The sequence below is a fragment of the Marinobacter lacisalsi genome (genome assembly GCF_042651045.1).
Lineage (GTDB): Bacteria > Pseudomonadota > Gammaproteobacteria > Pseudomonadales > Oleiphilaceae > Marinobacter > Marinobacter lacisalsi.
The window spans coordinates 1-115,343 of the sequence record NZ_JBHSDI010000010.1 but is presented as its reverse complement, the minus strand read 5'-3'; the positions used below and the strand labels follow the sequence as shown (position 1 = coordinate 115,343).

Sequence of the window (115,343 nt, the reverse complement as noted above, 5' to 3'; positions counted from 1 at the left end):
GCAAGAAGAAGGTCCCGGAAAGCACCAAGATGGTGGTGTTCAAGGTCACCGGTGAAACCAATACCGACGACCTGTCCCCGGCTCCGGATGCCTGGTCCCGCCCGGACATCCCCCTGCACGCCCGTGCTGCCTATAAAATGGAGCGCGATGGCCTGAAGCCGGACGAGCCCGGCGTTACCGGCCCCATGCAGCAGATCGACGAGATCAAGAGCAAGGGCCTGCCGGTCGCCTTCGTGGGCGACGTGGTAGGTACCGGCTCCTCACGGAAATCTGCCACCAACTCGGTACTGTGGTTCTTCGGTGACGATATCCCGGGCGTTCCCAACAAGCGCGCCGGCGGTGTGTGTATCGGTAACAAGGTTGCCCCCATCTTCTTCAACACCATGGAAGACGCAGGCGCCCTGGTATTCGAAGCACCGGTTGATGACCTGAACATGGGCGACGTGATCGAGATCCGCCCCTATGACGGCAAGATCCTGAACGAAGCTGGCGAGACCATCTCCGAGTTCGGTTTCAAGTCCGACGTCATCCTGGACGAAGTGCAGGCTGGCGGCCGTATCCCGCTGATCATTGGCCGTGGCCTGACCACCAAGGCTCGTGCAGCCCTGGGCCTGGGCCCCACCGACATCTTCCGTCTGCCCAGTGATCCGGAAGAAGGCACCAAGGGCTTCACCCTGGGCCAGAAGATGGTCGGCAAGGCCTGTGGTCTGGAAGAAGGCCAGGGCGTTCGCCCGGGCACCTACTGCGAGCCCCACATGACCACCGTCGGCTCCCAGGACACTACCGGCCCGATGACCCGGGACGAGCTGAAAGACCTGGCGTGCCTGGGCTTCCAGGCGGACCTGGTGATGCAGTCTTTCTGTCACACCGCTGCCTATCCGAAGCCGATCGACGTGGAAATGCAGCACACCCTGCCCGACTTTATCCGTAACCGTGGCGGCGTTTCCCTGCGTCCGGGTGACGGTATCATCCACTCCTGGCTGAACCGCATGCTGCTGCCGGACACCGTGGGCACCGGTGGTGACTCCCACACCCGCTTCCCGATGGGCATCTCCTTCCCGGCCGGCTCCGGTCTGGTGGCGTTTGCTGCAGCTACCGGCGTCATGCCGCTGGATATGCCGGAATCGGTTCTGGTTCGCTTCAAGGGCGAAATGCAGCCGGGCATCACCCTGCGTGATCTGGTCCACGCCATCCCGCTGTACGGCATCAAGCAGGGCATGCTGACCGTTGAGAAGAAGGGCAAGATCAACGAATTCTCCGGTCGCATCCTGGAAATTGAAGGCCTTGAGCACCTGACGGTGGAGCAGGCCTTCGAACTGTCCGACGCCTCCGCCGAGCGCTCTGCAGCCGGTTGTACCATCAACCTGTCTGAAGAGTCCGTGGCCGAGTACCTGCGCTCCAACATCACCATGCTGCGCTGGATGATTGCTGAAGGCTATGGCGACCCGCGTACACTGGAGCGTCGCGCCAAACAGATGGAAGAGTGGATTGCCGATCCCAAGCTGATGCGTGCCGACAAGGACGCAGAGTATGCCCACGTGGTGGAAATCGACCTGGCCGACATCAAGGAGCCCATCGTCTGCTGCCCGAACGACCCGGACGATGCCAAATTCCTGTCTGAAGTGGCCGGCGACAAGGTGGATGAGGTGTTCATCGGTTCCTGCATGACCAACATTGGTCACTTCCGCGCCGCCGGCAAGTTGCTGGAGATGAACAAGGAACCCCTGAAGACCCGCCTGTGGATGTCTCCGCCCACCAAGATGGATCAGGCGCAGCTGATGGAGGAAGGCTACTTCAACACCTACGGCACCGCCGGTGTGCGCACCGAGATGCCGGGCTGCTCCCTGTGCATGGGTAACCAGGCCCGGGTGAACGCCAAATCCACAGTGCTGTCCACCTCCACCCGTAACTTCCCCAACCGTCTGGGTGATGGTGCCAACGTGTACCTGACGTCAGCGGAGCTGGCGGCAGTCGGCGCGGTACTGGGCAAGCTGCCGAGCCCGGCGGAGTATATGGAGTACGCCAAGGATCTGAACAGCATGTCAGCGGAAATCTACCGCTACATGAACTTTGATCAGATGGAAGAGTACTCCGATAAGGCGAAGTCCGCGGAAGTGGCCTGAACCTGACGCCCCGGAATACCGGGGCGACGGAAAGACAAAACGCCAGCCTTCGGGCTGGCGTTTTTTTATGTCAGATTGTAATTTCCCTGACACGCACTGACCGGCCTATAAAAAAGGGCCCGGAAGGGCCCTTTCACAACTTTACGTCTTGTGCGCCGTCGTATCAGCGTTCGATATGCTGGTACTCCCCGGCATCAGACGTGGCAAGGCTCACAACCACGATCGCAATCAAGGCAGCAATAAAGCCAGGAATGATCTCGTAAACACCCGGGCCACCCATGAATTCCGCGTTCCATCCCAATGAGATCCACACCAGAACGGTGCCCGCGCCAATGACCATGCCGGCGATGGCACCAGCACCATTGGTACGGCGCCACATCAGCGACAGGATAATCAACGGGCCAAAGGCTGCACCGAAGCCGGCCCAGGCATTACTGACCAGCTGCAGAACCATGGAATTCGGATCCGATGCAATCAAGGCTGCCACCAGACCAACCGCTACGACGCAGGCCCGCCCCACGTTGACGCATTCACGGTCAGTGGCTTCCTTGCGCAGGAACAGGCGATAGAAATCTTCTGTCAAAGAAGACGAGGACACCAGAAGCTGACTGGATATGGTGCTCATCACCGCAGCCAACAAGGCCGCATAGAGAAAGCCGGTGATCAGCGGGTGGAACAGCAGTTCGGACAGAATGATGAAAATCGTTTCCGGGTCGGCAACATCCAGCCCGTTACGCACCGCATAGGCGCGACCAAAAATGCCCAGCGAAATGGCGCCAATCAGCGAAATCCCCATCCAGGTCATACCGATATTCCGGGCAATTGGAACATCCTTCAGGGTACGAATCGCCATAAAGCGGACGATGATGTGCGGCTGCCCGAAATAGCCAAGCCCCCAGGTAACGGCGGACAGCCAGCCTACGATGGTCAGCCCTTCGGTCCATGACAAGAGCGTGGGATCAACTTCATTAAGCGTCTGCGAGGCTTGAGCAAAGCCACCGCCGCCTTCGCCAAACAGCACCACGGCCGGCATGATGACCAGCGCAACCATCATGATGCAGCCCTGAACAAAGTCCGTCATGCTTACGGCCAGAAAACCGCCCACAACCGTATAGGCCAGCACTACGCCCAGGGTAATCACAATACCCACGGCATAGTCACTCATACCACTGACATCGATGATTTCGGCAAATGCGCTTTCAAACAGCTTGCCACCAGCCACCAGGCCGGACGCCGTATAGACCGCAAAGAAGATGACGATAACGACGGCTGACACGGTTCGCAGCGACAACGCCTGCGTAGGGAACCGGTTGGCCAGGAAAGCCGGAATGGTAATCGCATTGCCGTAATGAACCGTTTGTTCACGCAGGCGAGGCGCAACAAAGACCCAGTTCAGGAATGCGCCCACAAACAGACCAATACCAATCCAGGCATCAGCCAGGCCAGACACAAACAAGGCACCCGGAAGCCCCAGGAGCAGCCAGCCACTCATGTCTGACGCCCCCGCCGACAATGCAGCAACCTTTGGACTCAGTGACCGCCCCCCCTAGCATGTAGTCTTCCGACGAAGACGTCGACGTACGCATCGCGTACAAACCGATGACAATCATCACCCCGAAATAAAGAAACAGACTTATCCAAACACCCGTAGCCATGCAGTTCCTCCAGTTTATCGACTCGGTCGGCCAAGCGACCGTCAGGCAAACCGCGCGCCCGTTAGCCGGACAGGCAAGTCATACCTTCTAGTTATTATGTTGATGGTGCACCAATTCCATTTGCGTTCTTGTCGTTCCTGTTCGTCGTAATCTGGCGCGCCGGGGCATCCGTCCATCGGATTGCGAAAGCCGCCACCGGCGCAACCAATACCATCCAGTATAGATGGCCAGCGAAAAGTGCCACTTCTTTGAGGCTCGCAGGTTCTGATCGGACAGATACCCTGCTCACAGAAGGGCTCTCTGACGGGCCAGTATCCGGATAGCGAATTAAGAATTATTTAATCTACTCTGGCTCAAGGGATCAGACTTCCGAATTCCTTCGAACTCTTTGTTAATTCCTACGATGTTTCAGAGGGCTGGTGTCTCACCAGGCGCGTCAGAGACGCTCACGGAGCTGGGTGGGAGTGAGCCCGCGATGCTTGCGGAGTGCGGTGGTAAAGGCGGACTGACTGGAAAAACCGGTGCGAAAACTGATATCCGCTACCGACAGTGAGGTGGTTCTCAGCATCTGACAGGCGTGATCAAGACGGGTGTTGAGCAGAAACCGGTAAGGGCTGGTTGCCATGGTCTCACGGAAAAGCTCGTGGAACCGACTCTGACTCAGGCAGGCCTGGGCGGCAAGGTCTTCAACGGTTATTCGCTCGTTCAGGTTCTCAAGCACGTACTGTCGGAGATTTTCCGGATCAAGACCAGGGCGGCGCAACGGTACCGTTTCCGCCCCCTTATCAAGCCGATCAGACAGCGCCAGCAGAATGGCCGTGGCGAGATGATCACTGATGCCCTGTTCAGTGGCAGAACGGCGTATCTCCGTAGCCGAAACCTGCACCAACTGCTGCAGATGGGCGTCAAGCCCCACGACTACCGGCTGACGGAACAGGCGACTGACCGTCAGGAAATCCCGATAATGGGGGTCCTGGGGCCGTGGATGCCAGGCATCCACATCAATCACCAATACCTGATTCTCACGCCCCCCGGAGAATTCATGGCGTATGGTCGCCGGCACCAGGCAAGCCCGCCAGGTATCCAGACGCCCTTCCATGCCATCAACGCTCACTTCGGTGCCACCATAGACTCCGATCACCGCCTGATGGTGATCATGGCGATGCTGGTGGGTAAACTCGGGAAGCGTCTGAAGTCGGGCGGACAGCATGGGTCGCTCTTCGGGGGTCCCGTCTGGTTAGTTGGCTGATCCGGCAGTATGACTCAAGCCAGCAAACTGGTGATCAGCCCGGACACCTGCCGACTGACGTCATCAATCGGTTGTGCGGCATCCACCACATGGTAGCGCAAGGGGTGTTGTTCTGCCCGTTGCAGGTAACAGTCACGTATACGCTGGAAAAATGCCGTTGTCTCACGCTCAAAACGGTCCGGCGCACTGCGGTTGCGGGCCCGGGCCATGCCCACTTCCACGGGCGCATCAAGCAATATGACGTGGTCAGGCCGCACCTCACCCTGAACCAGCTGCTCCAGCACGGCAATCTGCTCCTGTGGCACGCCCCGGCCACCCCCCTGGTACGCATAGGTCGCATCGGTAAACCGGTCACACAGCACCCATGTGCCCTGCTGCAGTGCTGGCAGTATCAGGCTATGAAGATGCTGCGCCCTGGCGGCAAACATCAACAGCAGTTCGGTAAGGTCATTCACCGCTTCGTCCCTGGGGCTAAGCAGCAGTTCCCGTATCGCTTCCGCCATGGGCGTACCGCCCGGTTCCCGGGTGACCACTACAGTCTTGCCGGCAACCTCCAGGGCGTCTCTTGCGGTGGCCAACTGGGTGGACTTGCCAACACCTTCGGTACCTTCGAACGTGATGAACTTTCCCCGGTTCATTGGTCGCCTTCAACGCTGGTTGGTGCGGGCGAGGAGCGGTAGTCCTCACGGCGGTTCAGCTGATACTCCCGTACCGCCCGGCGGTGGTCCTCCAGGGTGCGGGAAAACTTGTGACTGCCATCACCACGGGCCACGAAGTAGAGCGTGTTGCCCTCGGCGGGGTGCACAGCCGCATGAATGGCCGCACGCCCCGGCAGGGCGATGGGCGTAGGCGGCAGACCAGAAATACGATAGGTGTTGTACGCGGTATGGGTGCGAAGATCGCGGCGGGTAATCCGGCCTTCGTAGGCATCGCCCATGCCATAAATCACCGTGGGGTCCGTTTGAAGACGCATCCCCCGCTGCAGTCGCCGCACAAAGACACCGGCGATATCCGGTCGCTCTGCAGGCACACCGGTTTCCCGCTCGATAATGGACGCCATGATCAGCGCCTCATAGGGATTCTCATAGGGCAGGTCATCGGCACGCCCCGCCCACTCCTCAGCAAGCACACTGTTCATCTTTTCATAGGCACGGCGAAGAATGTCGAGATCCGAGTCGCCACGGTTATAGGCGTAGGTATCCGGAAAGAACCGCCCCTCGGGATGGGCCCCTTCGTCACCGAGTTCGGCCATGATTCTCTCGGCCGCCCAGTCTGCTGTCAGCTGTTCAAGGTGCTCAGCCTGCGACAGGGCCGTACGGGCATCACGAAACCGCTTGCCTTCAATAAACTGGACCGTTCGCACCTTGGTCTCGCCCCGGACCATCAGGGCAATCATCTCCCTGGGCGTCATACCCGGCTGAAACTCGTACTCTCCTGCCCTGATGGAGGTCATCTCCGGCTCCACCCTGGCCAACAGCTTCAGCCAGATGGCCTTGTCCACCAGTCCCTTTTCCTCAAGATCCCGGGCAACGGCATTATAGGATGTGCCGCGAGGTACCAGGTAAAGCATGGGTTCCTGCAGGTCAGCTTCCATTTCCAGGGTTTTCATGCCCTGCCAGCCCCACAGGGCAGCACCGGCAGCAGCTACCAGCACCGATGCAACAACCGCAACAAGAAACGACTTAATCAACGGAACTCCTCAACGTGTTTGGCAAGATCAACGATTGTCGCAAGCCGCTCCGGAAGAGGCAACCGCCGCCCCGCCAGGGTGCGTACCGGCACCGCGCCAATCACACTATTCAAAAGCAGCAATCCCCCGAAACCTTCCTGATGACACTGTTCCGGGTAAAGGGGGGCTTCCAGCAGACTTTCACCGTTCCGGCCAAGGCAGCGCTCCACATGACCCACCATGACACTGTTGACTGCCACCTGGTCCCGCGGTGGCGTCATCCACTGGCCCTGCCACCGGTAGAGCAAGGCGGTCCGGGTCCCTTCCCGAAGGTCACCCCGATCGCCTTTCATCACCGCCTCGTAGCAGGTATCCGGAATCTGCTCGCTCGCCAGAACCTGCTCCAGCCGGTTCAGGGACTTGATACCGGCCAGCAATGGGTTCACTGTCAGCGGGACCTCGGAGATGGAAGCCGCAACCCCCTCTGCAGAGGGCATGGGCGGCGCTGAATGCACCGACACCAGCAGGCGTGGTTCAGGATGTTGTGGAGCACGATAGCCTCGCCCCCCACTCCCGCGGGTCAGCAGTAGCTTGAGTACCAGCGGATCCTGACCATTGGCCTGGCGGATCAGGCTTTTGGCCTGATCCAGCGCCTCGTCGAGATCCGCCTGTTCCAGGGGAATGCGCAGACGACCGGCACCTTCCAGCATCCGCCTGCAATGAGCCTGAACCAGTTCCGGGCGCCCACGACGCACAAGGATAGTTTCAAAAAGGCCGTCGCCATAGGACAACCCGCGGTCATCGCCGGGCACGGTAACCGGATCTGTCAAACCCCGGGCGGCAAGAATCCTGACCATATGTCTCCCTGAAACACACACAAAAAAGCCGCCCTGTTTGCGACAACAGGACGGCTTCTGCCTGGCTTACAGACGATCAGCTGTGTGCGTTGATGTAATCAATCGCATCCTGAACGCTGGTCAGCTTTTCTGCTTCCTCGTCGGGAATCTCGGTTTCGAATTCCTCTTCGAGAGCCATGACCAGCTCAACAGTGTCCAGTGAGTCAGCGCCCAGATCCTCTACAAAAGAAGAACTGTTCTGAACTTCGGATTCCTTGACACCCAGCTGTTCACAAACAATCTTCTTAACGCGCTCTTCAACTGTACTCATAATTTCCTCACTTTTTTGTCAACCAGGCAATAAACGATTGCCAGTTTATGGTAAACCCCACCTGCAAACAAGCAGGGACGAAGATAAAACCTAATCAGATAAAGGGCTTGGCCCCACCACCCATCCCGGGCAAACACCCGGCGATAGACAGGGGTTATCCCATATACATCCCACCATTAACGTTAATGGTGTCGCCGGTCACATAGCCAGCGGCATCCGACGCCAGGAAGGCCACCACGGCAGCCACCTCTTCCGGCGCGCCCAGTCGACCAGCCGGAATATTTTCCAGCATGGCACTGCGCTGCCCTTCATCAAGAGCCTTTGTCATGTCGGTGTCAATAAACCCGGGCGCCACGCAATTGGCAGTGATGCCCCGATTGGACATTTCCTTGGCCAGGCTCCGGGTGAAACCTTCAACACCAGCCTTGGCAGCACAATAGTTGCCCTGACCAGGATTGCCCATGCCGGCCACTACGGAACTGATGTTGATAATACGCCCCCAACGAGCCTTGGCCATGCCCCGCAGAACCGATTTGCTGAGGCGGTAGACGCTGGACAGGTTGGTTTCGATCACGGCGGACCAGTCATCGTCTTTCAGGCGCAGCAGAAGGTTATCACGGGTAATGCCGGCGTTATTGACGAGAATCACAGGCGCGCCAACCTCGCTGGTCATTTTCTTCAGCCCTGCATTGATGCTGTCCGGGTCAGAAACATCCATCACCATGCCAAAGCCTTCGATTCCGGCTTCTTTCAGGTTGGCGGTTATGGTATCCGCGCCACCCTGGGACGTAGCCGTGCCCACTACGGTGGCGCCCTGGTTGCCAAGGGCGTCAGCAATGGCACGACCAATGCCACGGGTGGCACCGGTAACCAACGCGATTTTGCCATCAAGAGACATGGATTGCTCCCTTCCATACAATGTAAAAAACGCCATCCCGCTGAATGGCGTTGATGAAATCTTCAATCACTGCCTGAACGCCTCAAGAGCACCGTCCAGGCCTTCCGGCGTCTCGATATTGAAGACCTTGAGACTGCGGTCAATGCGCTTGGCCAGCCCGGCCAGCACTTTGCCGGCACCACACTCGGCGGCAACGCTGACGCCCTCTTCCACCAGCAAGGTCATGGAATCGGTCCAGCGTACCGGTGAATACAATTGCTGCACCAGGTTGGCCTTGAGCCGGTCGGCATCCTGCACCAGCTCGGCCGTAACGTTCTGCACCACCGGAGTCAGGGCATTACCGAAACTGACATCATTCAGCGCCTTGGCGAGCTCCTCTGCAGCACCCTTCATCAGGGCGCAGTGTGACGGCACGCTGACCGGCAAAGGCATCGCCTTGCGGGCACCCTTGTCCTTGCAGATGTCGATGGCACGTTCGACGGCCGCACTATTGCCGGCAATCACTACCTGCCCCGGAGCATTGAAGTTGACCGCTGAGACGACCTCATCGCCGGCAGCCTCTTCACAGGCCCCGATCACCTGGTCGTCCTCAAGGCCGAGGATGGCGGCCATACGGCCCACACCAGCCGGCACGGCCGTCTGCATGAGCTCACCACGCAGGCGAACCAGACGGATAGCATCCGCAAAGTCCAGACTTTCGGCTGCCACCAGAGCGCTGTATTCACCCAGGCTGTGGCCAGCCAGATACTGAGGCTCCCGGCCGCCCGCAATGAACCACTGGCGCCAAAGCGCAATGCTGGCGGTGAGCAATGCCGGTTGCGTTACCGTAGTCTGGTTAAGCTCTTCCGACGGACCATTCTGGCAAAGCTCCCAAAGATCATAACCCAACACATTTGAAGCTTCGGAAAATGTCTGCTCTACCACCGGCCAGGCTTCTGCAGCGGCCCTGAGCATACCAACTGACTGAGACCCTTGTCCCGGAAATATAAAGGCTGTTTTCATGACGAAAATTTTACCGTGGTTGGTGGTTCAGTAAGATTAGCCAATAGTACAAGCAAACCGCGACAAGGACCACGAGAGCACCCCATGCCGAATCTGACATACCGTAATATCAAAGGATGAGGTCGTCCAGACGTTCGTTGATGCGTCGGGGAACTTCCAGCTCCACCTCTCTGACGGCCTGCCTGATGGCCGCTTTCATGGCGAGCTCGTTGGCGTTGCCATGACTTTTGATCACTACTCCCTGCAAACCCAGCAGGCTCGCCCCATTATGCCGGGTCGGATCCATATCCCGTAGCAGGCGCCCCACGATTGGTCGCGCCAGGAACCCCACCAATCGGCTGTACAGACTGCGGGTAAAGGACTGTTCGAGCAGCTCGATGAGCAAACCGGCAACACCCTCACCTGTCTTCAGGGCGACATTGCCGACAAAGCCGTCGCAGACAACAACGTCGGCCACATCCCGAAACAGGTCGCTGCCTTCAACATAGCCGATATAGTTCAGTGTTTCACACTGTGCCAGCATATGGGAGGCCAGTCGCACTTGCTCATTGCCCTTGATCTCTTCCTCGCCCACGTTCAGTAGTGCAACACGGGGCTCGGGAATGGCGCTGACCGCCGAAGCCATCAAGGACCCCATCAGGGCAAACTGGTAGAGGTTTTCCGCCGAGGCATCCACATTCGCCCCCAGGTCCAGCACATGGCACTGGCCCCGCAGGGAGGGAATCAGCTTGGTGATGGCCGGGCGCTCGATACCGGGGTACATCTTGAGAATGGAGCGACCAAAAGCCATCAGCGCACCGGTGTTACCGGCGCTAACGCAACCTTCAGCACCGCCGTCCCGGACCAGCCTGAGGGCCACCGCCATGGAGGCGTTCTGCTTGTGGCGAAGCGCATGGGAGGGGCGTTCGTTCATGCGCACAACATCGACAGCCGGCTCTATACGGATTCTCGGATGCCCGGAATGCAACAAGGCCTTGAGCTGAACCTGGTCACCTACCAGAATCAGCGTCAAGGCCTCGTTTTCCTGGACCGCCTCAAGGGCCGCCGCCACAGCGACGTCCGGGCCACGATCCCCACTCATGGCATCAATGGCAAGGGTTACCGAAGTCACCGTGCTATCTCACCTGTGCCTGCGCATGGTCCCGGCCCCGGAAAGGGCCGGCTCGACAAGATTACTCGTCGTATGCTTCGATAACCTGCTTGCCACGATAGAAGCCGTCCGGAGACACGTGGTGACGACGATGAACTTCACCAGTGGTGGCATCGGTCGACAGGGTCGGTTTGCTCAGGGCATCGTGAGAACGACGCATGCCGCGCTTGGAGCGGGTTTTACGGTTTTTCTGGACAGCCATGACTGTACTCCTGACCTGTTTACTGTGTGCCCGAAGGCACGTGAAATTAAGTGCTAATGCTTGGTTGTCTTCAACCCTTTCAGGACATCGAAAGGGTTGTCACGCTTGTCATCAGAATCCGATGCCAGCTCGTCACTCCCGGAGCCGGGCTCAAGGGCCTCCAGCTCCGACTTTGCCGGACAGTCCTCCCGCTCATGAAGCGGATAGGCCGGCAGGGCCAGCAACAATTCGTCCTCCACCATCGTCCAGAGATCGACCGCATCACCATCAGTGATAAACGGCTCCAGCTCGGACGGTAACTGCCGGGCCTTCTCATCGCTGGATACCAGGCCCAGCTCAAAGGACGAGCGCAGCGTGGAACTCATACCGGTCATGCAGCGCTGACACTCCAGCTCAACATCCGCTTCCAGCTCACCCCGAACGATTCGCCTGCGCTGGCTGTCAGCGCTGAAAACCAGGCCAACCCGGCAAAGGCCGCCCTCGGGAATGGCCAGCACCGCATCCCGGAAACGGGTCAGCTCCGACAGGGGAATATCTCCCTCCAGCTCGGCACCGGTTTCCGCCATGCGATGTGGATCAACAGACCTGGGCAATTCGGTGTTTGACATAGGCGCGCAATTTTAGGGACGCATTGCCGCTCTGTCAAAGACTTCCTGCCGGTTAGCGTGGAAGTTCGTATATGGACGAACCGGGTCACAACCGGCTAAGGTTGCCTTCCTTCATTATTAGGGAGCCTGCCCATGCCTGTTCATCCGCCACTGGTTCTGGCCTCATCCTCACCCTGGCGCAGGGAACTGCTGTCACGGCTGAGGCTTCCGTTCGAATGCGCCTCACCGGAGATCGATGAAACACCACTAGCGGGCGAAACGGCACCAACACTGGTCCAGCGCCTGGCCAGCAGCAAGGCCCGGGCCCTGGGCGCCAACTTTCCGCAACACCTGATCATAGGCTCCGATCAGGTCGCCACACTCGATGGCTCGATCCTCGGCAAGCCAGGCAACCACGACAGGGCCCGCGAACAGCTGACGCGCTGCTCTGGCCGGACGGTCACCTTCCATACGGGGCTGACCCTTTACAACTCCGCCAGCGGCGACACGGATGTGACGGAAGAAGCTTTCCGTGTTCACTTTCGCCGCCTGTCCAACAGCGATATCGACCGCTACCTGAGGCTTGAACAACCCTATCAGTGTGCCGGCAGCTTCCAGATGGAAGGTCTTGGCATTGCCCTGTTCGACCGACTGGAAGGCCGGGACCCGAATACCCTGGTCGGCCTGCCGCTGATTGCACTGACCGACCTGCTAAAGAACCGGGGCGTGAATATTCTGGAATGCATCTCCGGAGGATAAGCGAGACGGGGCACTCCGGCACCCCACCAGCCTGAACGCTTATCGGAGATCGTAACGGGAGCCCACCATTTCGGTGTGCAGCGCACTGACAATGGACACGCCGAGGGCATCGGTAAACTTCTTGAGCGGTGAAGGCTGCACCGTGTAGTTCACCAACTCCTCTTCGCCTACCACTTCACGGGCCACCCAGGAGGTACTGCCCAGACCATCCACCAGGCTAAGCTCCAATGCCTGCTCCCCGGTCCATACCAGACCGCTGAACAGACGCCCATCATCTTTCAGCCGGTCGCCACGCCCCTTGCGCACGTACTCGATAAACTGGTCGTGGGTGTTCTCCAGCACATCCTGCCAGAAGGCGACCTCGCCGGGCTCCTCCTCGGAAAAAGGATCCAGGAAAGCCTTGTTCTCACCGGCAGTGTAAAGCCGACGCTCAACACCCACCTTGTCCATCAGGTCGGTGAAACCAAACCCTCCGGACACCACGCCAATGGAGCCCACCAGGCTGGCACGATTGGCATAGATCTCGTCCGCCGCCGCCGCAATATAATAGGCACCGGATGCCCCGATATCAGTGATCACCGCATAAACTTTCTTGTCCGGGTGCTCATCCCGCAGGCGAACAATCTCATCATAGACATAGCCAGCCTGAACGGGGCTGCCCCCGGGGCTGTTGATGCGCAGCACCACCGCCCTGGCGTTCTCAGCCTCGAAGGCCCGGCGCAACGCACCCACCAGGTTGTCGGCGCTGGCATGGGTATCCGAGGCAATGGCGCCGTTCACCTCCACAACCGCTGTATGAGCCTCCACTGTGGCGGCATCCAGACCACCGGTAAGGGACCCCCGGAACATGAACAGCAACGCGAACAGATAAAGGAAGGTAAGACTCTTGAAAAAGATCCCCCAGCGCCTACTCTTCCGCTGTTCGGCGGTCAGCGACCCCACCAGCTTTTCCAGGGCCTGCGAATCCGCACCCCCTGATTGCGACTGCGGCGCTTTCCGGACCGGTTCTTCGTTCCAGCCACCGGATGAATTCCACTCTGACATGCATTACCTCGTTGCTTTTCGACCGGATTCCGGGCGTTTCCCGGTACCTGAATTCAGATCAGTTCCAGAGCTTCACGCAGCTCGCGAACACTGCCCGCCACGAACAGGGGGTCATATTTGCCCAGCTCATCACGCTTGTGAACACCCCACTCCACACCAATGGATGGCATATTGATCCGGCGGGCCATATCCAGATCGTACCGGGTATCACCAACCATCACTGCGTCACCGGGCTCAATTTCGAAATGCTCGAGAATTTCCAACAGCATTTTCGGATCCGGCTTGGAACGGGTTTCGTCGGCACAGCGGGTAATATCGAAATGCGGACCAAGCCCACTGGATACCAGGGCCGAGTCCAGCCCACGGCGGCTCTTGCCGGTAGCCACGGCCACCTGGCGACGATCCAGTTTAAGGTCGGCGACCACATCAGCCATGCCGTCAAAGACGTTCTGCGGCGTTGTCTTGCGGGCAAAGAAATAACGGGCGTAGCCCTCCCGGATTGCCAGCATTTCATCCTTTGAGATGCCGGGGTAAAGCGCTTCCAGCGCCTCCGCCATACCCAGGCCGATAATATCCCGGTAGGCCTCCCGCTCGCGGGCGGGGAAACCCAGTTCGACAGCGGCCTGATGCAGACTCCCGGCAATATGCTCAACGGAATCCACCAGCGTGCCGTCCCAGTCGAAAATCACTACCTTGCAGGCCATACCTCACCTCCCAGGATTGTCTGTATTAACGGGCCAACCCCGCGAGAACCTGCTCAAAAGCCTCATCGTAGGGCGCCCCCAGCCGCAGCCACTGCTCACCGCCCGGCAGGCGAAATTCCAGTGCACGGGCGTGCAGCATCAACCGGTTTCCGCCCTGGCGACGGAAAACCCGCTGACTGGCTGCATCCATATACTTGTCATCGCCGGCAATCGGATGACCGGCAAAGGCACAATGAACACGAATCTGATGGGTACGACCGGTAACCGGTGACGCCTCTACCAGGCTGTAGCCGGGCCAGGTGTCCAGCACCCGGTACCGGGTCAGCGAAGGCTTGCCCTCCACATCCACACGAACCCGGCGCTCTCCGTTGGCCATCTCATAGCGAAGCAACGGTTCGGCAACCTCGGTAACGCTGGCCGGCCAGTGGCCACTGACCAGCGCATGGTAATGCTTGTGCACATCCCGCCGGCGCAATTCATCCTGCAGGAACCTTAACGTGGACCGCTTTTTGGCGACCATCACCAGGCCTGATGTATCCCGGTCCAGCCGGTGCACCAGTTCAAGGAATCGTGCATCGGGGCGGGCGGCCCGTAATACCTCGATCAGCCCGAAACTGAGCCCGCTGCCGCCGTGAACGGCAATGCCGGAAGGCTTGTTCACCACCAGCAGGTCATCGTTCTCGAATACCACCGCGTGCTCCATAACCGCCTGTACGCGATCACCGGGTATCGAGCTGGTGGGCCGCTCAGGCTTCACCACCGGCGGAATCCGCACCTGGTCGCCGGCCTCCAGCCGGGTGTCGGGCCTGACCCGCCCCTTGTTAACCCTGACCTCGCCCTTGCGCACGATCCTGTAGATCTTGCTCCTGGGTATCCCCCGGAGACGGGCCATCAGAAAATTGTCCAGACGCTGGCCGGCCATATCCGGTTCGACCGTAATCCACTGCACTCCGGTCGGCAGACCCTGGGGTTCTTTCTGGCGATGACTGGCAGGCCCTGAGCGGCGCCGGGACGTCGCATTCTGACTGCGCTGGGGTGGTGCCATGGCTGGGACGGATTCCTGAAAGGTACGGGATTGATGAGTCGGGGCTTTACTGCTATATTCCGGCATGCTTTTCCGTTTGTCTACGGCCCGGCCAACACGCCGACCGCCGGAGCGGTTGAAGTATACAGAGACTGACCGGGAGTTTGAATGCCCGTTACCCTGACAACCGGGTAGTCACCAGGGCAACCAACACGGCAGAAGCAGACAGAGAAATCCGGGTGCCGGCCTGGTCACTGAAGGTGAACGGCCAGAACCACACCCGCACCCCGATCGGCCCATACAAATCAGCCGGTTGGGCGAATTGGCAGCACCAGGCCCGGAGCGCCAGCCGGATAGCGGCAGGCCACCCACCCCAGTACCGACAAGCAAGGTTGCTGAGGCGATAGTGGGTTCATACCGGGTATGACAGTAACCGCGCAGGAAACCCTGCGGGAACGCGAAGATTTACACCAGCACGCAGGGCCGGGCCGTCCAGCTAACCAATACGACGTGAGACCCAGGCACCAGCGTGAACCGAAAGATACGCAACATGTGTAAACAGAAACTGACTCCATACTCCCCTTCCCTGCCGGCAGGCACGGAAGACGTATGCAGCGGACTGGGACAAGGGATTCGGCTCGCCGTATCCGCCTGACCGTTCTGGCTGCCGGGATTTGCCCGGCTTTACGCAGTTGCGCTTCGCGACACCCGCGGTTTCCTGTCTAACTAATTGACAGGAATCGTCTTTTCCATGAAAAGAATGCTCATCAATGCAACTCACCCCGAAGAGTTGCGCGTTGCGCTGGTCGATGGCCAGCGCCTGTTCGACCTCGACATCGAATCCTCCACCCGCGAGCAGAAAAAAGCCAACATCTACAAAGGCCGCATTACCCGCGTAGAACCCAGCCTTGAAGCGGCCTTTGTCGACTTTGGCGCCGAGCGCCACGGCTTCCTGCCCCTGAAGGAAATCTCCAAGGACTATTTCCGCAAGCCTCCCGGTCAGATCGAAGGCAAGATCAACATCAAGGACGTGGTCTCCGAAGGCCAGGAAATCATCATCCAGGTCGACAAGGAAGAGCGCGGCAACAAGGGCGCAGCCCTGACCACGTTTATTTCTTTGGCTGGCCGTTATCTGGTGCTGATGCCCAACAACCCCCGCGCCGGTGGCATCTCCCGCCGCATCGAGGGCGAGGAGCGCGCGCAGCTGAAGAGCGCCCTGAACGAAGTGGACGTGCCCAAGTCCATGGGCATCATTGTGCGCACGGCCGGCATCGGTCGCACCGCCGAGGAACTCCAGTGGGACCTCAACTACCTGATCGCCACCTGGGACGCCATTACCGGTGCCGCCAAGGAGCAGAAGGCACCGCGTCTGCTGCATCAGGAAAGTAACGTTATTATCCGTGCCGTGCGGGATTACCTCCGCCAGGATATCGGCGAAGTGCTGATCGATGCCCCGGGCGTCTACGAGAACGTGCTTGGTTTCGTGCGCCAGGTAATGCCCTCCTTCGAGAACAAGATCAAGCTCTACGACGACGAGATTCCGCTGTTCAGCCGTTACCAGATCGAGGCCCAGATCGAGACCGCCTTCCAGCGGGAAGTGAAGCTGCCCTCCGGCGGCTCCATCGTGATCGATCCTACCGAAGCCCTGGTATCCATCGATATCAACTCGTCGCGGGCCACCAAGGGCCAGGACATCGAGGAAACCGCCCTGCAGACCAACCTGGAAGCGGCGGAGGAGATCGCCCGCCAGCTGCGGCTGCGGGATATGGGCGGCCTGATCGTTATCGACTTCATTGACATGACACCGGCCCGCAACCAGCGGGACGTGGAGCAACGGGTACGCCAGGCCCTCGAGATCGACCGCGCCCGGGTCCAGGTAGGCAAGATCTCCCGCTTTGGTCTGCTGGAAATGTCGCGCCAGCGGCTGCGTCCCTCCCTCGGAGAGACCCGTAGCGAAGTCTGCCCCCGCTGTAATGGCCAGGGCACCATCCGCGGTATCGAGTCTCTGGCCCTGAGCATCATGCGCCTGATCTTCGAGGAAGCCTCCAAGGACAAGACCGGCCAGGTCCGTGCGGTGGTACCGGTATCGGTGGCCACGTTCCTGCTGAATGAGAAGCGCAAGCAACTGGCTGACATCGAAGCCAGGCAGCAGGTGGAAATCCTGGTGGTGCCCGCCGCTCACATGGAAACGCCCCACTTTGAAATTCTCCGGATGCGCGACGACGAAACCGGGGAAAGGGTCTCCAGCTATCAGGTCGCCCAGGAGTACAGCGCCCTGGAAGAGGAGCAGGTTGACGCTCACGCCACCCGGGAGGCACCTCCCCGCGAGGAAGCCGCGGTGAAATCCATCCGCCCGGCGGCGCCCGCGCCCAAGCCGGCCGCAAGCGCCGAGCCACAGAAGGCAGAAGAGCCGGACGAAGGCATGTTCCGCAAGCTGTCCCGCAAGCTCGCCAACTTCTTCGGTGCGGACAGCACCGAACAGGAGCAAAGCCGCCAGCAGAACACCGGCGGAAACCGCAACCAGCAAGTCCGCCAGGATCGTCGCAAGTCCCGCGTGGCCCGCGATGACCGCAGTGGCGGCGACAGCAATCGTCAGGGTGCTGAACGTCGCAACCAGGGCGGCCAGAACCGGGACGATGACAATCGTGGCGGTCGCAACCGTAATCGCAACCGCAACCGCCGGACCGGCGACAACCGTCAGAACCAGCCGGGCAACAAGGACGGCCAGACCAGGGACAACACCCAGAAAAGCGGTAGCCAGAAAGACAGTGGCGGCCAGAAGGACGGCGGCAAGCCGGATGACCGTCGCGGCGGCCAGGGCCCGAAAGGCGGCAAGGGCAAGGACGACAGCCAGGGTCGGAAACCCCAGGGTCGCCCGGACCAGCCCAGGTCCGACAAGGACAGCAACCAGGACAAGGGCCCGGATAAAGGCCCTGAAAAAGGCCCTGAAAAAGGCCAGGACAAGGCATCGGAAAAATCCGCCAAGAGCGACAAGCCCCGGCGCAGCCGTCGCAACCGCAACCGGGACGGATCACCGGCGGATGCCCCTGCCTCCACTCCGGCCAGCCGCAAGGCGACACGAATGGAGAGTCACAAGGGTGAACCGGCGGACCGTGAAACTGCCAAGCCAACTTCCTCACCCGCGAAAGCCGAGGACAAGGCTGCGCCGTCGGATAAGCCTGACCAGAGGACCGGTGAGCCGAAGCAGCCAGCCACAACCGAAGCCAGCGCTTCGGAACAGAAGGCTGCCCGCCCCGAACAGAAGGCAGCGCCCACCAGGGACGACGCATCCGCATCGGATAACCTGGAAGCAGCGGGCAAATCCGCAGACAAGCAGCAGGAGGCCAAGGCGCCAGAGGGCAACCAAGCCGAGCCTGATTCCCGTGATACGGCCAACAAGGCCGAGACATCCGGCGACAGCGAAGGCGGGAATGTGAACGCCGAAGTGGGTGCGGTTGATAAGGGTCAGCAAAAGCCGCAAGCCCCTGAAAAGCGCCGTAGCAAGCCGGCGGCCCATGAAGCGTCGAAAAAATCGGAGAACGAGGCCGCTGATACCGAAACGGCAGCAAAACCCGGGCCGGACACAGCAAAGGACGAAGCCCAGAGAACCCCGGAGAAGCCGGAGACACCGTCTGAAACTGTCGCCGGGACCAGCGACAAGCCCGAGATGTCCGCCAAGCCGTCCGATGAAGCCGGGACTACTGCACCGCAACCGCAACCCGACGCGGGATCCGCCGACAAGGGCGACGAAAAGGGTGCAGCCACACGGCCATCAGCGGCCGCCGCCTCAGCCGGTGATGAGGCATCCGCTAAACCGGCAGCTGACAGCCCCGCCAGCGCGGACCAGCAACCAGCCCGGGAGCCGGAGCCGACACCTGCTGCCGAACAGGATGGCAGCAAGGCCAGCGCGCCTGAGGCCAGCCAGGAAACTGACATGCCGGACGTACCGGTTACCCCTGGCCGGGCCTATAACGACCCGCGTGAGGTGCGTAAACGCCAACGTGCGGCGGAGGCGGCTCGCAAGGCCCTGGCTTCGGGCAGCATGGATTCCGGCAAAGACAGTGACGGATCCGACAGCTCTGGCCAGTAAACGTTGAAAAAGTCACGGATACCCTTCTAAGGTATCCGTGATACCCCACCCAGGAGCAGTTGAATGCTGAATAACGACGAAATCGAAGCGCTGGAAGATATCCTCTTCGCAGATCCCTGGGGCGAGGAGTCACTGGATTTCTTTGGCCTTCACGGGGTTGTTTGCGCCAGCGTGGTGGGTCCGAAAACGCTCGACACCTCCGACATCTTCCGGCTTGCAACCGGTCAGGAATCGGTGGCATCCCCGGATGTACCGGAGGTATTCGCCCGCCTGACCAGTCAGCTGGCCCAGGGCCTCGCCCATTCACTGGATATGGGGCAGGCACTGGAACTGCCGGAACCGGAAGATGGCGACCCCATGAACGCCCTGGAAAACTGGTGCGCCGGGTTTGTCGACACCTTCCTGGAATACGAGGACCTGTGGCTGGAGGAAAACGAAGCGGATACCGCCGAACTGATGGTGCCGATGCTGACCCTGTCAGGTCTTTTCGACGACGAGGATTTTCGCAAGGCCCGCGAGGACGACAAGCTCGCCCAGCAAATGGCCGATGCCATTCCGGACTCCCTTACCGACCTTTACCTGCAGTTCCACGCCCCGGATTGAATCCCTGGTACTGGCTGTTTCAGGCCGGCGCGTTCTGAAACCGCTCCCAGACCGGGGTCAATCCCTCCGGAAGGCCGGGAATCCGGCCTAACTCACACCACCCTGCACCCGGGAAATGGAAGTCACTGCCCCGGGACGCCAGCAACGACTCACGACGACACAACTCCGTCAGAAAACCCAGATCACCGCTGGACTGACCCGAAGTGATCACCTCAATGCTTTCCCCGCCGGCAGCCATGAAGTCTGCCACCAGCGCCCTCAGCCTGGTGGCAGTCAGTTTGTACTTGCGGGGGTGGGCGACAACCGCAATGCCGCCAGCATCAGTGATCCACTGAACCACCTCCGTCAGTTCCGGCCAGAAAGCCTTTACATCACCGGGTTTGCCGCTGCCAAGATACTTTTTGAAAGCCATGGCAGAGTCTTTCACCAACTCCGCCTCCACCATCGCACGGGCGAAGTGGGGACGACCCGGAACGTCTCCTCCGGCCAGTTCCGTCGCCTTATCGAGTATTCCCTTGTCACAGCCGTTGACGTGCCGCGCCAGCTTTTCCGCAATGCTGCTGGCCCGCTTCCACCGGTTGGCCTGCTGGCCTGCCACCCTCGCCCTGAAGGTTTCATCGCTCAGGTCCATATCCAGGCCGACGATGTGGATGGTATGTTTACGCCAGACGCAAGACAGCTCGATACCGCTGATCAGGCAGATATTCGCCTTGCGGGCGGCCGTGCGAGCCTCGGCAATGCCATCAAGCGTGTCGTGATCAGTCAGCGCCAGATGCGTGACCCCTTTCTCCGCCGCACGCTCCACCAGAGCAGTGGGACTGAGGGCACCGTCCGACGCTGTACTGTGGCAGTGGAGATCAATGCAATGGCTGGCGTGCTGGGTTATAGTCACTGGCTTTCCTGAACGTCTGAATTCGATCAGACAGTCTACCACGTTCAGCAAGGGAGACCTTTCATGTACTACGCCATCATCAGCGACGATGTCGACAACAGCCTTCCGTTGAGAAAGCAGGCCCGACCGGCACACATTGCGCGCCTTGAAACCCTGCGGGACCAGGGGCGACTGCTGGTGGCCGGCCCCCACCCTGCGCTGGACACTACTGAACCGGGCGACGCGGGCTTTACTGGCAGTCTGGTGATTGCCGAGTTCGAATCGCTGAAGGAAGCACGCGACTGGGCGGATGCCGACCCCTATGTGGAAGCAGGCGTGTACCAGCGAGTGTCCGTCAAACCCTTTAAAGCGGTATTACCCTGATTTGGGACTCAAATCCCGTCATTACGACCATGAGCGTTTTGTAATAGCTGGCTACTTGATCAGGGAGGACGATGTGACAAAATTGCCGGCTAGTCCGAATTTTTCCCTAACCCGGTTTCAACCACCAGGATTCATGCTGTGATCGCCCGAGCTGTAACTATCCGTGCATTCGCCCGACTATGCTCCCTGACTCTGCTGCTGATGACGTTGCTGGTCAGCGGCGTCGCTCAGGCCAGAACGGTATACATTGATGACACCCTGTATGCCCCGGTCCGAAGTGGTCAGGGTACCCAGTTCCGCATCCTCCACAGCGGGCTGCGAAGCGGTACGCCGGTTACCCTGCTTGAACAGAACGAAGAGTCCGGGTACAGCCGTGTCCGGACCAGTCAGGGCATCGAAGGCTGGATTCCCACCCGCTACCTGACCAACCAGCCCGTTGCCCAGGATCGCCTCGACGCTGCCAACCGGGAGCTGGAAAAAACCCGCGCACAGCTTGAGGAACTGCAATCGAAAATGAGCGAGGTGTCTGACCAGCGGGACCAGCTATCCTCCAGGGAGCAGCAACTGGAGCAGCAGGTGGCTGACCTGTCCCGCGAACTGGAAGAAATCCGCTCGGTGTCCGCCAATGCCCTCAACCTGGACCGGCGCAACGAGGAACTCCAGGAATCCAACCAGAAGCTCAAGAATGAGGTAGAGGTGCTGACCGCAGAGGTTGAGCGCCTGGAAGCCAAAAGGGAATCCGATTTCATGCTGCTTGGCGCGGGCCTTCTGATTCTGGGCATGTTCATCGCCGTCATCCTGCCGTGGCTCAAGCCTACCAAGAAGAATGACACCTGGGCCTGATACCCTTCCGGCGCTTTAATCTGCCTAGTGAGCAGTCATGTCATCAGGACTCCAATAGAACACCAGATATGGGGAGTAGTTCACTCCCCTAATACCAAATCTATGGTTTTATACCCCTGTTATGACGTCAGGTTCTTTGACCGATCGACACATAACCGCTAAAAGGAATTACAGGGGCTTCCAACAATACAGGGGCCTCCCAACCAGATCAGGAAGGGGTAGTCATGTCGATGACCATGAGGGATTACTCGGAAAAGCGCGACTTTCACCGCATGCAGGTTAACTCTGAAATCCAGATAACCGACGGTGAAGGCCGGTCGTTCAGCGGAATCTGCCGCGATCTCAGCGGCACCGGGATGCAGTTGTATGTGGAAAGCGATATCCCGGAGGGAGCCACGCTGCACACGCTGCTTCCCTCGGCCAGTGATCAGTTTCCACCGTTTGAGACCGAGGTGCGGGTGCTGCGCGCCCAGCCTCAGGGAGACGGCCACCTGCTAGGGGTGGCCATACAGAAGGTGCGACACTAGGAGCCTGCGCGGCAGAAAGTCACGCAGCTGCGACCGCCCCACTTTGGCCCCTTTTGATCGCCCATTTTCGTTACATAGAACCACTATGTGCCTCAAATGACCGTCAAAATGGACTCAAAGTGGGACGCTCTCGCTCAGCGCGATTTCCGCCGCGCAGACTCCTTGCGGTCAAAAAAAGGCCCCGACGGATAACCGCCGGGGCCTTTTTCTTACCGGGCCGAACAAAGGCCTCAGCCCAGTTTCGTCTCTGATACAACGATACCGTTGTTGTCAGCGTAGACGTACTGTCCCGGTTTGAAGGTCACGCCACCGAAGGTGACTGGCACGTTCAGATCACCAATGCCCTTCTTGTCAGTCTTGCGGGGATGGGTGCCCAGCGCCTGAACACCCAGTTCGGTCTTGCGGATCACATCCACATCCCGAATGCAGCCATAGATGATCAGGCCGGCCCAGCCATTGGCCGCTGCTTTTTCCGCGAGCATGTCGCCCAGCAGGGCGGCCCGCTTCGAGCCCCCGCCATCAACGATCATAACGCACCCATTGCCGGGCTTGCCCACCTGCTCCTTGACCACGGAGTTGTCCTCGAAACACTTCACGGTGACCACCTCGCCACCAAAGGCGTCGATTCCGCCGAAGTTCTGGAAACCGGGCTCCACCACCTGTACCTCAGGATGGTCGTCACAGATATCCGGGGTTACGATGTCCACGTTGTCAGTCTCCTTATAGCTGGTGAGGATCAGTCGAGTTTTTCGTCCGCCAGGAAGAACCAGGTATCGAGCACCGAATCCGGGTTCAGCGATACCGTGTCGATGCCTTCGTCCATCAGCCACTTCGCAAGATCCGGGTGATCAGACGGGCCCTGGCCGCAGATACCAATGTACTTGTCAGCACGCTTGCAGGCCTGGATGGCGTTGGACAGCAGGGCCTTCACCGCCTCGTTACGTTCGTCAAAAAGGTGGGCAATGATGCCGGAGTCACGATCAAGCCCCAGGGTGAGCTGGGTGAGATCGTTGGAACCGATGGAGAAGCCGTCAAAATGCTCCAGGAACTGATCCGCCAGCAGGGCGTTGGCCGGCAACTCGCACATCATGATCAGCCGCAGCCCATTCTCACCCCGCTTTAGCCCGTTTTCCGCCAGCAGATCCACCACCTGGCTGGCCTCACCCACGGTGCGCACGAAGGGCACCATGATCTCCACATTGGTGAAGCCCATTTCATCACGCACCTTGCGCAGGGCCCGGCACTCAAGCTCGAAGCAGTCACGGAAGGTATCGGAGATGTACCGGGACGCGCCACGGAAGCCCAGCATGGGGTTTTCCTCGTCAGGCTCGTACAGGGTGCCGCCGATCAGGTTGGCGTACTCGTTGGACTTGAAGTCAGACAGGCGCACGATCACTTTCTTGGGATGGAACGCCGCTGCCAGGGTGGAGATACCCTCCACCAGTTTGTCGATATAGAAATCCACCGGTGAGGCGTAACCGGAGAATCGCTTCTCCACGGTCTGACGGATATCCCGGGGCAGGCTGTCGTAGTTCAGCAGGGCCTTGGGATGTACACCGATCATGCGGTTGATGATGAACTCCAGACGGGCCAGGCCAACCCCTTCGTTGGGCAGCGCCTGGAAGTCGAACGCCCGGTCCGGGTTGCCCACGTTCATCATGATCTTGAACGGGATGTCCGGCATGGACTCGACGGTATTCTCACGCAGCTCGAAATCCAGGCTGCCCTCGTAGATCAGGCCGGTGTCGCCCTCGGCACAGGACACCGTCACTTCCTGGCCGTCCTTTAACACCTCGGTGGCGTCGCCACAGCCCACGACCGCGGGAATGCCCAGCTCACGGGCAATGATGGCCGCGTGACAGGTACGGCCGCCGCGGTCGGTGACGATGGCTGCGGCCCGCTTCATGACCGGCTCCCAGTCCGGGTCGGTCATGTCGGTGACCAATACGTCGCCGGCCTGGACCTTGTCCATGTCCTTGATACTGTCCACTACGCGAACGGCACCGCTGCCGATCTTGTGGCCAATGCTGCGGCCCTCGACAATCACCGTGCCCTGCTCGTTCAGCAGGTAACGCTCCATGACATTCGCCGCCGCCCGGCTCTTCACGGTTTCCGGGCGGGCCTGCACGATGTAGATGCGGCCGTCATCACCGTCTTTCGCCCATTCGATATCCATGGGCCGGTCGTAGTGCTTCTCGATGATCATGGCCTGCTTGGCCAGCTCGGTCACTTCGTCGTCGGTGATACAGAAACGATTGCGATCATCCTGCTCCACCTTGACGGTATCCACAAACTGCTCGGCGTCCTTGTCCGCCGAATACACCATCTTGATGGCCTTGCTGCCCAGGTTACGGCGCAGTACCGCAGGGCGACCCGCCTCTACCGTCGGCTTGTGCACATAGAATTCGTCGGGGTTGACGGCCCCCTGCACCACGGTCTCGCCCAGGCCATAGGAAGCGGTCACAAAAACCACATCCCGGAACCCGGATTCGGTATCGAGGGTGAACATGACGCCACTGGCCGCGGTCTCACTGCGCACCATTTTCTGGATGCCGGCGGACAGGGCCACCAGCTTGTGATCAAAGCCATGATGCACGCGGTAGGAAATGGCGCGATCGTTGAACAGGGAGGCAAACACTTCCTTGACCGATTTCTTGACCTGCTCAAAACCCACCACGTTGAGGAAGGTTTCCTGCTGGCCGGCAAAGGAGGCGTCGGGCAGGTCTTCGGCGGTGGCCGAGGAACGAACCGCTACCGCGAGGTTCCTGTTGCCGGCCTGAAGCTTGATAAAGGCCTGCTCGAGATGCTTTTCAAGGTCCGCAGGGAACGGCTGCTCCAGGACCCACTGGCGGATATCCGCCCCCACCCGGGCGAGTTCGTTCACGTCATTGATATCAAGGGCATCCAGCGCTTCGTCAATGCGTTCACGCAACCCGTCCTTGGCCAGGAACTCCCGGTAGGCATGGGCAGTGGTCGCAAATCCACCTGGTACGGACACCCCGGCGTTGGCCAGATTGCTGATCATTTCGCCGAGGGAGGCATTCTTGCCCCCAACCCGCTCAACATCTGACATCCCCAGGTTCTCAAACCAGATAATGTAATCTTCCAAAGCGCGTCTCCCTTGGTTCAGTCGAGCAAACAGCAAAGAATAGAGGAGCGCTCATTCCCTGGCAATCCGTGGCTGGGCCAGCCGGAAAAGGCTGCACCACAAGGCCCGGGGAATGATAAGGTTGCTCCTGACTCTCGAATTTGGCGTGTATGATACTGTAACCTGTGAAGATTACCTAGGGAACCTCTGCTCATGAAACGCACTGTCTTCTTTATCTCCGACGGCACGGGCCTGACGGCCGAAGCAATGGGCAACAGTCTGCTTGCCCAGTTTGAGAAAATCGAGTTCGAGCGGGTAACCGTTCCCTACATCGACAACCACGAGACCGCAGAGGCCGTGGTTGAGCGAATCAACGAATCCGCCAGGGCCGATGGCCAACGCCCGCTGGTCTTCGACACCATCGTGAAGTCGGATATCCGCGAGATTGTCAGCAAGGCGAACGGCTTCATGGTGGATATCTTCGGGACCTTCCTGAACCCGCTGGAACAGGAGCTGCAAGCCTCGTCGTCCTACACCGTGGGCAAGTCCCACTCCATCGGCAACGAAAGCACCTACGAAAAGCGGATTCACGCCGTCAACTTTGCTCTGGACAATGACGACGGTGCCCGCACGCGTCACTACGATGAGGCCGACCTGATCCTGGTCGGGGCCTCCCGCTCCGGCAAGACGCCCACCTGCCTTTACCTGGCCCTGCAGTATGGCGTAAAGGCAGCCAACTACCCCATTACCGAAGATGACCTGGACGACCAGCAATTGCCTGAAGTGCTGCGCCCCCACCGGGAAAAGATCTTCGGCCTGACCATTGAGCCCGAGCGGCTGTCGGTCATCCGCAACGAGCGCCGCCCAAACTCCCGCTACTCATCCATGAAGCAGTGCATGCACGAAGTGGAAGAAATCGAGACCATGTACCGGCGCGAGCGGATCCCCTACCTGAACACCACGGCCTACTCGGTGGAAGAAATCTCCACCCGCATCATGGTCACCACCGGCCTCAAACGGCTCCGGTAGGCAAAGGAAAAGCCCCACCCCGGTAACGCGGCGCGTACCGGGGTGGTTGCCAGCGTCAGAGCTCGCGGATCTCCAGCCCCAGACCGGCGACAGCGTCACGATTGTCATGGCTGGTGATAACCGCCGTGCTGGCCTTGTCCGGACGCAGCCAGTCTCCCGCCACCCGCTTCAGATCATTGACGGTAACGGCGAGAACCCGCTTGCGGAAGCGCTCCTGCTGCTCGGGCGTGCGCCCGAACAGGCGGCTGTGAAACGCATGGCGCGCCTCCCCTGCCGGTGACCGCGGCTTATCCAGCTGGCTGATAACGCCCAGCACCGCCTCTTCCAGTTGTTGCGGATCATGGTCAGTCTCCTGCAGCCAGGCCAGCGAGGCGTCGAAGTCATCCAGGGTCTCGGCCAGACGGGGATCCCGATAGGAGAAGAAACGGAAGGTACCATTGACATTGTCCTGGCCGGCGCCACCACCGTACGCTCCCCCTTTCTCACGGATGGCACGGTGCAGGAAGCCATTGCGCAGGAATCCACCGAGCACGGTCAGGGCCGCCGCATCCGGGTGATCTGGCGCCACACTGGGATAGGAACGGGCACAGAAGTTAACCTGGGTGGAAGTAAGCCAGGCTTCCCGGGTGTCGTAGCTGACCGGGTCGATCTGCCATCGGTCACCATCGGTGTCCGTCGCTTCCGGCCACAGGCTGCGAACCCCGTCAGCCATTGCGTTCAGGTGCTCCTCCTCCGCCACCAGCAGGAACTGCCGCTGCTGTTGGCGGAAACGCTGGTGCAGGTTTGCCAGATCCTGGCACAGCCTGCCCAGGGCGGCTTCATCGTCCAGGGTATCGTCAAGCTCCTTGGTGCCCTTGATGCCGGCGAGCCCACCCAGGCGGAAAGACAGCCACGCCCCCGGGCTGTGGCCCTGGGAGGCAGCACTCATCGCCAGGCCGTGGCCGCTGCCGGTAACCGACTGCTCCCGCCGGGCACGAATCTGCGCCACCAGCTCACGGATACGCCCCGTTTCGTCGAAACGGGCATTATCAAACACATCCCTCAACAGTTCCGACAGGGCCTTGCGGTTCCGGGCCAGGGCCTTGCCACTGAGAATCATGTAACCATTCAGCGTCTGCACGTCGTCCACAGTGCCCCTGGCGGAAACACTGGCGCCAATACCACCGCTGCAGGCGGAAATACGATGTTGCATTTCCATGTAATCAAGGTCTCCACAGCCCACTTCCGTCAGGATGGTGGTGTACAGCGGAAGCAGGAGCAGCTCGTCCCGGGACAGGGACGGCAACTGGAAGATGGCCTGTTCATACACCAGGCCATTGGTACCCTGGGCGTAAAGCGCTGCGGGGAACGCCTCCAGACGATGACCATCCGGCATATGCGTCTTCAGTGGCACATCGCTCAGGTCCACCTTGGGCAGGATGGAGTCATCATCCTTGCGGTGCTGGCGCTCCTCAAGGGCCTGTGCCCGCTCGACAATCTCTTGTTGCTCTGGCTCACTGAGCTGCGCCTTGCGACGCTCCAAAGCCTGGCGAATCGCTTCCTGGCGACGGTTTTCAAGCTGGTCGTCGGGGCGCAGGGTCAGGGTCACCCGGTGCGGGTTGTCGATCAGCAGACGTCGGATCAGACCCGGCACATACTGCGGATCGCGGATCTTCTCCCGCATGGTTTCCAGAACCGGCTCCAGATCCAGCAACTCCACCGGATCGCCACCGTGAACCATCGGCGAAATGGCCGTCATGATCAGCTGCAGACCATAGGGGAAGCTGTCCCCTGCAATCTCCCGCTGATGCAGCTCCAGTTGATGCAGGATGGCCTCCAGGCGGTCCTCGGCGATACCCTCGTCGACAACCTTGCTGAGCACGCCCTCGATAAGGGCTTCCAGATCTTCCCGGCGTTCCGGCTCGGTGCCCTCGATGCCGCACACAAAGGTCATCTCCCGGTTGGAATCCTCCAGTCCACACATGGGTGATGGCGCTGCGGCGATATCCGTGGTCTCCAGGGCGTGCATCAGGGGCGAGGCACTGTTATCCAGCAACACGCTGGCTACCAGCTGGGCCTCCAGGTTCTGCTGGAGATCAAAGCTGTGCCCCAGCAACCAGCCCATCACCATGTGTGTCTTGCGTTCGGTCGGCTCACCGGCGCTGACGGCATAGCCCTGGTCGACCCGCACGGGAGAGAACAGACGTTTCTCGTCCCGCACCGGCAGGTCCACCTCCAGAGCGTCGAAGCGGGACAGGGCCAGTTCCTCGAAGCGCTCATGATGCTCCCGCGCCGGGATGTCGCCGTAGGTGCAGAAAATGGCGTTGCTGGGGTGATAATGATGCTTGTAGAAAGCCACCAGATCGTCATAACTCAGGTCAACGATCTCATCCGGCTCACCACCACTGTTGTAGTGGTAGGTGGTGGTGGGGAACAGGTGGCTGGACAGGTTCTGCCACAACTGCGAGGTGGGCGAACTCATGGCGCCCTTCATTTCGTTATAGACCACGCCCCGGTAGACCAGAGGGCTGGAGGGGTCGTCCGGCTTTTCGAATTCCAGGCGGTGGCCTTCCTGGGCAAAGTCCAGTGGATCCAGGGCCGAGAAGAAGACCGAATCCAGGTACACCGACAGCAGGTTGTCGAAATCCTTTCGGTTCTTACTGGCAAAGGGGTATGCCGTCCAGTCACTGCTGGTGAAGGCGTTCATGAAGGTATTCAGTGACCGGCGAATCATCATGAAGAACGGGTCACGCACCGGGTAGCGTTCACTGCCGCACAAGGCCGTATGCTCAAGGATATGGGCGACGCCGGTGGAGTCCATGGGAAAGGTCCGCAAGGCCACGAAGAAGACATTCTCATCGTTGTCGGCCGCCATGTGCAGGTGGCGGGCGCCGGTCTTGCGGTGAACATACTCTTCCATGGTCAGGTTCAGTGCCGCGATGGGATGGCTGCGAACCTTTTCAAAGGCAGGGTGTATGCTGGACTCGTTGGTAACAGTCATTCAGTGGTTGTCCCGTCTGGCGAATAGTTTTATGTAGATTATCACGGTATCCTCGCTCTGGTGGAGGACGATCACTCAAGGCTCCGGATGTGACCGGTCGCGAGTTCCCTCCCTGAGATTTCCCCTATGATGGAGGTGGGAAGGCTGATTGAAAAGCCCCGCCCGGCGACGTCCCAGATTGAGGAAACCGAGATCATGTCGGAAACATCCAGCCAGCTGACAGACTATTCAGCCCAGGCCCGGACGGGCAGCCACCCGGAGCCGCCGCGGCCAAAGGCGGCCAACGCGCCCGGGAGGAAGCCGACCGTTTCCCGCAAGGGCCCATCCACATCCCCCCAGCACAGCGACCGCCCGCGGGTACCCGACTCCACCGACTATCACAATGAGCGCCGCCGGTACCTGGCCCGTGCCAGACGCACCCCCGGGTTACGGCAACTCTATATCCGCAATCTGCTGGGTTACCTGCTGCTGCGGGGCGCCTGGTCGTTCGGCTTTTTCCCGGTAGTCCTGGCGTTCTGGGTTCCCCTGGTTCTCGCGGAGTTCAACCCGGTGGTGATGGTGCAGTCGCTGCTGCCACACCTGGAGGCCTTCGTGATGTCCAACCCGGAGGAGCAGGCACGCACTATCAGTATGCTGGTGTCCGGGTGGCTCTCCGTAGGGCTGTTCTTCTTCCTGTTTGATGTACTGATCAACCCCTTCCGGTCACCCTTCCAGAAAGAAGCGGACATCCATATGCGAGCCTGGTCACAAAGCCAGGGCCTCGTGCCCCCGGATGAAATGTGATCCAGGTGGCAATCGGCACTATTCCGCCCACCCTTTTGTAACCTTTTGTATCCATACCGGGGTAGACTGAACGGGTACAGGCGAATCCTGAACCCGATTCAGGGGTTCGCCCTGCATAAAAGTGCATAAGTGTATCCAGAGCCCCGGGGCGCAACGGCAACTGGCCGCTCACCGCCGTCACCAACGGGCCTGGTGGTCAACCCGGGAGAACGCCTCGATGGACATCAAGAACGCATTGCTGGTAGACGACTCCAAAGTCGCCCGTTTTACCCTGAGCAAGCTCCTGAAAGGCAGCAACATGGAAGTCAGCACCGCTGGTTCCGCCGAGGAGGCCCTGGACCTGCTGAGCAACTCGACACGCCCCGACGTCATCTTTATCGATCACCTGATGCCCGGCATGAACGGTGTTGACGCGGCCAGGGCGATTCGCAACAACCCCACAACGGCTCACATCCCCATTGTCATGTGCACCTCCGGGAAGTCTGCCGAGTTCGTGGAAACCGCCCGGGAGATGGGTGTCGACGAAATCCTCCCCAAACCCCCTGCACGGGACGGGGTTACCCGGGTGCTGGAAAAGCTCCGGGCCATGCCCGAGGCGGAGCCGGTAACCGTCAGCGAGGAAAGCCAGGTGCCCCCCGCCAATGACCCGGACATCCCTCTGCTAAGCGCCGACCAGGTGGCCATGGCGGCCCGGGCCGAGGTCAAGGCGCAGATCAGTGAGCAGCTCCATGAGCGCCTGACCCAGTTGTTCGATGACCAGGTGGGCTATCTTCGCCAGGGCATGGAAGAGCACAACGATCAGCACACCGCACTGATCAATGAGAAACTGGCCGCGCTGGAAGCTCTGCTGGATGTACAGCAGAAGGCCATCGCCAAGGCCGTCACTCACGAGGTCAATGGGCTGCTGACCAGGGCGCTGGAAAAATCCCTGGACAATGTCCGCAAGGACCTCCTGAAAACCATGGACAGGATAATCCGGGACCATAACGTGCACCTGCAGGAGCAGCTGGATCGTCAGCGTGATCAGGACCAGGAGTTCTGGAAATCACTTCAGGCTGACACCCTGCAGCAGGCGACCGAAGCATCGCGCCAGCAGGCCGAACAGGTGGCACGGCATCTGGACGACCTGACCGCCGGCCGCCGCCGCAAGTCCTCCCGCAACGCCTATGTTGGCGTTCTGGCTGTCAGCCTCGTTGTCGCAGGCGCCAGTATTGCCTGGATGCAGGGCTTGCTGCCGATCTGACAGCGGGCCCGCTTCTCTGGCGGAAATCACGTAACCAGTCAGGTTCACCCGAGCGCACTGAAATTTGGTAGAATGCGACCTGTTATCAGCCCACGGTCGCAGTCTTCCTGCCGGATGAATCATGAATCACCTGTTTATCGACAACCTCACCGTCATTGATTTCGCTTACCTGGACCACCAGCGTGGCCTGGTCGGGGAAAGCTGGATCGCCGATATCGTCCTCGGGGGCGAGCTGGATGAGCAGGGGATGGTGTTCGACTTCGGCAATGTGAAGCGCACCATCAAGCGGGTCATTGATGAGCGGGTGGACCACCGCCTGGTAGTCCCCGCCGGGGCCCCCTGCCTGCAACGTGAAGACAACCCCGGATGCCTGACCTGGCAACTGGCTGACGGTAGCCATATCCGTCATCAGGGACCGGAGCAGTCCGTTGTCTTCCTGGACCACTATGAGGTTGTTCCGTCTGCCGTGGCACGCCTGCTTGAGCTGGAACTGAAGGCGGTACTGCCCGCCAACGTCACGGCTGTGGAGGTCACCCTGCGGGAGGAGCTGATCCAGGGTGCCTACTATCACTATGTTCACGGCCTGAAAAAGCACCTGGGCAACTGCCAGCGTATTGCCCACGGTCATCGCTCCCCTATTCGCATCGATATCAACGGCCGCCGTCATACGGAGCTGGAAAAGCACTGGGCCCAGCAGTGGCAGGATATCTACATCGGTACCAGTGAGGACCTGAGCCAGAGCTGGACCGACTCGGACGGCACTGACTATGTCAGCTTCCATTACGATGCGGAACAGGGGGAGTTCCGGCTCGACCTGCCCTGCCAGCGAGTCTGGTTGCTGGAGACCGATACTACGGTGGAACTGATTGCCGCCTACCTGGCCGACGAAATCAAGAAGGAGCATCCGACTGATGAGGTTCGGGTGAAGGCTTTCGAGGGCGTTGGCAAGGGCGCTATTGCGGTTCGCTAGATATTGATTACCCCTCCCTGGACTGCAGATTGTCGGGGCAGGAGGCAGGTCGGTAAGACTTTTGAAAACACGCCCCGCAAGTACGTCCCTGGCCGATTTTTGCTCCTGCAAAATCGGCATTCCCGCCATCCATGGCGGTCATAGGGCTCGGGTCGCGCCATCCCTGGCGCTCCACGGTTTTCAAAAGCCTTCCCAACCTGCCTCCAGTTCTGACCTTGGAGTTAACTCACAAGAGTTAGCAGTTCGACCTTTTACCGGTACGCTTTTCTATAAATAGCTGCAGATATCGCAGCGAACCCCGCGGATAAAAATTCTCCGAGCTTGAACTGGCGTGCCTTGGCGTTATTACAAAGGTATACAAGAGCTGGGGTGGGAAGGCTTTTCCGGACCGTCGAGCGCCATGGACGGCGCTCGTCGAGCCCTACAGGGACGTACTTGCGGGGCGTGTCCGGAAAAGTCTTACCGCCCCGGCTCAAACACCCAGAGTTCGCAGTCTAGGTTTCGGATAGAAAGCAAAAAATATTCAGACACAAAAAAACCGCCCGAAGGCGGTTTTAATGCTGGCAACCCGGTGGACTAAACCGTGTTGCCAAATTGGCGTCCCCTAGGGGGTTCGAACCCCTGTTGCCGCCGTGAAAGGGCGGAGTCCTAGGCCACTAGACGAAGGGGACTAGAAATTGGTGGAGCCAAGCGGGATCGAACCGCTGACCTCAACACTGCCAGTGTTGCGCTCTCCCAGCTGAGCTATGGCCCCCAACGGCTGCGTATATTAAGGATCAGCCCCGGGGGCGTCAACACTTGAAACACATTTTTTTCAGTTTTCTGAACATCCCTGTCCAGTCCGTTCAATTCTCCACCAGATCGTTCATTCTGCGATCAGTGCCGCGTACTCTTTCTCGACCCGCTTGGTCTCCTTCTTGGAAAACCCGCCCAGCACATTCAGGGCATGGCGCAAACGGGCACGGGTCATGTCCGGCCCCAGCAACGCCATGGAGTCCATGACCGACCAGGAATTGGGGGTGCCGGCGATAGCCACGAAGATGGCGAACATGAAATCCCCCATCTTCAGATCCATCGCCTTGGCCAGCCCCTTGATGTCCGCAAAGATATTCTCCTTGCTCCAGTGGCGCTGGGCTTCCAGCTTCCACAGGGCAAACTGCAATACCCGCCTGACCTGCCCTTCTTCCAGCTTGTTATGGGCAAAGTCCTCCGGCGTCAGCTCCAGCATGCCCGAGAACATGAACGATGCCATGGGTGCCACATCCGAGAACACCTCCGCCCTGCCCTTCACATGGGGCACCAGGGCCCGCAAGGCGTCCTCGTTGAACCACCACTCGCGAAGGCGCGCGACGAATTGCTCGTCAGAGACATCCTCCCGCAGCCACAGGCCGTTGAGCCAGCGCAGTTTCTCCACATCGAACACCGGCCCACCCAGGGAAACCCGGTTGATGTCGAAATGCTCGACCATCTCGTCCAGGGTAAACTTCTCACGCTCGTCGGGCATGGACCAGCCCATGCGGCCCAGATAGTTGGTCACCGCTTCCGGCAGGAAGCCCATGCGCTCATAGAAGTTGATGGAGGTGGGGTTCTTGCGCTTGGACAGTTTGCTCTTGTCCGGGTTGCGCAGCAGCGGCAGGTGGCACAGCACCGGCATATCCCAGCCAAAGTACTCATAGAGCAGTTTGTGCTTGGGTGCCGAGTTGATCCACTCCTCACCTCTCAGCACGTGGGTGATCGCCATCAGGTGATCGTCCACCACGTTGGCCAGGTGGTAGGTGGGCATGCCGTCGGACTTCAGCAGGATCTGGCAGTCCACCTGGGCCCAGTCGATCTCGATGGTGCCCCGGAGCATGTCGTCGATTTCACACACGCCCTCATCCGGCACTTTCATGCGGATGACGTAGGGATCACCGGCATCCAGGCGACGTTTGACTTCCTCCGCCGGCAATTCAAGGTCACCCTTGATACCCGGGTTCTGGCCATTGGCCTTGCGCTCCTCACGGATGGCTTCCAGCTCATCCGGGGTACGGAAACAGTAAAAGGCATGCCCTTTCTCGACCAGGTCCATGGCATAGCGGGCGTAGGAGTCCTTCCGCTCGGACTGACGGTAGGGGCCATGGGGACCGCCTACATCCGGACCCTCGTCCCACTCCAGGCCCAGCCACCGAAGCGCGCTCAGGATGTCCTGTTCCGATTCCGCCGTGCTGCGGGCCTGGTCGGTATCCTCAATCCTCAGGATGAACTGGCCGCCATGCTGGCGGGCGAAGCACAGGTTGAACAGGGCCACGAAGGCCGTGCCCACATGGGGGTCACCGGTGGGCGAGGGAGCAATTCGGGTACGTACAGTCATTAACGGGTCCTGCCTGACGCAGAGGGTGAATGGAAAGGCGCCATTATACCGAGCCTGCCCTGAAATCCCATGAAGCGAGCATGTCGTCTTTTGTCACATTGGCTTTGCAGCCCTCAACATTTGTTATATTATAACATTTCTATTCGACGACCATGGACAATCAAACGCTATGCCTGCATTACCGAAAACAGGCCAGACCCTGCTATTACTGATGTGCACCCTGCTCCTGAGCACCCAGGCCTTTGGGGCCTCCGGGCGCCCGCAGGTAGTCACTTCCCTGAAGCCCCTGGAATTACTGGTGCATGCGGTGGCCCATGATCAGGTGGAAGTATCGACCCTGGTGCCAAGCGGCTCCAGCCCGCATACCTATCAACTGCGCCCTTCCGAAAGACAACGGCTGGCATCAGCGGACCAGGTCTTTTGGGTGGGCCCGGGCATGGAGAACTTCCTCACCCGACTGCTCACCGGTCCCGATTTCCAGGACCGTACCATGGCACTGGGGGTCATCGATGAGGAGCCTCACGATGGCCATGAGGATGAACACCATGACCATGAAAAGGAAGAACAGAAACACGAGGAAGAGGAGTCCGACCATCACAGTGGCCACGACCATGGTGGCGGCGAAGATCCCCACATCTGGCTGGACCCGACCCTGGCCCGGACCATGGCGCGGGACATCGCCGAACAGTTGAAAACCCTGGAAGGTGTGGATGCCTCCGCCATTGACCGTAACCTCGCCGACTTCAACAGCAATGTCATTTCCGCTGAAGACAGGATTCGCCAGCAGTTGGTCCCGGCCCGTGAACTGGACCTGTTCACGTACCATGACGCCTTCCGCCGTTTCGCTGAACATTATGGCCTCAGCATTGCCGGCGTACTGACCCTGAGCCCTGAGCGCACACCCGGCGCCCGTCATCTGGCCGGGGTGCAGAATCGACTCGCCAGCGCCAGGCAACCCTGCCTGCTGACCGAACCCCAGTTCGACCGCCAGTGGTGGGACTCATTGATGGACGATGTGGACATCCCTTTAAGCACCTGGGACCCGCTGGCCGGCAACATCGAAGCCTCACCCCGGGGTTATGTGCTGTTCCAGCAGAGCCTGGCGGACGCCGTTCTACACTGCCTGCCAGAGAACGCCGAGTAACAGTGGCAGGGTCAGCATGCCCAACAGGGTCTGGCCACTGATGATCGCCGCCATCAGGGGGGCATCGCCCCCCAGCTGGCGGGCAAGGATGTAGGAGGAAGTGGCGGTGGGCAGTGCCGCCAGCAGGATGGCCGCCTTCACCATGGTGCCATCCATGCCCAATGCCAGGGCAAGCCCCAGGGTCAGCACCGGGAACACCACGAGCTTGGCCACCGACGACACCAGAAACGGCGCCGACGCATTGCGCAGGGCCTTCAGCTCCAGGCCCGCACCCACGCACATCAGGCCAAGGGGCAGGGCCAGGTCACTCAGGGGCTCCAGGATACCGGCCACAATCGGGTGAAAGCCCACCCGAAAGAAACTCCAGACGACCCCGATCACCGACCCGATAATAAGCGGGTTGGTCACGATGGCCCTGAGCACCGGCGCAAAGCGCAACCGACCCTGGCTGCAGGTTACCGAGAACATCAGGATACACAGCAGGTTCAGCAACGGCACCTTGACCGCCACTGCTACCGCTATCAGCGAGAGCCCCTCATCTCCCAGCAACATGCCGGCGGCAGCCAGGCCCACGTAGGAATTGAAGCGAATGCCCCCCTGGAATACCGATGAATAGACCGGCCCCGGCCAGCGCCAGATGAGCTGGATGACCACCAGTATCAGGGTCATGACCACCAGCATGGCGGCAATCAGCACAAGGATCTCGCCATAGGCGGAGGCGGGAAGGCGCGCCTGCCCCAGCTTGTAGATCAGCATGGCCGGAAACAGGGCGTAGTAGGTGAAGCGCTCGGCCAGGGGCCAGAAGCCCTCGCCGGGAAACTGCCAGCGGCGAAACAGGTGCCCGATCACGATCAGCACGAATACCGGTATCAGGGCCTGGACCACAACTGACATTCTTCGTCCCTCGAGGCGTAAAAGCTGAGGATGCTACCATTAAGTCCCGTCAGGGAACACGGGGTCAGCGCCCCGTTTTCAGCTGCTCCCAGTAACGGTTGTACACCTGGATGGCCTCGTCGCCCACGTCTTCCTGAAACTCCGCGTTCTCCATATCCTCACTGGTAGGGTAGCTGGCGCGGTTGTTGGCAACATCCTCCGGCAGAATGTCCCGGGCCGCCAGGTTGGGCGTGGCGTAGCCGATGCTCTCACTGATCAGTGCGGAGATTTCCGGCTGCAGCACAAAACTGATGAACTGGTGGGCCGCTTCCGGGTTGGCAGCGTTTTTGGGGATAACGAAACTGTCCAGCCAGACAATCACACCTTCCTCCGGATAGATGTACTCCAGTGACGGCATGTCTTCCTTGCCCATGACCGCCTCACCGTTCCAGATCATGCCAATGTCGGTTTCACCTTCCAGATAGGGCATACGCGGCGCGTCCGAGTTGAAGGTGCGCACCGAGGGCATCAGCTCGCTCAGCTTTTCATAGGCTTCCTCGATTTTCCGGGGATCACGGGTATTACCGGAATAGCCCAGCACACTCAGCCCCACGTGGAAGACCTCACGCATATCATTGGTCAGCATCACCTGGCCTTCGTACTGCTCATCCCACAGGTCAGCCCAGCCTGTTACCTCCGAAGGATTCACCGCGTCGGTGTCGATGGCCAGGCCGGTGGTGCCCCACAGATAAGGCACGGAATAGGCGTTGTTCTCGTCAAAGCTCTGGTTGACCAGCTCCGGGTCCAGCTTGTCGAAGCCCTCGATCTGGCTGCGGTCAATCTCCATCAGCAGGTCTTCGTTACGCATCTTGTTGACGTAGTAGGTGGACGGTACCGCCAGGTCATACTGGCTACTGTCATCAAGCAGCTTGAGGCGGGCATACATGGCCTCATTGCTGTCGTAGGTGGTGTAGACCACCTCGATGCCGGTCTCTTCCTCGAAGCGATCAAGCACTTCCTGAGGCATGTACTCGGACCAGTTGTACAGGTTCAGTACTTGTGCTTCTTCCTCCTGGCCGCTGCAGCCCACCAGGGTGACCGCTGCCAGACCGGCAATGGCAAGTTTCTTCATCGTTTACTCCTCATCAGAATCCATTGGGACAACACAAGCATCAGTAGTGAAAACACCAGCAACAGAGTGCCCAGGGCGTTCACTTCCGGTTTCAGGCCGACACGCACCATAGAGTAGATGCGCAAAGGCAGAATTTCATACCCGGGGCCACTGACGAAGGTGCTCACCACCACATCATCCAGGCTGAGGGTAAAACCGAGCAGCCAACCCGCCAGCAGCGCCGGCATGATCACCGGCAGCAGTACCGTACGGGTCATGGTGAAGTCCGAGGCACCCAGGTCCCGGGCCGCTTCCGGCAGGCTTTCGTCAAAGCCGCTCAACCTTGCCATGACGGTAATCACCACAAACGGCAGGCAGAAGGTGACATGGGCCAGCAGCAGGGAAACATAGCCCAGCTCAATACCTACCAGCAGGAACAGCGCCAGCAACGAGATCGCCAGCACGATTTCCGGCGACATCATCACCACGAACAGCATGCCCCGCAGCGCCTTCTTGCCCCGGAACCGGTACCGATGCAGCGCCAGCGCTGTCAGCGCACCGATCAGGGTCGACAGGGTGGCGGCGGAAATGGCGAGCCACAGGGAATTCCACAGCGCCTGCATCATCGCGTTGTTGTCGAACAGAGCCTCGTACCAGCGCAGGCTGAAACCGCCCCAGCGATACCCGGTACGGCCATCGTTAAAGGAGAACACCACCAGCACGGCGATGGGAATATACAGCGCCAGGTAGACGAGGCCCAGATAGGCCCTTGGCAGCCAGCGGGTCATACGTCGCTGCCCTCACCAAGCCGCCGTTGGCTGTGCCGGTGAGTGAACAGCAGCAATGCCATGGCCAGGGTCAGCAGGATGGCCGCTGCCGCACCAAAGGGCCAGTCACGGGCGTCCAGGAACTGATTCTTGATGACATTACCCACCAGCAGGTTGCGGGACCCACCGAGAATATCCGGCACAAAGAAAAGCCCCATGGCCGGCAGCAGCACCAGCATCACCCCGGCCAGGATCCCCGGCAGGGTCAGCGGAACCACCACATGAATAAAAGTGCTCAACCGCCCTGCCCCCAGATCGTGGGAGGCCAGCAGCAACTCCTGACGCAGGTCATCGAAAACGGAATACAGCGGCAGGATCATGAAAGGAAGCAGCAGGTACACCAGCCCGACGATCACCGCCCCCTCGGTGTAGAGCATACGCATGGGCTCATCGATAACGCCAAGGGCCATCAGGCCGTTGTTGATCAGGCCGTTAGTGGCCATCAGCAGCTTGAGGGCGTAGGTGCGCACCAGGGAATTGGTCCAGAAGGGCACAATCAGCAGGAAAATCAGCAATAGCTGGCGCTCCCTGGCCACGCGGGACAGCGCCCAGGCAAATGGATAACCGATCAGCAAGCAGATAACAGTGGTCATCGAGGCCATGTACAGGGAGTGCAAGAAGACTTCCAGGTACAGCGGATCTATCAGGCTACGGTAATTCTCGAAGGTGACCGGCAGCGAGATAAAGGTGCCCGGGTCCCGGGTCAGGAAGCTCGCGGCCACCACCAGCAGGTTCGGCACCAGCACCAGGGCCAGCAGCCATCCCCAGACCAGTACCAGCACCCCGGTGCGGAAGGGTTGCCGCAACCCCCTAAGCATCCGCCGCCTGTTCCTCATCAGCAGCCCCGGGTTCCATTGGCAGCAACCATTCCCAGCCTTCCACCCAGCTCACCCGAACAGGTTCACCCAGGCTGTAGTCGAAAGTGGGATCATCCTCATCGAAGAATTCGCTGGCCATCACCTCGGTGCCGTCCTCCAGGTGAATGACCGAGTCCAGCGTGCTGCCCTTGTAATTGCGCTCAACCACCTTGCCGGGGAAGCCGTGGTCGGCGTCCGGTTCCAGCACCCGGATATCCTCGGGCCGCAGTAACACATGCACCGCCTGGCCATTGGATACCGGAAAGCGCGGAGCCGGCATGGAGCGGCGGTAACCCGATACATTGACGGTGATCTGCTGGTCACTGACCTGTTCCAGGGTGCCGGGAAACAGGTTAGTCTCGCCCACGAAACGGGCGGTGAAAAGGTTCGCCGGGCGCTCGTAGATTTCCCTGGGCGTGCCCTTCTGCTGGATCTGCCCGTTCATCAGCACCACAACACGATCCGACATGGACAGGGCTTCTTCCTGATCGTGGGCGACAAACACGAAGGTGATGCCCAGCTCCCGCTGTAGGCGCTTGAGCTCTATCTGCATGGTGCGGCGCAGCTTGTAGTCGAGGGCCGACAATGGCTCATCAAGCAGGAGCAGCTTCGGGCGCTTGACCACCGCCCGGGCGATGGCTACCCGCTGCTGCTGCCCCCCGGATAACTGGTGCGGTTTACGGCGGGCAAACTCCCCCAGCTGCACCATGTCCAGCACATCGTTTACCCGCCAGCTTATCTCGTCCTTCGGCCGTTTCTCCATTTTCAGACCATAAGCGACGTTGTCGTAGACCGTCATATGGGGAAACAGGGCGTAGTTCTGGAAAACGGTGTTCAGCGGGCGCTGTTCCGGCGGCAGGTGGGTGATGTCGGTACCGGCCAGCTCAATGGACCCGACATCCGGAACCTCGAAGCCTGCCAGCAGGCGCAGCAGCGTGGTCTTGCCACAGCCGGAAGGCCCCAGAAGGGTAATGAACTCCCCGTCGCCTATATCCAGATCCAGGGAATCCAGCACCGTCTTGCCGGAGAAACTCTTGCCGAGATTTCGTAATGAAAGCAGCGTCTTCTGTGTCATCAGGGGCGCCCGAAAGATGAGGTGGCTATTTTTTCAGAAAATGGGGGGATGAGCAAAGGCCAGCCAATAAACCTCTATACGCAGATGTGGAGGTCGATTCCATGGTCGGTGTCTAAGGCAAAACCGAATAGTTTTACACTATTTCACAAACGTTCTCGGGCACCTCAGATACAGTTGTACGAACCAAATGGAGGTCACTATGTCAAAATGGATTCTACTCACGCTCGCTGCAATCACCATCCCCCTTCCCGGACACGCTGCGGTCTACCAATGCCAGGTTAATGGCTCAACGGTGTTTTCAGACCGACCGTGTGGAGACGATGCCAAAGAGCTCGATCATAAGGCCGCGCCGATGATCGGAGGATCGATGGCTACTGAACAGGGAGAGACCTTCGTCGAGCAGCGGCAGATTGAACGGAAGATTCGCAGGCTGGAACGGGAAAAGGACCAGGCTGAACACGATATGGATAAGGCGTTGGCTGACTGGCAGCGCAATAAGCGTCGAGCCGCTAACAACCTTGCTGGCGCCACCTGGGAGAATAGCCTTGCCCAGGAGGCTGAAGTGCTCCGCAAGCGTTACCAGTCTGAGATCGATTCCATCAATGCAGAAATCGAAGAGCTCAGAGAGCGTAAAGCAGAACTATAGCTGTCTGATCATCGAGGTCAGGCGACGCCTCTTCTGCAATGCAATATCGAGTCAGTCGGGCCGGATGCCCCCTCACTGCGATTCGGAATACGACTACAGATCGCAATCGGCAATCAGGTATACTGGCGGTTTTCCACCAAGCATTTGACTGCCTGCAATGATCGCTACCCGAACACCTGTCTCCCGCCGCTTCAGCGTCGCCCCCATGATGGACTGGACGACCCCTCACTTCCGCTACCTGGCGCGGCTGCTCAGCCGCCGTGCCCTGCTGTACACGGAGATGGTCACCACCGGTGCGCTGATTCACGGCGATACCGGCCGGTTCCTGCGCCATCACCCGGCGGAATACCCGCTGGCATTGCAGCTGGGCGGCAGTAACCCCTCTGAGCTGGCGCAATGCGCGGCCCTGGCAGAAGAGTATGGCTTTGACGAGGTCAATCTGAATGTGGGCTGCCCCAGCGACCGTGTGCAGAACAACATGATCGGCGCCTGCCTGATGGGACACCCGGAGAAAGTGGCTTTGGGTGTGAAGGCGATGATGGCAGCCACGTCCCTGCCGGTAACGGTCAAGCACCGCATTGGCATCGATGGTCGCGAATCCTGGGAAGACCTGTGCCACTTCATTGAAACCGTGGCCGCAGCGGGTTGCCGGACGTTTATCGTCCATGCCCGCATTGCCGTGCTGGAAGGCCTCAGCCCCAAGGAAAACCGGGATGTTCCGCCGCTCAAGTATCCGTGGGTGTATGACCTGAAGGCCCGCTACCCGGAGCTGGAGATCATCATCAATGGTGGCATCAAGACCTTCGATGAATGTCATGAGCATCTGAGGCACACCGATGGCGTGATGCTGGGTCGTGAGGCGTACCATAACCCCTGGCTGCTGGCCGGCGTGGACAGTGAGTTCTTTGATGAACCGGGCCCGGTCGCCACCCGCCACGAGGCCCTTCAGGCCATGCTGCCGTTTATCGAGGATGAGCTGGACCGGGGCATCTACCTGAGCAATATCACCCGGCATATCATGGGACTGTTCCACGGGCAGCCTGGCGGCCGCCAGTTCCGCCGGCATATCAGTGAGAACGCCCACCGCCCGGGCAGTGGTATCGAAGTGGTGCTGGATGCGCTGGCGAAAGTACACCACCCGGCGCCCACCCCTGCCCGGGAAGCCGTTACCTGACGGGCCCGTAAGCATCTCCTGTCTTGTTCCTGTCCTGACAGCCGGTTATCGTATCGGTATACAAGCCTGCGCCAGGACGCATACCGAACGACACAAGGAACAGGATCCATGACCAGCAAACTTGAACAACTGAAGTCCATGACCACCGTGGTGGCCGATACCGGCGACCTGGAAGCCATCGCCACATGGCGCCCAGAGGATGCCACCACCAACCCGTCCCTGTTGCTGAAGGCCGCGGCCTCCGATGCCTATCGGCCGATGCTGGATCAGGCCGTGGACTACGCCAGCCGCCAGGGCGGCAGCGATCAGGAACAGCTGGCCTGGGCCACGGATACCCTGGCCGTGCTGGCCGGCAAGCAGATTCTGGACCTTATTCCCGGCGTGGTATCCACCGAAGTGGACGCCCGGCTGTCCTTCGATACTGTTGCCACCGTGAACAAGGCCCGGCGGATCATTGAGCTCTACGACCAGATGGGGGTCGACACCAGCCGGGTACTGATCAAGATCGCGTCCACCTGGGAAGGCATTCGCGCCGCCGAACAGCTGGAAAAGGACGGCATCCGCTGCAACCTGACCCTGCTGTTCTCTTTCACCCAGGCGGCTGCCTGTGCCGATGCCGGTGCCTTCCTGATTTCGCCCTTCGTTGGCCGCATCCTCGACTGGCACCTGGCCCACAGTGACCGGGACGCCTTCGCGCCGGCAGAAGACCCCGGCGTGCAGTCGGTGAGCCGCATCTACAATTACTACAAGACCCATGGCTACGACACCGTGGTGATGGGCGCCAGCTTCCGTAATATGGGCGAAATCGAGCAGCTGGCTGGCTGTGACCGGCTGACCATCAGCCCTGCCCTGCTGCAGGAGCTGAAGGAAGACACCGGCGACCTGCCCCGCAAGCTGTCCCCTGACAACGCCACCAGCCAGGACCGACCGACTGCCATGGATGAGCGCCGATTCCGCTGGGAATCCAACGAGGACGCCATGGCCACCGAAAAACTGGCCGAGGGTATCCGACGGTTTGCCGCGGACCAGATTGAACTGGAGCAGCGGGTCAGTCGGCTGGCCAGCGCGGCCTGACCATAAGGAATACCGACAATGATAGACCGCCTACGCGAGATGCTGTTCCCGGATACAGGAACGGCCGGCGGCTCCCCGGACCCGGACGGCCACCAGCTGGCCGTCGCCGCCACCGCACTGATGGTGCAGCTCTCTCGGGTCGACAATAACGAGGACGAACGGGAACTGAATACCATTGTGGACTGTGCCGTTCGCGTGCATGAAGTGACCCACGATGAAGCCCGCTCGATTCTGGATGACGCCCTGAACCATGCGGACGACTCCACGTCCCTCTATGAGTTCACCGGCGTACTCAACGAACAACTGAGCCTGCAGGCCAAACAGGCCGTGCTGGAGAGTATCTGGCGGGTGGCCCTGGCCGATGGTCGGGTCGACAAGTACGAGGAACAACTGATCCGCCGCATCGCAGAACTGCTTCATCTTCATCACCGGGAATACATGCAGGCACGGCACCGGGCCGAACAGCCCCGCTGAATCAACCCCCAGGAGGCATTCCATGCTCGCCATTCTTCATCCGGATACGCCACTGGACAGTGACGCCTATCGCCAGACCCTTCATTTTCTGGAGCACCTGCCGGGCGTGACCGTCAAGGTCCACGAAGTGGAAGGCGCGGTTCAGCGTCTCACCGAACTCTACCTGCTGGGCGATACCAAGAGCCTGGACAAGGACGAAATTGAGGCCCTGCCTGCTGTTGAGCGGGTCATCCGCATTTCCGACGACTACCGGATTCTGGGCCGGCACCGGGACGACCAGCGCCAGTCGGGCTTCACTTACAACGGCGTGGAGTTCAGCCAGAATAACCTGAACCTGTTTGCAGGTCTGTGTGCCGTGGATACCCAGGAGCATGTGGAAATCATGATGCGGGAACTGAGCGCCCAGGGCCAGCACTGCACCCGTATGGGCGCCTACAAGCCGAGAACCAATCCCTATTCCTTCCAGGGCCATGGCAAGAGCTGCCTGCCCTGGGTGTTCGAAACCGCAGGCAAGCATGATATCCGGGTGATCGCCATGGAGATCACCCACGAAAGCCACATCGAGGAAATCGACGAGTGCCTGGAGAAGCTCGGGCGACCCACCGGGGTCATGTTGCAGGTGGGCACCCGCAACACCCAGAACTTCGAGTTGCTCAAGGCGATTGGTCGCCAGAAGACCTATCCGGTGCTGCTCAAACGGGGCTTTGGCATTACCCTGAACGAATCCCTGAACGCCGCCGAGTACCTGGCCAGCGAAGGCAATGCCAATGTGGTGTTCTGCCTGCGGGGTATGAAAACCGATGCCGGCAGCCCCCACCGCAATATGGTGGATTTTGCCCATGTACCCACGGTCAAGCGACTCACACGGATGCCTGTCTGCATTGACCCCTCCCACTCCGTGGGCAGCCGTGACGCGGCCCCGGACGGCATTCCCGATGTCATGCATGCCACGGCCCAGGGCGTGGTCGCCGGCGCCAACATGGTACTGGTAGACTTTCACCCAAGGCCGGAAAAAGCGCTGGTGGACGGGCCCCAGGCCTTGCTCATGGAGGAGTTGCCCGCCTACCTTGAAGACGTGAACCAGTGCCACCAACTGTGGAAGAAACGTCAGGAGATCTACGGCAAGACGGGAGCAATGGCATCGACATGATCATCTATGGTCATCGCGGCGCCCGGGGCGAAGCCCCGGAGAACACCCTGGCGGGTTTCGAAACCGCCTACCGACGTGGGATCAGGCACTTTGAACTGGACGTCCAGCTCTCCTCTGACGGCGTACCAGTAGTGATTCACGACACCACGGTCGACAGGACGACCGGCCAGCAGGGCAAGGTGGCCAGTTTTACGGCAGCCCAACTGGCCACCATGGACGCCCGTCAGAACACCGCGCCATGGCCTGACGCCACCGGCATTCCGTCGCTGGACCAGGTTCTCGACGCCTGTCCCGAAGTTCTGCACTACCAGCTTGAAGTGAAACCGGACGCCCGCACTCGCCTCAACATCCTGTGTAACCGACTGACCGAACTGATCCAACGCCGGCGCCTGTTCGAGACAGTGGTGGTAACCTCATCAGACACCTGGTTCCTGCAGCAGATCAAGCGTCGTAACCGCAAGATCCACACCGGCTATGTGGCCGGAAGACGCTTTCCCCGGCCCGTGGCCACGGCCCTGCGCATGCACTGCAGTTACCTGATTCCGAGCTGGCGCATTTGCTCCAGGGACATGGTGCGCCAGGCCCATCAACTGGACATGCAGGTGTCCGTGTGGACGGTGAACCGGATTCACGACATGTTGGCCATGGAAGACCTGGGCGTGAACAGCATCATTACCGATTTCCCTACCAGCACCCACATCTATTTCGATAATCGCACCGTCAAACTGCCCCGTTCCTCCGAGATGGGCAACGAAGCCAGTAGCCAGGGCCAGAGCGCTGAGGCGAAAGCCTGAGGCCAGCCCGCCTCACGAGCTGGCCATACCGCCATCCTTTCTAGAAGATACGGTTAAGACCGTTCAGGGCCGCCACCCGGTAGGCTTCAGCCATGGTGGGGTAATTGAAGGTGGTATTAATGAAGTAGTTCAGGGAGTTGGCATCCCCCTCCTGATTCATGATGGCCTGGCCGATGTGGACGATTTCCGCCGCCTGGTCACCAAAACAGTGAATGCCAAGGATTTCCCGGGTTTCACGGTGGAACAGGATCTTCAGCATGCCCACCTTCTCACCGGTAATCTGCGCCCGCGCCAGATCCTTGAAGAAGGCCTGGCCTACATCATAAGGCACTTTCTTTTCGGTCAGTTCCCGTTCGGTCGGGCCCACCGAGCTGATTTCCGGAATGGTATAGATGCCCGTGGGAACATCCGATACAAAGCGGAAATAATCATCGTGGACAATATCCGACGCCACCGAACGCCCCTGGTCATAGGCGGCGCTGGCAAGGCTCGGCCAGCCAATCACATCGCCGGCGGCGTAGATATTCGGCACTGCGGTACGGTAGTGGTCGTCCACCTGCAGCTGGCCCCGGCTATTGGGCTCAAGTTCCACGTTCTCGAGGCCCAGGTTATCGGTATTACCGGCCCGGCCGTTACACCACAGGAAGGCATCCGCCCGGATTTTCTTGCCGGATTTCAGTGACAGCACCACGCCATGATCATCGCCGTCAACCGACTCGTATTCCTCATTGTGGCGAACCAGAACACCGGTATTACGCAGGTGGTAACTGAGCGCATCGGAGATTTCGTCATCCAGGAACGACAGCAGGCGACTGCCCGGATTGATCAGGTCCACCTTGACGCCAAGCCCGGCAAATATTGAGGCATACTCCGAGCCGATCACACCGGCACCGTAGATGATCAGTGTCCGGGGTGTGTGGGACAGGTTGAGGATGGTGTCGCTGTTGTAGATACGACGATGGCGGAAATTCACATCAGGCGGCATATAGGGGCGTGAGCCCGTGGCAACAACCGCCTGCTTGAAGTTAAGCACTTCAGCGGTCTTGTGTCCCCTGACCTCAAGCCGGTTCTTGTCCAGGAAAAAGGCGCGACCATTGATCAGATCCACGCGATTGCGGGAATAGAACTGGGTGCGCAGTTTCACCTGCTTCTCGATGACCTTCTGGGCGTTCTGCAATACCCGGGGGAAGGAAAACCAGCGGGGCTCGCCGATATCCCGGAACATCTGATTGGTGTTGAAAGTGATGATCTGCTTGACGGAGTGCCTGAGGGCCTTGGAGGGAATGGTGCCCCAGTGGGTACAGTTGCCGCCGACGGTGGGCTTGTCTTCAATGATTGCAACGCGCTTGCCATGTTTGGTGGCGTTCATGGCCGCGCCTTCTCCGGACGGCCCCGCGCCAATCACCACGACGTCATAATGATGTTCTGCCATCAAGACTGTCACTCCTTATCGCGTGGTAAAAGTAAACCCACGGCAACCGCCATAGCGGCTGCCGGGGGTATGGATTGTGTACTGCCCCCCGGCCCGGCCTTTCAGGATCCGTTGCGGTTGCCCTCTTCGGCCTGCACAGCGTTGTAGGCCAGGTCGCCCGCCTCCGGTCCGCTGGCCTCGGTATTTTCCTCGCACTTGCTGGTGTCACCGCCGCAGATCTCGCAGGGCCCGGTGATACCGGCAGCCCCCAGCCCACCACAGGTACCGGTGATGGGCTTGCGACCGAAGATCACACCCACGGACATGGCCGCTACCAGCAAGGCAACAATAAACAGAACCAACAGAAAGGTACCCATGACTACCTCCAGTCACTCAATCAGATAGGTGGCGAAGGCGGGGGTATGATAGGTTTCGAACCCGTCCCCTTCACGCACAATGAAATACACCGCCAGATTTTTCTGAAGGGCCAGGCGATAGCCCTCTTCGTAGCCTATCACGGTGAAAGCCGTGGCCCACGCGTCAGCCGCCATAGAGGTCCCGGCAATGACCGTGACCGAAGCCAGTCTATGCCCTACCGGCCGTCCCGTGGAGGGATCTATGGTATGGGAATAACGCTGCCCATCCGATTCGTAATAGTTACGATAGTCGCCGGACGTTGCCATGCCGTTCCGGTCCATGGCGATCACACGATTCACCTGTCGTGCCTGCGCCACCGGCTCTTCCACCGCCAGCCGCCAGGCCGAGCCATCGGGTTTGCGGCCACTGACGCGAACCTCGCCGCCAATCTCCACCAGGTAACGGCCCACCCCCTGCTGCTCAAGATAACGGGCCACCGCGTCCACACCATACCCTTTGGCGATACCGGACAGATCCAGGTACTGCGGCTGGTGCGCCCGGATAGCCTGCCGTTCGGCATCCAGCTCCAGGAAACGGAAGCCGGTGCGTGAAAGGCGCCGCTCAAGCTCTTCGTCCTCTGGCACCTGTTCAGGCCGGGCCTCGGGGCCGAACCCCCACAGGTTCACCACCGGCCCGATAGTGATATCAAAGGCACCGCCGGATTGTTCCGCCACGGATTGCGCCGTTTCCAGTACCTCGAACAGTTCCGCCGACACCGGCGTCCACTCGCTCTGGTCCTGCCGCTGGTTGAAGCGGCTCAGCTCCGAGTCGTCACGCCAGGTGGACATGGCGGCATCCACCGACTCAAGCGTAGCCTCGATACCCTGGGCCAGATCTTCAAGGGTTTCCCTGTCTTCGGTCAATACGACGTTAATATGGTATCGGGTACCGAAGATACCTCCGGAGATTTCCCAGATCTTTTCCTCTGGCTCAAACGAACAACCCGCCAGAGCGGCCACGGCCAGCACCCAGAAGATGCTGACCAGGACCACCCTGACGGGTCGTGACATGCCGGATGTCATCGGTTTATCTTAACCCCCGAAGTCGTCCAGCATGATGTTCTCGTCTTCCACGCCAAGATCCTTGAGCATCTTGATACATGAGGCGTTCATGATGGGCGGCCCACACATGTAGTACTCGCAGTCTTCCGGAGCCGGATGATCCTTCAGATAGTTTTCGTACAACACGTTATGGATAAAGCCGGTGGGGCCTTCCCAGTTGTCTTCCGGCAGCGCATCGGAAAGCGCCACATGCCACTCGAAGTTGTCATTTTCCTCCGCCAGCATGTCGAAATCTTCCACATAGAACATCTCGCGGACACTGCGGGCGCCATACCAGAAGCTGATCTTGCGATCACTCTTCAGCCGCTTGAGCTGGTCAAAGATGTGGGAACGCATGGGCGCCATACCAGCTCCACCCCCGATGAAGACCATCTCGGCATCGGTCTTCTTGGCGAAGAACTCACCGAACGGCCCCATCACGGTCACCTTGTCACCCGGCTTCATGTTGAACACGTAGGACGACATGATGCCCGGATTATGGTCAGTTCCCGGAGGCGGCGTCGCGATCCGGATGTTGAACTTGAGAACACCCTTCTCTTCCGGGTAGTTGGCCATGGAGTAGGCGCGGATGGTCTCTTCCTTGTTGATTGCCTTGTAGCGCCAGATGTCGTGCTTGTCCCAGTCTTCGTGGAACTCTTCCTCGATATCGAAATCCTTGAAATCGATTTCGTAGGGAGGACACTCGAGCTGCACGTACCCGCCGGCCCGGAAGTCCACTTCTTCACCTTCCGGCAGCTTCAGCACCAGTTCCTTGATGAAGGTGGCAACGTTGTGGTTGGAGACAACCTCACACTCCCACTTCTTCACGCCAAAGAATTCCTCCGGCACCTCGATCTTCATATCCTGCTTGACCGGTACCTGGCAGGACAGACGCCAGCCTTCCTTCTCTTCCCGCGGGGTGAAGTGGGTCTTTTCAGTGGGCAGCATGGCACCGCCACCGTCAAACACCTTGCACTTGCACTGGGCGCAGGTACCACCGCCACCGCAGGCGGAGGACAGGAAGATGCCACTGTTGGCCAGGGTACCCAGCAGCTTGCCACCGGCACTGGTTTTCAGGGTGTGCTCGGGGTCATCGTTGATCTCAATGGTCACATCACCGGTGCTTACCAGCCTGGAGCGGGCCGCGAGGATGATCGCCACCAGCGCCAGAACGATAACGGTGAACATGACCACGCCGAGAATAATTTCTGTATTCATGGTCTCGCCTTTTCGTTTAACCGAATCACCGGGTTGTTTACAGGGAAATGCCGGAGAAGGACATGAAGCCCAGGGACATCAGGCCCACCGTAATAAAGGTGATACCCAGCCCGCGCAGGCCTTCCGGAACGTCGCTGTACTTCAGCTTCTCGCGGATGCCGGCCAGTGCCACAATCGCCAGCGCCCAGCCCACACCGGCGCCGAACCCGTAAACCAGGCTCTCACCGAAGGTGTAGTCCCGTTCCACCATGAACAGTGATGCCCCCAGAATGGCGCAATTCACCGTAATCAGCGGCAGGAACACGCCCAGCGCGGCATAAAGGGCGGGGATGTACTTGTCCAGCACCATCTCCATGATCTGTACGATGGCGGCGATTACCCCGATATAGGTCAACAGCCCCAGGAAGCTCAGGTCCACGTTGGGCAGACCGGCCCACTCCAGGGCACCTTCCCGCAGGATGGTGTTATACAGCAGGTTGTTCACCGGTACAGTGACGGTCAGTACCACCACCACGGCAATACCAAGGCCGATGGCCGCTTCGATCTTCTTGGAAATCGCCAGGAAGGTGCACATCCCCAGGAAGAAGGCCAGCGCCATGTTCTCAACGAAAATAGCCTTCAGGATCAGACTGATATAGTGTTCCATCAGAAGGCCTCCTTGGCTTTATGGCGGGACAGTTTGAAGTCGGCTTCTTCGACCTGTTCCGGCTTCCAGGCGCGCAGTGCCCAGATTGCCAGACCGATTATGAAGAACGCGCTCGGCGGCAACAGCAGCAGGCCATTGGGCACATACCAGCCACCTTCGTTCACCGTCGGCAGCAATGTGAAGCCGAACAGTGACCCGGCGCCGATCAGCTCCCGGAAAAATGCGACAAACAGCAGCATCACTGAGTAGCCAAGACCATTACCAATACCGTCCAGGAAGCTGAGGAACGGGGTATTGTTCATGGCGAAACCTTCGGCGCGGCCCATCACGATGCAGTTGGTAATGATCAGACCAACGAACACCGACAACTGCTTGGAGATCTCATAGGCGTAGGCCTTGAGGATCTGATCCACCACAATAACCAGTGACGCAATGATGGTCATCTGCACGATGATCCGGATGCTGCCGGGAATCTGGGTACGAACCAGGGATACCGCCAGGTTGGAAAACGCCGTTACCGCGATAACCGCCAGACACATAACGATGGTCACGTTCAGGCTGGTGGTTACCGCCAGAGCGGAACAGATCCCGAGGATCTGCAACGCAATAGGGTTGTTACTGAAAATCGGTTCGAAGAGAACCTGTTTGGCTGAAGCGCCTGCCATGATCAGACCTCCCCTTCACGAAGTTTCTGCAGGAATGGGGCAAAACCGCGGTCACCCATCCAGTAATTGACCAACTGCTGCACGCCACGACTGGTCAGGGTCGCCCCGGACAGCGCGTCGACCTTGTGCTCTTTATCGCGGGCATCGGAACTGACGCCGCCCTTGACCAACTGGATCTGCGGTTCGGTCCTGTCCTCACCATAAAGCTCCTTGCCTACCCACTGTTGCTTCCAGCGGGGGTTGTCCACTTCACCACCCAGCCCGGGCGTCTCAGCGTGAGCATAGAAACCCAGACCCTCGATCGTGTTCAGATCGCCTTCCAGCGACACAAAACCGTACAGCGTGGACCAGAGGCCGTAACCGTGAACCGGCAGCACCACCCGAACCATTTCGCCGTTCTCTTCGAGTATGTAGATCTTGGCGACGTCCGGGCGACGCTTGATGCCAGCCTTGTCCTCGGAGGACGGAATATTGGTGGACATGTCAGGATCCGAAGCCGCCTTGTACATATCGTACTTCATGGGATCCTCGACGCCGACAGCAGACGGCTCAACAAATATGCCGGACTCAAGATCCACCAGACGGATGCTGAAACGCTCGAACTGCTGTTCGATCTCGTCAGCGCTCATGCCTGCCTCCAGCATACCGGAGGCCGCCAGGATGTTGGTCTTGATATCCAGGTTCTGATTCTGGATCTGCGCCGGACGGAGCAGGACGGCGGCGGTAGAGACCACCACCGAGAACACAATGCTCAGCACCAGCGCCACCATCAGGGTTCTGGAGACAGTATCTTTGGGTTTAGCCACGGGCAAGCCTCCGTTTGATGTTGGCCTGAACCACGTAGTGATCCATCAGCGGTGCGAACAGGTTAGCGAACAGGATAGCCAGCATGATGCCCTCCGGGAATGCCGGATTGACCACACGAATCAGCACGGTCATGACACCCACCAGGATGCCAAAGCACCAGCGACCGGTATTGGTCATGGCCGCCGACACAGGGTCTGTTGCCATGAACATCATGCCGAAGGCGAAACCGCCCATGACCAGATGCCAGTGCGGCCCAACGCCGAAGAAGGGGTTGGTCTCGGACCCAATGACGTTGAACAGCAGGGCCGTGGCAATCATGCCGATCAGCACGCCACCCACAATTCGCCAGGAAGCGATCTTCATGACCAGCAGGATGAGGCCGCCAATCAGCACCGCCAGGGTGGACGTTTCACCCACAGAACCCTGAATGGTTCCCAGGAAGGCACTCATCCAGCCAATGTTCTGCTCCAGGGCCTCCAGACCACCGGACGCAGCCCAGCTCAGTGCGGTAGCGCCACTGAAGCCGTCCACTGCGGTCCACACCGTATCCCCGGAGATCTGCGCCGGATACGCAAAGTACAGGAACGCACGCCCGGTCAGGGCCGGGTTAAGGAAGTTCTTGCCGGTACCACCGAATACCTCTTTGCCGATCACCACACCGAAGGTGATGCCCAGGGCTACCTGCCACAATGGAATGGACGGCGGGCAGATCAGTGCGAACAGGATAGAGGTCACAAAGAAGCCTTCGTTCACCTCGTGACGACGCACGGTGGCGAACAGCACTTCCCAGAAGCCACCAACCACGAAAGTGACAAAGTAGATGGGAACGAAGTAGGCCAGGCCGTAAACAAAGTTGTCCCAGACCCCGGCTCCGGCGCCGGTCGTCGCCAGCGCCTGGATGAAGGCGGTACGCAGTCCACCATCACCAACCAAGGCATCCGGATTCTGTGCGAGAAAACCGTTGGCCTGGTAACCAATGTTCCACATGCCGAAGAACATGGCCGGGAAGGCACACAACCACACGGTGATCATGATGCGCTTGAGGTCAACGCCATCACGCACGTGGGATGTCGTGGACGTTACGCTTGGCGGCGTATAGAAGATAGTGTCGGCTGCTTCATACAGGGCGTACCAACGCTCGTACTTGCCACCTTTTTCAAAATGATGCTCGATGCCATCGAGAAACTGTCGGATTGCCATCGGTTAGCCCTCGATCTCGATACGGGTGAGATTCTCGCGAAGAATCGGACCGTACTCGTATTTGCCCGGACACACGAAAGTACACAGCGCCAGATCCTCTTCATCCAGCTCCAGCGCGCCCAGCTTCTGTGCCATTTCGGTATCACCTACAATCAGCGTGCGCAGCAGCTGGGTCGGCAGGATATCCAGGGGCATGACCTTCTCGTAGGCGCCCACCGGAACCATGGCCCGCTCACTGCCGTTGGTCGTGGTGGTGAAGTCAAACTTCTTGCCGCCCATCAGGCTGGACAGGTAGATGTTCAACACCGAGAACTTGTTGGCACCGGGCGATAGCCAGCCCAGGAAGTGGCGCTTGTAGCCTTCTTCCAGCAGCGAAACCTGGTTGTCGAAACGACCCAGGTAAGCGCAGGGACCATCACCGCGACGACCACCAAATACGGAACCGGAGATCATGCGCACGTCGCTGTCCGTGGCCACTTCACCGTCCAGCAGCTCCGGCAGACTGGCGCCGATGCGGGTACGTACCAGGCGAGGGTTGGTCGCCTTGGGACCGCCAATGGCCACCACGCGGTCCACCGGCAGTTCGCCGGTTTCGAACAGCTTCGCAATATCGATGACGTCCTGGTAGCCGATGCTCCATACCGTCTTGTTCAGCGAGACAGGATCCAGGTAGTGAATGTGGGTACCCACATTGCCGGCTGGATGTACGCCGTCAAACTGCTCTACCTGGATGGCATCCAACTTGGGAACAGGTACATCGGAACCAGGCTTGCCGGTCACGAACACCTTGCCACTGGTCAGCCTGGACAGGATCTGCAGGCCCATTGCAAAGGCCTCGCCCTGCTCCCTGATGATCACCACCGGATCCGCCGCCAGCGGATTGGTGTCCATCACCGATACAAAAATGGAATTGGGCGCCGAATCAATCGCTGGCACCTTGCTGAAGGGGCGCGTACGGAAAGCGGCCCACAGGCCGGATTCCACCAGGTTATCAACAACCTGCTGACGCTCCAGGGCGGCCAGATCAGCCTCATTGTAGCGGGCAAAGGTCTCGGCGTCGTCACCGTCGATTTCAATCACCAGTGACTGGAACACCCGCCGCTCACCACGGTTGATCTCTTTTACAACACCGGCAGCCGGTGAGGTATAGCGAACGCCTTCGGTCTTCTTGTCCGTAAACAGCAGCGAACCGCGTTTGACACGGTCTCCCTCTTTTACTTCCATCGTCGGCTTCATGCCGTTGTAGTCAAAACCGATCAGCGCGACGTGGCGTACCGGCTTTCCTTCTGAGATGGTCTGATCAGGAGCGCCGCTGATGGGAAGATCCAGGCCTTTTTTGATGTTGATCATTAGCCTCGTCCGTTCATCAGGAACTGTTTAAAGGATTGATCACGCCCGACCCCTGCGGCCCAGTTCCCCGACGTTTCAAGCGGTGCTTGCACAGCCCGAATAAAGGTTGACCGTGCCCCATTGCACGCGATGGCGGTCAGTTTTCAGGAAAGCGATGAGAAGCGGGTGCCAGACGTACCCAAAATCGCGCCAATTATAGAGATTAAGACAACCTATTTCCACCGGTAACCTTTGCAGCATAAGGCACCTCTCTACCTATTTGGTCGTAGACAGGCGCCATACCGGAGTATCGCAAATCCGCCATGACCATAAAAAAACCCCGGGAGCCAGGGGCTGCCGGGGTCTTCGGTCATGACGGTTCTCAGTCAGCGAGGGCCCGAGCCCATTCCCGTGAGCGCTTCGGGAAGATCGGATAGGTCACGCCGGCCATCTGATTGACGCAACGGATTACCTGGGCGCTGTAACCAAACTCATTGTCATACCACACGTAGAGGATCAGGCGCTTGGCATTGGCAATCGTAGCCTGGGCATCCACAACACCGGCGTGGCGGGAGCCCACAAAGTCTGACGACACCACTTCCGGCGAATTGACGAAGTCAATCTGCTTCTGCAGTTCGGAATGCAGCGCCATTTCCCGCAGGTAGTCGTTGGCGCTGTCCACAGTGACCTCTTTTTCCAGGTTCAGGTGCAGGATGGCCATGGACACGTTGGGAGTTGGTACGCGAATGGCGTTGCCACTGAGCTTGCCTTTAAGTTCCGGCAGCGCCTTGGCCACGGCCTTGGCAGCCCCTGTCTCGGTAATAACCATATTCAGCGGTGCACTGCGACCACGACGGCTACCCTTGTGGTAGTTATCGATCAGGTTCTGGTCGTTGGTGTAGGAGTGAACGGTTTCAACGTGGCCATCCAGGATGGTGAACTCGTCGTGGACCGCCTTCAGCACCGGAGTGATGGCATTGGTGGTACACGATGCCGCCGAAAGGATACGGTCATCGTCGGTGATAGTATCGTTGTTGATACCGTAGACGATGTTCTTGATGTCGCCCTTGCCCGGTGCGGTCAGGATAACCCGGCTTGCGCCCTTGGACTTGAGGTGTAGGCCCAGGCCTTCCTCATCACGCCACTTACCGGTGTTGTCGATAATGACGGCATTATTGATGCCGTACTCGGTGTAGTCCACCTTGTCCGGACCGTCAGAGTAGATCACCTTGATGAAGTTGCCGTTGGCGATCAGCGCGGAGTTCTCTTCATCAACGGTAATGGTGCCGTTGAACGGACCATGGACAGAATCCCGTCGCAGCAGGCTGGCGCGCTTTTCCAGGTCGTTGTCGGCACCGCCCTGGCGAACCACGATGGCACGCAGGCGCAGGTTGTTACCACCACCGGCTTTCTCGATGAGGATGCGGGCCAGCAGACGACCGATACGGCCGAAACCGTAGAGCACGACGTCCTTGGTTTCCTCAACTGCATTCTTTTCCGACTCGGCACGGTACTGGCCGACCACCGGACCGATCTCGTCACGCAGGAAATCCTCGAGCGAACGACCGTTGCCTTCGGCCTTGAACTTCACCGCCATCTTGCCAATGTCCACGTGAGCCTGGCCCAGCTCCAGCTTGTCCATCACCTCCAGCACCGGCAGGGTGTCATGCACCGACAGCTCGCTGTCTTCCACCTGGCGCACAAAACGGTGGGCCCTGATGATGCCGATAACCGACTGGTTGATAATGGCCCGACCATAGACGGAAGTAACCACATTATTCTTGCGGTACAGCCGGCCAATCAGGGGAATCATGGCTTCGGCGGTGGATTCCCGCTCGGTCCAGTTGGACAGGTGCTGGTTGATCTGTTCGTGACTCACGCTTGAACCTCTGCAGTTGGCACTCGAAAAAATGGGTGCGTATTATCCAATGTAAAGTCGGTGATCGCAAACGGCGACCCGCGATCCTTGCCTGACCCCGACGGTGTGCCACCGACCGGCAACCGGTTTTGCCGTGGCTGTCATGACAGTTCAGGCTGTCACCGCTAGAATACCCTCCTTTTCAAACCGGTCGCCACCCCGGAAAACGGATCCTGAACTTACATCCGGTTCATAATCCGGCCACTACCGACCCGTGCAAACGCAGGAGCTGATCAGCCTGATGACATCCGGCACCGAGCATACCGCCATTTCCGACTTTGTTCCCGCGCCCCCCGTGAAGGCGGCCGACCACCGCATCTGGGACCAGCTTCATGGCAGTGCCGATGCCCTGGCAATCAGCGAAACGGCCCGGGTCACTGACGGCCTGACACTGGTGATCACCCGCAGCACCGATGAAGCCATACGCCTGGAGCAGGCAGTGCGCTTCTATCTAGGCCTGCCCCCCGACGAAGAGGCCGCCTCAGTCACCAGTGACGGCCTGGAGCTGTTGTCCCTGCCGGACTGGGAAACCCTGCCCTACGACCTGTTCTCGCCGCACCAGGATATTGTTTCCCGGCGCATACGCACCCTGCACCGCCTGCCACGCACCACTCGCGGCATTCTCGTCGTACCGGCACGAACGCTGATGCATCGGCTACCACCCGTGGAGTACCTCCAGGGTAATACCCTGCTGCTGGAGACCGGCCAGACCCTGGCACCGGAACAATGGCGTCTGCAACTGGAGTCCGCCGGCTACCGCCACACCGAAAACGTCTATGAACATGGCGAATATGCCGTACGCGGAGCCATCATCGACATCTTCCCCATGGGGGCCAGCCAACCCTACCGCATCGACCTGTTCGACAACGACATCGAGACCCTTCGCACCTTCGACCCGGAAACCCAGCGTTCGCTGGAGCGGATCGACCGCGTGGAGCTTCTGCCAGCCTATGAGTTCCCATGGAGCAAGGAAGCGCGCTCCGGTTTCCGCAACCGCTGGTTCGAGTATTTCCCCAACGCGGATCGCAATGCACCGGTTTACCAGGACGTGACCCAGGGCATCACCCCAGCCGGTATCGAGTACTACCTGCCCCTGTTCTTTGACCACAGCGCCACCCTGTTCGACTACCTGCCCGGCGACACGCTGGTGTTCACAGCCGACGGCCTGGAAGAAGCGGTGGACCTGTTCCAGCAGGACACGGCCAACCGATACGAGGAGCGCCGCCACGACCGCATGCGCCCGATCGTGCCGCCGGCGGACCTGTTCCTGAAGACCGACGAGCTGTTCGGCCTGCTGCGCCAGCGCCCCCGTGTCACTTTGGTGGCCGGCGAGACCACCCGTTCCGGCCAGGGAATCACCTCCCTGGGCTCGCAGACTCTGCCCAACGTGGCCATGGATGGGCGAGCCAGTGACCCTGCGGCCCGGCTGCGGCAGTTTATCGGTGAATTCGACGGCCGCGTGCTGATCTGCGCCGAATCCTCCGGTCGCCGGGAAGCCCTGAAGGACAACCTGGCCGAAAATCGCCTCAAGGCGCAGCCGGTGGACGACTGGTCGGCCTTCCTGAACGACGACGTCAATCTGGCGATCACCGTGGCACCGCTTGAACCCGGCCTGCTGCTACCCCGGGAAGGTCTGGCACTGATCACGGAAACCCTGCTGTTCGGCGAGCGGGTGCTGCAACGCCGGCGTCGGGAGAAGCCCACCGAGGTGGACGACTCCGGTTACCGTGACCTGTCAGAACTGCGTGTGGGCGCCCCGGTTGTCCATATCGACCACGGCGTGGGTCGATACCGGGGCCTGGAAACCATTACCGTCGACGGTGACGCCTCGGAATTCCTGACCCTGGAGTACGCCGGTGGCTCCAAACTCTATGTACCCGTCTCCAGCCTGCACCTGATCAGCCGTTACACCGGCACGGATACCGAGCACGCCCCGCTGCACAAACTGGGCACCGAGCGCTGGAGCAACGCCAAACAGAAAGCCCTGGAAAAAATCCGCGATACCGCCGCAGAACTGCTCGATGTCTATGCCCGGCGTGAGGCCCGCAAGGGATTCCAGTTTGACGACCCCAAGGAGGCCTACCGCCATTTTGCCGCCGGCTTCCCTTTCGAGGAGACCCCGGACCAGCAGGCAGCCATTGAACGGGTCATCGAGGATATGACCGGCGAGCGGCCCATGGACCGGCTGGTCTGCGGCGATGTTGGCTTCGGCAAGACCGAGGTGGCCATGCGCGCCGCCTTCATCGCCACCTGGTCCGGCAAGCAGGTGGCCGTGCTGGTGCCCACCACCCTGCTGGCCCAGCAACACTATGAATCGTTCCGTGACAGGTTCTCGGAAACACCGGTCACGGTGGAGCTGCTGTCACGTTTCCGCAGCAGCGGTGAAACCCGCAAAGCCATCGAAAGAATAGAGAATGGCAATGCCGACATCGTCATCGGCACCCACAAGCTCCTGCAGGGCGACATTCGCTTCAGCAATCTTGGGCTGGTGATCATCGATGAGGAACACCGCTTTGGCGTCGGGCAAAAGGAAAAGTTCAAGGCCCTGCGGGCGGAGGTGGATATGCTCACGCTGACCGCCACGCCCATTCCCCGCACACTGAATATGGCCATGGGCCACCTGCGGGACCTGTCAATCATCGCCACTCCGCCGGCGCGCCGCCTTTCCGTGAAAACGTTCGTACGCCAGAAGGACAGCGCCATAGCCAAAGAGGCCATCCTGCGGGAGATCCTGCGGGGCGGCCAGGTGTACTTCCTGCACAACGATGTGGCCACCATCCAGAAAACCGCCGAAGATCTGCGCACCCTCATTCCGGAAGCCCGCATTGGCGTCGCCCACGGCCAGATGCGGGAGCGTGACCTGGAACAGATCATGTCGGACTTCTACCACAAGCGCTTCAACGTGCTGGTCTGTACCACCATCATCGAGACGGGCATCGACATCCCCAGCGCCAACACCATTATTATCGAGCGGGCTGACAAGTTCGGCCTGGCACAGTTACACCAGCTGCGGGGCCGGGTTGGCCGTTCCCACCACCAGGCCTATGCCTACCTGCTGACGCCGCCGCCGAAAGCGATGACTGCCGATGCCCGCAAACGGCTGGATGCCATCGCGGACGCCCAGGAGCTGGGCGCCGGTTTCATGCTGGCCACCCACGACCTGGAAATCCGCGGTGCCGGTGAACTGCTGGGCGACGAGCAGAGCGGCCAGATCGAAAGCATCGGCTTCACGCTGTATATGCAACTGCTGGAAGAGGCCGTGCAGGCCATCCGCGACGGCCGCACCCCCAACGCCGACCTGCCCCTGAGCCACGGCACCGAGATGAATCTTCGCATTCCGGCACTGATTCCCGATGACTACCTGCCCGATGTGCATAACCGCCTGATGCTGTACAAACGCATTGCCAGCGTGAAAAGCGAGGAAGAACTCAAGGAGCTGCAGGTGGAGATGATTGATCGCTTCGGTCTGCTGCCGCAGCCCGCGAAAAACCTGATCCGCCAGAGCAGCCTGCGCATTGGCGCCGAGACCTTGGGCATCGTCAAGGTGGATGCGGGCCGTGAATGGCTGAAGCTGGAGTTCGGCAACAACACCAGCATCGACCCCCTGAAGCTGGTGCAGAAAGTCCAGCAGGCACCGGACCAGTATCGCCTGGAAGGAGCGAATACCTTCAGCGTGCGGCTGAAAGACGATACAACCGATGGTAAACTCGACGCCATCTCGTCGGTGCTGAAGGAACTGGCTGCCTGACAGCCTTCTCAGCCCGCAAATCAGAGCGTTTCCGGCCAGGACATTGACAGTTTTTGGCCGGGAACGCTCACGGTAAATGGCATCCCCATGAAGGGGCCGCTGTTGGTTTCGACAAACGGATCAGGAGAACACCTTTGTACAAACCGGCCTTCAACCCAGCCGGGCGGCTCCTTGCAGCTCTGGCCCTGTTTTTTGCCCTGGCGCCCCCCGCCCTGGCTGCTGACACCTACCGCGCCGAAATCGTGATACTTGAGCGCCTGGCGGACCCCATACTGAACGAACAGATGGGCAGCAAGCAGCCCGAGATCCAACAGGGAGAAAAACGTCTCTGGGTGGTGGATGAGTCCGGCAACCGCAACTCCGACATCCGCACCACCAACAATCTGACCCTGAACACCGCAGCCAGTCGCCTGGAAAACAGCGGCAAGTACAAGGTGCTGATGAAAACCGGCTGGATCCAGAAGTTCCCCCCAAACTACAACGGCGATCCGATGCGCGTTGAAGTGGGCGAGTTCCTGGAGCGCGCCGGGCACCGAGCCGTTGAAGGCACTATCGAGATCAACCGTCGCCGTTACCTGCTGGTCAACGTGCAGCTCAATCACTGGCAGGAAACCGGTGGGAGCAACACCACTACGGCCAGTTCAGAGCCCGCAACCCGCGAAGAAACGCCAAACGGTGACAACAACGAACAAGGTGACAGCGCAGGGGCGGATACTCAGGGTGTCGGCACATCTCCGGCCTCCATGCCCGGCATGAGCGAACCGTCAGGAAAGGAACTGGTCACCTGGATCCGCGAAGTCCGTCGGATGCGCAGCAAGGAAATCCACTTCCTGGATTCCCCCACTATCGGTGTATTGGTCTACTTCCGCCCCCTTGACTGAACAGACTCTGCAATCAGGAGCCTGCCGCAGGCTCCTGATCCCGCAGCGCCGGAATCACCGCTTCCAGAATGGCTTTCACGCCTGACATCCCTTGCGCAAGCGTCTGTTCGATTTCTTCCATGGTAATGATATGGTCGGACTTGCCCGCCGCCCAGTTGACCGACAGCGCCAGGCAGGCATAGGAGAGCCCCAGTTCGGCGGCCAGACCGGCCTCGGGCATGCCTGTCATGCCCACCAGGTCACAGCCGTCCCGCTCCATTCGCACCACCTCCGCCGCGGTTTCCAGCCGTGGCCCCTGGGTAGCCCCATAGACGCCGTAGTCGACCGCCATGACCTTTCGACGTGTAGCGGCGGCCAGCAGGGCCTGACGCAGTGACTCCTCATAGGGCCAGGTCAGGTCGATATGGGTCACCTCCTCAAGCGTGGCGCCCCCCACCTGCTCGAAAAAGGTATGCCCACGGCCCCATGTGTAATCGATGATCTGATGCGGCACAGCGATCCGGGCTGGCCCCATATCGGGCGTAATACCCCCTACCGCGTTAACACCGATGATCCGGGAGGCACCCGCCTCCCGCAGAGCCCACAGATTGGCACGGTAGTTAACCTGATGGGGCGGGATGCGATGTGGATGGCCGTGGCGGGCCAGGAACAGCACCGGCTGCCCCCTTAGCTCGCCCCTGAGTACCGGTCCGGATGGAGTTCCCCATGGCGTCTCCATCAGGTCCTCACTGAGCACGCTCAGCCCCTCCAGCTCGGTCAGGCCGGTGCCACCAATAATGGCAATATCATTGCCCATGGCGGTGGATCGTGGCAGCCCACTCATGACTCAGCCTCATCGCCCTGCGTCGTGGTCTGGCCTGAGCCAGAAGGCTCCCGGACCGGACCGTTGTCCGCGGCCTGGTCCCGACTTTCATCAGAACGGCTTTCGTCAGTGTCTGTTCGCTGGCTCCTGCCCTTCCGGGCCTCCGCCTCTTCGTTTTCAATGCGGAGACTGTCCGCCACATGCAGTGTGCGTGTGGGGAAGGCCACTTCGGCGCCATGAGAGACAATGACATCGCTGATCTTGAGCAGCACATCCTGCTTGATTTCATGGTACTTCACCCACTGCGTGGTCTTGGTAAAGGTGTACACCATGATGTCCAGGGAGGAGCTGTTAAATTTCAGGAAATTCACGATCAGGGTCTGCTTTGCATCGATTTCCTCGTGATTTTCCAGCATGGAACGGATGTCGTCGACAATGTCGGTTATGCCACCGACATCCACGTAGCGAATACCGATGGTTTCGAAAATGCGCCGGTTCAGCATGCGCGAGGGGTTTTCCACGGCAATCTGGGTGAACGTGGCGTTGGGCACGTACAGCGGTCGCTTGTCGAAGGTGCGGATAGTGGTCAGCCGCCAGCCGATTTCCTCCACGGTGCCCTCGATTTCCCGGTCCGGGGAACGCACCCAGTCCCCCACCTTGAACGGACGGTCCATATGGATGATGAAACCACCGAAGAAGTTGGCCAACAGGTCCTTGGCGGCGAAACCTATGGCGATACCACCCACACCACCAAAGGCCAGCACACCGGAAATGCTGTAGCCCAGAGACTGCATCACCGTCAGCAAGGCGGTGATCGCCACCACGGCCCGCAGCAGCTTGCTGATGGCCCGTACCGTGGTGTAGTCCATGGGCTCTTTCATGCGCAGCGGGGAGCTCAGGGTCTGCTCGACCTTCTTGATGATGCCGAACAGGGTCCACACCAGGATCCCGATAAAGCCCAGCTCCAACAGCTTGTCATTGACGGAAAAGATCTCTGCCTCGGAATAGGAATGGGCCACTTCCGCCGCCCAGTAGACGCCCTGAAGCCAGACAAAACCGATGGCCGGGCGCCGCAGCGCATGCAACACCGTATCGTCCCAGAGATTGTCGGTACGCTCGAAGTGACGTTCCAGCACCAGGATGATACGGCTGACAATGAAGGCCACGGTCGCCGTGGCAAATACCAGGCCGAAGACAACCAGCGCAACCCGCCAGCTCTGGGACAGCATGGTCCAGTTGTCGGCCCAGCTGGTAATCAACTCGGGAGTTTCTTCCACTGACTTCTCCTTCCTATCATCGGAACAGGACGTTTAACGGGACTGGATCATCACCGGCACACCGGGCTCCATCCTGTCGAACAGGGTGATGACATCACGGTTACGCATGCGGATGCAGCCATGGGAGAGCGGCTCGCCCATGGGCTCGGTGTCCGGAGTGCCGTGAATGTATATGAAACGTCGGAAGGTATCGACCTGACCGCCGCGATTCACCCCCTTTTCCAGACCACAGAGCCAGACTATGCGACTGAGTATCCAGTCTCGCTGGGGCTGTTGCCGGGAAAGCTCGGGAGTCCAGGTTTCCCCGGTGGGACGACGGGCCACAAATACCGTCCCTTCGGGCTGGCCCTGGCCGATCAGCGCGCGCACATAATGACGGCCACGGGGGGTACAGCCGGAACCGTCGTTCTCCCCCGGTCCGTTGAGAGCGGTGGACACCGGCCAGCGCTGGTGGTCGCCATCAGCGCCGAACCAGTCAAGGGTCTGGTGCTCGAGGTCAATAACAACCCTCGGGCGAGGGTCGTGGGAATCCGGTTGATCGGACAATCCTGTGCTCCTGCGTCAGAACATTCTGGGAGCCAAGGCTAGCCGACCAGCCTTACAGAGGCAATAGTCCCCGGGAGCCTGCCCGTCGGGGAGTTCGCGGTACCGGGCCGTTTACCCTATACGGTGCTTGCTTCGGCACGTGGCACCAACATCCGGTCGCTGGCCTGCATGCCGGCGGCCAGGAAGGGAATCAGCCGCGCGGCAATCTCCTGGATCGGCGTCTCGACGCCTTTCTTTGCCTGCAGAATGTCCCGCAGGGCATCGCTGGATGACATGGTGAACGCGGTAGCACCCAGCATGAACTGGATTCGCCAATAACGGTCCACCGACGTCAGTTCCGGTGTCGCCTGCTTGAGCAAGCCCATGAAACGGGTGAAAATATCCCGGTATTCGTCCTCCAGGAACGCCCTCAGATGGCCCTGGGACTGGGTATAGGCCAGGCCAAGCAATCGCATGAAAATAGAAATGCCCCGATCATTGCGCTGGGGCATACGCACAGCACTGCCGGTCAGGGCACCGAGAATTTCCTCCACCGAGGGTGAGCGGTCGCCCGGGCGGGCCTCCAGCTCGTCGAATTCCGCTTCCAGGGTCGACGAGAATGGCGAGAGAAAACGCGCGAATACTGACTGGATCAGGGCGTTCTTGGAGCCAAAGTGGTAGTTTACTGCCGCCAGGTTGACACCAGCCTTGCTGGTAATCATTCTTAGTGAGGTTTCAGCGAACCCACGTTCGGCGAACAACTCTTCTGCAGCATCAAGAATCCGGTCCACTGTATCTGACTGGGCCACTGCATAGTCTCCTGTAAAACGAATGTTTCAAACATACGTTTTAAACGGAAATCTGTCAAGCATCCGCTCCGGGACCAGATCCCGCACTGCCGGCGCCCTGCTCGTCTGAGCCACCGGGCTTGCGCTGCCCTTCACCTTCCTTCTGTGGCGCTTTCGCCAGGGGTTCGGTGACCGCATCGGCCACGGTTTTCCAGCCCCGGTCAATGGCCTTCTGGTGGCCTTCAAAATAGGCTGCCTGCATGCGTTCATAGGCCTTCTCGGCCTCCAGCATGAAGATCAGGTACAAACGGATGTGTTCCCGCCTGGAAAGCGACCCGGCCAGGCGGCGTTGTTCAGACAGGTGCTTCAGAGTGCTGAACCGGGGTGAGGCCAGTGAGGGATTGAATTCCGCCAGTTCCTTACACTGCCAGATCAGACCCACTTCCCCCTCCAGGTGGGCAATGTGCTTGCGGGCATCCCTGAGCAGCTGTTGCCGGTAGAAGATCAGATCGAGGTAGGACGGCTTTGAACTGTACAGCCGCCGGACAGCGGGTACGCCCATCAACAGGATGACCACGAATGCACCAAAGCCACCACCGGCAATCCATGCTGGCACAAAACCGCTCATACCACTGAGGAACACCAGGGCGGCGATGGTCGCGCTCAGCATCCAGCTATCGCGACGACGCCGGGCGGCATTGAGGGTATAGTTGTCGGGCCAGCCAGCCAGTGACAACACATTGAAATCCAGCAGGTTAACCCGCTCACACTGGCGCAACAGCCGGCGCAGGCGACGCTGGTATGACTCCGCATACATCCGTTGCACGTCGTCCGATTCGGCACTGGCTTCGGCATCCTCGCTGTCATTCCCGGAGGTTACCGCCTCGCTGTCATCTTCAGACGCGGCAGTCGCCTGCACCGGCACGTTTTTCGGTGACGCCTCGGCCTGCCCGTCATCGGCATCGCTGTCCGTTTGTCGCGCAGGCGGCGACGGCAACGGCTCACCCGGGTCGGCCGGACGCCCGGGCCGCAGCACCGGGTCGCCCCGGGCTGAGGTGATGTCGCTGTTTTTCGCTCGGGTTTCAGCCATAACAGTTGCCAGAAGCATCACGAATTGACGCCAGTCACTTGATGGAACAGCCTGGTAGGTTCCTGTTCCCCGTAAAGGGGTTATCGCCCGACGCCCCGGTTACTTTAGGCGGTCACTGCGCCAGCGCCCCGCCCGGACCACGACCGTCAGGACCTTTTCTCTTTGATAGGTTACAGCGCTAGGGATACACTTGCCGCCTCTATATTGTTACGAGGTGCAACCATGTTTACCGGTATTGTTCAGGGCGTCGCCACTGTGGAGTCACTGGAATCCCGTCCCGGGCTGACGACCTTTGTCATTGGCTTTCCGGAAGACTCGGTGGCCGGTGTCACCATTGGTGCGTCCGTTGCCATCAACGGCACCTGCCTGACGGTTACCGCCCAGGAGGGAAATCAGCTCTGGTTTGATGCCATGCAGGAAACCCTGCGAATGACCACCCTGGGCCTGCTGGAGCCAGGCAGCCGGGTGAACTTCGAACGGGCCGCGCGGATTGGCGATGAAATCGGCGGCCACCTGCTGTCCGGACACGTTCATACCACCGCCCGGGTGGTGAGCCGGGAACAGCCTGAAAACAACTGCACCCTCACCTTCGAGGTACCGGCTGCCTGGCAGAAATATCTCTTCCCCAAGGGCTACATTGCCGTCAATGGCGCCAGCCTGACCATCGGCGATGTGGCGGACAACCGGTTCAATGTTCACCTGATACCGGAAACACTACGGGCAACCATCTTTTCCGACATACAGGAGGGGGATGAGGTGAATATCGAGGTGGACAGCCAGACCCAGACCATCGTCGATACCCTGGCGCGGATGGGCTACGACCGGCCACAAGCCTGACAGGTGCCCGGCCTGGCCAGGGGCGCTGGCCTACCGCGTGACTCTGGGACCTGACGCCCGGAAGACCACGAATTTCGGCGTCGCCTGGAGTTGACGCACCTCGGCAAACACGGCGCCCAGGCTCCTGTGGTATCCCAGGTGGCGGTTTCCGACGATCAGCATCTCGCCGTCGGCGGTCAGGGCACTGGCCGCTTCGGAGAACAGTCGCAGAGCGATGTGATCACCCACCGTGCCGCCTTCGTGGAATGGCGGATTGAGCAGGATTCTCTGGTAAGGCGCTGTATCCTCCGGTATCCCGTCGGCATGGAGACAATCGCAGTGGCTGTCATCCAGGCCGGAGGCTTCGAGGTTTGCCCGGGCGCTGAGCACTGCCTGGGAAGAAATATCGGCCCAGGTCACCGACAGGTCGGGCCTGACTGCCAGCGCCCCCAGCCCCAGTATGCCATTGCCACAGGCCAGGTCGAGCACCCTCGCCCTGTCCGGCAATGCCGTCACTGAATCCGGGATGAAGGGCAGCAACTCCCGCGTGCCGATATCCAGACGATCCCGGGCGAATACCGCCGGCAGCGCCTGCAATAACGCCCCACCCCCGGGCACCGGGTAGCCCTTCCAGAGCCCCGCCCAGCCCTCGAGTGCATCGCTTCCGGCACGGCAAACAACCAGCCTCGCCTTCTTCCTGGCCGGCAATACCGCCTCCGTTGTCACCAGACGCTGGTACACACGGGCAGCCTGGTCAGGCAGATGCTTGATCATGCCTCCGGTCAGCAACCAGCCATCGGGGCTCAGTGCCTGGTTGCACCATCGCAGGAGAAATTCCAGGTAGTCGAGTTGGCGGGGCACCTTGAGTATCACCGCATCAAAACGGGCTTCAGGCGTGGATGGAGGCTGCCCTGCCCTCATCGGCCCCAGCTCGTCCTGCCAGCTTTGCACCTGCGGCACTGGCAGGTTGTTGTCCCGGGCGTTACGGGTGAGCGCCTGGCTCAGGGCTGCACTGTCGGCGATTACGGTGGGTTCGAAATCAGCGAGGCCAAGGGCCAGGGCGCCGAAACCGTCGTCGACCACCGCGACACGTTGGCCAGGCCTGAGTCTCCTGCGGGCCTCCGCCACCAGCTGCTCGTCGGCGGCGTCCCAGGCCCGGAGCCCCCGGCCGCCCCGGTGGGGTCGTTGCAGGGTCAGCTCACCACCATTGACGGGGAAACCCGGGCGGACACTGGCTCTGGTCAAGACGGCACCCGGGCCTGATAGACGGCGAAGCGCCGATCTTCGAACAGCACCTGGCACTTGCCAACGCACTGCTCCAGCAGGGGCTGGTACGGCAGGAACCGGTTGGCTACCAGCCGCATTTCACCACCGGGCATCAGATGACGGCGGGCGTCGCGCAGGAACTGCTCGGTCATGGAGGTATCGGTGCGCACCCCGGAATGGAACGGGGGGTTGGTCACAATCGTGCGGTAGCGACCGAGGTGATCGGGCAGGCCATCGCTGGCGACGATCTCACCCTGTGCGCTGTTACGCTGGTAGGTCCTGGTGGCACAGACAATGGCCTGCGCCTGCACATCCACGCCGTCCACCGGGCCCAGTTCCGGGAAGCGCACCTGCAGCCAGCTACCAACCACGCCGGCACCACAGGCAAAATCCAGTACCGGGCCGGTGACCGGCTGTTCCGCCAGCGTATCCAGCAGCCGCGCGGTACCTTCATCCAGGCGACCGTCGCTGAAAATGCCCGGCATACCGGCTACATGAATACGGGCACCGGCCGCCTCAAACTCATGCCATTGCAGCCACGCCTCTGGGTCGAAGGCCTTGCCGGTATGATCCGGTCGGGCCACCCATACCAGGCAGTGCCGGGCACTGTCGACCTTGCGGGCATCCGGCGCAAGCGCCTGCAGCTGACGGGCGGCGCCGGCAATGCCTTCCCGCTTCTCCCCTACCAGCACCAGATGGCCGCCCTCAGCGAGCAACGCGCAGGCCAGCGCCAGTTGCATGTCGAGGGCCTGACGGGCCTTGGGCACAAACAGCACGACGGTATCCAGCGGCCCATCACTGTGCCCGGGCAGGCCATAGCCAAAACTCACCTGGCAGCGACCGCCCGCTTCCAGGGTTCTGGCCAGCCCGACGTGCTCGGTGATGACCAGCGGCGGCCCGCCCTCGGCATCCAGCCCGTCTGGCAGGTCCGGTCCTGGCAGGCCCATGAAACCGACCCGACCGGACAGCAGCTCCGGATTGCGGTCCAGGGCGGCAACGGCGTTACTACCTGGCATCCGGTCGTTCATTGGCCGGCGTGGCGGCCGGAGCGCACAGGGCGGATCACCAGCTCCTCGACGCTTTGCTCCTTGATGGCCTCCCGCTCCGCGTCACTACTGATGTGCAAGCCCAGGTCCCGCAGCAGGCCATCGGCCACATCATAGATAAACCCATGAACGGTAAGCCGCTGCTCACGTTTCCAGGCTTCCTGCACAATGCTGTTCTGACAGACATGGCCGACCTGCTCCACCACATTCAGCTCACACAGGCGGTCTACCCGGTCCTGTTCCGATGGCAGCTGGTCCAGCACGTGCTGGTGTTTGTCCCGCACGTCCTGCACGTGCCTCAGCCAGTTGCTGAGCAGGCCAAAGCCCTGATCGAGCAGAGCGGCGCGCACACCACCACAGTTATAGTGCCCCACCACCAGGATATGCTTGACCTTGAGTACCTCAATGGCGAACTGAAGCACCGACAGACAATTGAAATCGGTGTGCACCACAACATTGGCCACATTGCGGTGAACGAACAGCTCACCCGGCATCAGGTCAACAATCTGATTGGCGGGCACGCGGCTGTCGGCACAACCGATCCACAGGTATTCCGGTGCCTGCTGATTGGACAGCCGGTGAAAGAAGTCCGGGTCTTCCTTCTTGATACCGTCCGCCCAGGCCTGGTTTTTCTTCAGCAGATCGTCCAGTGCTGTCATGCCTTCAGTCTCCGTTCAAGCCAATTTGTGTGACTGCCGCCGCGGTCCCGATTGAACGGTATTTGCGTGAGAATCGCAATACCTCTTTTTCCTGATTGGGCACCCGGCCGATGCCCCGGGACCTCATTCGCCGGTTTCGGACAAAGGCGCGTGTATGCTGCTCTGGGCAAGGTCCAGCAGCTCCCTGAGAGCGACAGAGAACATGGCGTACTCCGGCTGCCGGGCATTCTTCAACTCCGCAAGCATTTCCTTCCAGCGTCGGACCATCGACTCATGCTGATTTATCCAGGTTTCCACGCAGGCGTCCACCTGCTTGTAATCTTCCGCCATGCGCAACACCCCGGTGGTCAGGGCCCTCTGCTGCCAGTCGAGGTCCTCCCGGAAGCTCTCACGAGCCAGGGCCTGCCAGTGAGAAGCGGGCTTCAGGTTCGCGATCGCCCCGGCAAACCAGTTCAGGTCCAGGCGTTCGCCCAGGGTGTAGTAAAGGTTGGCCACCGTCTTGAGCGGCACGCCAGCGGACTGGTGGACCTCGATAATGCCCAGGGCGGAATAGAGGTAGGGACTGCCGGATACCATGGCCGCCAGATCCTCGGGTACGCCTTCCTTTCGCAGCTTTTCATGCTGGCCTTTCCACTCTTTCTCGACACCGGCACTGAGGTAATCCGCCATATTGACGGAAATACGGCTGATGCCGTCGGTAAACCGGTCCAGATGACTCTGGATATGAAGTTCACTACGACGATTGCGCAGCAACCAGCGAACGGCGCGACGAACCAGACGCATCAGGTCGTTCATCAGGCGAACCTGAAGGGACGCCGGCACCTGGTAGTCCAGCTCCTCAATCCGGCGCCACCAGGTGTCCAGACGGAAGACGTCCCGGGCGATAAGCCAGGCCAGGGCAATGGCCGGGGCATCGGCACCCGTAGACTGGCTGAGCCGGTCCACGAAGGTAATGCCCATGTGGTTGATCATGTCATTGGCGATCTGGGTGGCGATGATTTCCCGGCGCAACTGGTGAGCCTCGAGCTCCTTCGGAAACTTGTCCACCATGGGTTGCGGGAAAACCTTGTGCATCTCCGATACCAGCAGTGGCTCGTCCGGCAGATCACTGTCGATCAGGGTTGCCTTCAGATCCCCCTTCACATAGGCGAGAAGCACAGACAATTCCGGCCGCGTCAGGCCCTTGCCCATGATCTTGCGTTCTTCCAGGGTTTCCTCATCGGGCAGAAACTCCAGCTCACGGTTGAGCTTGCCCGACGCCTCGAAACCGTTCATTAACCGACGGTATTCCTCGAGACGGTTGGCAGCCTCCTCATTGGCCACAGTCAGCGCCTGGGTCTGGCGATAGTTGTTCGTCAGCACCAGGCTTGCCACTTCTTCGGTCATGTCCTCCAGCATCCGGTTGCGCTGCTTTTCGGTGAGGTCACCGGCGGCGATAACCCGATTGAGGAGGATTTTCATGTTTACTTCGTGGTCGGAGCAGTCCACCCCACCGGAGTTGTCGATGAAGTCGGTGTTCAGGCGACCGCCATGGAGAGCGAACTCGATGCGCCCAAGCTGGGTCATGCCCAGGTTTCCGCCCTCACCCACGATCCGGCAACGTAACTCCTTGCCGTTGATGCGCAGGTTGTCATTGCCCTTGTCACCCACATCACCGTTGGATTCATGGGCAGACTTGACGTAAGTGCCGATGCCGCCAATCCACAGCAGGTCGGCCTGGGCCTTGAGGATATGGGTAATCAGCATGTTCGGGGGCACCCGGTCCGACTTGATGCCCAGCAGTTTTTTCATCGGCCCGCTGACAGGAATGGATTTGGCGCTGCGACTGAACACACCACCGCCTTCGGAAATCAGCGTTTCGTCGTAATCCGACCAGGCCGACCGCGACATCTCGAACAGTCGCTTGCGTTCGGCAAAACTCTTCGCCGGATCCGGGTTCGGATCGACGAAGATGTGCATATGGTTGAATGCCGCCACCAGCCTGGCCTTGTCCGACTGCAACAGACCATTGCCGAAGACATCACCGCCCATGTCGCCGATACCGATCACCGAGAAGGTATCCTCGGCCGGGTTGACACCCAGTTCACGGAAGTGCCGCTCCACCGATACCCAGGCACCTCGGGCCGTGATCCCCATCTTCTTGTGGTCATAGCCGTGACTGCCACCCGAGGCAAAGGCATCCCCCATCCAGAAGCCGTATTCGTGTGCCAGCCCGTTGGCGATGTCAGAGAACGTGGCCGTGCCCTTGTCGGCGGCGACCACCAGGTAGTGGTCATCGCCATCATGACGCACCACGTCCTTCGGCGGCTCTATCGCCGAGTCCACCAGGTTGTCGGTAATGTCCAGCAGGCTGCGGATAAACGTTTTGTAGGCAGCGATACCTTCCGCCTGGAAGGCTTCCCGGTCGGAAGGGTCCGGCAGTCGCTTGGCAACGAAGCCACCCTTGGCACCCACCGGCACGATCACCGCATTCTTCACCTGCTGTGCCTTGACCAGCCCGAGGATCTCGGTGCGGTAGTCCTCGAACCGGTCTGACCAGCGCAGGCCACCGCGGGCCACCTTGCCGCCGCGCAGATGGACACCTTCAACCCGCGGGGAATACACGAAAATCTCGAACATCGGCAGCGGCAACGGCACGTCGGAAATAGCCGCCGGATTCAGTTTGACGCTGATGTAGGGCTTCGGCTGCCCATTGCTGTCACACTGGTAATAGTTGGTGCGCAGGGTAGCCTGGATCAGCTCGAGGAACAGACGCAGGACCCGGTCTTCGCTGAGGTTGTCCACGTCGTCGAGACCGGCGTTGAATTCCAGCTCCAGCTTCTGCTCGGCAGCCTGACTCTTGACCTCGCTCTGCTGGCGTGCGGGGTTGAAGCGGGTGTCAAAGATCTGCAGCAGCAGCCCCGCCAGGTCCACATGGTTGACCAGCGTCGAGGCGATGAAACTCTGACTGTTGCTGAAGCGGATCTGGCGCATGTAACGGGCATAGGTGCGCAGGATGGCAATATCACGCCACCCCAGGTAGGCCGACAGCAGCAGTCGGTTGAAGGCATCATTTTCCGCCTCGCCGAACCATACCCGCTGGAACAGTTCCTCGAAGATCGGACGGATGCGATGGATATCCACCACCGCCCCGGACCGGGCCTGCAGTGAGAAATCGTGAATCCAGACGGCGTGCCCGTCGTGGTCCACGATTTCGAAGGGGTGCTCACCGATGACCCGGAAGCCCAGATTCTCGAAGATCGGCATGACATCCGACAGGGGCAACTGCTCAACCGGATTGAACAGTTTGAAATGAACGGTACTTTCCTCTTCCTCCAGGGCGCGGTAGAAGCTCATGGCCAGTGGCCGGCCGTCCACCACGGCGCAGATATGCTCCAGGTCGATGGCGGCGCGCCGGGGCGAGAACATGTCCTGGTAACTGGCCGGGAAAGCGGAGGCGTAGCGGCGCAGCAGGTCATTCCCCCGCTCTTCGCCCCAGGTCTCGTGCAGGGCCTCAGCCAGGCCGTCGCGCCAGGACTGCGCCAGTTCCACCACCCGCTCCTGGATTTCCTTGACCGGCAGGCGTCTGCTGCCCTGCTGTGGTACCCGAATGGTGAACTGAACCCGGGCCAGCACGGACTCCGAAAAGTGCGTGATAAAACTGATATCCTCGGCGGCCAGCCGCTGGCAGAGCTCTCGCTCCACCTTCAGACGGAGCTCGGTGTTATAGATATCCCGGGGGAAGAAGGCGAGGCAGGTGACGAACTGACCGTAGACATCCTCGCGCATGAAAAGCCGGATCTGACGCCGTTCCTGGATGTAGAGAATGTCCAGGGCGGTCTGGTAAAGCTCGTCGAGTTCCACCTGGAAGAGTTCATCCCGGGGGTAGACCGTAAGAATCTGCTCAAGCTCCTTGCCGGCATAGTCATCCTGCATGAAACCGGAGCGCTCCAGCACTTCCTGCACCTTGCGTCGCAGCAGCGGAATATTCTCCGGCCGGTCGCTGTAGGCGCGGGAGGTATACAGGCCCAGGAAGCGGCGCTCACCCACCACTTCACCGTCACTGTTGAACTTCTTGACCGCGATGTAGTCCGGATAGGCCGGCCGGTGAACCCTGGAACGCTGGGCGGACTTGGCAAATATGAACAGCTCGTCGGTACGGGTCATCTGGCGCCGGGTACGGCGAGGCAGTTCACGCATGGCCACTTTGCCATGGCGTTCATTGTTGACCCGAAGAATGCCCAGTTCCGACTCCGGCACCCGGCAGACATTGGTGCCTTTTTTGTCAGTGACAAAATCGTATTCGTCATAGCCCAGAAAGGTGAAGTGATCGTCGCTCAGCCAGTCCACGAAGGCACGGGCCTCTTCGACATCGTCCGGCGTGATGTCGGCGGGTGAACTGTCCAGCTCCTGGGATATCTCCATTGCCTTCTGCTTCATGGCCCCGAAATCCGAGACCACAATGCGCACTTCGTGCAGCACGTCCTGCAGCAGGCGTTCCAGGGACGCCAGATCGCGCTGATCGCTGTGACGGTCGATTTCCAGTACGATGAATGCCTCGATATTGCTGCCATCCGGCGAGGCTTCCGGGCCGCTCAGGGATTTCAGCACCCCTTTGTCATCCCGCTCCACGGTCACGATGGAGTGATGGATGGTGTGGGTGCCGATATCATGGCTGTTGATAGCCATGCGCACCGAATCGATCAGGAATGGAATATCCGGGTGCAGAATGAAGATCACCGTGTGCGTGGACTGCCAGCCGTCACTTTCCAGGTCCGGATTGAACACCGACACCGGTGTCTCGTCAGCCGGGCGCTTCTGCAGGAACTGCCAGGCCGCCATCACCGCCCCATAGGTATCGTGGAACTCCCGGTCCAGCAGTTCCTCAAGGGGCAGATGCATCAGGTAGTGACGTGAAAAGAGGCTGATCCGCTCCGCTTCCTTTTTTGACAGTTTGCGGAACAACTCCTCATCCAGTTGCTCAAGGAACTGATCCTTGCTGGTGACGGTCAGGGTATTCATCTATCACCTCTGCAGTCCGATTGCCTGCCGCGGCATGCAGGCATGGATATGAACGAATGGTAACTGCAGCATAGTCAAACCCTTGATTTTTTGCTGTTAATTACCCAAAAAATTCGTACGTTATAACCGTTACAGATTAACCCGTGGAGCAACCAGACTGATGTCCTCCCTGCAACAGACTTTTGGCGATCTCAAACAGCGGCTTTCCCAGCGCATTATCGGCCAGCACGCCCTGGTGGAGCGCCTGCTGATCGCCCTGCTGGCCGACGGCCACCTGCTGGTGGAAGGCGCCCCCGGCCTTGCCAAGACCACCGCCATCAAGGCCCTGGCCGATAACCTCAGCGGCGACTTCCACCGCATACAATTCACGCCGGACCTGCTTCCCTCGGACGTCACCGGCAGCGAAATCTACCGCCCTGAAACCGGCCAGTTCGAATTCCAGCGCGGCCCCGTATTCCATAACCTCGTGCTGGCAGACGAGATCAACCGGGCACCGGCGAAAGTCCAGTCCGCGCTGCTGGAAGCCATGGGAGAACGACAGGTCAGTGTGGGCATGCGTACCTTCCCGCTGCCTTCCCCGTTTATGGTCATGGCCACCCAGAACCCCATTGAACAGGAAGGCACCTACCCGCTGCCCGAGGCCCAGCTCGACCGTTTCCTGATGCACGTGATGATCGGCTACCCGGAAACCTCCGCCGAAAGGGAAATCCTCAAACTGGCCAGACAGGAAGCAAGACAGGGCAGCACAACAGCCGGAGAACCGGTCACGGCGGAACAGGTCCAGCACGCCCGTCAGGCGGTGGCCGAGGTTTTCATGGCCGACGCGGTGGAGGACTACCTGCTGGCCCTGGTGCTGGCCACCCGGGACCCGGCGGCACTGGACGACGAACTGGCCCGCTGGCTGTCGTTTGGCGTCAGCCCCCGGGGCACCATCGCCCTGGACCGCTGCATCCGGGCGCTGGCCTGGCTGGATGGTCGCGACTACGTCACTCCCGACGATGTCCGGGCCATTGCCCCGGATGTGCTCAGGCACCGCCTTATTCTGACCTTTGACGCCGAGGCCGGGGGCATCACCCCGGATGACGTGGTCAGCCGCCTGCTCGAGCGGGTGCCGGTCACCGCCTGAACTCCGGAGTTCTCATGTTCAGCAACGCTGCAACTCACCACAACCACCGGGTGACTGCCGACCTGAAGCACCTGCTGCTGTTACAGGCCCAGGCCCGCACCCTGCAGCTGCCCTCGGCGCGCCGTGCCCTGCGCCAGCGGCGTGGAGGCCATCACTCGGTAATGCGCGGCAGGGGCATGTCCCTGGCCGAGGTGCGTCCCTATCAGCCCGGGGACGACGTGCGCCGCATCGACTGGCGGGTTACCGCCCGACGCCAGGAACCCCATACCCGGGTCTATGAGGAGGAACGGGAACGCCCGGTGCTGATACTGTGCGACCTGGGTCCGGGCCTGTTCTTCGCCAGTGAGGGCAGCTACAAGCAGGTGCGGGCGGCCGAGCTGTCAGCGCTGCTGGCGTGGGTCGCCCACGGCTCCGGCGACCAGGCCGGGGGGATTGTCTTTGGCAGTGATGCCACCGAAATCATCCGGCCATCCAGGCGGCGCCGTTCGGTCATGCAACTGCTCAATGCCCTGGCCGCTCACCAGCGGACACAACCGGCAACGGCGCCGGATGCCGGTAGTGAAGGTCTCAACGAAGCCCTGGCAGAGGCACGCCGTATTGCTCACACGGGCAGCCGCCTGTTTGTTATCAGCGACTTCCAGGGGGCCGACAGTGCTACCCGCTCACTGCTGGCCGGCCTGGCCATGCACAATCAGGTCACCGCCGTACTGCTGACCGATCCACTGGATGATCATCTTCCCGGCCACGGCGATTACGCTGTCGGCGGTGACGCCGGCACCCTCTGGTTCAACGGTGACGACCGGGCACTGCAACGGGCCTGGCGGGAAGGGGCCCAGGCCCGGCATACCGCCCTCGAGGACCTGTTCCGGCAAACCGGAAGCACCATGATGTCACTGGCAACCGGGGAAGACCCTGTCGCCCTGATGCACGGGCTGACCTCAGCGGGAGGGCGACTGCTGTGATGCCTGAAGAGGTTCTGGAACAGCTCAGGGATATCCAGCCACCACCGCCGGCGGGGTTCTGGCCCCTGGCACAGGGCTGGTGGGTATTGGCGGCCCTGGTAATGGTCACGGTGATTGTCGCGATCGTTGTGGGCTGGCGCCGCTACCGTCGCCACGCACCGAAACGGGCCGCGCTGGCCCGGCTCTACCGCTACAGCGTTCCGGACCACCCGGGGCCGGACTGGTACGCCGGCCTCAACCGTCTGCTCAAGGAAGCTGCCCTGGCCCGCCACCCTGCGGAACAGCCCGCCGGGCTCAGTGGCGACCAGTGGGTCCGCTTCCTGGCCCGTACCTCCGGTGATCCCGATCAACCGTGGCAGCAGCTGGTCAACGCCAGTTACCGTCCTCACAGCGAGCTGCCCCCGGCGCAAGCCCGGCAACTGGCGGAACACTGGATACGGAGGCAGTCATGGTGAACCTTGCCTGGCCGTGGCTGCTACTGCTGCTGCCCCTGCCCTGGCTGCTGAAACGGTTCTGGGTAAGCCCCCACGCCACCACGGAACCCGTGGCGGCCCCGGTCCTGCCCATCCAGTCACGGTTGCAGGGGTTGCCCGGGGTCAGCCAGCAGGGGGTAGCACGCCGCCGCTGGCTGACCATAGTGCTGGCACTGGCCTGGGCTCTGCTGGTGCTGGCACTGGCCCGCCCCCAACATGTGGGCGAAGCCACCCAGGAGCCGGTTACCGGTCGCGACCTGATGCTGGCAGTAGACATTTCCCCGAGCATGGAAGAACGGGACATGGTGCTGGGAGGCCGTCGGCTGAACCGGCTGGAAGCGCTGAAAGTGGTACTGGATGACTTTATCAGCCAACGGCAGGGTGACCGGCTCGGGCTGTTGCTGTTCGGCTCCGAGCCCTATATTCAGGCCCCGCTTACCTTTGACCATGAGACCCTCCGCACCCTGCTGTCGGAGGCCGGCCTGGGTATGGCCGGTCGCGCCACCGCCATCGGAGACGCCATCGGGCTGGCGGTCAAGCGTCTGCGAGAGCGGCCCCAGGAGCACCGGGTGCTGATACTGCTCACCGACGGTGCCAACACCGCCGGTAACCTGTCACCGGAGAAGGCCACCGAAATCGCCGCCGACAGCGATGTCCGCATCCATACCATTGGCATCGGCTCGGATTCTTCCGTCCGGCAGGGGCTGTTCGGCAGCCTCCGGGTCAACCCCTCCAGTAATCTCGACGAGGCACAGCTGCGAAGCATAGCCAACGAAACCGGCGGGCGTTATTTTCGTGCCCGCAGCATCGAGGAACTTCAGGGCATCTACCAGGAGATAGATGAGCTCGAGCCCCTGGAACTGGAAGGCAAGCTCTGGCGACCAGTGACCGAACTCTACGCCTGGCCGGCGGGGGCTGCCTTATTGCTGTGGCTGGGTGGCCTTGGAGTCGTCCGGGGTCGCACCCTGGCGGGCCTGACGATGAACCGTGGAGGGCGTCCATCATGAGCGATTTCCAGTTCCTGCGCCCCGCCTGGTTGCTTCTGCTGCTGGCGGCTCCCCTGCTCTACTATCTGCTCCGTTCGCTCGGCCAGGGCGACAGCCGCTGGCAACAGGTGATTCCGCCGGCACTGCTGAAGCCATTACTGCCCGCCGGCGGAGGACGCGGTCATTCGGCCCGCTGGCAGCGGCTGCTGGCACCGGTTCTGCTGATCGTTGCCGCCCTGGCCATGGCGGGCCCGTCCTTCCGCACCGCCCCATCGCCACTGCAACAACAGGACGACTCCCTGGTGGTGGTGCTGGACCTGTCACTTTCAATGCTGGCAAGAGACCTTGAGCCGGACCGTCTGACCCGCGCTATCCGCAAGATACGGGACCTCCTGGCGGCCAGGGAAGGAGCCTACACCGGGCTGGTGGTGTATGCCGGTGATGGCCATGTCGTCACGCCCCTGACCGATGACCGCCGCACCGTGGAAGGCCTGTTATCAGCGATCGACCCGGTTATCATGCCGGCGCCGGGTAATCGTGCCGACCTGGGCGTGGCCCGGGCAGTGGAACTGCTTGAGCAAGGCGCCCCGGGACGGGGTCGGATACTGCTGATCACCGATGGCCTCAACCCACGCTATGCCAGCAATATCCGCAACCGGCTGGCCGATACCACGTGGCAACTGGACGGCCTGCTGGTGGGCACCGAAAGTGGTGCCCCCATTCCGGTGCCGGAGCGGGGCTTCCTGCGGGATGGAGATCAGGTGATCATCACACGGGCCAGCATGGCCGAACTTGAATCCACGGCCCGGGCCATGGGGGGAGAAGCCTTGCCGATGACCACATCGAACGGGGATATCCGGCAGTTGCAGTTACGGGCGGAGGACCACGACCAGTGGCAGAGGTCGGAAGAAGAGCGCACGACCACCCGGCGGCAGGACGACGGCTACTGGCTGCTCTGGCTGGCGCTGCCCCTTGCCCTGGTGGGCTGGCGCCGTGGTTCCCTGACGCTGGTGGCGTTCAGCCTTGTCTGGATGCCCGCGGACCCTGCCCGGGCAGTGGAATGGAGTGATCTCTGGCAGACGCCGGAACAACGTGCGCCGCAGCTGATTGACGAGGACCCCGCCAGGGCTGCCAGCAAACTGACAGACCCGTTATGGCGGGGAACCGCGCTCTACCGTGACGGCCAGTACGAAAGCGCCGCCAATGCCTTTGCCAATAGCGATTCGCCGGCTGCCCACTACAATCGCGGCAATGCCCTGGCACGGGCGGGCATGCCCGAAGCAGCTCTGGACGCCTGGCAAACGGCCCTGGAAAAGAACCCCGACCACGAGGCCGCCCGCCAGAACCGGGACATTGTCCGGGACTTTCTGGAGCGCCAGAAGCAACAGCAAAAACAGCAACAACAGCAATCCGGTCGCTCCGATCAACAGAAAGGACAGGAGGGACGGCAGAATCAACCCTCCCCTGGCGAACAGCCAGGCCAGCAGGACAGCCCCGGCAACCAGCAGGGGGGCAGCGACCAGGGCGGCCAACCCGGCCAGAATGGCGAACAGCGCGAGTCCGGCCAGGGCACTCCGGATGAGCCAGCGGAGTCACAACAACAGGCCGGACAAGGCAACAATGACAACGCCGACCCTGGCCAGCAGTCCGGAGCCCAGGCCGGCCTGGCGGACGGAGAAGGCAGCGATGCCCTGTCCCAGTCCCAGCAACAATGGCTGCGGCGGATTCCGGACAACCCCGGGGGGCTGCTCCGGCGCAAGTTCATGCAACAGTCCCGCAGCCGGACCATTCAATCGGACGAGAACGACACACCATGGTAATGGCATTGAATCGACGGTGGCCAAACGCTTTGCTGGCCCTGCTGGCGTGGCTGCCCCTGATCGGGGTGGCCCAGCAACCCCAGCAGGAAGAGGTGGCTTTCATCGAACTGTCCGCCAGCGAGGACGAAGTCTACGTGCAGCAGCAGTTGCATCTGACGGTCAAGCTCTACTACACCAACCAGGTCATCCAGGGACAACTGAACGACCCGGAGCACCCGGATGCGGTCATCGAAAAACTCGGTGAACAGAAACAGTACCGGGAACTGGTGGCAGGCGAACGCTACCGGGTGGTTGAACGTGACTATGTGATCTTTCCCCAGAAACCCGGACGGCTGCAGCTACCACCGCTGGACTTCCAGGGCACGGCCCGCGATCCACGGGGCCACCATTACCGGATCGCGGATTCAGCGGTGCTGTTTCCGGTGACCGTGAAGGATATTCCGGCCAGCTTCAGCGGCCGTACCTGGCTACCCGCAACCGACGTCTCCCTGGGCGCCAGTGGGCTCGACCGCACCGGCCCGGTGCAACCCGGTGACAACCTGACCCGCACCCTGACACTCACCGCCCGTGGGCTGCCGGCCACTACCCTGCCGGCGCTGCACATAAACTATCCCGATGCCATCAAGAGCTACCCGGAACCGGAGCAGCGGCAGTCTTCGGCGGGGGCCGACGGCGTGGTTGGCGAGCTTCAGCAGACCATGGCTCTGGTACCGGTGTCAGACCAGGGTGGCGACATCACCCTGCCGGAAGTGCGCATTCCCTGGTGGGATGTGGTCGAGGACCGGGAAAAGGTGGCCGTGTTGCCCGCCCGTACCATCCAGCTGGCATCCGCGCCCGTTGCTGCAGAGACGCCCAGGCCCACTGCGGAATCGTTCGATGATGGCAAGGGAAACGAAGGGACTGAACAGGAAGCCTCTCCGGCCGCCCCGACCCAATGGGTGTGGCCCATTCTGGTGGCATTGCTGGCCATCGGCTGGGCGACCACAGTGGCAGCCTGGTGGCTGCAGAGTCGACGCCCTCCTCCGGCAATAGCCAAACGCGAAGGATCAGGTAACGAAACGCAACGGTTCCGGACACTTTGTGACCAGGCCAAAGCACTGGACCCCGCCTTCTTCAATGGCTTCCCGGCGTGGGCGGGGGAACTGACCGCACAACGCTGCCGGACCACCGATGAAGCCCTGGACATCCTGTCCGACAAGCATCTGACCCGTGTGGTCGACGTCTGGCGGGAGTCACTGTTCCGGTCTGCGGGGGGAGCGGCACCCGATGGCAATGAGCTCGCCAGCGCCCTGAAGGACGCCCGCAGGAAATGGCATGACCGTGTATCAAAAGGCCAGAGAGACGGGCGCGCGCTACCGGACTTGTACCCCGAAGGACTGAACCCCTGATAACGCGCTCGGGGTACGGGGAACCAGGTCGGTATAACGTACCAGCCAGAATTAACGCAGCTGTTCGTCGATGGTCAGAACCACCGGCTCGCTGTCGCCACTGACCACGGGCACCGGCTCTTCACGAATACCCTGGTAATCTCCGGGTTGGGGTCTGGCCCCACCGGAGGGGCTGATTCGGGCTGCCAACACCACCTCATCGGCGCCGGAAATCCGGAACTGCGGTGCCATGGCCATACTGTCGTCCAGCCTCAGATCTACCGGCAGATCTCCAGCTGTCAGCCTGGCGACCGCCAGGGGGGCGGTCTGCGAATTGGGTGTGCGGGCATAGACAAACAGGGTCGTATCTGGTGACACTTCACCAGCAAACGAGTCGTCAAGTTCCACCCGTACATTCACCCCCCGGTCAGAAACGTTTTCGCCGGCGGCGGACGTCCGGGGCTCGGCGGTTTCCGGTACCTCCCGGCCCAGGCGTTGGTAAGCCTGCGCCACACCTTCACGGATGGAGGCAATCTGCGGATGGTCCGGCGCCACCTCGATAATCTTTTCCCAGTGGCGGATCGCTTCCTCAAAATTTTCCCGCTCAAACGCATGGATACCCAGCAGCCCCAGGGTGTTCACTTCGTTCGGGTTGAGTTCCCGGGCACGATCCATGGCGTTGGTGACCTCGTCGGTCAGCGCCCCCTGGCTGTCAAAGAACCACGCCTGGGCGGACAGGCCCCAGGCCACCGCCCTGGCATTGTCCTGGTCCACCACGCCCGCCAGCTGCTCGAATGCCCTCGCGGCTTCCGGGTACCGCTCCATACGCATGAAACTGCGACCCAGCATCGCCCATCCGTCCGGATTGTCCGGTTGGGCCTCCAGACGTTCGCGGAGCTGTGAGGTCAGTTGCTCCATCTGGGCCAGACGATCACCGCCTTCACTCTGCTCGATATTCTGCATGGCCTGGTACTGCTCCACCTTCGCCAGTGCACCCCACTCCTGATAAAGCAGCACCACGCCCGCTGGCAATAACACCGCCGCCAGCGCCACCACGGCCCAGGTACTGCGACGACGATGATCCATGCGCAGGTCTTCCGCCCTGACTTCTTTCGGCGCCTGCTCCTCGCCCACGTCATCCAGCATGGCCCCGGCCAGCTCGTCCCGGAGCATGCGGAAGTTCTCCTCGTCGATAGTCCCCTGTTGGAACTCTTCTTCCAGTTCGGTGAGCCGGGTGCGGTATGCCAGCAGGTTCTGGTTGCGGATATCGTCGTTGATGCGACGCTCTGGGCGACCAAACACCAGCGGGTAGAGGATGAAAAGAAGCGCCAGTCCGACAAGGACCGCCGTGATAATCCAGAAAGTATTGGTCATAAAGCTCGTTCAGTTGAATTCGAAATGGGGTATACCGCCCTCAGGAAGACTGCTGCCGAAGCAGCTCTTCCGCCTTGCGGCGCTGTTCCTCGGTCAGTTCCGGTGTGCCGTCGTCTTCACGGCCAGAGCGACGCACGATGGTCACTACCACAACCAGGCCCACCGCAATCACAATCAACGGCAACAGCCAGAGCAGCGCCGTACGGGCATCAAAGGCCGGCTTGTAGTGCACGAATTCACCGAAACGTTCGATCATGGCGTCAACAACGGTCTGCTCGTCGGCGCCTTCCTTAACCATGCGGTAAACCTCATTGCGCATGTCCTCGGCAATGGGGGCATCGGAATCGGCGATGTTCTGGTTCTGGCACTTGGGGCATCGAAGCTCGTTCAGCAGCTCCCGGAACTGCTCGCGCTGGTCGGACGTTTCCAGCGGGTACATATCCCTGCCATCGCCACTATCAGATTGTGCCAGCGTGTGGGGCGCCGTCAGCGCGAGCATCAGGGTGATCAACAGCAACCTCATGGTCATTCCTCCTGATACTTAAGGACGATGGGCTCCAGGTCTTCTTCCCAGACCTTGGGGTTCACCACACCAACATGGCGGTAACGTACGATCCCCTGCTTGTCGACAACGTAGGTCTCGGGCGCGCCGTAAACACCAAGGTCGAAACCCAGGGTGCCCTGGGGGTCAAACAGGGTTAGTTGATAGGGATCGCCAAGGTCCTGCAGCCAGCGCAGGGCGGCGTTACGATTGTCCTTGTAGTTGAGGCCAATGACGGCAACGCCCTTCTCCTCAGCCAGCCACATCAGGTCCTCGTGTTCGTCCCGGCAGGCCGGGCACCAGGTGCCCCAGACGTTGAGCAGTGACACCTGGCCGCGAAACACTTCCGGCGTCAGGGCACGGTCGGGATTCTTCAGGTCTCTCAACTCGAAGGCGGGCACCGGTTTGCCGATCAGGGCCGAGTCCAGCTCCTGCGGATTCTTCCCCAGCCCTGCATACAGGAAAATGCCAAAGGCGACCGCAACCAGTACCGGCAGAAACATCAGCGCCCGCTTCATGCGCCGGCCTCCGCCGGACGGCCATCGGATACCGGAGCGGTGGACGCCTTTTTACGTTCGGTGGCTGTGTCGCGGATCCGGTAACGGCGGTCGGAAACCGCCAGGAAGCCACCAAACGCCATCAGCATGGCGCCCAGCCAGGTCCAGCGCACCAGGGGCTTGTACTGCAGCCGCACTGCCCAGGCATTGGTGTCCACCGGTTCAGCCACCGCCACGAAGATGTCCCGCAGGAAGCCACCATCGATACCGGCCTCGGTCATCATATTCCGCTGGACCTTGTAACGACGACGTTCCGGATACAGCGTGGCCACCGGCTCACCATCGCGGCTGATATCAAAGCGTGAGACCAGGGCCGTAAAGTTGGGCCCTTCCCGCTCGCCCACCGAGGCAAACATGAATTGGTAATCACCCACCTGGGCCACGTCACCCGGCCCCATGCGGACATTGCGTTCAATACCGAAGTTGTTGACCACGGTGGCACCGGCGATCACCATCGCCAGCCCCAGGTGGCCGAACACCATACCGTAGAAGCTGCGGGACTGGCGGCGCAGGCCGTGCAGCCGGCCATGACGGGAGGACGACTTGTTCCAGACGTCCTGCAGGGTTGCCAGGGTACACCAGGACGCCGAGAGCACTCCGAAGAAGGCCCACAGCTGGAGGTCGTCCCAGAAGCCGACGATTCCCGGGGAATCAAAGGTCCCCATGGACAGCACCACCGTCACGGCAATCAGCACACTGCCAATGGAAGGCAATACCAGCTTGCGGGCCAGATAACCCTCATCGGTCTTCTTCCAGCGGGAGACAATACCCGCACCCAGAAGGATACCAACCGCCACCGCAATGGGGCTGAAGGTCAGGTTGAAGAAAGGCTCACCGATGGAGATGTCGCCCAGTTCGAAGTAGTCCGCAATAAGCGGAAAGATGGTACCAACCAGCACCAGTAACATGGCGGCCATCAGCAGCACATTGTTCAGCAGCAGGAACACTTCCCGGGACAGCGGGCCGAACTTCGCGCGGGTGTGCACCACTGGTGCGCGGAAAGCGTACAGGGTCAGGCTGGCAACCACGGACACCGCCAGCAGCCCCAGCAGGAACGCACCACGGGTCGGGTCGGAGGCGAAAGAGTGCACCGAGGTGATCACCCCGGACCGGACCAGGAAGGCGCCCAGCAGACTCAGGGCAAAGGTGAGGATGGCCAGCAGCACCGTCCAGCTCTTGAATGCACCACGCTTCTCGGTGACCGCCAGCGAATGCATCAGGGCGGTACCGGAAATCCAGGGCAGCAGGGACGCGTTTTCCACCGGGTCCCAGAACCACCAGCCACCCCAGCCAAGCTCGTAGTAGGCCCACCAGCTACCCAGGGCAATACCGATCGTCAGGAAGCCCCAGGCCACACTGGTCCAGGGCCTTGACCAACGGGCCCAGGCGGCATCCAGACGGCCATTGATCAGGGCCGCAACGGCAAAGGCAAAGGCCACCGAGAAACCCACGTACCCCATATACAGCATGGGCGGATGAATAATCAGGCCGAAGTCCTGCAGCAGCGGATTAAGGTCAGCGCCGTCTGCCGGGACATTTGGCAGAATCCGGTCAAACGGATTGGACGTCATCAGGATAAACAGCAGGAAGCCAATGGCCACCATGCCCATGACCGACAGCACCTGGGAAACCATCACCGAGGGCAGCCGGCGGCTGAAGGTGGCGACCGCCAGAGTCCAGCCACTGAGCATCAGGATCCACAGCAGCAGCGACCCCTCATGGCCGCCCCACACCGCGCTGAATTTGTAGTACCAGGGCATCAGGCTGTTGCTGTTGTTGGCCACGTAGGCCACCGAAAAATCATCGTGCAGGAATGCCCGGGTGAGGATGCCAAAGGCAATCGCAATGAACACGAACTGCCCTGCCGCCAATGGCCTGGCAAAGGCCTGAAGGCTGTCGCGGGCGGTCAGTGAGCCATACAGCGGGACCACTGACAGCAACACCGAGAGCAGCAAAGCAATGATCAGGGTGACTTGTCCAATTTCCGGAAACATGTCGTTCTCTCTGTCAGGAGTTTCTTGAGTGTTGCCTACGGATCAGTACTCGGGCATCGCCCGGCCCTCTTCAGCGGCCCGGGCCTTCGACCTCTCCAGGGCCCTGCTGACCTCCGGCGGAATGTACTGTTCGTCGTGCTTCGCCAGCACCTGTTCCGCCACGAAGATACGATCCTCGTTCAGTTGGCCGGTGGCCACCACGCCCTGCCCTTCCGCGAACAGATCCGGCAGGATACCTTCGTACCGGACCGTGACAGCAGAGCTGAAGTCGGTCACCCGGAACTCCACCTTCAGGCTGTCGGGGTCCCGCACCACGGAGCCGTCTTCCACCATACCACCGGCGCGGATCCGCACATCGATGGGGGCTTCGCCCTCGGCAATCTGGGTCGGGTCGTAGAACAGGTTGATGTTCTGGCGGAAGGCATAAGTGGTCAACCCGACGGCAACCGACAAGCCGGCCAGGAGAAACAGGATAATGGTGAGCTTACGTTTACGTGCAGGATTCATGGCTTACTGGCTGACTCATTGTGGGAAGATTGGATTCGCTGGAAACTGGCCCCGCCTGATGTCCGGCCCCAGGCAAGGTTCTCGCTTTCCCGGGTGGCATTGAGCTGGTGCTGGAAGCGCTGGGCCCGCACCACCTGACGGCGCTCCAGAACGGAGTACCAGGCCAGCAACCCCAGTAACAGAAAGAACCCACCGTAGCATGTCCAGACATAGGGGCCATGGCCCTCCATATGGATAAATGCGCTTAAAGAGTCGAAGGCCATGGTTCAGGCTCCTCCGGATGTCAATCGGGACTGGCCGCCAGCCTGCACCAGCTCTCGTACCCAGCGGGTACGACGCTCACGGCGAAGAATCTCGGTCTGCATGCGGTAACAGGCGATCCAGCCGAACAGCAGATAGGTTCCCAGCACCACCAGCAGCAGTGGCACCCACATTTCGGGGGGCATGGTGGGCTTGGCGGTTATCTTGAAGGTGGCGGGCTGGTGCAGCGTGTTCCACCACTCCACGGAATACTTGATGATGGGAATGTTCACCACCCCGACAATGGCCAGTACCGCCACCGAACGGGCTGCGGTCTTCTCATCGGAATAGGCAAAACCCAGCCCGATAATACCCATGTACAGGAATAACAGGATCAGCATGGACGTCAGCCGCGCATCCCAGACCCAGTAGGCCCCCCAGGTCGGCTTGCCCCAGACCGCCCCGGTAAACAGTGCCAGCAGGGTCAGCACAACCCCTACCGGCGCCACCGAGCGGACAAACACATCCGCCAGTTTCATTTTCCAGACCAGGGTAATCACGCCGGCAACCGCAACCATCATATAGATCGACTGGGCCAGGAAAGCGGTGGGTACGTGGATGAAGATGATGCGGTAGCTATTGCCCTGCAGATAATCCTGGGGGGCAAACGCCAGCCCCCAGGCGATACCGCCCAGCGTCAGCAACAGGCCTGCGGTCAGCAACCACGGCATGAAGCGCCCGGCAATGCCGTAGAACCACTTCGGTGACCCCAGTTTGTGAAAGAATTGCCACATCGGGTAAGTTCCCCTGATTCAAAACGGTGGCGTCGCCTACGACGCCGATAAACTGATCTTCAGGGCCGCCGCCGCGGCCAGTGGCGCCAGCACCAGGGCCAGTACCAACATGGCGGCCATCAACGCCAGATGCCCGGAGACGTCGGCTCCACTGCTGGCAGCCATCACGGTTCCGGTGCCAAATATGAGCACCGGAATATACAAAGGGATCACCAGCAGGGACAAGAGCACCCCACCGGCCCGCAGACCCACGGTCAATGCCGCGCCGACCGACCCGATCAGACTCAGCACCGGTGTGCCAATCAGCAGCGTTAGACACAAAACGGCGACAGAGTTCCCTTCCAGGTACAACATCAACCCCAGCAACGGCGTCAGTATCACCAACGGCAGACCGGTTACCAGCCAGTGGGCAAGGGTTTTCGCCAGCACCAGCAGGAACAGGGGTTGCGGCTGCAACGCCGTCTGCTCCAGGGTTCCGTCCTCGAAGTCGAACCGGAACAGGTGGTCCAGAGAAAGCATCGTGGCCAGCAGCGCGCCGACCCAGAGAATACCGGCGCCAGCCTCCCGGAGGAACGACGATTCGGGGCTCACCCCCAACGGAAATAGCGCGACCACCATGACAAAGAACAGCAACGGGTTCATCAGATCCTGTTTCTGGCGGACGCTGAGACGCAGGTCACGGCGCATGACCGCCACCATGGCGCGCCACACCCCCGGGGAGGTGGTAACAGGATCCAGCACCGGCACGGTCAGGGGCTGCCTGCTACCCATGGGCCACCTCCCCCGCCGGGTTATGGCTGCTCTCCGCCATCCCGTGACCCAGCCGGATACGCTGCATATTATCCAGCGCCGGCTGATGATGCGTGGTCATCACCACGGCGCCGCCGTCGCGGACCCGACCCGCCAGCAACTGCTCCACCGCCGCTACGGCGTCCACATCCAGGGCCGTAAACGCCTCATCCAGCAACCACAGCGGCTCGTCGGCAAACAGCAATCGCGCCAGCGCCACCCGCCGCTTCTGGCCGGCCGACAGGTGTTCGCAGGGCTGATTCTCCCACGGGCCCAGCCCCACCTGGGCCAGCGCCCGGGACAATACGTCGCGGCTGACCGACTGCCGGCCTGCCACCAGTGCCTGCAGATTTTCCATGGGCGTCAGCACACCCTTGATGCCCGGACGATGGCCAAGATAGAGGATGTTGCGATGCACCGAGTCCCACTGTTTGTGCCGGGGCTGCCCACACCAATAGATCTGGCCGCTCCAGTTGTCGTTGAGACCGGCCAGAATGCGCAACAGAGTGGTCTTGCCCGAGCCATTGGGACCCTCGACACGGGTCAGCGTACCCGGCACTATGGAGAAGCTCAGGTCACGAAACAGCACCCGGTCGTCCCGTTCACATTCCAGGCTCTGTACCTTGAGCAAGTGATCGGCCTGTTGTAGCGGCTCAGTCATCGGGGTCCCGGGTTGCCAGGGGGGCGGGCACGGCCGCCCCGAAAAGTACGTTAAACCGGTACAACCGGCAGGCTTCAGGTGAAGCCCCGAAGCGGACGCTATTATAACGAAACAGGCCATTGATTACTCTTGCCTGACATCAAAACGACGAGTCCTGTTGCACAAAACCCATGAAATTACCCGACGGTAACTCGATCAGCCCACAACCACCCAACCGGCCCGCAATCAGCGTTGACACAGGCCGCCCGGATCCGTTGCGGCAATTACAGAGCCTGCAGCTGGAAAACCGGCAGGCCGTGGTGGCCCGGGTCGCCGAGTTACTGTCGGAACGGGGGCTGCAGCAGGCCGTGCTCGAGGTCCGTGGCCAGAAGCTCACCGTCAGCCTGCCCGCGGATGGCCCTGAACTCAAGGCCGGTGACCTGTTACGCATCATGCGCGAGGGCCAGTCCTTGACCCTGCTGGACAAGCTACCGCCAACCGCGGAAACCCGTCTGGGGCAGGCCCTGATCCGTCACCTGCCCTGGCAGCAGCATCTGGACAGCGGTCTTAGCCAGTTGCTGAACGCCCTGTCTGCCGGATTCAGGGCGCCACCGGGACCGACCAGCCAGCCCGGGGCGACCCAGCCGCTGCCCACCACGGTGAGGGAGGCGTTACATAGCATTGCCCGCTTGCTGCCCCAGGCCTCACCCGAAACCGGCGGGCTCACCTTCCGGCCGCTTCAGACACCGGCGTCGGCCCAGGGGTCATCGTCACCACTGGCGGGGTTGGCCTCCGCCGCCAAACCCGGGCTTGATGTCGATGGCGTCCGCCAATGGCTGGCCAACAGTGGCGTGCTGACCGAAGCACGCCTGGCCCGGGGCACCCTGGAGGCTGCCCCCACGGACCTGAAGCTTGCCCTTGGCCGGCTGGCCCTGACGCTGCTACAGCACCAGAACCTGGGGGCCGACCAGTTCACCCGTTTCACACCACTGCCCAGCAACGAACTGGTTACGGCTCCACTGCAGTTTCCGGCGCCCACCACCATGCCCCTGGGCAACCCCGAAGGTGGCCGGGAGCCGGCATCTCCCGGCCAGATGCTGCGCCTGCTGGCAGGGATGCTGAACCGTATTACCGTCAACCAGCTACACAGCCAGCTACTGACCACCCGCAGCGGCCCCGAAGGCGCCCCTCAGGTCAATACACTGGTAACCGACCTGCCCTGGATGGCACCCGGCGGAGAGGTGAAAACCGCCCAGTTACGCATCGACTACGACAAACGGGAACGGGAGGAAAAACCACCCGGGGCACGACGAGCCGGCGTGGCCGAGTGGCGCCTGAACCTGGCCATGGATCTGGACGAGGCGGGCAAGGTCTACTTTGATGTGGCCCTGCGGCAGAAGGCCCTGTCCGCCAGGGTCTGGGCAGAGCGGCAGGATACGGCCCGGCAGGTCAATCAGGCGTTGGGGGATTTACGGTCCCGGCTGACCGATCTGGGGCTGGAAGTGTCGGAACTGGAGTGTCGCCGGGGCCAGCCGCCCACCGCAGCCACCCGCCTGGAACATCGGCTGCTGGATACCCGGGCATGAACAGGAGTAACCGCTATGGCTGAACCAAAGTCAGGCGGTGGCCGGGAGACGGCCGTCGCCCTGAAATATGACGGCAAGAGAGCGCCCACGGTGGCCGCCAGCGGGCTGGACGAAGTGGCAGAAGAGATTATTCGTATCGCCCGGGAACACGAGGTGCCCCTTTACGAGAATGCCGAACTGGCCGGCATCCTCGCGCGACTGGACCTTGATGAGGAGATTCCGGAAACCCTCTACCGGGTCATCGCGGAGATTCTGGCCTTTGCTTTCCACCTGCAGGGCAGGACACCACAGGACGCCGGCGGAAACGAGACCCCGGACGCCTGAGAGGAGGCACCACACCCACTCAGGCAGCCCGCTGCTGGCGGCGACGCAACGCCGACACCAGTTCCGCCTCGGGGCGGGATATGCCGCAGGTATTCATCAGGTCATCAATGTCTGCGCCCAGGCCCACCAGGCGGGACGCTTCATCGTAGGACACCCGCAGCGGATCATTCTGACGCATTTCATCGAACAGGGAACGCAGCTCATGGAGCTGGCGTTCACAGGTGATGACCCGGTTACCAACACCGGCGCTGCCGCTGGCGGTGGCATTCAGTTCCCGCACCAGGTTCTCGCTGTTCTCACGCAATTGGCGGTGCACCCTGGCGATACGGCGGCTGTTAATCACCCCCTGGCAGGCCAGCAGGACAAAGGCAATAACAGTCAGGGCCCAGGGGGCCAGTTGGGTCCAGTCGGTGGTCATCATCACTCGGTCCTCGGTTAGTGGTGATCACGACCGGCCGGCAACTGGCCCACCCTTACCCCGCTCTCCGGGAAGCCCCTGAGTTCAGGTCAGAGGGCAGCCAACTCCGCCCACTCGTGATCATTCAGCATCTTGTCGAATTCAACAAGAATGATCAGTTCGCCATTCTTGTTGCATACACCCTGGATGAACTTGGCGCTTTCCTCGTTCCCCACATTGGGTGCGGTTTCGATCTCACTGGCCTTCAGGTACACCACCTCTGCCACGGAATCCACCAGGATACCCATCACCTGGCTGTCGGACTCCATCACCACGATACGGGTGGCGTCGGTAACTTCCGCGTCCGCCAGACCAAACCGGCGGCGGGTGTCGATCACCGTGACCACATTGCCCCGCAGGTTAATGATGCCCAGGACATAGTCCGGTGCACCGGGAACCGGGGCAATCTCGGTGTAACGCAGCACTTCCTGGATCTGCATCACATCGATACCGTAGGTCTCCTCGTCAAGACGGAAAGTGACGTACTGAAGGACCTTGTCGTTCTGGGCCTGACCCTGTTGTCCGCTATCGGATGCCATATTGCCTTGTCTCCTCGCAGGCTATCCGCTAACGGGACAGCCTGATGTCAAAAAACCATCGTCAGTGCCCCATACTATAATCAGGGGCACAAACCGTGCCAGAGTGGCTCGGTTTCATTTGGTAACCGCTCTATTGAGTATCGGCTGAGTCACGCAAGAACTTGAGGGGAAAATCAGGCCGACAGCCGATTATTCCAGCTCCAGATGGTGTTCCCGCTCCGCGCGTGCCAGCAAGGCGGCCATGGCGCCCACATCGATCAGCGCACACATGTGCTTGACCACGGTGCCGGCCAGCCAGGGGCGCTTGCTGCGGGAGGTTCGCCAGCGCACCTGGTCCGGGTTCAGGGTGAAGGACTCGGCCACTTCGTCGCAGGCCAGGGCCCAGTCACTGTCATCCAGCCGGATCACAAAGCGATAGCCTTCCCGGGCGCCGTCCGGCACCCGTCCCGACATGATCCACTCGGCGGAATCAACCACCTTGAGCTTCTGGTTGCGGTCCAGCAGCATGCCCATGTACCAGGGCGGACGCCCGGGAATGGGTTTGATTTTGCCATCGATACGATGGATCGCACCCAGCAGCACCAGCGGTACCGCCAGCTGCAGACCCGCCACCTTGAAAATCAGGCACTCGAACGGCCGGTCAGCCCATGCGGGGTTGCCCTCGGGTTCTGCGGGGGCCGGCGGCTCCACGTCGGGGATTGCGGTGGTTTCAGCCCTGGCCTGATCCACGGCCACCGGGACCGGCTCGACGGTCTGCTCCGGCTCGGCAACGTCCGCTGCCCGGGGCATTTCCGGCTCCTCGCTGGGCAGGTCTGGCGCCAGCGCCTCATCCGCCAGAGCCCTGACATCGGGCTCCGCAGGCGCCGCCAGGTCCGGGGCATCCTGCTCCTCGTCAGTGTCGATGGAAGTCGATGTGGCGGTATGAAGCAAATCATCCAGGTAGCTGACAAGGGCAGCAGACGGATCCGCCAGGCTGGTTTTGGATTTCCGGTCAGATACCATGGCGCCTCCGCGACCGGTTTCCGGCACCTGTCAGAAATCCGACGCCGGGGACTGTGGTCATCAGTTGTCCGCCCATGACACGGTCCCTTCCGTCAGGTCCTGCAACAGGCGCCGGTAGGCCCGCACACCCTGGGTGTCCGGATCCAGTTGTGACGGCACCCTGCCCATCTGGCTGGCGTCCCGGAAACGGGTATCCACCGGTATCATGAAGCGCCAGAGGTCGTTGGGGTACATCTTGCGCAGCTGGTTGAGGCTGCCCACGGAGGCCTGGGTACGCTTGTCGTACAATGTCGGCACGATGGTGTAGGCCAGCTGATTCTTCTGGGACCGCACGATCATCTCCAGCGTATGCAGCATGCGCTCAAGCCCCTTGAGCGCCAGGAACTCCGTCTGCACGGGCACGATCAGGTGCTGGGCGGCCGCCAGCGCATTGACCATCAACACACCCAGGGATGGCGTGTTATCCAGCAGTACGTAGTCGAAATCATCCCAGAGCTGGGCCAGGGCCCGGGAGATGATCAGCCCCATGCCCTCGACACCCACCATCTTGCGTTCCAGTGTCGCCAGGGCAGTGCTGGCCGGCAACAGTGAAAGCCCCTCGCAGCCGGTGTCCGTCACCAGCTGCGCGGGCAGGCCCTCGGGCACCTTGCCCTGATGCTGGAACAGGTCGAACACACTGTGGGCAAGGCGGTCAGGGTCCAGACCAAACCAGCTGGTCAGCGACCCATGGGGGTCCAGATCCACCAGCAATACCCGGTGACCCTGTTCCGCCAGCAGGCCGCCAAGGGTGACTACGGTGGTGGTCTTGCCCACCCCGCCTTTCTGATTCGCTACTGCCCAGATCCGCACTGATGACTCTCCCGGTATGGCACACTGACCCGCGATTTTCGCACTGGTTTAACGGCATCCCTGACTGGAACTTGAGGCACCGGCAACCCTCCGTAACGGCAGCAAATTGCCGCTGCGTTACTGTTGTCCGGCGATACAGACGAGCTATTCAGATTTCGTGCCAGCCCACGGTCAGCGGGAACGCACCGCGCCCCGGATAGCGGCATCCCGGGAGATCAGCAGCACCACACGGCGATTTCGGCGGCGCCCCTCCTCGGTGTCGTTACGGGCCACCGGCTGGTAGGCGCCGTACCCTATTGCCGCCATCCGCGAGGGGGCGACCCCTTCCGTGGCCAGCATGCGAACCACCGCCGACGCCCGGGCCGCCGACAGTTCCCAGTTGGATGGAAAGCGCCCGGTGCGAATGGGCCGGTTGTCGGTGAAACCCTCAACCCGAATGGCGTTGTCGGTACCGCTGATGATATCGGCGATACGATCCATGATCGGAAAAGCATCATAGTGAGGCTCCGCCTGGCCGCTGCCAAACAGGAGGCTGTCACGCATGCTCAGCTCGATCCACTGGTCGCTCACCTGCAGGTTGACCACGTCCTGGTTGATCAGGCTGTCGAACTCAAGGGCAAACTGGTTGGCCATACTGCGCAAGGCTTCGCTGCGCTGGCCCTGTTCCCTGACGGTAGTGGACGGCTCCGGGGCGGGTTGCGGGGCAACCGGCGGAGGAATGACGGCATCATCGTCCACCGGGGATGGCAAACCGGACTCGCTTCCCACCGGAATGGGCTGGATTGCCCGCTGGGGCGCGTTGAACACACCCGTCAGGGTCTCGGACAGTACCTTGTACTTGCCCTCGTTCACCGACGATACCGAATACATCACCACGAAAAAGCCGAACAGCAGGGTGATGAAATCCGCGTAGGAAATCAGCCAGCGTTCCTGATTGTGGGCCACCTCAGCCCTTCTTGATCGACGCCTCATGATCACCTCCCCCGATCGGATTGCCGCCTGCTCAGGTCTGCACGAAGCCCCGCAGACGCATCTCGATGGAGCGTGGATTCTCTCCGTCCGCAATGGCGATGATGCCATCAATCATCATGTCCTCGTAGCGACTACGCCGACGGACAATTTCCCGCATCTTGTTGGCAACGGGGAAGAACAGCAGGTTTGCCAGCGCCACGCCGTAAATGGTCGCCACGAACGCGGTGGCAATGCCGGCACCCAGCGTGGACGGATCGGTCAGGTTGGTCATGACCTGGATCAGCCCCATCACCGCCCCGATAATGCCGATGGTGGGTGAATAGCCCCCCATGGCCTCAAATACCTGTGCGGCATCCAGGTCCCGTTGCTCGCGGGATTCCAGTTCCACCTCCATCACACTGCGGATGGTTTCCGGCTCGGCACCGTCCACCAGCAACTGCAACCCCTTACGGGCAAAGGCTTCGGACTCTTTCTCGGCAATCGCCTCCAGGCCGAGCAGGCCCTGCTTGCGGGCCCTGACGCTCCAGTCCATGACCTTGCCAATACCTTCGTCGAGTCCGATATACGGCGGGAACAGCACCCAGCGGGACTGGCTGAAGGCCCGGCGGAGCAGCCCTCCGGAAGTCTGCAGCATAGTGGCGGCAAGGGTCCCCCCCACCACAATCAAACCCGCCGGGAGATTGAACAGGGACGCCAGGCTGCCACCCTCCAGCAGGTTGCCGCCCAGCAAAGCGGCGAAGGCCAGGATAATGCCCAGCAGGCTGAGGATATCCATCAGCTCACCCCTTCAACCAGGCGCGGGCCGACCTCATCCAGGGGGAGCACTTCGTCGCTCAGGCCGGCGCTGGCAACGGCCATGGGCATACCATAGATCACCGAGGTTTTCTCATCCTGGGACCAGATAACCGAACCTGACTGTTTCATCAGCCGGCAGCCTTCCTTGCCGTCGGCGCCCATGCCGGTCAGGATGATACCCAGGGTTTTGCCCGGAAAACTGCGGGCCAGTGAACCGAAGGTGACGTCCACACTGGGCCTGTAGTTGAGCCTCTCATCACCGGGCAGGATGCGTATACGCCCCTGCCCCCCGCGGTTCTCCACCATCATCTGTTTGCCGCCAGGGGCCAGCAACGCCAGGCCTGGGCGCAGCAGGTCACCGTCCTCAGCCTGGCGTACCTGAATACGACACAGCTTGTTGAGGCGCTCGGCGAAGGCCGGGGTGAAGCTGCCCGGCATGTGCTGCACCAGTACCAGCGGCGCGGGAAAATTGGCAGGCAGGTCCACCAGGACTTTTTGCAGGGCAATGGGTCCGCCGGTGGAGGTGCCAATGCCCACCACATCGTAATGGCGTGCGGATGTGCGGCGTCGCGAAGGCCTTGCCGGGGCTTCCGGTTGGGGCCGCAAGGGGCGGCTTTCCGGCTGTCGGGATCGCGCTTCCCGGGCAGGTGGGTGCCGTTCTGGCGGGGTTGGCGACGGGCGCGGATCCGCAACCGGGGCTGCGCCGCCACGACCAGCCCCGGGCCGGCTACGGGCAACATCCAGGATCCGCTCACGGAGGATACGCTGCAATTCCGACCCGTCACGGGCAATGTCCTCGAAGTTCTTGGGCAGGAAGTCGACGGCACCGGCCTCCAGCGCGTCCAGGGTGACCCGGGCGCCTTCGTAGGTCAGCGAGGAGAACATGAGCACCGGGGCCGGGCAGCGCTTCATGATTTCCTTGACCGCCGCAATGCCATTCATCACCGGCATTTCGTAGTCCATGGTGATCACGTCCGGCCGCAGCTTTTCCGCCAGCTCCACCCCCTCCTTGCCATTACTGGCGGCGCCCACAACACGGATATTGCCGGACGCATTGAGGATTTCCGTCAGTCGCTTGCGGAAAAAACCGGAATCATCAACGACCAGGACAGAAACCGTCATTCACTCCCCCTATTGGTGTTCCGCACCATCAGCCGTAATGGTGCAGCAGACTGGGCACATCAATGATCAGTGCGATGCGCCCGTCGCCAGTAATAGTGGCACCCGCCATACCCGGGGTGCCCTGCAGGGCCCGGCCGAGGGGCTTGATGACCACCTCTTCCTGGCCAACCAGTTGATCCACCACAAAACCGACCTGTTTGGTGCCCATGGCCACGATGACCACATGGGCATTGTCGGGCTCTGCGGTACCGGTATCCGATGGCACCAGCCAGCGCTTGATATGGAACAGTGGGAACACCTTGTCCCGCACCACGATGCACTCGCGACCGTCGACAATGTTCTTCTTGCTCAGATCCAGGTGGAAGATCTCCACCACGTTCACCAGCGGCAGCGCGAACGACTGATGGCCCAGCTGGATCATCAGGGTCGGCATGATCGCCAGTGTCAGCGGCACCTTGATACGGATGGAGGTACCCTGGCCCAGCTTGGACCGGACTTCGATCTGGCCATTGAGCTGGCCGATCTTGGTCTTGACCACATCCATGCCGACGCCGCGGCCGGACACGTCGGAAATCTGGTCCTTGGTGGAGAAGCCGGCGGCAAAGATCAGGTTGTAGCATTCGGTTTCGGTGAGCCGATCGGCAGCATCCTGATCATAGATGCCCTTGTCGACGGCTTTCTGACGCAGCTTGTTCGGATCCATACCGCCACCGTCGTCCTCAATGGACAGCAGGATATGATCCCCCTCCTGCTCGGCGGACAGGGTCACCGTACCCTGCCGGGGCTTGCCAGCCTTCTCGCGGATGTCCGGCGCTTCGATACCATGGTCCACGGAGTTGCGCACCAGATGCACCAGCGGATCCGCCAGGGCTTCCACCAGGTTCTTGTCCAGGTCTGTGTCCTCGCCGTGCATGACCAGGCCGATTTCCTTCTTCAGGTTACGGGCCAGGTCACGAACCACCCGCGGGAAACGGCCAAACACCTTCTTGATGGGCTGCATGCGGGTGGCCATGACAGCCGACTGGAGATCGGTGGTCACTACGTCGAGGTTGGACACCGCCTTGTGCATCTCGCTGTCTTCGCTTTCATTACCGAGGCGCTGCAGGCGATTACGCACCAGCACCAGCTCGCCCACCATATTCATGATGTCGTCCAGGCGCTTGGTGTCCACCCGTACCGAGGTCTCGGCCGGGGGCTGGTTTTCCCGGGCGGGTGCTGAAGGCTTGCTGGCTTCCGCCCTGGCCGCCTGGTCCGCCTTTTTCGGCGCAGGTTCTGGCTTTTTCGGCGCGGGCTCAGGTTTCTTTTCCGGCTCCGGCTTTTTATCCGCAGGCTTGTCGGCGGCCTCAGGCGCCGACGACGGGGCCGGCTTCTTGCCCTTGCCGTGGAGCTCATCCAACAGCTGTTCGAACTCGTCGTCGGTGATCAGGTCACTGTCACCACCGCCTGACTTGTCGTCCTTGCTGTCGGATTCAGCCTTGCCCTCATTGCTGTCGGGGTCTGGCACGTCCGTGGCGGCTACCTCACCGGAGAAACGGCCCTTGCCATGGAGCTGATCCAGCAGAGCCTCGAATTCGTCATCACTGATGTCGTCGCTGTCACTGCTTTTTTCTTCTGCGCTGGCGGCCTGGCCATCCCCCGGTGTCGCGCTCTTGTCGCCGCTCTGCTTGCCATCGTCCAGGGCGTCCAGCAGTTGTTCAAATTCTTCGTCGGTGATATCACCGGGATCCTCTCCGGCCACCACGCCGGCGCCCTCCACCTGACCGGCATCGCTCTTCGGTCCGGCCTCTTTCGCGGGCGCCTCGCCCTCGGGAAGGGCATACTCATCCAGGGTCTCTATAAGGGACTCTGGCGCAAACTGCGGCTCTTCACGGTTGCGGACCTGGTCAAACATGGTATTGACGTGATCCAGTGTCTCAAGCACCACATCCATCAGTTCCGGCGTCACCGAGCGCTTGTGATTGCGCAGGGTGTCGAACACGTTCTCCGCGGAATGGCAGCAATTGACCAGTGCCTCCAACTGCAGGAAGCCGGCGCCGCCCTTGACGGTATGGAAACCACGGAAAATGGCATTGAGCAGATCACTGTCGTCCGGGTGCCGTTCCAGGTCCACCAGCTGCTCCGAAAGCTGCTCGAGTATTTCGCCCGCCTCAATCAGGAAGTCCTGGAGAATTTCTTCATCTGCATCGAATGCCATGCATTCACCTCACTTAAAAGCCGAGACTGGACAGCAGGTCGTCAACGTCGTCCTGTCCGGACACAACGTCAGACCGCTCTGCGGCGCGCATCTGGGGGCCTTCCCCCTTGATTGAGGCTTCCTTTTCCTTCAGGTCGTGGACGGTTCCGGTCAACTGGTCCACATGGCTGGCCATGACCACCAGGCCCAACAGGTTTTCTTCCACTTCCTTGACCAGCGCCGTCACCTTCTGGATCACCTGGCCGGTCAGATCCTGGAAGTCCTGGGCCAGCAGGATTTCCGACAGGTCGTGGTACATTTTTTCCGCATCGTCCGAGAGACTCTCGAAGAAACGGTCAATACGAACATAGAGTTCACGGAACTCGGATGGTGCCATTTCCCGCCGGCGCAGGCGCTGCCAGTCATCCCGTAGTGCTTTGGCCTGCTCGCACATGGCATTGGCCCGGGGCATGGCATCCTCCACCAGATCCATGGTCCGGTTGGCGGCATTGCTGGTCATTTCCACCACGTACTGAAGCCGGTCCGACGCGTCGGACATCTTTGACAGGGCTTCCTGCTGCTCCGGGTTCTGGGGCTGGATCTGGAAATTGCGAATGGCCTCGTGAAGGCTGCGCGTCAGGCGACCCACTTCACGATAGAGACTCTGGTCCCTCACTTCGCTCAGGTCGTTGATCAGGGACATCGCCCTGGCATAATCACCGGCATTGACCTGTTTCGCCAACTCATTGGCCTGCTCTTTCAGCTGGCTGGTGGTTTCAGGATCCAGGTGGGAGCCGTTTTGTTTGTCTTCGCTCATGGGAGCACATCCAGACTGTCTGTTCAGGTTTCAAAGCGCTTCTGGCGCTCTACTCAATACGCTCGAAGATCTTTTCGATCTTCTCCTTGAGTACAGCGGCCGTGAACGGTTTGACGACATAACCGTTTACCCCAGCCTGGGCAGCCGCGACGATCTGGTCGCGCTTGGCTTCCGCAGTCACCATCAGGATCGGCAGGTCCTTGAGCTGTTCGTCGGCGCGAACTTCCTTGAGGAGATCGAACCCGGACATGCCTGGCATGTTCCAGTCCGTCACCAGAAAGTCGTACTTTCCGGAACGAAGCATGGGCAGCGCCGTATTACCGTCATCCGCCTCATCGGTATTGGTAAACCCGAGGTCACGCAGCAGGTTCTTGATAATCCGCCGCATTGTGGAGAAATCGTCCACAATGAGAATTTTCATGTTCTTGTCCAATGGGACCTCCAGTTGGTCGTCGCTGGAATAATGGCCGGGCCCGAATCGTCACGGACCTGGAAAACACGGATGACACCGCTTTACCGCCGCCGGTTTCCCGGCTGATGGCGTCATTCTAGCAGCCTCAGCGTTGCTTACCGTTTCAATGTGTTATCGCGCGACATTCCGCTCTGCGGCTTGTGCCGTCAGCTTGCTCAGTCGTTCAGCAACCTGTTAAGGGGCACGCTACTGTGTTCCGGCGTCAGATGCCTGCCATTCTGAAAGGCGCCCCCGCAACCGCAACGCGGCCTGGCTGTGGATCTGGCTGACCCGGCTCTCACTGACGCCCAGTACCGCGCCAATCTCCTTCAGGTTCAGCTCTTCCTGGTAATACAGGCCGAGGACCAGCTTCTCACGCTCCGGCAGTTCCTCGATGGCGGCTGCCAGATTACGCCGGAAAGCGGCACCCGAAACCTCGTCCAGGGGATTATCCGAAGCTTCCTGTTCGTGTATCGGCAGGTCTCCGGATTCATTGAGTTCATCCAGGGAAAAAAGTCGTCCGGAATTGGCATCACTGAGGCAGGCATGGTAAGCGGACAACGTCATTCCCAGCTCGTCCGCCACCTCGTGATCCAGGGCTTCCCGACCTTCCCGGTCCTCCACCATCTTGATGGCGGCGGACACCCGGCGGGCATTGCGATGGACGGAACGCGGTACCCAGTCACCCTTGCGGATTTCATCGACAATAGCACCGCGAATGCGGATGCCGGCATAGGTCTCAAAGGAGGCGCCCCGGTCCGACTGGTACTTGGCGGCGGCTTCGAGCAGGCCCATCATGCCAGCCTGCATCAGGTCCTCGAGCTGTACCGAGTCCGGTAGCCGGGCCATCAGGTGCAGGGCGATTTTCTTGACCAGCGGCGCATGCTGCTCCACCAGTTGATGGGCATCGCGCCGACCGGTTTGATGATAGATTCCGAGACTTCTGGCCAATGTCATGTATCCGGTTAACCCATACAACAGGATTGGATCAGGCGTTTGTGCTTACCAGGCGCTCCACGAAGAACTCCAGATGCCCCCGGGGGGATGAAGGTAGCGGCCAGCTGTCGACCTGTTCCGCCAGCGCCTTGATGGCCAGCGAGGCCTTTGCCCTGGGGTAGGCGTCCAGCACGGCGCGCTGCCGCTGAACCGCCTTGCGCACTGCCTCATCGTAAGGAACCATGCCTACATATTGTAGTGCAACATCCAGGAAGCGCTCGGTGACCCGGGTCAGTTTACCGAACAGATGTTTGCCTTCCTGTTCGTTGCGGACCTGATTGGCAAGGATACGGAAGCGGTTGACGCCATAGTCGCGGTTCATCAGCTTGATCAGGGCGTAGGCGTCGGTGATGGAGGTCGGTTCGTCACAGACAACCAGCAACAGTTCCTGGGAGGCTCGCAGGAAACTGACCACGCCTTCGGAAATGCCGGCAGCGGTATCCACAATCAGCACGTCGATCTGATCACCCAGCTCGCTGAAGGCGTTGATCAGGCCCGCATGCTCCATGGGTGACAGCTGGGTCATGCGCTGGGTGCCGGAGGAGGCGGGGACAATCTTGATGCCGCCCGGGCCATTGATCAGTACATCACGGAGATCGCATTCCCCGGACAACACGTCGGAAAGATTGTGGCTGGCGGTGATGCCAAGTAGCACATCGATGTTGGCCAGCCCCAGGTCCGCATCCAGCAGGACAACACGGCGGCCCATCTGTGACAGGGCGATCCCGAGATTCACCGAGACGTTGCTTTTGCCCACGCCACCCTTGCCACCGGTGACTGCGATAACCTGAACCGGATGTGGTCTGCTCATAGAGGTTCTTGTTTCCCGCCAAGGTTCTTGTCGTTAACTGTCTTGTTCTGCAGTGCCAGGGACCACGCCGGTCAGCGCCGGGCAGTGGGACCTCAGGCACCTTCTGCCATGGTCTGCTGTTTGCGTGCATCGCGCAAGCGCTCAACGCCCAGACGAACCAGCGATGCCGAATTGGCAGGATGCAGATCCTGGGGGATCTTCTGGCCATCCGTTACCCAGGACACCGGCAGCGCGGTCTCCAGCGCGAAACCAAGTACTTCACCCAGGGTCAGGGCTTCATCCAGCTTGGTCATGATGCAACCTGCGAGACTGGCCATTTTATAGCAATGCCACATGGATTTCATGATGCGCGGCTGGCTTGTCGCCGGCACCACCAGGTGTGGACGCACCGGGTGGCGGCTTTGCGACAGCTCACGCAACTGCTCCTGACACCCGGGATCGGCGCCGGATAACCCGGCGGTGTCAATCAACACCAGGTGGCGACCAGCCAGCTCGTCCAGCACCGCATCCAGGGAGTGGGCATCGTCGACCACCCGCACCGGTACGTTAAGGATACGACCGAACACAAACAGTTGCTCGTGTGCAGCCACACGATAGCGGTCAGTGGTCACCAGTGCCAGTGAATCGGCACCATGTTCCAGTACATACTGGGCCGCAATCTTGCCGATGGTTGTGGTCTTGCCGGAGCCGGTGGGCCCAACCAGGGCATAGATGCCGCCGCGGGAAGCCCAGTCACCGCTGCCGGTTTTGAGGCCGGCCGCCAGGGTTCTCAGGGAACGTTTCCAGTTGTCTTCCAGCTTGCCGCGACCACTCTGGCGCGCCAGGGTGGCAGCCAGCTGCGGGCTCAGACCAAACTCTTCCAGGCGCTCGCCAAGGCGCTTGCGCACCGCTTCGATCGCTTCCTCGGCCGGTTTCTCCGCCGTGGTGTCGGTCTGCTCCGAGGGCCCCTTGTCGGTAATCATCGCCCTCAGGGAGGCAAGCTCACGCCGCATGACCGCAAGCTCATCATCGGCGCCCTTGATGTCAGCCGCTGACGGAGCGGCGACGGATTCCTGACGGGTCTCCGGCACCGGTGGCAGGTTGTCCACATCGAGCCGGGTGTCGCCGTTGCCAAAGCGCTGGTGCGGGTCGTGCCCCCGGTGCGGGCTGCGCAGCTCCCGAATACGGTTGCGGGAGCGGTCAAGTTCTTCCTGCAGCCGGCGATGCTGTTCCGCCTGCAGCTCCCCCAGGCGCCCGCCACTGGTGGCTTCGGCCGCGGCATCGCCCAGTTTCTGGCGCGCCATGTTTTCGTCGTAGTCCAGCGCGGTGACAATCTCTACACCGCCGTCAATCCGCCGGCTGGACAGAATTACCGCATCGTCGCCCATGGCCTCGCGAACCTGCTTCAGGGCCGCTGACATGGTTGCCGCAAAGAACCGTTTGACTTTCATCTGACTCTACCTCCCAAGTGGGCCGTTACTGGCCGACCGACGCCACAATGGTGATCTGCTTGTTTTCCGGCACTTCCTGATACGACAGCACGTGCAGGCGCTCTACCCCGTAGCTGGCAAACTTCGCCAGCACCGGCCGCAGCGGCCCGGACACCAGCAGAATCGCTGGTTTGCCCATCATCTCCTGCCGCTGGGTGCTTTCCTGCAACGACCGCTGCAGTTTCTCCACCATCCCTGGCTCAAGCACCATGCCGATGTCGTCACCACCGCCGGATTGTTGACTCTGTTGCTGACTCTTCAGCAATAACTGTTCCAGTTCCGGATCCAGGGTAATAACCGGTATCTCTTTATCGTTGCCGCAGATGCTCTGCACGATCATCCGACGCAAGGCCTGACGGGCCGCTGATGTCAGCACCTTCGGATCCTGGCTCTTGGGATGAACGTTGACGATGGCTTCGGCAATGGAGCGCATGTCGCGGATCGGCACCTCCTCCTGCAGCAGGCTCTGCAACACCTTCAGCAGGATGGAAATGGAAACGGTGGTGGGCACCAGTTCCTCAGCCAGCTTGGGCGAAATCTTCTCCAGCTGGTCCAGCCACTTCTGCACTTCCTCATGGCCCAGCAACTCGTAGGCATGGCTCTGCAGAATCTGATTGAGGTGGGTAGCCACCACGGTGCTGGCATCCACCACGGTGTAGCCCAGAGTCTGCGCATTGTCTTTCTGGCCCGACTCGATCCAGATGGCATCCAGGCCAAATGCCGGATCCTTGCCGGCGATGCCTTCCACCTTGCCGAACACCTGGCCGGGGTCGATGGCCAACTCCCGCTCAGGGTGGATCTCCGCCTCGGCGATGGTGACGCCCATCAGGGTGATGCGATAGACGTTGGGCATCAGGTCCAGGTTGTCACGGATATGCACGGACGGCATCAGGAAGCCCAGATCCTGGGACAGCTTCTTGCGCACCCCCTTGATCCGGCTCAGCAACTGGCCACCCTGGGACTTGTCCACCAGGGGGATCAGCCGATACCCCACTTCCAGGCCCACGATGTCCACCGTGGCCACGTCGTCCCAACCCAACTCCTTGTGTTCGGGCGGTGCCGGCAGCCCCTGATCGCCGGCGTCGGGCCGGGCACCCCCGGTGGGTGCGGGCTTGGCTCCGGTGTCACGCCTGGTGGCCGGCCAACCGCTTCCACCTTCTTCTTCCACCGTCTGCCGCTCACGTTTCCAGATCCACCAGGCTGCACCAGCCGCCAGCAGGCCAAGGCCAAGGAAAGCGACATGGGGCATACCCGGAATGAGACCCAGCAGGATCAGGATCGCGGCGGCAATGGCCAGCGCCTTGGGCGCATCGAACATCTGCTGGAGAATCTGCCCGCCCATATCCTGGCTGGACGTCACCCGCGTCACCATGATGGCCGCAGAGGTGGACAGCAGCAGCGACGGAATCTGCGCCACCAGACCGTCACCAATGGTGAGCAGGGCATAATTCTGGGTAGCATCCATGAAGCTCAGGCTGTGCTGCAGCATACCGATGGCGATACCGCCGATCAGGTTAATGAACAGGATCAGCAGACCCGCCACTGCATCGCCTTTCACGAATTTGCTGGCACCGTCCATGGAGCCGTAGAAGTCGGCCTCCTGGGCAATTTCCTCACGACGGTGCTTGGCCTCGTCCTGGTTGATCAGGCCCGCGTTCATATCGGCATCAATGGCCATCTGCTTGCCGGGCATGGCATCCAGGGTGAAGCGTGCACTCACCTCGGAGACACGACCGGCGCCCTTGGTGACTACCAGGAAGTTGATAATCATGAGAATGGCGAACACCACCAGACCGACGGCGTAGTTACCGCCAATCAGTACGGCGCCGAAAGATTCGATCACCTTACCGGCGGCGTCACCGCCCTCGTGGCCATTGAGCAGTACAATCCGGGTCGAGGCCACATTCAGGGCGAGACGCAGTAGCGTGGCGACCAGCAGCACCGTTGGAAAAGCGGCGAACTCCATGGGCCGCAGGGCGTAGACACACACCAGCAGAATGGTGATGGAGAGCGCGATATTGAAGGTGAACAGAACGTCCAGCAGGAACGCCGGCATGGGCAGGATCATCATGCCCAGTAGCGCCATGAGCATCACGGGAACACCCAGGTTCCCCCGTGTCAGGGATTTGACGTTGTGCAGGACAAGGGCCCGATCCATCTTGAAGGAACACTCCACGGCTGACGGCAATCACGCATTAGCCCGGGTCGGTTTTTTGACACTCGGGTCGCTTCACCATGGATAGCGGCAAGATCCATACCATTTCTTACAGAATCGTCAGACTCCCCCTGACTGAACCGTCACGATACGGTATCCTTGCGCAAATCCCACCCGACCAGTCGACAGGTGAGTCATGCCCATTCACGAAGTGAAACACCCCCTCATACAGCACAAACTCGGCATCATGCGCCGCGCCGATATCAGCACCAAGAATTTCCGGGAGCTGGCCCAGGAAGTGGCCGCCCTGCTGACCTATGAAGCCACCAAGGACTTTGCCCTGCACAAGGAAACTATTGAAGGCTGGGCGGGCCCGGTGGAAGTGGAGCAGATCGGAGGCAAGAAAGTAACCATCGTGCCGATTCTGCGGGCCGGCCTGGGCATGCTCGACGGTGTGCTGAGCCTTATTCCTGTCGCCCGGGTCAGTGTGGTCGGCCAGATCCGCAACGAGGAAACCCTGGAAGCCTCCACCTACCTGGAAAAACTGGTGGGGGAACTAGACCAGCGCATGGCGCTGATTGTGGACCCCATGCTGGCCACCGGTGGCTCGCTGATATCCACCATCGACCTGCTGAAGAAGGCCGGCAGCACCGAGATCCGCGCCCTGGTTCTGGTGGCGGCGCCAGAGGGCATCGAAAAGGTGCTGGAGAAGCACCCCGACGTGTCCATCTATACCGCCTCCATTGACGATCATCTCAACGATAAAGGCTACATCCTGCCTGGTCTGGGTGATGCCGGTGACAAGATCTTTGGCACCAAACAGAAGGATGTCTGACATGCAGGATACCGATCACACCACCTCCCTGCGGGAGGACTACGCCGGCGATCCGGTCTGGCGCCAGGCACTTGCCGGGTCCCAGATGCTGCTGGTGGCATTTGGTGCACTGGTGCTGATGCCCCTGCTCACCGGGCTGGACCCGAGCGTGGCGCTATTTACCGCCGGTATGGGTACGCTGATCTTCCATATCGTGACCGGTGGCAAGGTGCCGGTATTCCTGGCATCTTCCTTCGCCTTTATCGCCCCAATCATGGCGGCGAAAAGCCAGTTCTCCATCCCGGAAATCCTGGGCGGCCTGGTGGCTGCCGGTATTCTCTACATCCTGCTCAGCGGTGCAGTGCGCCTGCGGGGCACCGGCTTCGTCAACCGTCTTCTGCCACCGGTGGTGATTGGTCCGGTGATCATGGTGATTGGCCTGGGCCTGGCGCCGGTGGCAGTGAATATGGCCATGGGACGCACCGGTGACGGGTCCGCCGAACTGGTGCCCTACACGCCAGCCATCGTGATCGCGATGATTTCGCTGCTGGTCACCATTGTGGTGTCGATCTGGGCGAAAGGCATCTTCCGCCTGCTGCCTATCATGTTCGGCATTATCGTCGGTTACCTGGTCACCTACATCGCCGGCAAGACCGGCATAACGCCGGTTATCGTGGACTTCACGCCGATCCAGGAAGCCGCCTGGTTCTCGATGCCGGCCTTCCAGACGCCATCGTTCAGCTGGGGCGCCATCCTGTTCATGATTCCGGTGGCCATCGCCCCGGCCATCGAGCACATCGGCGACGTACTGGCCATCAGCAGCGTAACCGGCAAGAACTTCCTGAAGAAGCCGGGCCTGCACCGCACCCTGCTGGGCGACGGCCTGGCCACCAGCTCCGCAGCTTTCCTGGGCGGCCCGCCCAACACCACCTATTCGGAAGTGACCGGCGCCGTGATGCTGACCAAGAACTTCAACCCGAGGGTGATGCTCTGGGCAGCCGGGGCGGCTATCGTACTGGCCTTTGTCGGCAAGTTCGGCGCGGCCCTGCAGACCATTCCGGTACCGGTCATGGGGGGCATCCTGTGCCTGCTGTTCGGCTCCATCGCGGTGGTCGGCCTGAACAGCCTGATCCGCAACCAGGTGGACCTGTCCCAGGCCCGTAACCTGGTCATCGTGGGCGTCACGCTGGTCTTCGGCATCGGCGGCATGAAAATCGTCGGCGTGGAAGGCATTGCCCTGTGCGGCATTGTGGCCATCCTGCTGAATCTGATTTTGCCCGGCGCTGATTCGGCGTGGGGTGAGCGGGCTCATCAGCACGAGCACTGAATAGCTCTTATGTTAGCGCCTCCCTTTTAGCCTGCGAGTTGGGGGGAGGCGGCAAACAGGGGCCTTTTCGATATCGCCTGATTTAAGAGGCTCTCTTCTTCTCGTGTGGAAATCTCGCCTATTGATCCATTTTTAAGCCATCCTGCCTATTATCATATTAAAGACGAGACTTTCGCTCTGATCTTTGGTAGCAGCTCGGCAATCTGGTCAGCCATGCTTGGATAGTCATCCAGATAGGCCTTGCAAGCTTTTTCCAAAACCCATAAAAAGTCCTGACTACCGATCACGACCTTCTCATCTTTTATCGCAAACTCAACACCGGTCAGTGGCTCTTCATCAAACTCTTCCTCCCCAGGGAAAGAACAACAGGCATCATTAAACCCAGCCCCAGAGCCACTTTCAAATGCCATAAGAGTGTCAATAAACCTTCTATCAGGAATAGCATTAAAAAAGACCTGAACTGGTAAAAACTTGTCATCAAGCACGACACGAAAGTTATCAGACATAACAATCACTTTTAAAAGTTAGGAAAAAAGCTTTTAACAGCTCCAGTTTCGTCCAGATACCCCCTGAACTCCAAACTATTGGATGCAGTCCCCACCCATTCACGGTTTAGCCGTCCAGCCGACTGGGCCTCTGCGGCTGCCTGCCTACCCCAGTCAAGGAACTGCTCATTCGACACTTTCGAAGGGTCGTAAACCGTCTTTTCCAGAATAGCTGCTCGGTATTCTCCAGTCGGATCACCGGCCTTATCCAAAGCAGCCATTCGGTAACGAACTGTTTCAATACCATCCACTGTCGGATGGGGAATGATTTCTTCGACCTTGAATTCATTGGAATATTTTAAGAACTCGTCACCATTGTGAGCACCGCCTATTCCCCTTCTTCTCGGGACATCAAAATCCCTGTAAATAATGTGCTCATCGTAATTCCCAACAAACCTTGTAAAGCTTGTGCTACCAGGAACCTTCTTTGACACCAAAATGCTCGCCACAGCCGGCGTAATCTCCCCCGCAGCCCGGCCATCACCACCTACAGCATCGACGACCCGACCACCCAGCGCCTGGAAACCTTCGCCCATATCCTGCCAGTACTGCGCAACCTCGGGCTTCATGCCGTTGGGTGAGAGCGCCGACAGCAATCCGACGGTATTGCCCACGAACCTGCCAGCATTCTCCAGGGGCTTGAAGACGGGGTACATGACATTACCCCAGCCAGAGGTGTTCTCATAAAGCTCCGTCTGTTCAGACGCAATATCCGACGCCATGGCCGACGCCGTATCACTCAGACCATCGGCGTAGTCCGAACCCCAACTGGTGGATCTCGCTACCGGGGGCCCCGAGACCCTGGGCCTGTCCATGGATGGCTTTTCACCCTGCAAGTCTCCCCTATCAACAGACACCGGCCCACCTTCCGATGGTCCATCATGAACCGGGATTTGATAGGCCCGATCCGGGTCCAGTTCTTCATAGACAAACAACTCGCCACGGGTGATCTTGTCGGTCAGGTCCATGACCAGTTCCTGGAGACTTCCCGGACGGGTCCAGGGTTTCTGGAACACCATCTGCCAGACGTCGTGCAGCCGGTCATTGAAAGGATCATCCCCGATATGCCGAGTCAGGGCGAGAAGGTGCTCCCGAGCGTAGCCACGGTCATGGGGAAAGGCCAGGTGGGGGCCGTCGAAAATATTGTTTCCCCGGTAGTACCGGGTGAAGGCATAGATACGGCCCAAGGGGGCCTTGATCAGAATGGGGTCCCGATGAAACATCCCTGTCGTCCCTGTGAGATTGATTCCTTCTTACCGACGGGCGTCCTGAATCGTCAGTGTGGGTATAAAACCTTGTTTCCGGAACTGAGTCAAGACTGTAGGACGGATTAGAGCCCCGGAACAGCAGGCTACAACCAACTCAAATATCCCGCCGCATATCCTTGGGAATAGGCATATTGGGCACAGTCGGCTTCGCAGCATGCCCCTTGCGGAACTGGCGGAGCTGGAAGATGTAGGCCAGCACCTGAGCCACCGCCATATACAGGCCATCAGGGATCTCCTCCCCGATCTTGGTGTTGTGGTACACCGCCCGGGTCAGCGGCGGCGCGCGCATCACATCCACCTTGTGTGCGCGGGCGATTTCCATGATCTTGAAGGCCACCTCGTCGGAGCCCTTGGCCACCACGACCGGCGCGCCCATCGACTTCTGGTCGTACTTCAGGGCCACCGCATAGTGGGTCGGGTTGGTGATGACCACATCCGCACCCGGCACATCCTGCATCATCCGGCGCTGCGCCATCTCCCGCTGCAGCTGGCGAATCTTGCCCTTCACCTCCGGCTTGCCTTCCGTGTCCTTGTACTCGTCCTTCACCTCCTGCTTGGTCATGCGCAGTTTCTTCTGGTGATCGTAGATCTGGAATGGCACATCAATCATCGCGATCACGATGGTGGCGCAGGACAGCAGGAAAAAACTCCAGGCCAGGGTCCAGAGTACATGGGCCATGGCGGGCACGGCCGGTTCTTCGGAAATGCTCAGCAGGTCATCGGTACGGAGGTTCAGGATCAGAATGGCAACCGCCAGCACCAGAGACACCTTGGCAATCGCCTTGACCAGTTCGATCAGCGAGCGCATGGAAAACATCCGCTTGAGCCCCTTGAAGGGATCCATGCGATTGAGCTTGGGGGCAATGGCCTTGCCACTGAACAACAGGCCGCCGATACCAATCGGGCCGGCAATGGAAGCAATCAGCAGCAACAGCAACAACGGACTGAGCGCAACCGTCGCTTCCCAGGCGGAACTGATCAGTTGCGTGCTCATGAAACGGGTATCAAAGATCTCCCCCCGTTCCAGCACGAACGACCCCCGCATGATCTGCTCCATGGACATGGCCAGGCTCTTGCCAAAGACCAGCAAACCGCCAGCACCCGCCAGCAGCACGGCCATGGTGGCCAGCTCCTTGGAGCGGGCCGTCTGGCCGTCTTCCTTGGCCTTCTCAAGTCGTCGGGGGGTCGCTTCTTCCGTCTTTTCCTGACTGTTGTCGTTCTCTTCAGCCATGGTCTACCGCTGGTGTCCCGTCTGCTGGCTCAGGGTTGCCCCTGCAGCTGTCTCATGAATTGGAAAGTCTCACGGGTATACTGCTCGAAATGTGGCAGAAAATTGGCATGCAGCACCCAGATAGAGAACAATCCAAAAATCAGGCCAATCGGGAAACCCAGGGCGAAAATATTCATCTGCGGTGCCGCCCGGGTCATGACACCGAAGGAAATATTGACGATGAAAACGGCAGTCACAGCCGGCAAGGCCAGCAGCATGGCGGACACGAACATCCAGCTGATCCGGTGAGCCAGCTGCCAGAGACCTTCCTGGCCCAGCCCCTCCATGCCGATGGGAATGGTGCGGAAACTCTCCAGGAACACCTCAATAGCCACGAGATGACCGTTCATGGACAGGTAAAGCAACGTAATGGTGATGGAGTAGATCTGGGACAGGATAGTGACGTTCACGCCATGGGCTGGATCATTCATGGAAGCGAACCCGAGACCCATCTGCATGGCGATCATCTGGCCGGCGATCACAAACAGCTGGAACAGTGCCGTCAGCGCGAACCCCATACCGACGCCGATGAGAATCTGCTGCAGCGTGATGATAACCGCGTCACCGCTGAGCGCTTCCACCTGTGGAACCGGCGGCAACATGGGCACGATCAGGATGGTGGTCAGCAGCGCCAGACCCAGGCGGATCCGGGCCGGCACCAGCTGGGTGCCAATGAACGGTATCACCATGAAGAAGCTGGCAATACGAAACAACGGCCAGAGATGCTGCCCTACCCACTGGCTGATGACATCCGCGCTGAGGTCCGCGGGGATCATGCCCGCCTCATCCGATCAGATACGGAATGCTGCCGATCAGCCCTTCGGCATGGTCAATCAGCTGGGTCAGCATCCAGGGGCCGGCAAAGATAATCATCAGCAGGGTCACCAGCAGCCGCGGCAGGAAGCTCAGGGTCTGCTCGTTGATCTGGGTAGCGGCCTGAAAGGTACTCACCACCAGGCCGATGACCAGCCCGGGCCCGATAATCAGGGTGGCCAGCATCACGATCATCCACAGGGCTTCGCGCATGATGTCGATAACGGTTTCCGGCGTCATGACAGAACTCCCTAAATTCCGTAGCTCGCGGCAAGTGTGCCCATGATCAGCGCCCAGCCGTCCACCAGCACAAACAGCATGATCTTGAACGGCAACGAGATGATGATGGGCGACAACATCATCATACCCATGGCCATCAATACACTGGCCACGACCATGTCGATGATCAGGAACGGGATGAACAGTATAAAGCCTATCTGGAAGGCGGTTTTCAGTTCACTGGTCACAAAGGCGGGCATCAGCACCCAGAAGGACACGTCCTGCGGGGTGTCATACTGCTCATCGGCAATGCGCATGAACAGCCCCAGATCGCTCTCGCGCGTCTGGGCCAGCATGAACTCCCGGAACGGCCCACTGGCCGCCTCCACTGCCTCAATGGAGGTCATCTCCTCGGCCAGATAGGGCTGCAAACCCTGCTGATTGGCCTCCTCGAAGACCGGCTTCATGATGAAAATGCTCAGGAACAGCGCCAGCCCCAACAGGATCTGGTTCGACGGCGTGGACTGCAGGCCAAGAGCCTGGCGCAGTATGGCGAACACTACGATGATGCGGGTAAACGACGTCATCATCATCAACATGGCCGGCAGGAACGTCAGCGCCGTCATGAACGCCAGAATCTGCAGGGTAACCGAGTATTCCTCGCCCCGCTCCCCCGGGGTCACCGTGACTGCCGGTATACCGGGAATACCGCCCATCCCCTCCTGGGCCAGCACAGCCGGGGCCAGCATCAGCCCCACCAGGACCAACAACCAGCGCATCAGTCCGCCCCCCCCCTGACGGTCGTCGGAGGCATCCTGTTTCCATTTACGACCGATCAGGCCCTGGAGCTTCCTGGCAAAATCACCACTGACCTCCTGGCCCGGAGGTACCACCGGTTCATCGAACACATGCAGGGTACGAATCGCGGAGGGTGTGATACCCACCAGGATCTGGGTGCCTGCCACATCGATCAGGGCTATCCGTTCCCGGGCGCCCAGCGCCATGACCGAAATAACCTTCATGGCACCCGTGTTCATACCCGTCAGGCCATTCATGCGTCGCACCAGCCAGGCGCAAGCAAAAATCAGCCCCACCACTACCAGCAGGCCTATGCCCATGGTGGCCAGGGTCGCTATGGCATCGCCCTGACCCGAGCCGGATCGCTCCGGGGCCAGGGGCACGATGGCTTCCTGGGCCACAGTCAGGGCCGGCAACAGGGTCAGCAAGACCGCTATGGGTATACCACCGGTTCGCCAGGCCATGGTTATTTCTGCAGGCGCTTGATGCGCTCGCCGGGGCTGATGACATCGGTCAGCCGGATACCGAACTTCTCGTTCACCATGACCACCTCGCCGTGGGCGATCAAGGTACCGTTGACCAGCACATCAAGGGGTTCACCCGCCAGACGGTCCAGCTCAATCACTGAGCCCTGGTTGAGCTGCAGCAGGTTGCGGATGGGAATCTGGGTGTTACCCACCTCCATGGAGATGGTCACCGGAATGTCCAGGATCACGTCCAGGTCCGGCTCGGTGCCCGGCACGCCCTGAGCTTCCGAGGCGTCGCCGAATTCCTCCATGGGGGCCGCCTTGACCTGCTTTCCGGCCTCTTCCTTTTGAGTACTCTTGCTGTCCCCGGTATCTTCTGCCTCCTCCATGGCGGCAGCCCATTCGTCGGCACGGTCCTGGCCTGACGACTCATCGTCGTCACTGTCGCCGGACTCGTCCATGGCTGCTTCCCACTCGGCAGCCAGCTTTTCGTCTTCGCTGAGCTCGCGGTCGTCTTTGTCGTCTTTATCAGCCATGTTTACCTACCTTCAGTTGTTTTTTCACCACCGGAATCTTGGCCCGATCCTTGATTCTCAGGGCCATCTTGCCGTCACGGGTACCCAGGGTTGCCTTGTAGATGGGAATGCCGTTGGCGGTCATGTCCATGGTTTCGGGCATTTCCACCGGAATCACGTCACCGGCCTTCAGGTTGGCCACTTCCCGCAACGAAATCCGGCGCCGGCACACCATGGCGTTGACCGGCACCACGACGTCCTTGATGTCTTCCTGCAGGGCGTTGACCCAGCGTTCGTCAACGTCATCGATATCACTCTGTACCCCGGCATCCAGTATTTCCCGGATGGGTTCAATCATGGAGTACGGCAGCGCCATATGCAGTTCGCCACCACCGCCGTCCAGCTCAACGTGGAAGGTGCTGATCACCACCACCTCACTGGGGCTGACGATGTTGGCCATGGCCGGGTTGACCTCGGAACTCAGGTACTCGAAATCCACCTTCAGAACCGCCTGCCAGGCTTCCCGCATGTCCACGAACACCTGGTCCAGGACCATCTGCACGATACGGGTCTCGGTGGGCGTGAATTCCCGCCCCTCGATCTTGGCATGGCGGCCCTCACCACCGAAAAAGTTATCCACCAGTTTGAACACCAGCTTGGCGTCGAGGATGAACAGCCCGGCCCCGCGCAGCGGTCGTACCTTGACCAGGTTAAGACTGGTGGGCACATACAGGGTGTGTATGTACTCGCCGAACTTCATGATCTGGATGCCACCGGTAGACACATCGGCGTTGCGACGCAGGAGGTTGAACAGACTGATGCGGGTGTAGCGGGCGAAACGCTCGTTGATCATCTCGAGGGTAGGCATCCGGCCACGGACAATGCGGTCCTGGCTGGCCAGATCGTAAGTCTTGACACCCGTCTCGTCTGTCTCGTCATAGGTATCGACGTCGCCATCGTCCACACCGTGGAGAAGCGCGTCGATTTCGTCCTGCGAGAGTAGATCCTGCATAGTTTCAGCCTCTGACTGCCTGCAGTTCAGTTGGACATGCCCCGTGCACCGGTCGGTTCCTGCCCCTGAACGGGTTTTACTGAATCACGTTTTACTGAATAACAAAGTTGCGTAACAGCACCCGGTCCACGGTGGGTTCACCCTCCGTCGCCAGAGTCTCATTGACCGTTGCCAGCAAACGCTCCGGCAAGGCCTGACGCCCTTCAACTGTCTGCAGTGCCATGAATTCCGAGGTTGCCAGCTCGGATATCAGCGCATTCCGCAACAGCGGCAAATGCTTCCGGGCGGCTTCCAGGGCTGCTTCGTCGCTGGACTCGAGCGCCAGGTAGGCCTGCACATAGCGCTGCCTGCCCGGGTGGCTGATAGAGGTGACCAGCGGCTTGTCCATCACCAGGTAGCTGGCCGGCACAAAGGTTTCCTCGGCACTCTCGGCCTCCTCACCCTCTTCTGCCGTGTCGCTACCACCCCCGTCACTGAGGAACCAGAGAGTGCCGGCGATAGACAGCCCTACGGCCAACCCCAGCACAACAATCAGCAACAGGATGGTTTTCAGTCGGCTCTTTTTCGGCGCTGCCGCCACCTCATTGTTCTCAGCCATTCACAATTCCGTCAATATTTTGCCGATGTTTGTCAGAATATCCCTGCCTGCAAGGGGTCAAGCAATCCCCGAGCCAATATTCCCTGTACGTCTTTCAAGGCCCAGCCTGTGCGGCCTCGCTACAAAAAGGCCAGCCCTCAGGCTGGCCTTTTCTTCTATTCTTGTCCCGTCCTGAAATACGTTGTCATCTGGAGAATGAGCAGATGGGCAACGATACTCCCACCCGGAAGAAGCGCACGCAGCGTGATTACAACCTGGGCTTTAAA

105 protein-coding genes, 2 tRNA genes and 2 pseudogenes (1 of these 109 running past the window's edge) are annotated in these 115,343 nt (G+C 60.5%); 31 read left to right on the top strand and 78 right to left on the bottom strand.

From position 1 onward, the window contains the following. Positions 1-2,123, top strand: the 3' portion of a protein-coding gene (gene acnB / locus ACFOZ5_RS06420; protein ID WP_379886196.1) for a bifunctional aconitate hydratase 2/2-methylisocitrate dehydratase. Its footprint begins 472 nt before the window's first position; only the last 2,123 of its 2,595 coding nucleotides appear in the window; the start codon falls outside the window, past its left edge; it ends in the stop codon at positions 2,121-2,123. A 163-nt stretch (positions 2,124-2,286) separates the two neighbouring features. On the opposite strand, the pseudogene putP reads toward acnB, so the two are convergent. The 11 genes and pseudogenes from putP to ACFOZ5_RS06365 all read right to left on the bottom strand — a co-directional run bounded on the left by putP (position 2,287) and on the right by ACFOZ5_RS06365 (position 11,723). Further along, positions 2,287-3,778 (bottom strand): annotated as a pseudogene (putP, locus tag ACFOZ5_RS06415) (sodium/proline symporter PutP). A 436-nt stretch (positions 3,779-4,214) separates the two neighbouring features. Then, positions 4,215-4,988 (bottom strand): helix-turn-helix transcriptional regulator, encoded by a 774-nt coding sequence (locus ACFOZ5_RS06410; protein WP_379886195.1) that lies wholly within the window; start codon positions 4,986-4,988, stop codon positions 4,215-4,217. Between the two features lie 53 nt (positions 4,989-5,041). Beyond that, on the bottom strand, positions 5,042-5,665 hold the full coding sequence (gene tmk, locus ACFOZ5_RS06405; RefSeq protein WP_379886194.1) for a dTMP kinase: 624 nt from the start codon (positions 5,663-5,665) through the stop codon (positions 5,042-5,044). Next, the gene (gene mltG, locus ACFOZ5_RS06400; RefSeq protein ID WP_379886193.1) at positions 5,662-6,717 is read right to left on the bottom strand and encodes an endolytic transglycosylase MltG; all 1,056 of its coding nucleotides are present in this window, start codon (positions 6,715-6,717) and stop codon (positions 5,662-5,664) included. The genes tmk and mltG overlap by 4 nt, the downstream gene beginning before the upstream one ends. Further along, entirely contained in the window at positions 6,714-7,553 is an 840-nt protein-coding gene (locus ACFOZ5_RS06395; RefSeq protein WP_379886192.1) for an aminotransferase class IV, read from the bottom strand. Before ACFOZ5_RS06395 ends, mltG begins: the two co-directional genes overlap by 4 nt. A gap of 76 nt (positions 7,554-7,629) precedes the next feature. Further along, positions 7,630-7,863, bottom strand: coding sequence for an acyl carrier protein (acpP, locus tag ACFOZ5_RS06390; protein ID WP_091848505.1), 234 nt, complete (start codon positions 7,861-7,863; stop codon positions 7,630-7,632). A 154-nt stretch (positions 7,864-8,017) separates the two neighbouring features. Then, a complete protein-coding gene (gene fabG, locus ACFOZ5_RS06385) occupies positions 8,018-8,761 on the bottom strand; it encodes a 3-oxoacyl-ACP reductase FabG (RefSeq protein ID WP_379886191.1) in 744 nt (247 codons plus the stop codon). Positions 8,762-8,827: 66 nt separating this feature from the next. Beyond that, on the bottom strand, positions 8,828-9,763 hold the full coding sequence (gene fabD, locus ACFOZ5_RS06380) for an ACP S-malonyltransferase (protein ID WP_379886190.1): 936 nt from the start codon (positions 9,761-9,763) through the stop codon (positions 8,828-8,830). Between the two features lie 109 nt (positions 9,764-9,872). Next, positions 9,873-10,874, bottom strand: a complete 1,002-nt coding sequence (gene plsX, locus ACFOZ5_RS06375; protein WP_379886189.1) for a phosphate acyltransferase PlsX — start codon at positions 10,872-10,874, stop codon at positions 9,873-9,875. A 61-nt stretch (positions 10,875-10,935) separates the two neighbouring features. After that, a complete protein-coding gene (gene rpmF, locus ACFOZ5_RS06370; RefSeq protein ID WP_379886188.1) occupies positions 10,936-11,115 on the bottom strand; it encodes a 50S ribosomal protein L32 in 180 nt (59 codons plus the stop codon). Positions 11,116-11,168: 53 nt separating this feature from the next. Next, complete coding sequence (locus ACFOZ5_RS06365) at positions 11,169-11,723, bottom strand: YceD family protein (protein WP_379886186.1); 555 nt, start codon at positions 11,721-11,723, stop codon at positions 11,169-11,171. Between the two features lie 132 nt (positions 11,724-11,855). Between ACFOZ5_RS06365 and ACFOZ5_RS06360 the strand changes: the two genes are divergently transcribed. Next, positions 11,856-12,461, top strand: coding sequence for a Maf family protein (locus ACFOZ5_RS06360; protein ID WP_379886185.1), 606 nt, complete (start codon positions 11,856-11,858; stop codon positions 12,459-12,461). Positions 12,462-12,500: 39 nt separating this feature from the next. Here ACFOZ5_RS06360 and ACFOZ5_RS06355 read toward each other — a convergent pair whose 3' ends face one another. From ACFOZ5_RS06355 to rluC, 3 genes are read right to left on the bottom strand one after another with little or no spacing between them, the layout of a single operon-like run. Next, complete coding sequence (locus tag ACFOZ5_RS06355) at positions 12,501-13,505, bottom strand: S49 family peptidase (RefSeq protein ID WP_379886184.1); 1,005 nt, start codon at positions 13,503-13,505, stop codon at positions 12,501-12,503. A 53-nt stretch (positions 13,506-13,558) separates the two neighbouring features. After that, entirely contained in the window at positions 13,559-14,209 is a 651-nt protein-coding gene (locus ACFOZ5_RS06350; protein WP_379886183.1) for an HAD family hydrolase, read from the bottom strand. 25 nt (positions 14,210-14,234) lie between these two features. Further along, positions 14,235-15,254 carry a 23S rRNA pseudouridine(955/2504/2580) synthase RluC gene (gene rluC / locus ACFOZ5_RS06345; RefSeq protein ID WP_379886182.1) on the bottom strand — a complete coding sequence of 340 codons (1,020 nt, stop codon included), beginning with the start codon at positions 15,252-15,254 and terminating at the stop codon, positions 14,235-14,237. Between the two features lie 730 nt (positions 15,255-15,984). On the opposite strand from rluC, the gene rne reads away from it, so the two are divergent. Both rne and ACFOZ5_RS06335 read left to right on the top strand, forming a co-directional pair. Further along, positions 15,985-19,323, top strand: a complete 3,339-nt coding sequence (rne, locus tag ACFOZ5_RS06340) for a ribonuclease E (protein WP_379886181.1) — start codon at positions 15,985-15,987, stop codon at positions 19,321-19,323. A 63-nt stretch (positions 19,324-19,386) separates the two neighbouring features. After that, positions 19,387-19,926: a YecA/YgfB family protein gene (locus tag ACFOZ5_RS06335; protein WP_379886180.1), complete on the top strand. Its 540-nt coding sequence runs from the start codon at positions 19,387-19,389 to the stop codon at positions 19,924-19,926. 19 nt (positions 19,927-19,945) lie between these two features. Here ACFOZ5_RS06335 and ACFOZ5_RS06330 read toward each other — a convergent pair whose 3' ends face one another. Continuing rightward, entirely contained in the window at positions 19,946-20,818 is an 873-nt protein-coding gene (locus tag ACFOZ5_RS06330) for a PHP domain-containing protein (protein WP_379886179.1), read from the bottom strand. Between the two features lie 63 nt (positions 20,819-20,881). Between ACFOZ5_RS06330 and ACFOZ5_RS06325 the strand changes: the two genes are divergently transcribed. From ACFOZ5_RS06325 to ACFOZ5_RS06315, 3 genes are all read left to right on the top strand, one after another. After that, positions 20,882-21,181, top strand: coding sequence for a YciI family protein (locus tag ACFOZ5_RS06325; protein WP_379886178.1), 300 nt, complete (start codon positions 20,882-20,884; stop codon positions 21,179-21,181). A gap of 138 nt (positions 21,182-21,319) precedes the next feature. Further along, on the top strand, positions 21,320-22,024 hold the full coding sequence (locus tag ACFOZ5_RS06320; protein ID WP_379886177.1) for a TIGR04211 family SH3 domain-containing protein: 705 nt from the start codon (positions 21,320-21,322) through the stop codon (positions 22,022-22,024). Between the two features lie 224 nt (positions 22,025-22,248). Then, positions 22,249-22,551, top strand: a complete 303-nt coding sequence (locus ACFOZ5_RS06315; RefSeq protein WP_379886176.1) for a PilZ domain-containing protein — start codon at positions 22,249-22,251, stop codon at positions 22,549-22,551. A gap of 230 nt (positions 22,552-22,781) precedes the next feature. On the opposite strand, the gene rraA is transcribed toward ACFOZ5_RS06315, so the two are convergent. Both rraA and ppsA read right to left on the bottom strand, forming a co-directional pair. Then, positions 22,782-23,258 (bottom strand): ribonuclease E activity regulator RraA, encoded by a 477-nt coding sequence (gene rraA / locus ACFOZ5_RS06310; protein ID WP_379886175.1) that lies wholly within the window; start codon positions 23,256-23,258, stop codon positions 22,782-22,784. Between the two features lie 29 nt (positions 23,259-23,287). Beyond that, on the bottom strand, positions 23,288-25,660 hold the full coding sequence (gene ppsA / locus ACFOZ5_RS06305; protein WP_379886174.1) for a phosphoenolpyruvate synthase: 2,373 nt from the start codon (positions 25,658-25,660) through the stop codon (positions 23,288-23,290). 192 nt (positions 25,661-25,852) lie between these two features. On the opposite strand from ppsA, the gene ppsR reads away from it, so the two are divergent. Next, positions 25,853-26,668 (top strand): posphoenolpyruvate synthetase regulatory kinase/phosphorylase PpsR, encoded by an 816-nt coding sequence (gene ppsR, locus ACFOZ5_RS06300; protein WP_379886173.1) that lies wholly within the window; start codon positions 25,853-25,855, stop codon positions 26,666-26,668. Between the two features lie 55 nt (positions 26,669-26,723). Here ppsR and ACFOZ5_RS06295 read toward each other — a convergent pair whose 3' ends face one another. Continuing rightward, positions 26,724-29,648 carry an insulinase family protein gene (locus ACFOZ5_RS06295; protein WP_379886171.1) on the bottom strand — a complete coding sequence of 975 codons (2,925 nt, stop codon included), beginning with the start codon at positions 29,646-29,648 and terminating at the stop codon, positions 26,724-26,726. Between the two features lie 195 nt (positions 29,649-29,843). On the opposite strand from ACFOZ5_RS06295, the gene ACFOZ5_RS06290 reads away from it, so the two are divergent. From ACFOZ5_RS06290 to ACFOZ5_RS06280, 3 genes are all read left to right on the top strand, one after another. Further along, positions 29,844-30,431, top strand: a complete 588-nt coding sequence (locus ACFOZ5_RS06290) for a hypothetical protein (RefSeq protein ID WP_379886170.1) — start codon at positions 29,844-29,846, stop codon at positions 30,429-30,431. A gap of 217 nt (positions 30,432-30,648) precedes the next feature. Continuing rightward, positions 30,649-31,674, top strand: coding sequence for a response regulator (locus ACFOZ5_RS06285; RefSeq protein WP_379886169.1), 1,026 nt, complete (start codon positions 30,649-30,651; stop codon positions 31,672-31,674). A gap of 121 nt (positions 31,675-31,795) precedes the next feature. Further along, on the top strand, positions 31,796-32,644 hold the full coding sequence (locus ACFOZ5_RS06280; protein WP_379886168.1) for a 6-pyruvoyl trahydropterin synthase family protein: 849 nt from the start codon (positions 31,796-31,798) through the stop codon (positions 32,642-32,644). Positions 32,645-33,239: 595 nt separating this feature from the next. Here ACFOZ5_RS06280 and ACFOZ5_RS06275 read toward each other — a convergent pair. The 3 genes from ACFOZ5_RS06275 to gltX all read right to left on the bottom strand — a co-directional run bounded on the left by ACFOZ5_RS06275 (position 33,240) and on the right by gltX (position 34,994). Beyond that, positions 33,240-33,315 (bottom strand) — tRNA-Glu (locus tag ACFOZ5_RS06275). Positions 33,316-33,322: 7 nt separating this feature from the next. Beyond that, positions 33,323-33,398 (bottom strand) — tRNA-Ala (locus ACFOZ5_RS06270). 111 nt (positions 33,399-33,509) lie between these two features. Then, positions 33,510-34,994, bottom strand: coding sequence for a glutamate--tRNA ligase (gene gltX, locus ACFOZ5_RS06265; protein WP_379886167.1), 1,485 nt, complete (start codon positions 34,992-34,994; stop codon positions 33,510-33,512). A gap of 169 nt (positions 34,995-35,163) precedes the next feature. On the opposite strand from gltX, the gene ACFOZ5_RS06260 reads away from it, so the two are divergent. Beyond that, positions 35,164-36,138, top strand: coding sequence for a zinc ABC transporter substrate-binding protein (locus tag ACFOZ5_RS06260; RefSeq protein WP_379886166.1), 975 nt, complete (start codon positions 35,164-35,166; stop codon positions 36,136-36,138). On the opposite strand, the gene ACFOZ5_RS06255 is transcribed toward ACFOZ5_RS06260, so the two are convergent. From ACFOZ5_RS06255 to potA, 5 genes are all read right to left on the bottom strand, one after another. Continuing rightward, entirely contained in the window at positions 36,109-37,032 is a 924-nt protein-coding gene (locus ACFOZ5_RS06255; protein ID WP_379886165.1) for an AEC family transporter, read from the bottom strand. The genes ACFOZ5_RS06260 and ACFOZ5_RS06255 overlap by 30 nt on opposite strands. Before the next feature lie 64 nt (positions 37,033-37,096). Then, positions 37,097-38,143: an extracellular solute-binding protein gene (locus tag ACFOZ5_RS06250; protein WP_379886164.1), complete on the bottom strand. Its 1,047-nt coding sequence runs from the start codon at positions 38,141-38,143 to the stop codon at positions 37,097-37,099. Next, positions 38,140-38,910, bottom strand: coding sequence for a spermidine/putrescine ABC transporter permease PotC (potC, locus tag ACFOZ5_RS06245; RefSeq protein WP_379886163.1), 771 nt, complete (start codon positions 38,908-38,910; stop codon positions 38,140-38,142). Before potC ends, ACFOZ5_RS06250 begins: the two co-directional genes overlap by 4 nt. Next, entirely contained in the window at positions 38,907-39,767 is an 861-nt protein-coding gene (potB, locus tag ACFOZ5_RS06240; RefSeq protein WP_379886162.1) for a spermidine/putrescine ABC transporter permease PotB, read from the bottom strand. Before potB ends, potC begins: the two co-directional genes overlap by 4 nt. Next, entirely contained in the window at positions 39,760-40,881 is a 1,122-nt protein-coding gene (gene potA / locus ACFOZ5_RS06235) for a spermidine/putrescine ABC transporter ATP-binding protein PotA (RefSeq protein ID WP_379886161.1), read from the bottom strand. Before potA ends, potB begins: the two co-directional genes overlap by 8 nt. Positions 40,882-41,080: 199 nt before the next feature. Between potA and ACFOZ5_RS06230 the strand changes: the two genes are divergently transcribed. The 6 genes from ACFOZ5_RS06230 to ACFOZ5_RS06205 all read left to right on the top strand — a co-directional run bounded on the left by ACFOZ5_RS06230 (position 41,081) and on the right by ACFOZ5_RS06205 (position 46,193). After that, positions 41,081-41,527 (top strand): DUF4124 domain-containing protein, encoded by a 447-nt coding sequence (locus tag ACFOZ5_RS06230; RefSeq protein WP_379886160.1) that lies wholly within the window; start codon positions 41,081-41,083, stop codon positions 41,525-41,527. Between the two features lie 157 nt (positions 41,528-41,684). Continuing rightward, positions 41,685-42,701 (top strand): tRNA dihydrouridine(20/20a) synthase DusA, encoded by a 1,017-nt coding sequence (dusA, locus tag ACFOZ5_RS06225; protein WP_379886159.1) that lies wholly within the window; start codon positions 41,685-41,687, stop codon positions 42,699-42,701. A 108-nt stretch (positions 42,702-42,809) separates the two neighbouring features. Then, positions 42,810-43,775 carry a transaldolase gene (gene tal, locus ACFOZ5_RS06220; RefSeq protein ID WP_379886158.1) on the top strand — a complete coding sequence of 322 codons (966 nt, stop codon included), beginning with the start codon at positions 42,810-42,812 and terminating at the stop codon, positions 43,773-43,775. An 18-nt stretch (positions 43,776-43,793) separates the two neighbouring features. After that, on the top strand, positions 43,794-44,249 hold the full coding sequence (locus tag ACFOZ5_RS06215) for a tellurite resistance TerB family protein (protein WP_379886157.1): 456 nt from the start codon (positions 43,794-43,796) through the stop codon (positions 44,247-44,249). Positions 44,250-44,271: 22 nt separating this feature from the next. Next, positions 44,272-45,399: a 3-deoxy-7-phosphoheptulonate synthase gene (locus ACFOZ5_RS06210; RefSeq protein ID WP_379886156.1), complete on the top strand. Its 1,128-nt coding sequence runs from the start codon at positions 44,272-44,274 to the stop codon at positions 45,397-45,399. After that, positions 45,396-46,193, top strand: a complete 798-nt coding sequence (locus tag ACFOZ5_RS06205) for a glycerophosphodiester phosphodiesterase (RefSeq protein WP_379886155.1) — start codon at positions 45,396-45,398, stop codon at positions 46,191-46,193. The genes ACFOZ5_RS06210 and ACFOZ5_RS06205 overlap by 4 nt, the downstream gene beginning before the upstream one ends. 40 nt (positions 46,194-46,233) lie before the next feature. Here the strand turns inward: ACFOZ5_RS06205 and sthA are convergent, their stop codons facing one another. From sthA to ACFOZ5_RS06155, 10 genes are all read right to left on the bottom strand, one after another. Beyond that, the gene (gene sthA / locus ACFOZ5_RS06200; protein WP_379886154.1) at positions 46,234-47,625 is read right to left on the bottom strand and encodes a Si-specific NAD(P)(+) transhydrogenase; all 1,392 of its coding nucleotides are present in this window, start codon (positions 47,623-47,625) and stop codon (positions 46,234-46,236) included. A 101-nt stretch (positions 47,626-47,726) separates the two neighbouring features. Beyond that, complete coding sequence (nqrM, locus tag ACFOZ5_RS06195) at positions 47,727-47,981, bottom strand: (Na+)-NQR maturation NqrM (RefSeq protein ID WP_379886153.1); 255 nt, start codon at positions 47,979-47,981, stop codon at positions 47,727-47,729. A 12-nt stretch (positions 47,982-47,993) separates the two neighbouring features. Further along, the gene (locus tag ACFOZ5_RS06190) at positions 47,994-49,031 is read right to left on the bottom strand and encodes an FAD:protein FMN transferase (RefSeq protein WP_379886152.1); all 1,038 of its coding nucleotides are present in this window, start codon (positions 49,029-49,031) and stop codon (positions 47,994-47,996) included. A gap of 21 nt (positions 49,032-49,052) precedes the next feature. Further along, on the bottom strand, positions 49,053-50,279 hold the full coding sequence (nqrF, locus tag ACFOZ5_RS06185; RefSeq protein WP_379886151.1) for an NADH:ubiquinone reductase (Na(+)-transporting) subunit F: 1,227 nt from the start codon (positions 50,277-50,279) through the stop codon (positions 49,053-49,055). A 37-nt stretch (positions 50,280-50,316) separates the two neighbouring features. Next, a complete protein-coding gene (nqrE, locus tag ACFOZ5_RS06180) occupies positions 50,317-50,925 on the bottom strand; it encodes an NADH:ubiquinone reductase (Na(+)-transporting) subunit E (RefSeq protein ID WP_264994148.1) in 609 nt (202 codons plus the stop codon). Further along, entirely contained in the window at positions 50,925-51,590 is a 666-nt protein-coding gene (locus ACFOZ5_RS06175; RefSeq protein WP_379886150.1) for an NADH:ubiquinone reductase (Na(+)-transporting) subunit D, read from the bottom strand. Before ACFOZ5_RS06175 ends, nqrE begins: the two co-directional genes overlap by 1 nt. Before the next feature lie 2 nt (positions 51,591-51,592). Then, on the bottom strand, positions 51,593-52,396 hold the full coding sequence (locus ACFOZ5_RS06170) for a Na(+)-translocating NADH-quinone reductase subunit C (protein ID WP_379886149.1): 804 nt from the start codon (positions 52,394-52,396) through the stop codon (positions 51,593-51,595). Beyond that, a complete protein-coding gene (locus tag ACFOZ5_RS06165; RefSeq protein WP_379886148.1) occupies positions 52,389-53,597 on the bottom strand; it encodes an NADH:ubiquinone reductase (Na(+)-transporting) subunit B in 1,209 nt (402 codons plus the stop codon). Before ACFOZ5_RS06165 ends, ACFOZ5_RS06170 begins: the two co-directional genes overlap by 8 nt. Before the next feature lie 3 nt (positions 53,598-53,600). Then, complete coding sequence (locus ACFOZ5_RS06160; protein ID WP_379886147.1) at positions 53,601-54,947, bottom strand: Na(+)-translocating NADH-quinone reductase subunit A; 1,347 nt, start codon at positions 54,945-54,947, stop codon at positions 53,601-53,603. A 361-nt stretch (positions 54,948-55,308) separates the two neighbouring features. Then, positions 55,309-56,805 (bottom strand): glyceraldehyde-3-phosphate dehydrogenase, encoded by a 1,497-nt coding sequence (locus ACFOZ5_RS06155; protein WP_379886146.1) that lies wholly within the window; start codon positions 56,803-56,805, stop codon positions 55,309-55,311. Positions 56,806-57,085: 280 nt separating this feature from the next. On the opposite strand from ACFOZ5_RS06155, the gene mfd reads away from it, so the two are divergent. Together mfd and ACFOZ5_RS06145 are read left to right on the top strand one after the other, a co-directional pair. Then, a complete protein-coding gene (gene mfd / locus ACFOZ5_RS06150) occupies positions 57,086-60,592 on the top strand; it encodes a transcription-repair coupling factor (protein WP_379886145.1) in 3,507 nt (1,168 codons plus the stop codon). 134 nt (positions 60,593-60,726) lie between these two features. Further along, positions 60,727-61,473 (top strand): CsiV family protein, encoded by a 747-nt coding sequence (locus tag ACFOZ5_RS06145; RefSeq protein ID WP_379886144.1) that lies wholly within the window; start codon positions 60,727-60,729, stop codon positions 61,471-61,473. A gap of 13 nt (positions 61,474-61,486) precedes the next feature. Here the strand turns inward: ACFOZ5_RS06145 and ACFOZ5_RS06140 are convergent, their stop codons facing one another. From ACFOZ5_RS06140 to ACFOZ5_RS06120, 5 genes are all read right to left on the bottom strand, one after another. Beyond that, complete coding sequence (locus tag ACFOZ5_RS06140) at positions 61,487-62,296, bottom strand: S-methyl-5'-thioinosine phosphorylase (RefSeq protein ID WP_379886142.1); 810 nt, start codon at positions 62,294-62,296, stop codon at positions 61,487-61,489. Beyond that, positions 62,293-63,504: a mechanosensitive ion channel family protein gene (locus ACFOZ5_RS06135; RefSeq protein WP_379886399.1), complete on the bottom strand. Its 1,212-nt coding sequence runs from the start codon at positions 63,502-63,504 to the stop codon at positions 62,293-62,295. Before ACFOZ5_RS06135 ends, ACFOZ5_RS06140 begins: the two co-directional genes overlap by 4 nt. An 81-nt stretch (positions 63,505-63,585) precedes the next feature. Next, positions 63,586-64,098, bottom strand: a complete 513-nt coding sequence (locus ACFOZ5_RS06130) for a L,D-transpeptidase family protein (RefSeq protein ID WP_379886141.1) — start codon at positions 64,096-64,098, stop codon at positions 63,586-63,588. Between the two features lie 116 nt (positions 64,099-64,214). Next, positions 64,215-64,886, bottom strand: coding sequence for a TetR/AcrR family transcriptional regulator (locus tag ACFOZ5_RS06125; protein ID WP_379886140.1), 672 nt, complete (start codon positions 64,884-64,886; stop codon positions 64,215-64,217). A 55-nt stretch (positions 64,887-64,941) separates the two neighbouring features. Beyond that, entirely contained in the window at positions 64,942-65,955 is a 1,014-nt protein-coding gene (locus tag ACFOZ5_RS06120) for a hypothetical protein (protein WP_379886139.1), read from the bottom strand. A gap of 222 nt (positions 65,956-66,177) precedes the next feature. Between ACFOZ5_RS06120 and ACFOZ5_RS06115 the strand changes: the two genes are divergently transcribed. After that, complete coding sequence (locus tag ACFOZ5_RS06115; protein ID WP_379886138.1) at positions 66,178-66,792, top strand: riboflavin synthase subunit alpha; 615 nt, start codon at positions 66,178-66,180, stop codon at positions 66,790-66,792. A gap of 30 nt (positions 66,793-66,822) precedes the next feature. Here ACFOZ5_RS06115 and ACFOZ5_RS06110 read toward each other — a convergent pair whose 3' ends face one another. The 4 genes from ACFOZ5_RS06110 to ACFOZ5_RS06095 form a co-directional block, all read right to left on the bottom strand. After that, on the bottom strand, positions 66,823-68,016 hold the full coding sequence (locus tag ACFOZ5_RS06110) for a class I SAM-dependent methyltransferase (protein ID WP_379886137.1): 1,194 nt from the start codon (positions 68,014-68,016) through the stop codon (positions 66,823-66,825). After that, positions 68,013-69,053 (bottom strand): methyltransferase, encoded by a 1,041-nt coding sequence (locus tag ACFOZ5_RS06105; protein WP_379886136.1) that lies wholly within the window; start codon positions 69,051-69,053, stop codon positions 68,013-68,015. Before ACFOZ5_RS06105 ends, ACFOZ5_RS06110 begins: the two co-directional genes overlap by 4 nt. An 8-nt stretch (positions 69,054-69,061) precedes the next feature. After that, on the bottom strand, positions 69,062-69,742 hold the full coding sequence (gene can, locus ACFOZ5_RS06100) for a carbonate dehydratase (protein WP_379886135.1): 681 nt from the start codon (positions 69,740-69,742) through the stop codon (positions 69,062-69,064). Positions 69,743-69,865: 123 nt separating this feature from the next. Next, on the bottom strand, positions 69,866-74,743 hold the full coding sequence (locus ACFOZ5_RS06095; RefSeq protein ID WP_379886134.1) for an NAD-glutamate dehydrogenase: 4,878 nt from the start codon (positions 74,741-74,743) through the stop codon (positions 69,866-69,868). Between the two features lie 160 nt (positions 74,744-74,903). On the opposite strand from ACFOZ5_RS06095, the gene ACFOZ5_RS06090 reads away from it, so the two are divergent. From ACFOZ5_RS06090 to ACFOZ5_RS06065, 6 genes are read left to right on the top strand one after another with little or no spacing between them, the layout of a single operon-like run. After that, complete coding sequence (locus ACFOZ5_RS06090) at positions 74,904-75,869, top strand: AAA family ATPase (protein ID WP_379886133.1); 966 nt, start codon at positions 74,904-74,906, stop codon at positions 75,867-75,869. Between the two features lie 14 nt (positions 75,870-75,883). Next, a complete protein-coding gene (locus tag ACFOZ5_RS06085) occupies positions 75,884-76,831 on the top strand; it encodes a DUF58 domain-containing protein (RefSeq protein ID WP_379886132.1) in 948 nt (315 codons plus the stop codon). Next, a complete protein-coding gene (locus ACFOZ5_RS06080; protein ID WP_379886131.1) occupies positions 76,831-77,286 on the top strand; it encodes a DUF4381 domain-containing protein in 456 nt (151 codons plus the stop codon). The genes ACFOZ5_RS06085 and ACFOZ5_RS06080 overlap by 1 nt, the downstream gene beginning before the upstream one ends. Then, positions 77,280-78,311, top strand: a complete 1,032-nt coding sequence (locus tag ACFOZ5_RS06075; protein ID WP_379886130.1) for a vWA domain-containing protein — start codon at positions 77,280-77,282, stop codon at positions 78,309-78,311. Before ACFOZ5_RS06080 ends, ACFOZ5_RS06075 begins: the two co-directional genes overlap by 7 nt. Then, positions 78,308-80,110: a VWA domain-containing protein gene (locus ACFOZ5_RS06070; RefSeq protein WP_379886129.1), complete on the top strand. Its 1,803-nt coding sequence runs from the start codon at positions 78,308-78,310 to the stop codon at positions 80,108-80,110. Before ACFOZ5_RS06075 ends, ACFOZ5_RS06070 begins: the two co-directional genes overlap by 4 nt. After that, a complete protein-coding gene (locus ACFOZ5_RS06065) occupies positions 80,110-81,498 on the top strand; it encodes a BatD family protein (RefSeq protein WP_379886128.1) in 1,389 nt (462 codons plus the stop codon). Before ACFOZ5_RS06070 ends, ACFOZ5_RS06065 begins: the two co-directional genes overlap by 1 nt. A gap of 51 nt (positions 81,499-81,549) precedes the next feature. Here ACFOZ5_RS06065 and ccmI read toward each other — a convergent pair whose 3' ends face one another. The 9 genes from ccmI to ccmA form a co-directional block, all read right to left on the bottom strand. After that, entirely contained in the window at positions 81,550-82,851 is a 1,302-nt protein-coding gene (gene ccmI, locus ACFOZ5_RS06060) for a c-type cytochrome biogenesis protein CcmI (protein ID WP_379886127.1), read from the bottom strand. A 40-nt stretch (positions 82,852-82,891) separates the two neighbouring features. Continuing rightward, entirely contained in the window at positions 82,892-83,374 is a 483-nt protein-coding gene (locus ACFOZ5_RS06055; RefSeq protein ID WP_379886126.1) for a cytochrome c-type biogenesis protein, read from the bottom strand. Positions 83,375-83,376: 2 nt separating this feature from the next. Continuing rightward, complete coding sequence (locus tag ACFOZ5_RS06050) at positions 83,377-83,910, bottom strand: DsbE family thiol:disulfide interchange protein (protein WP_379886125.1); 534 nt, start codon at positions 83,908-83,910, stop codon at positions 83,377-83,379. Next, entirely contained in the window at positions 83,907-85,943 is a 2,037-nt protein-coding gene (locus ACFOZ5_RS06045; RefSeq protein ID WP_379886124.1) for a heme lyase CcmF/NrfE family subunit, read from the bottom strand. The genes ACFOZ5_RS06050 and ACFOZ5_RS06045 overlap by 4 nt, the downstream gene beginning before the upstream one ends. A gap of 42 nt (positions 85,944-85,985) precedes the next feature. Further along, on the bottom strand, positions 85,986-86,450 hold the full coding sequence (gene ccmE, locus ACFOZ5_RS06040; protein WP_379886123.1) for a cytochrome c maturation protein CcmE: 465 nt from the start codon (positions 86,448-86,450) through the stop codon (positions 85,986-85,988). Continuing rightward, a complete protein-coding gene (gene ccmD, locus ACFOZ5_RS06035) occupies positions 86,447-86,713 on the bottom strand; it encodes a heme exporter protein CcmD (protein WP_379886122.1) in 267 nt (88 codons plus the stop codon). The genes ccmE and ccmD overlap by 4 nt, the downstream gene beginning before the upstream one ends. Before the next feature lie 3 nt (positions 86,714-86,716). Next, positions 86,717-87,484, bottom strand: coding sequence for a heme ABC transporter permease (locus ACFOZ5_RS06030; RefSeq protein WP_379886121.1), 768 nt, complete (start codon positions 87,482-87,484; stop codon positions 86,717-86,719). A 36-nt stretch (positions 87,485-87,520) separates the two neighbouring features. Further along, positions 87,521-88,183: a heme exporter protein CcmB gene (gene ccmB, locus ACFOZ5_RS06025; RefSeq protein ID WP_379886398.1), complete on the bottom strand. Its 663-nt coding sequence runs from the start codon at positions 88,181-88,183 to the stop codon at positions 87,521-87,523. Between the two features lie 64 nt (positions 88,184-88,247). Next, the gene (ccmA, locus tag ACFOZ5_RS06020) at positions 88,248-88,934 is read right to left on the bottom strand and encodes a cytochrome c biogenesis heme-transporting ATPase CcmA (protein ID WP_379886120.1); all 687 of its coding nucleotides are present in this window, start codon (positions 88,932-88,934) and stop codon (positions 88,248-88,250) included. Positions 88,935-89,104: 170 nt separating this feature from the next. Between ccmA and fliK the strand changes: the two genes are divergently transcribed. Both fliK and ACFOZ5_RS06010 read left to right on the top strand, forming a co-directional pair. Then, a complete protein-coding gene (gene fliK, locus ACFOZ5_RS06015) occupies positions 89,105-90,499 on the top strand; it encodes a flagellar hook-length control protein FliK (RefSeq protein ID WP_379886119.1) in 1,395 nt (464 codons plus the stop codon). A 15-nt stretch (positions 90,500-90,514) separates the two neighbouring features. Next, entirely contained in the window at positions 90,515-90,823 is a 309-nt protein-coding gene (locus tag ACFOZ5_RS06010; protein WP_379886118.1) for an EscU/YscU/HrcU family type III secretion system export apparatus switch protein, read from the top strand. A gap of 19 nt (positions 90,824-90,842) precedes the next feature. Here the strand turns inward: ACFOZ5_RS06010 and ACFOZ5_RS06005 are convergent, their stop codons facing one another. The 14 genes from ACFOZ5_RS06005 to flhA form a co-directional block, all read right to left on the bottom strand. Beyond that, positions 90,843-91,241, bottom strand: a complete 399-nt coding sequence (locus tag ACFOZ5_RS06005; RefSeq protein ID WP_379886397.1) for a DUF2802 domain-containing protein — start codon at positions 91,239-91,241, stop codon at positions 90,843-90,845. An 89-nt stretch (positions 91,242-91,330) separates the two neighbouring features. Next, on the bottom strand, positions 91,331-91,819 hold the full coding sequence (locus tag ACFOZ5_RS06000; protein WP_379886117.1) for a chemotaxis protein CheW: 489 nt from the start codon (positions 91,817-91,819) through the stop codon (positions 91,331-91,333). Positions 91,820-92,008: 189 nt separating this feature from the next. Further along, entirely contained in the window at positions 92,009-92,821 is an 813-nt protein-coding gene (locus tag ACFOZ5_RS05995; RefSeq protein WP_379886116.1) for a chemotaxis protein CheW, read from the bottom strand. Positions 92,822-92,881: 60 nt separating this feature from the next. After that, on the bottom strand, positions 92,882-93,670 hold the full coding sequence (locus ACFOZ5_RS05990) for a ParA family protein (protein ID WP_379886115.1): 789 nt from the start codon (positions 93,668-93,670) through the stop codon (positions 92,882-92,884). A 171-nt stretch (positions 93,671-93,841) separates the two neighbouring features. Further along, positions 93,842-94,642 carry a flagellar motor protein MotD gene (motD, locus tag ACFOZ5_RS05985; protein WP_379886114.1) on the bottom strand — a complete coding sequence of 267 codons (801 nt, stop codon included), beginning with the start codon at positions 94,640-94,642 and terminating at the stop codon, positions 93,842-93,844. 31 nt (positions 94,643-94,673) lie between these two features. Next, positions 94,674-95,417, bottom strand: coding sequence for a flagellar motor protein (locus tag ACFOZ5_RS05980; protein WP_379886113.1), 744 nt, complete (start codon positions 95,415-95,417; stop codon positions 94,674-94,676). Continuing rightward, a complete protein-coding gene (locus tag ACFOZ5_RS05975; RefSeq protein WP_379886112.1) occupies positions 95,417-96,559 on the bottom strand; it encodes a protein-glutamate methylesterase/protein-glutamine glutaminase in 1,143 nt (380 codons plus the stop codon). Before ACFOZ5_RS05975 ends, ACFOZ5_RS05980 begins: the two co-directional genes overlap by 1 nt. A 28-nt stretch (positions 96,560-96,587) precedes the next feature. Continuing rightward, the gene (locus ACFOZ5_RS05970) at positions 96,588-98,753 is read right to left on the bottom strand and encodes a chemotaxis protein CheA (RefSeq protein WP_379886111.1); all 2,166 of its coding nucleotides are present in this window, start codon (positions 98,751-98,753) and stop codon (positions 96,588-96,590) included. Between the two features lie 13 nt (positions 98,754-98,766). Next, a complete protein-coding gene (locus ACFOZ5_RS05965; RefSeq protein ID WP_379886110.1) occupies positions 98,767-99,549 on the bottom strand; it encodes a protein phosphatase CheZ in 783 nt (260 codons plus the stop codon). 49 nt (positions 99,550-99,598) lie between these two features. After that, positions 99,599-99,982, bottom strand: coding sequence for a chemotaxis response regulator CheY (gene cheY / locus ACFOZ5_RS05960; protein ID WP_379886109.1), 384 nt, complete (start codon positions 99,980-99,982; stop codon positions 99,599-99,601). Positions 99,983-100,207: 225 nt separating this feature from the next. Next, a complete protein-coding gene (locus tag ACFOZ5_RS05955; protein ID WP_379886108.1) occupies positions 100,208-100,957 on the bottom strand; it encodes an RNA polymerase sigma factor FliA in 750 nt (249 codons plus the stop codon). A 31-nt stretch (positions 100,958-100,988) separates the two neighbouring features. Then, entirely contained in the window at positions 100,989-101,807 is an 819-nt protein-coding gene (locus ACFOZ5_RS05950) for a MinD/ParA family protein (RefSeq protein ID WP_379886107.1), read from the bottom strand. Positions 101,808-101,899: 92 nt separating this feature from the next. Further along, positions 101,900-103,237 (bottom strand): flagellar biosynthesis protein FlhF, encoded by a 1,338-nt coding sequence (gene flhF / locus ACFOZ5_RS05945; RefSeq protein ID WP_379886106.1) that lies wholly within the window; start codon positions 103,235-103,237, stop codon positions 101,900-101,902. A 25-nt stretch (positions 103,238-103,262) separates the two neighbouring features. Continuing rightward, positions 103,263-105,434: a flagellar biosynthesis protein FlhA gene (gene flhA, locus ACFOZ5_RS05940; RefSeq protein WP_379886105.1), complete on the bottom strand. Its 2,172-nt coding sequence runs from the start codon at positions 105,432-105,434 to the stop codon at positions 103,263-103,265. A 193-nt stretch (positions 105,435-105,627) separates the two neighbouring features. On the opposite strand from flhA, the gene upp reads away from it, so the two are divergent. Both upp and ACFOZ5_RS05930 read left to right on the top strand, forming a co-directional pair. After that, positions 105,628-106,266 (top strand): uracil phosphoribosyltransferase, encoded by a 639-nt coding sequence (gene upp / locus ACFOZ5_RS05935; RefSeq protein ID WP_379886104.1) that lies wholly within the window; start codon positions 105,628-105,630, stop codon positions 106,264-106,266. Between the two features lies 1 nt (position 106,267). Continuing rightward, on the top strand, positions 106,268-107,572 hold the full coding sequence (locus ACFOZ5_RS05930) for a uracil-xanthine permease family protein (protein ID WP_379886102.1): 1,305 nt from the start codon (positions 106,268-106,270) through the stop codon (positions 107,570-107,572). A gap of 152 nt (positions 107,573-107,724) precedes the next feature. Here the strand turns inward: ACFOZ5_RS05930 and cdiI are convergent, their stop codons facing one another. The 10 genes and pseudogenes from cdiI to ACFOZ5_RS05880 all read right to left on the bottom strand — a co-directional run bounded on the left by cdiI (position 107,725) and on the right by ACFOZ5_RS05880 (position 115,077). After that, the gene (cdiI, locus tag ACFOZ5_RS05925; RefSeq protein ID WP_379886101.1) at positions 107,725-108,078 is read right to left on the bottom strand and encodes a ribonuclease toxin immunity protein CdiI; all 354 of its coding nucleotides are present in this window, start codon (positions 108,076-108,078) and stop codon (positions 107,725-107,727) included. 11 nt (positions 108,079-108,089) lie between these two features. Continuing rightward, complete coding sequence (locus ACFOZ5_RS05920) at positions 108,090-109,340, bottom strand: CdiA family toxin C-terminal domain-containing protein (RefSeq protein WP_379886100.1); 1,251 nt, start codon at positions 109,338-109,340, stop codon at positions 108,090-108,092. A 139-nt stretch (positions 109,341-109,479) separates the two neighbouring features. Further along, positions 109,480-110,616, bottom strand: coding sequence for a flagellar biosynthesis protein FlhB (gene flhB, locus ACFOZ5_RS05915; protein ID WP_379886098.1), 1,137 nt, complete (start codon positions 110,614-110,616; stop codon positions 109,480-109,482). A gap of 29 nt (positions 110,617-110,645) precedes the next feature. Next, positions 110,646-111,431, bottom strand: coding sequence for a flagellar biosynthetic protein FliR (gene fliR / locus ACFOZ5_RS05910; RefSeq protein ID WP_379886097.1), 786 nt, complete (start codon positions 111,429-111,431; stop codon positions 110,646-110,648). A gap of 7 nt (positions 111,432-111,438) precedes the next feature. After that, a complete protein-coding gene (gene fliQ, locus ACFOZ5_RS05905; RefSeq protein ID WP_379886096.1) occupies positions 111,439-111,708 on the bottom strand; it encodes a flagellar biosynthesis protein FliQ in 270 nt (89 codons plus the stop codon). 11 nt (positions 111,709-111,719) lie between these two features. Next, positions 111,720-112,466 carry a flagellar type III secretion system pore protein FliP gene (gene fliP / locus ACFOZ5_RS05900; RefSeq protein ID WP_379886396.1) on the bottom strand — a complete coding sequence of 249 codons (747 nt, stop codon included), beginning with the start codon at positions 112,464-112,466 and terminating at the stop codon, positions 111,720-111,722. A gap of 69 nt (positions 112,467-112,535) precedes the next feature. Then, positions 112,536-112,805 (bottom strand): annotated as a pseudogene (gene fliO / locus ACFOZ5_RS05895) (flagellar biosynthetic protein FliO); the annotation flags it as partial. Positions 112,806-112,951: 146 nt separating this feature from the next. Then, positions 112,952-113,488 carry a flagellar motor switch protein FliN gene (gene fliN / locus ACFOZ5_RS05890; RefSeq protein WP_379886094.1) on the bottom strand — a complete coding sequence of 179 codons (537 nt, stop codon included), beginning with the start codon at positions 113,486-113,488 and terminating at the stop codon, positions 112,952-112,954. Next, the gene (gene fliM, locus ACFOZ5_RS05885; RefSeq protein WP_379886093.1) at positions 113,481-114,479 is read right to left on the bottom strand and encodes a flagellar motor switch protein FliM; all 999 of its coding nucleotides are present in this window, start codon (positions 114,477-114,479) and stop codon (positions 113,481-113,483) included. Before fliM ends, fliN begins: the two co-directional genes overlap by 8 nt. A gap of 91 nt (positions 114,480-114,570) precedes the next feature. Beyond that, on the bottom strand, positions 114,571-115,077 hold the full coding sequence (locus ACFOZ5_RS05880) for a flagellar basal body-associated FliL family protein (protein WP_379886092.1): 507 nt from the start codon (positions 115,075-115,077) through the stop codon (positions 114,571-114,573). Positions 115,078-115,343 lie beyond the last annotated feature (266 nt).

Coding starts and splice junctions, on each gene's coding strand:
- fliQ (WP_379886096.1), bottom strand. CDS start 111,708: ATGACGCCGGAAACCGTTATCGACATCATGCGCGAAGCCCTGTGGATG.
- ACFOZ5_RS06395 (WP_379886192.1), bottom strand. CDS start 7,553: ATGGTCAGGATTCTTGCCGCCCGGGGTTTGACAGATCCGGTTACCGTG.
- ccmE (WP_379886123.1), bottom strand. CDS start 86,450: ATGAATCCTGCACGTAAACGTAAGCTCACCATTATCCTGTTTCTCCTG.
- ACFOZ5_RS05975 (WP_379886112.1), bottom strand. CDS start 96,559: ATGACGGTTTCTGTCCTGGTCGTTGATGATTCCGGTTTTTTCCGCAAG.
- ACFOZ5_RS05920 (WP_379886100.1), bottom strand. CDS start 109,340: ATGTTTCATCGGGACCCCATTCTGATCAAGGCCCCCTTGGGCCGTATC.
- ACFOZ5_RS06250 (WP_379886164.1), bottom strand. CDS start 38,143: ATGAAGAAACTTGCCATTGCCGGTCTGGCAGCGGTCACCCTGGTGGGC.
- ACFOZ5_RS06335 (WP_379886180.1), top strand. CDS start 19,387: ATGCTGAATAACGACGAAATCGAAGCGCTGGAAGATATCCTCTTCGCA.
- ACFOZ5_RS06325 (WP_379886178.1), top strand. CDS start 20,882: ATGTACTACGCCATCATCAGCGACGATGTCGACAACAGCCTTCCGTTG.
- gltX (WP_379886167.1), bottom strand. CDS start 34,994: ATGACTGTACGTACCCGAATTGCTCCCTCGCCCACCGGTGACCCCCAT.
- fliK (WP_379886119.1), top strand. CDS start 89,105: ATGAAATTACCCGACGGTAACTCGATCAGCCCACAACCACCCAACCGG.
- rne (WP_379886181.1), top strand. CDS start 15,985: ATGAAAAGAATGCTCATCAATGCAACTCACCCCGAAGAGTTGCGCGTT.
- rluC (WP_379886182.1), bottom strand. CDS start 15,254: ATGGCACCACCCCAGCGCAGTCAGAATGCGACGTCCCGGCGCCGCTCA.
- ACFOZ5_RS06350 (WP_379886183.1), bottom strand. CDS start 14,209: ATGGCCTGCAAGGTAGTGATTTTCGACTGGGACGGCACGCTGGTGGAT.
- ACFOZ5_RS06280 (WP_379886168.1), top strand. CDS start 31,796: ATGAATCACCTGTTTATCGACAACCTCACCGTCATTGATTTCGCTTAC.
- dusA (WP_379886159.1), top strand. CDS start 41,685: ATGATCGCTACCCGAACACCTGTCTCCCGCCGCTTCAGCGTCGCCCCC.
- ACFOZ5_RS06055 (WP_379886126.1), bottom strand. CDS start 83,374: ATGAGGTTGCTGTTGATCACCCTGATGCTCGCGCTGACGGCGCCCCAC.
- fliR (WP_379886097.1), bottom strand. CDS start 111,431: ATGATCCCCGCGGACCTCAGCGCGGATGTCATCAGCCAGTGGGTAGGG.
- ACFOZ5_RS06075 (WP_379886130.1), top strand. CDS start 77,280: ATGGTGAACCTTGCCTGGCCGTGGCTGCTACTGCTGCTGCCCCTGCCC.
- can (WP_379886135.1), bottom strand. CDS start 69,742: ATGACAGCACTGGACGATCTGCTGAAGAAAAACCAGGCCTGGGCGGAC.
- motD (WP_379886114.1), bottom strand. CDS start 94,642: ATGAGGCGTCGATCAAGAAGGGCTGAGGTGGCCCACAATCAGGAACGC.
- ACFOZ5_RS06215 (WP_379886157.1), top strand. CDS start 43,794: ATGATAGACCGCCTACGCGAGATGCTGTTCCCGGATACAGGAACGGCC.
- ACFOZ5_RS06360 (WP_379886185.1), top strand. CDS start 11,856: ATGCCTGTTCATCCGCCACTGGTTCTGGCCTCATCCTCACCCTGGCGC.
- flhA (WP_379886105.1), bottom strand. CDS start 105,434: ATGGATCGGGCCCTTGTCCTGCACAACGTCAAATCCCTGACACGGGGG.
- flhF (WP_379886106.1), bottom strand. CDS start 103,237: ATGAAAGTCAAACGGTTCTTTGCGGCAACCATGTCAGCGGCCCTGAAG.
- ACFOZ5_RS06210 (WP_379886156.1), top strand. CDS start 44,272: ATGCTCGCCATTCTTCATCCGGATACGCCACTGGACAGTGACGCCTAT.
- tmk (WP_379886194.1), bottom strand. CDS start 5,665: ATGAACCGGGGAAAGTTCATCACGTTCGAAGGTACCGAAGGTGTTGGC.
- ACFOZ5_RS06045 (WP_379886124.1), bottom strand. CDS start 85,943: ATGTTTCCGGAAATTGGACAAGTCACCCTGATCATTGCTTTGCTGCTC.
- upp (WP_379886104.1), top strand. CDS start 105,628: ATGCCCATTCACGAAGTGAAACACCCCCTCATACAGCACAAACTCGGC.
- ccmD (WP_379886122.1), bottom strand. CDS start 86,713: ATGGCCTTCGACTCTTTAAGCGCATTTATCCATATGGAGGGCCATGGC.
- ccmB (WP_379886398.1), bottom strand. CDS start 88,183: ATGGTGGCGGTCATGCGCCGTGACCTGCGTCTCAGCGTCCGCCAGAAA.
- potA (WP_379886161.1), bottom strand. CDS start 40,881: ATGACACAGAAGACGCTGCTTTCATTACGAAATCTCGGCAAGAGTTTC.
- ACFOZ5_RS06255 (WP_379886165.1), bottom strand. CDS start 37,032: ATGTCAGTTGTGGTCCAGGCCCTGATACCGGTATTCGTGCTGATCGTG.
- fliN (WP_379886094.1), bottom strand. CDS start 113,488: ATGGCTGATAAAGACGACAAAGACGACCGCGAGCTCAGCGAAGACGAA.
- fliM (WP_379886093.1), bottom strand. CDS start 114,479: ATGCAGGATCTACTCTCGCAGGACGAAATCGACGCGCTTCTCCACGGT.
- ACFOZ5_RS06315 (WP_379886176.1), top strand. CDS start 22,249: ATGTCGATGACCATGAGGGATTACTCGGAAAAGCGCGACTTTCACCGC.
- nqrF (WP_379886151.1), bottom strand. CDS start 50,279: ATGAATACAGAAATTATTCTCGGCGTGGTCATGTTCACCGTTATCGTT.
- ACFOZ5_RS06295 (WP_379886171.1), bottom strand. CDS start 29,648: ATGACTGTTACCAACGAGTCCAGCATACACCCTGCCTTTGAAAAGGTT.
- nqrM (WP_379886153.1), bottom strand. CDS start 47,981: ATGGGTACCTTTCTGTTGGTTCTGTTTATTGTTGCCTTGCTGGTAGCG.
- ACFOZ5_RS06085 (WP_379886132.1), top strand. CDS start 75,884: ATGTTCAGCAACGCTGCAACTCACCACAACCACCGGGTGACTGCCGAC.
- ACFOZ5_RS06070 (WP_379886129.1), top strand. CDS start 78,308: ATGAGCGATTTCCAGTTCCTGCGCCCCGCCTGGTTGCTTCTGCTGCTG.
- ACFOZ5_RS06105 (WP_379886136.1), bottom strand. CDS start 69,053: ATGCCAGGTAGTAACGCCGTTGCCGCCCTGGACCGCAATCCGGAGCTG.
- ACFOZ5_RS05965 (WP_379886110.1), bottom strand. CDS start 99,549: ATGAGCGAAGACAAACAAAACGGCTCCCACCTGGATCCTGAAACCACC.
- ACFOZ5_RS06095 (WP_379886134.1), bottom strand. CDS start 74,743: ATGAATACCCTGACCGTCACCAGCAAGGATCAGTTCCTTGAGCAACTG.
- ACFOZ5_RS05930 (WP_379886102.1), top strand. CDS start 106,268: ATGCAGGATACCGATCACACCACCTCCCTGCGGGAGGACTACGCCGGC.
- ACFOZ5_RS06005 (WP_379886397.1), bottom strand. CDS start 91,241: ATGACCACCGACTGGACCCAACTGGCCCCCTGGGCCCTGACTGTTATT.
- ACFOZ5_RS06030 (WP_379886121.1), bottom strand. CDS start 87,484: ATGTGGCAATTCTTTCACAAACTGGGGTCACCGAAGTGGTTCTACGGC.
- ACFOZ5_RS05955 (WP_379886108.1), bottom strand. CDS start 100,957: ATGACATTGGCCAGAAGTCTCGGAATCTATCATCAAACCGGTCGGCGC.
- sthA (WP_379886154.1), bottom strand. CDS start 47,625: ATGGCAGAACATCATTATGACGTCGTGGTGATTGGCGCGGGGCCGTCC.
- ACFOZ5_RS06090 (WP_379886133.1), top strand. CDS start 74,904: ATGTCCTCCCTGCAACAGACTTTTGGCGATCTCAAACAGCGGCTTTCC.
- ACFOZ5_RS06010 (WP_379886118.1), top strand. CDS start 90,515: ATGGCTGAACCAAAGTCAGGCGGTGGCCGGGAGACGGCCGTCGCCCTG.
- ACFOZ5_RS06410 (WP_379886195.1), bottom strand. CDS start 4,988: ATGCTGTCCGCCCGACTTCAGACGCTTCCCGAGTTTACCCACCAGCAT.
- ACFOZ5_RS06285 (WP_379886169.1), top strand. CDS start 30,649: ATGGACATCAAGAACGCATTGCTGGTAGACGACTCCAAAGTCGCCCGT.
- tal (WP_379886158.1), top strand. CDS start 42,810: ATGACCAGCAAACTTGAACAACTGAAGTCCATGACCACCGTGGTGGCC.
- ACFOZ5_RS05950 (WP_379886107.1), bottom strand. CDS start 101,807: ATGAGCAGACCACATCCGGTTCAGGTTATCGCAGTCACCGGTGGCAAG.
- ACFOZ5_RS06000 (WP_379886117.1), bottom strand. CDS start 91,819: ATGGCATCCGATAGCGGACAACAGGGTCAGGCCCAGAACGACAAGGTC.
- ACFOZ5_RS06290 (WP_379886170.1), top strand. CDS start 29,844: ATGTCGGAAACATCCAGCCAGCTGACAGACTATTCAGCCCAGGCCCGG.
- ACFOZ5_RS05980 (WP_379886113.1), bottom strand. CDS start 95,417: ATGGATATCCTCAGCCTGCTGGGCATTATCCTGGCCTTCGCCGCTTTG.
- ACFOZ5_RS06175 (WP_379886150.1), bottom strand. CDS start 51,590: ATGGCAGGCGCTTCAGCCAAACAGGTTCTCTTCGAACCGATTTTCAGT.
- fabG (WP_379886191.1), bottom strand. CDS start 8,761: ATGTCTCTTGATGGCAAAATCGCGTTGGTTACCGGTGCCACCCGTGGC.
- fliP (WP_379886396.1), bottom strand. CDS start 112,466: ATGCGCTGGTTGTTGGTCCTGGTGGGGCTGATGCTGGCCCCGGCTGTG.
- acpP (WP_091848505.1), bottom strand. CDS start 7,863: ATGAGTACAGTTGAAGAGCGCGTTAAGAAGATTGTTTGTGAACAGCTG.
- ACFOZ5_RS06165 (WP_379886148.1), bottom strand. CDS start 53,597: ATGGCAATCCGACAGTTTCTCGATGGCATCGAGCATCATTTTGAAAAA.
- ACFOZ5_RS06365 (WP_379886186.1), bottom strand. CDS start 11,723: ATGTCAAACACCGAATTGCCCAGGTCTGTTGATCCACATCGCATGGCG.
- mfd (WP_379886145.1), top strand. CDS start 57,086: ATGACATCCGGCACCGAGCATACCGCCATTTCCGACTTTGTTCCCGCG.
- flhB (WP_379886098.1), bottom strand. CDS start 110,616: ATGGCTGAAGAGAACGACAACAGTCAGGAAAAGACGGAAGAAGCGACC.
- cdiI (WP_379886101.1), bottom strand. CDS start 108,078: ATGTCTGATAACTTTCGTGTCGTGCTTGATGACAAGTTTTTACCAGTT.
- ACFOZ5_RS06140 (WP_379886142.1), bottom strand. CDS start 62,296: ATGAGTGGGCTGCCACGATCCACCGCCATGGGCAATGATATTGCCATT.
- ACFOZ5_RS06080 (WP_379886131.1), top strand. CDS start 76,831: ATGCCTGAAGAGGTTCTGGAACAGCTCAGGGATATCCAGCCACCACCG.
- potB (WP_379886162.1), bottom strand. CDS start 39,767: ATGCTTAGGGGGTTGCGGCAACCCTTCCGCACCGGGGTGCTGGTACTG.
- ACFOZ5_RS06205 (WP_379886155.1), top strand. CDS start 45,396: ATGATCATCTATGGTCATCGCGGCGCCCGGGGCGAAGCCCCGGAGAAC.
- ACFOZ5_RS06065 (WP_379886128.1), top strand. CDS start 80,110: ATGGCATTGAATCGACGGTGGCCAAACGCTTTGCTGGCCCTGCTGGCG.
- ACFOZ5_RS06190 (WP_379886152.1), bottom strand. CDS start 49,031: ATGTCACGACCCGTCAGGGTGGTCCTGGTCAGCATCTTCTGGGTGCTG.
- ACFOZ5_RS06160 (WP_379886147.1), bottom strand. CDS start 54,947: ATGATCAACATCAAAAAAGGCCTGGATCTTCCCATCAGCGGCGCTCCT.
- nqrE (WP_264994148.1), bottom strand. CDS start 50,925: ATGGAACACTATATCAGTCTGATCCTGAAGGCTATTTTCGTTGAGAAC.
- ACFOZ5_RS05995 (WP_379886116.1), bottom strand. CDS start 92,821: ATGGTATCTGACCGGAAATCCAAAACCAGCCTGGCGGATCCGTCTGCT.
- ACFOZ5_RS06355 (WP_379886184.1), bottom strand. CDS start 13,505: ATGTCAGAGTGGAATTCATCCGGTGGCTGGAACGAAGAACCGGTCCGG.
- ccmI (WP_379886127.1), bottom strand. CDS start 82,851: ATGACCAATACTTTCTGGATTATCACGGCGGTCCTTGTCGGACTGGCG.
- rpmF (WP_379886188.1), bottom strand. CDS start 11,115: ATGGCTGTCCAGAAAAACCGTAAAACCCGCTCCAAGCGCGGCATGCGT.
- ACFOZ5_RS06230 (WP_379886160.1), top strand. CDS start 41,081: ATGTCAAAATGGATTCTACTCACGCTCGCTGCAATCACCATCCCCCTT.
- fabD (WP_379886190.1), bottom strand. CDS start 9,763: ATGAAAACAGCCTTTATATTTCCGGGACAAGGGTCTCAGTCAGTTGGT.
- ACFOZ5_RS06120 (WP_379886139.1), bottom strand. CDS start 65,955: ATGGCTGAAACCCGAGCGAAAAACAGCGACATCACCTCAGCCCGGGGC.
- ccmA (WP_379886120.1), bottom strand. CDS start 88,934: ATGACTGAGCCGCTACAACAGGCCGATCACTTGCTCAAGGTACAGAGC.
- potC (WP_379886163.1), bottom strand. CDS start 38,910: ATGACCCGCTGGCTGCCAAGGGCCTATCTGGGCCTCGTCTACCTGGCG.
- ACFOZ5_RS05880 (WP_379886092.1), bottom strand. CDS start 115,077: ATGGCTGAGAACAATGAGGTGGCGGCAGCGCCGAAAAAGAGCCGACTG.
- ACFOZ5_RS06115 (WP_379886138.1), top strand. CDS start 66,178: ATGTTTACCGGTATTGTTCAGGGCGTCGCCACTGTGGAGTCACTGGAA.
- ACFOZ5_RS06050 (WP_379886125.1), bottom strand. CDS start 83,910: ATGAAGCGGGCGCTGATGTTTCTGCCGGTACTGGTTGCGGTCGCCTTT.
- ACFOZ5_RS05970 (WP_379886111.1), bottom strand. CDS start 98,753: ATGGCATTCGATGCAGATGAAGAAATTCTCCAGGACTTCCTGATTGAG.
- ppsR (WP_379886173.1), top strand. CDS start 25,853: ATGAAACGCACTGTCTTCTTTATCTCCGACGGCACGGGCCTGACGGCC.
- ACFOZ5_RS06135 (WP_379886399.1), bottom strand. CDS start 63,504: ATGCTGTCCCAGAGCTGGCGGGTTGCGCTGGTTGTCTTCGGCCTGGTA.
- ACFOZ5_RS06260 (WP_379886166.1), top strand. CDS start 35,164: ATGCCTGCATTACCGAAAACAGGCCAGACCCTGCTATTACTGATGTGC.